General features: G+C 70.5%; 96 protein-coding genes, 11 tRNA genes, 1 other RNA gene, 1 pseudogene and 1 riboswitch (1 of these 110 only partly in view). Of the genes and pseudogenes, 45 read left to right on the plus strand and 64 right to left on the minus strand.

The genetic code is table 11. The annotated features are described in order from the left end of the window. Positions 1 to 216, plus strand: a 216-nt coding sequence (locus ACFY6U_RS31045; protein WP_366353477.1) for a hypothetical protein, incomplete at its 5' end; no start/stop codon positions are given. 320 nt (positions 217 to 536) lie between these two features. Here ACFY6U_RS31045 and ACFY6U_RS31050 read toward each other — a convergent pair. Beyond that, a complete protein-coding gene (locus tag ACFY6U_RS31050; RefSeq protein ID WP_351485466.1) occupies positions 537 to 1,085 on the minus strand; it encodes a MarR family transcriptional regulator in 549 nt (182 codons plus the stop codon). A gap of 129 nt (positions 1,086 to 1,214) precedes the next feature. Between ACFY6U_RS31050 and ACFY6U_RS31055 the strand changes: the two genes are divergently transcribed. Further along, positions 1,215 to 2,501, plus strand: coding sequence for an MFS transporter (locus ACFY6U_RS31055; RefSeq protein WP_390043493.1), 1,287 nt, complete (start codon positions 1,215 to 1,217; stop codon positions 2,499 to 2,501). A 175-nt stretch (positions 2,502 to 2,676) separates the two neighbouring features. Here the strand turns inward: ACFY6U_RS31055 and ACFY6U_RS31060 are convergent, their stop codons facing one another. Continuing rightward, on the minus strand, positions 2,677 to 4,320 hold the full coding sequence (locus ACFY6U_RS31060; RefSeq protein ID WP_390043495.1) for a SpoIIE family protein phosphatase: 1,644 nt from the start codon (positions 4,318 to 4,320) through the stop codon (positions 2,677 to 2,679). A 192-nt stretch (positions 4,321 to 4,512) separates the two neighbouring features. Beyond that, positions 4,513 to 5,892 carry an NAD(P)/FAD-dependent oxidoreductase gene (locus ACFY6U_RS31065; protein ID WP_390043497.1) on the minus strand — a complete coding sequence of 460 codons (1,380 nt, stop codon included), beginning with the start codon at positions 5,890 to 5,892 and terminating at the stop codon, positions 4,513 to 4,515. Between the two features lie 403 nt (positions 5,893 to 6,295). Here ACFY6U_RS31065 and ACFY6U_RS31070 point away from each other — a divergent pair, with 403 nt between their 5' ends. Next, positions 6,296 to 7,078, plus strand: a complete 783-nt coding sequence (locus ACFY6U_RS31070) for a TetR/AcrR family transcriptional regulator (RefSeq protein WP_390043499.1) — start codon at positions 6,296 to 6,298, stop codon at positions 7,076 to 7,078. A 267-nt stretch (positions 7,079 to 7,345) separates the two neighbouring features. After that, positions 7,346 to 9,211 carry a sigma-70 family RNA polymerase sigma factor gene (locus ACFY6U_RS31075; protein ID WP_390043501.1) on the plus strand — a complete coding sequence of 622 codons (1,866 nt, stop codon included), beginning with the start codon at positions 7,346 to 7,348 and terminating at the stop codon, positions 9,209 to 9,211. Here ACFY6U_RS31075 and ACFY6U_RS31080 read toward each other — a convergent pair. Both ACFY6U_RS31080 and ACFY6U_RS31085 read right to left on the minus strand, forming a co-directional pair. Further along, entirely contained in the window at positions 9,198 to 12,500 is a 3,303-nt protein-coding gene (locus tag ACFY6U_RS31080) for a BTAD domain-containing putative transcriptional regulator (protein ID WP_390043503.1), read from the minus strand. The two genes, ACFY6U_RS31075 and ACFY6U_RS31080, sit on opposite strands and share 14 nt — an antisense overlap. A gap of 387 nt (positions 12,501 to 12,887) precedes the next feature. Continuing rightward, a complete protein-coding gene (locus ACFY6U_RS31085) occupies positions 12,888 to 14,966 on the minus strand; it encodes an asparagine synthase-related protein (protein WP_390043505.1) in 2,079 nt (692 codons plus the stop codon). A 748-nt stretch (positions 14,967 to 15,714) separates the two neighbouring features. Here ACFY6U_RS31085 and ACFY6U_RS31090 point away from each other — a divergent pair. The 4 genes from ACFY6U_RS31090 (at position 15,715) to ACFY6U_RS31105 (ending at position 20,805) form a co-directional block, all read left to right on the plus strand. Next, positions 15,715 to 17,139 carry an MFS transporter gene (locus ACFY6U_RS31090; protein WP_351485478.1) on the plus strand — a complete coding sequence of 475 codons (1,425 nt, stop codon included), beginning with the start codon at positions 15,715 to 15,717 and terminating at the stop codon, positions 17,137 to 17,139. Between the two features lie 153 nt (positions 17,140 to 17,292). Next, on the plus strand, positions 17,293 to 18,513 hold the full coding sequence (gene lhgO / locus ACFY6U_RS31095; protein ID WP_390043973.1) for an L-2-hydroxyglutarate oxidase: 1,221 nt from the start codon (positions 17,293 to 17,295) through the stop codon (positions 18,511 to 18,513). 41 nt (positions 18,514 to 18,554) lie between these two features. Beyond that, positions 18,555 to 19,451, plus strand: a complete 897-nt coding sequence (trmB, locus tag ACFY6U_RS31100) for a tRNA (guanosine(46)-N7)-methyltransferase TrmB (RefSeq protein ID WP_390043507.1) — start codon at positions 18,555 to 18,557, stop codon at positions 19,449 to 19,451. Positions 19,452 to 19,461: 10 nt separating this feature from the next. After that, entirely contained in the window at positions 19,462 to 20,805 is a 1,344-nt protein-coding gene (locus ACFY6U_RS31105) for a PrsW family intramembrane metalloprotease (protein WP_390043509.1), read from the plus strand. 93 nt (positions 20,806 to 20,898) lie between these two features. Here ACFY6U_RS31105 and ACFY6U_RS31110 read toward each other — a convergent pair whose 3' ends face one another. The 6 genes from ACFY6U_RS31110 to ACFY6U_RS31135 all read right to left on the minus strand — a co-directional run bounded on the left by ACFY6U_RS31110 (position 20,899) and on the right by ACFY6U_RS31135 (position 27,380). Further along, the gene (locus ACFY6U_RS31110) at positions 20,899 to 22,530 is read right to left on the minus strand and encodes an IS200/IS605 family accessory protein TnpB-related protein (RefSeq protein WP_390043511.1); all 1,632 of its coding nucleotides are present in this window, start codon (positions 22,528 to 22,530) and stop codon (positions 20,899 to 20,901) included. Beyond that, on the minus strand, positions 22,523 to 23,098 hold the full coding sequence (locus ACFY6U_RS31115; protein ID WP_390043513.1) for an IS607 family transposase: 576 nt from the start codon (positions 23,096 to 23,098) through the stop codon (positions 22,523 to 22,525). The genes ACFY6U_RS31110 and ACFY6U_RS31115 overlap by 8 nt, the downstream gene beginning before the upstream one ends. Before the next feature lie 274 nt (positions 23,099 to 23,372). After that, a complete protein-coding gene (locus ACFY6U_RS31120) occupies positions 23,373 to 24,335 on the minus strand; it encodes an aldo/keto reductase (RefSeq protein ID WP_390043515.1) in 963 nt (320 codons plus the stop codon). Between the two features lie 174 nt (positions 24,336 to 24,509). Beyond that, positions 24,510 to 25,544 carry a M23 family metallopeptidase gene (locus ACFY6U_RS31125; protein WP_390043517.1) on the minus strand — a complete coding sequence of 345 codons (1,035 nt, stop codon included), beginning with the start codon at positions 25,542 to 25,544 and terminating at the stop codon, positions 24,510 to 24,512. Between the two features lie 7 nt (positions 25,545 to 25,551). Continuing rightward, a riboswitch (cyclic di-AMP (ydaO/yuaA leader) is annotated at positions 25,552 to 25,712 on the minus strand. A gap of 325 nt (positions 25,713 to 26,037) precedes the next feature. After that, positions 26,038 to 26,111: transfer RNA gene (locus ACFY6U_RS31130), tRNA-Met, on the minus strand. Between the two features lie 138 nt (positions 26,112 to 26,249). Then, a complete protein-coding gene (locus ACFY6U_RS31135) occupies positions 26,250 to 27,380 on the minus strand; it encodes a dihydrofolate reductase family protein (RefSeq protein ID WP_390043519.1) in 1,131 nt (376 codons plus the stop codon). Positions 27,381 to 27,511: 131 nt separating this feature from the next. Between ACFY6U_RS31135 and ACFY6U_RS31140 the strand changes: the two genes are divergently transcribed. The 3 genes from ACFY6U_RS31140 to ACFY6U_RS31150 all read left to right on the plus strand — a co-directional run bounded on the left by ACFY6U_RS31140 (position 27,512) and on the right by ACFY6U_RS31150 (position 29,355). After that, a complete protein-coding gene (locus ACFY6U_RS31140) occupies positions 27,512 to 28,036 on the plus strand; it encodes a MarR family winged helix-turn-helix transcriptional regulator (RefSeq protein WP_390043521.1) in 525 nt (174 codons plus the stop codon). Between the two features lie 152 nt (positions 28,037 to 28,188). Then, on the plus strand, positions 28,189 to 28,830 hold the full coding sequence (gene ribA / locus ACFY6U_RS31145; RefSeq protein ID WP_390043523.1) for a GTP cyclohydrolase II: 642 nt from the start codon (positions 28,189 to 28,191) through the stop codon (positions 28,828 to 28,830). A 33-nt stretch (positions 28,831 to 28,863) separates the two neighbouring features. Beyond that, a complete protein-coding gene (locus ACFY6U_RS31150) occupies positions 28,864 to 29,355 on the plus strand; it encodes an O-methyltransferase (RefSeq protein ID WP_390043525.1) in 492 nt (163 codons plus the stop codon). Between the two features lie 52 nt (positions 29,356 to 29,407). Here the strand turns inward: ACFY6U_RS31150 and ACFY6U_RS31155 are convergent, their stop codons facing one another. Continuing rightward, entirely contained in the window at positions 29,408 to 32,251 is a 2,844-nt protein-coding gene (locus ACFY6U_RS31155) for a hypothetical protein (RefSeq protein ID WP_390043527.1), read from the minus strand. 358 nt (positions 32,252 to 32,609) lie between these two features. Between ACFY6U_RS31155 and ACFY6U_RS31160 the strand changes: the two genes are divergently transcribed. Next, complete coding sequence (locus ACFY6U_RS31160) at positions 32,610 to 33,173, plus strand: hypothetical protein (protein ID WP_390043529.1); 564 nt, start codon at positions 32,610 to 32,612, stop codon at positions 33,171 to 33,173. Between the two features lie 84 nt (positions 33,174 to 33,257). Here the strand turns inward: ACFY6U_RS31160 and ACFY6U_RS31165 are convergent. After that, a tRNA-Lys gene (locus ACFY6U_RS31165) sits at positions 33,258 to 33,330 on the minus strand. 618 nt (positions 33,331 to 33,948) lie between these two features. Here ACFY6U_RS31165 and ACFY6U_RS31170 point away from each other — a divergent pair. Then, a complete protein-coding gene (locus ACFY6U_RS31170) occupies positions 33,949 to 34,752 on the plus strand; it encodes a hypothetical protein (protein ID WP_390043530.1) in 804 nt (267 codons plus the stop codon). A gap of 119 nt (positions 34,753 to 34,871) precedes the next feature. Continuing rightward, positions 34,872 to 36,581 carry a restriction endonuclease gene (locus ACFY6U_RS31175; protein ID WP_390043532.1) on the plus strand — a complete coding sequence of 570 codons (1,710 nt, stop codon included), beginning with the start codon at positions 34,872 to 34,874 and terminating at the stop codon, positions 36,579 to 36,581. 118 nt (positions 36,582 to 36,699) lie between these two features. Here the strand turns inward: ACFY6U_RS31175 and ACFY6U_RS31180 are convergent, their stop codons facing one another. The 17 genes from ACFY6U_RS31180 to ACFY6U_RS31260 form a co-directional block, all read right to left on the minus strand. Next, a complete protein-coding gene (locus ACFY6U_RS31180; protein WP_390043534.1) occupies positions 36,700 to 37,062 on the minus strand; it encodes a glutamate ligase domain-containing protein in 363 nt (120 codons plus the stop codon). Then, positions 37,062 to 37,610, minus strand: a complete 549-nt coding sequence (locus ACFY6U_RS31185; protein ID WP_390043535.1) for a C39 family peptidase — start codon at positions 37,608 to 37,610, stop codon at positions 37,062 to 37,064. The genes ACFY6U_RS31180 and ACFY6U_RS31185 overlap by 1 nt, the downstream gene beginning before the upstream one ends. Positions 37,611 to 37,622: 12 nt before the next feature. Further along, complete coding sequence (locus tag ACFY6U_RS31190) at positions 37,623 to 38,714, minus strand: ATP-grasp domain-containing protein (RefSeq protein WP_390043537.1); 1,092 nt, start codon at positions 38,712 to 38,714, stop codon at positions 37,623 to 37,625. Further along, on the minus strand, positions 38,711 to 39,511 hold the full coding sequence (dapF, locus tag ACFY6U_RS31195) for a diaminopimelate epimerase (RefSeq protein ID WP_390043538.1): 801 nt from the start codon (positions 39,509 to 39,511) through the stop codon (positions 38,711 to 38,713). The genes ACFY6U_RS31190 and dapF overlap by 4 nt, the downstream gene beginning before the upstream one ends. A gap of 61 nt (positions 39,512 to 39,572) precedes the next feature. Next, positions 39,573 to 39,818 carry a hypothetical protein gene (locus ACFY6U_RS31200; protein ID WP_390043540.1) on the minus strand — a complete coding sequence of 82 codons (246 nt, stop codon included), beginning with the start codon at positions 39,816 to 39,818 and terminating at the stop codon, positions 39,573 to 39,575. A gap of 82 nt (positions 39,819 to 39,900) precedes the next feature. Beyond that, positions 39,901 to 40,443, minus strand: coding sequence for an NUDIX hydrolase (locus ACFY6U_RS31205; RefSeq protein ID WP_362648697.1), 543 nt, complete (start codon positions 40,441 to 40,443; stop codon positions 39,901 to 39,903). Next, complete coding sequence (locus ACFY6U_RS31210) at positions 40,440 to 40,811, minus strand: hypothetical protein (protein ID WP_390043541.1); 372 nt, start codon at positions 40,809 to 40,811, stop codon at positions 40,440 to 40,442. Before ACFY6U_RS31210 ends, ACFY6U_RS31205 begins: the two co-directional genes overlap by 4 nt. Positions 40,812 to 40,906: 95 nt before the next feature. After that, positions 40,907 to 41,752: a helix-turn-helix transcriptional regulator gene (locus ACFY6U_RS31215; protein WP_362648691.1), complete on the minus strand. Its 846-nt coding sequence runs from the start codon at positions 41,750 to 41,752 to the stop codon at positions 40,907 to 40,909. Positions 41,753 to 41,779: 27 nt separating this feature from the next. Beyond that, positions 41,780 to 42,292 (minus strand): DUF6879 family protein, encoded by a 513-nt coding sequence (locus tag ACFY6U_RS31220; protein ID WP_390043543.1) that lies wholly within the window; start codon positions 42,290 to 42,292, stop codon positions 41,780 to 41,782. Continuing rightward, positions 42,270 to 42,500 (minus strand): hypothetical protein, encoded by a 231-nt coding sequence (locus tag ACFY6U_RS31225; RefSeq protein ID WP_062723440.1) that lies wholly within the window; start codon positions 42,498 to 42,500, stop codon positions 42,270 to 42,272. The genes ACFY6U_RS31220 and ACFY6U_RS31225 overlap by 23 nt, the downstream gene beginning before the upstream one ends. A 465-nt stretch (positions 42,501 to 42,965) precedes the next feature. After that, complete coding sequence (locus ACFY6U_RS31230) at positions 42,966 to 43,457, minus strand: hypothetical protein (RefSeq protein ID WP_390043545.1); 492 nt, start codon at positions 43,455 to 43,457, stop codon at positions 42,966 to 42,968. A 122-nt stretch (positions 43,458 to 43,579) separates the two neighbouring features. Beyond that, positions 43,580 to 44,053, minus strand: a complete 474-nt coding sequence (locus ACFY6U_RS31235; protein ID WP_390043547.1) for a hypothetical protein — start codon at positions 44,051 to 44,053, stop codon at positions 43,580 to 43,582. Positions 44,054 to 44,325: 272 nt separating this feature from the next. Then, positions 44,326 to 46,056 (minus strand): relaxase/mobilization nuclease domain-containing protein, encoded by a 1,731-nt coding sequence (locus ACFY6U_RS31240; protein WP_390043549.1) that lies wholly within the window; start codon positions 46,054 to 46,056, stop codon positions 44,326 to 44,328. After that, a complete protein-coding gene (gene mobC / locus ACFY6U_RS31245; protein WP_390043551.1) occupies positions 46,053 to 46,724 on the minus strand; it encodes a plasmid mobilization relaxosome protein MobC in 672 nt (223 codons plus the stop codon). Before mobC ends, ACFY6U_RS31240 begins: the two co-directional genes overlap by 4 nt. Before the next feature lie 140 nt (positions 46,725 to 46,864). Further along, positions 46,865 to 47,710 carry a DUF2637 domain-containing protein gene (locus tag ACFY6U_RS31250; RefSeq protein ID WP_390043553.1) on the minus strand — a complete coding sequence of 282 codons (846 nt, stop codon included), beginning with the start codon at positions 47,708 to 47,710 and terminating at the stop codon, positions 46,865 to 46,867. A gap of 210 nt (positions 47,711 to 47,920) precedes the next feature. After that, a complete protein-coding gene (locus ACFY6U_RS31255) occupies positions 47,921 to 49,108 on the minus strand; it encodes a DUF3631 domain-containing protein (RefSeq protein WP_390043555.1) in 1,188 nt (395 codons plus the stop codon). A gap of 326 nt (positions 49,109 to 49,434) precedes the next feature. Then, a complete protein-coding gene (locus tag ACFY6U_RS31260; protein ID WP_390043557.1) occupies positions 49,435 to 49,674 on the minus strand; it encodes a hypothetical protein in 240 nt (79 codons plus the stop codon). Between the two features lie 111 nt (positions 49,675 to 49,785). On the opposite strand from ACFY6U_RS31260, the gene ACFY6U_RS31265 reads away from it, so the two are divergent. Together ACFY6U_RS31265 and xerC are read left to right on the plus strand one after the other, a co-directional pair. Then, positions 49,786 to 50,451, plus strand: a complete 666-nt coding sequence (locus tag ACFY6U_RS31265) for a helix-turn-helix domain-containing protein (RefSeq protein WP_390043559.1) — start codon at positions 49,786 to 49,788, stop codon at positions 50,449 to 50,451. After that, positions 50,448 to 51,851 carry a tyrosine recombinase XerC gene (xerC, locus tag ACFY6U_RS31270; protein WP_390043561.1) on the plus strand — a complete coding sequence of 468 codons (1,404 nt, stop codon included), beginning with the start codon at positions 50,448 to 50,450 and terminating at the stop codon, positions 51,849 to 51,851. Before ACFY6U_RS31265 ends, xerC begins: the two co-directional genes overlap by 4 nt. Positions 51,852 to 52,386: 535 nt before the next feature. Here the strand turns inward: xerC and ACFY6U_RS31275 are convergent. Then, positions 52,387 to 53,244, minus strand: coding sequence for a hypothetical protein (locus ACFY6U_RS31275; protein WP_390043563.1), 858 nt, complete (start codon positions 53,242 to 53,244; stop codon positions 52,387 to 52,389). Positions 53,245 to 53,648: 404 nt separating this feature from the next. On the opposite strand from ACFY6U_RS31275, the gene ACFY6U_RS31280 reads away from it, so the two are divergent. Beyond that, positions 53,649 to 54,149: a hypothetical protein gene (locus ACFY6U_RS31280; RefSeq protein WP_390043565.1), complete on the plus strand. Its 501-nt coding sequence runs from the start codon at positions 53,649 to 53,651 to the stop codon at positions 54,147 to 54,149. Positions 54,150 to 54,303: 154 nt separating this feature from the next. Here ACFY6U_RS31280 and ACFY6U_RS31285 read toward each other — a convergent pair. The 6 genes from ACFY6U_RS31285 to ACFY6U_RS31310 all read right to left on the minus strand — a co-directional run bounded on the left by ACFY6U_RS31285 (position 54,304) and on the right by ACFY6U_RS31310 (position 62,121). Next, positions 54,304 to 54,376, minus strand: a tRNA-Lys gene (locus tag ACFY6U_RS31285). Positions 54,377 to 54,485: 109 nt separating this feature from the next. Further along, a complete protein-coding gene (locus tag ACFY6U_RS31290; RefSeq protein WP_390043567.1) occupies positions 54,486 to 56,012 on the minus strand; it encodes an amino acid permease in 1,527 nt (508 codons plus the stop codon). A gap of 113 nt (positions 56,013 to 56,125) precedes the next feature. Further along, positions 56,126 to 58,249 (minus strand): FG-GAP repeat domain-containing protein, encoded by a 2,124-nt coding sequence (locus ACFY6U_RS31295; RefSeq protein ID WP_390043569.1) that lies wholly within the window; start codon positions 58,247 to 58,249, stop codon positions 56,126 to 56,128. 184 nt (positions 58,250 to 58,433) lie between these two features. Then, positions 58,434 to 60,629 (minus strand): DEAD/DEAH box helicase, encoded by a 2,196-nt coding sequence (locus tag ACFY6U_RS31300; protein WP_390043571.1) that lies wholly within the window; start codon positions 60,627 to 60,629, stop codon positions 58,434 to 58,436. 528 nt (positions 60,630 to 61,157) lie between these two features. Further along, a complete protein-coding gene (locus ACFY6U_RS31305; protein WP_390043573.1) occupies positions 61,158 to 61,682 on the minus strand; it encodes a hypothetical protein in 525 nt (174 codons plus the stop codon). Positions 61,683 to 61,767: 85 nt separating this feature from the next. Further along, positions 61,768 to 62,121 carry a metallopeptidase family protein gene (locus ACFY6U_RS31310; RefSeq protein ID WP_351485499.1) on the minus strand — a complete coding sequence of 118 codons (354 nt, stop codon included), beginning with the start codon at positions 62,119 to 62,121 and terminating at the stop codon, positions 61,768 to 61,770. A gap of 105 nt (positions 62,122 to 62,226) precedes the next feature. On the opposite strand from ACFY6U_RS31310, the gene ACFY6U_RS31315 reads away from it, so the two are divergent. From ACFY6U_RS31315 to ACFY6U_RS31330, 4 genes are all read left to right on the plus strand, one after another. After that, the gene (locus ACFY6U_RS31315) at positions 62,227 to 63,915 is read left to right on the plus strand and encodes a metallophosphoesterase (RefSeq protein WP_390043575.1); all 1,689 of its coding nucleotides are present in this window, start codon (positions 62,227 to 62,229) and stop codon (positions 63,913 to 63,915) included. Between the two features lie 81 nt (positions 63,916 to 63,996). After that, positions 63,997 to 64,069 (plus strand) — tRNA-Glu (locus tag ACFY6U_RS31320). A gap of 37 nt (positions 64,070 to 64,106) precedes the next feature. Then, positions 64,107 to 64,181, plus strand: a tRNA-Asp gene (locus ACFY6U_RS31325). Positions 64,182 to 64,205: 24 nt separating this feature from the next. Beyond that, positions 64,206 to 64,279 (plus strand) — tRNA-Phe (locus ACFY6U_RS31330). Between the two features lie 38 nt (positions 64,280 to 64,317). Here ACFY6U_RS31330 and ACFY6U_RS31335 read toward each other — a convergent pair. Next, positions 64,318 to 64,647, minus strand: a complete 330-nt coding sequence (locus ACFY6U_RS31335) for a PH domain-containing protein (RefSeq protein WP_390043577.1) — start codon at positions 64,645 to 64,647, stop codon at positions 64,318 to 64,320. 377 nt (positions 64,648 to 65,024) lie between these two features. On the opposite strand from ACFY6U_RS31335, the gene ACFY6U_RS31340 reads away from it, so the two are divergent. From ACFY6U_RS31340 to ACFY6U_RS31355, 4 genes are all read left to right on the plus strand, one after another. After that, entirely contained in the window at positions 65,025 to 65,318 is a 294-nt protein-coding gene (locus ACFY6U_RS31340; protein ID WP_390043579.1) for a hypothetical protein, read from the plus strand. Positions 65,319 to 65,652: 334 nt separating this feature from the next. Beyond that, a complete protein-coding gene (hrpA, locus tag ACFY6U_RS31345; RefSeq protein ID WP_390043581.1) occupies positions 65,653 to 69,597 on the plus strand; it encodes an ATP-dependent RNA helicase HrpA in 3,945 nt (1,314 codons plus the stop codon). A 94-nt stretch (positions 69,598 to 69,691) separates the two neighbouring features. Further along, positions 69,692 to 69,766: transfer RNA gene (locus ACFY6U_RS31350), tRNA-Asp, on the plus strand. A 482-nt stretch (positions 69,767 to 70,248) separates the two neighbouring features. After that, complete coding sequence (locus tag ACFY6U_RS31355) at positions 70,249 to 70,440, plus strand: DUF6274 family protein (RefSeq protein WP_351485509.1); 192 nt, start codon at positions 70,249 to 70,251, stop codon at positions 70,438 to 70,440. Positions 70,441 to 70,930: 490 nt separating this feature from the next. Here the strand turns inward: ACFY6U_RS31355 and bldC are convergent, their stop codons facing one another. Together bldC and ACFY6U_RS31365 are read right to left on the minus strand one after the other, a co-directional pair. Beyond that, positions 70,931 to 71,137: a developmental transcriptional regulator BldC gene (bldC, locus tag ACFY6U_RS31360; RefSeq protein ID WP_003949541.1), complete on the minus strand. Its 207-nt coding sequence runs from the start codon at positions 71,135 to 71,137 to the stop codon at positions 70,931 to 70,933. Between the two features lie 619 nt (positions 71,138 to 71,756). Beyond that, the gene (locus ACFY6U_RS31365; RefSeq protein WP_390043583.1) at positions 71,757 to 72,599 is read right to left on the minus strand and encodes a hypothetical protein; all 843 of its coding nucleotides are present in this window, start codon (positions 72,597 to 72,599) and stop codon (positions 71,757 to 71,759) included. Positions 72,600 to 72,853: 254 nt separating this feature from the next. Between ACFY6U_RS31365 and ACFY6U_RS31370 the strand changes: the two genes are divergently transcribed. Both ACFY6U_RS31370 and ACFY6U_RS31375 read left to right on the plus strand, forming a co-directional pair. After that, positions 72,854 to 73,945, plus strand: coding sequence for a Leu/Phe/Val dehydrogenase (locus tag ACFY6U_RS31370; RefSeq protein ID WP_390043585.1), 1,092 nt, complete (start codon positions 72,854 to 72,856; stop codon positions 73,943 to 73,945). 300 nt (positions 73,946 to 74,245) lie between these two features. Further along, a complete protein-coding gene (locus ACFY6U_RS31375) occupies positions 74,246 to 74,509 on the plus strand; it encodes a DUF3073 domain-containing protein (RefSeq protein ID WP_294001675.1) in 264 nt (87 codons plus the stop codon). A 124-nt stretch (positions 74,510 to 74,633) separates the two neighbouring features. Here ACFY6U_RS31375 and purM read toward each other — a convergent pair whose 3' ends face one another. The 6 genes from purM to ACFY6U_RS31405 form a co-directional block, all read right to left on the minus strand. Beyond that, a complete protein-coding gene (gene purM, locus ACFY6U_RS31380; protein ID WP_390043587.1) occupies positions 74,634 to 75,710 on the minus strand; it encodes a phosphoribosylformylglycinamidine cyclo-ligase in 1,077 nt (358 codons plus the stop codon). Positions 75,711 to 75,744: 34 nt separating this feature from the next. Further along, complete coding sequence (gene purF / locus ACFY6U_RS31385; protein ID WP_390043589.1) at positions 75,745 to 77,274, minus strand: amidophosphoribosyltransferase; 1,530 nt, start codon at positions 77,272 to 77,274, stop codon at positions 75,745 to 75,747. A 232-nt stretch (positions 77,275 to 77,506) separates the two neighbouring features. Further along, positions 77,507 to 77,941 carry an META domain-containing protein gene (locus tag ACFY6U_RS31390; protein ID WP_390043591.1) on the minus strand — a complete coding sequence of 145 codons (435 nt, stop codon included), beginning with the start codon at positions 77,939 to 77,941 and terminating at the stop codon, positions 77,507 to 77,509. Between the two features lie 63 nt (positions 77,942 to 78,004). Continuing rightward, entirely contained in the window at positions 78,005 to 78,802 is a 798-nt protein-coding gene (locus tag ACFY6U_RS31395) for a sterol carrier family protein (protein ID WP_390043593.1), read from the minus strand. A 24-nt stretch (positions 78,803 to 78,826) separates the two neighbouring features. Continuing rightward, complete coding sequence (locus tag ACFY6U_RS31400; RefSeq protein WP_390043595.1) at positions 78,827 to 80,845, minus strand: esterase-like activity of phytase family protein; 2,019 nt, start codon at positions 80,843 to 80,845, stop codon at positions 78,827 to 78,829. Then, positions 80,842 to 81,186, minus strand: a complete 345-nt coding sequence (locus ACFY6U_RS31405; protein ID WP_390043597.1) for a hypothetical protein — start codon at positions 81,184 to 81,186, stop codon at positions 80,842 to 80,844. The genes ACFY6U_RS31400 and ACFY6U_RS31405 overlap by 4 nt, the downstream gene beginning before the upstream one ends. A 205-nt stretch (positions 81,187 to 81,391) precedes the next feature. Here ACFY6U_RS31405 and ACFY6U_RS31410 point away from each other — a divergent pair, with 205 nt between their 5' ends. From ACFY6U_RS31410 to ACFY6U_RS31420, 3 genes are all read left to right on the plus strand, one after another. Further along, a complete protein-coding gene (locus ACFY6U_RS31410; protein WP_351485525.1) occupies positions 81,392 to 81,595 on the plus strand; it encodes a helix-turn-helix domain-containing protein in 204 nt (67 codons plus the stop codon). Between the two features lie 7 nt (positions 81,596 to 81,602). Further along, positions 81,603 to 82,067 carry a Clp protease N-terminal domain-containing protein gene (locus ACFY6U_RS31415; protein WP_390043599.1) on the plus strand — a complete coding sequence of 155 codons (465 nt, stop codon included), beginning with the start codon at positions 81,603 to 81,605 and terminating at the stop codon, positions 82,065 to 82,067. Positions 82,068 to 82,206: 139 nt separating this feature from the next. Further along, the gene (locus ACFY6U_RS31420; protein ID WP_390043601.1) at positions 82,207 to 82,791 is read left to right on the plus strand and encodes a Uma2 family endonuclease; all 585 of its coding nucleotides are present in this window, start codon (positions 82,207 to 82,209) and stop codon (positions 82,789 to 82,791) included. 57 nt (positions 82,792 to 82,848) lie between these two features. On the opposite strand, the gene purL is transcribed toward ACFY6U_RS31420, so the two are convergent. From purL to purS, 3 genes are read right to left on the minus strand one after another with little or no spacing between them, the layout of a single operon-like run. Further along, positions 82,849 to 85,107: a phosphoribosylformylglycinamidine synthase subunit PurL gene (gene purL, locus ACFY6U_RS31425; protein ID WP_390043603.1), complete on the minus strand. Its 2,259-nt coding sequence runs from the start codon at positions 85,105 to 85,107 to the stop codon at positions 82,849 to 82,851. Then, a complete protein-coding gene (purQ, locus tag ACFY6U_RS31430; RefSeq protein WP_390043605.1) occupies positions 85,104 to 85,784 on the minus strand; it encodes a phosphoribosylformylglycinamidine synthase subunit PurQ in 681 nt (226 codons plus the stop codon). The genes purL and purQ overlap by 4 nt, the downstream gene beginning before the upstream one ends. Continuing rightward, a complete protein-coding gene (purS, locus tag ACFY6U_RS31435) occupies positions 85,781 to 86,044 on the minus strand; it encodes a phosphoribosylformylglycinamidine synthase subunit PurS (RefSeq protein ID WP_093501106.1) in 264 nt (87 codons plus the stop codon). The genes purQ and purS overlap by 4 nt, the downstream gene beginning before the upstream one ends. A 342-nt stretch (positions 86,045 to 86,386) precedes the next feature. Between purS and ACFY6U_RS31440 the strand changes: the two genes are divergently transcribed. The 8 genes from ACFY6U_RS31440 to ACFY6U_RS31475 all read left to right on the plus strand — a co-directional run bounded on the left by ACFY6U_RS31440 (position 86,387) and on the right by ACFY6U_RS31475 (position 90,876). Beyond that, complete coding sequence (locus tag ACFY6U_RS31440) at positions 86,387 to 86,704, plus strand: Lsr2 family protein (RefSeq protein WP_351485536.1); 318 nt, start codon at positions 86,387 to 86,389, stop codon at positions 86,702 to 86,704. 136 nt (positions 86,705 to 86,840) lie between these two features. Beyond that, positions 86,841 to 86,912 (plus strand) — tRNA-Gly (locus tag ACFY6U_RS31445). An 81-nt stretch (positions 86,913 to 86,993) separates the two neighbouring features. Beyond that, positions 86,994 to 87,069: transfer RNA gene (locus ACFY6U_RS31450), tRNA-Gly, on the plus strand. Positions 87,070 to 87,212: 143 nt separating this feature from the next. After that, a complete protein-coding gene (locus tag ACFY6U_RS31455) occupies positions 87,213 to 88,136 on the plus strand; it encodes an ABC transporter ATP-binding protein (RefSeq protein ID WP_390043608.1) in 924 nt (307 codons plus the stop codon). Further along, positions 88,133 to 88,900 (plus strand): ABC transporter permease, encoded by a 768-nt coding sequence (locus ACFY6U_RS31460; RefSeq protein ID WP_390043610.1) that lies wholly within the window; start codon positions 88,133 to 88,135, stop codon positions 88,898 to 88,900. Before ACFY6U_RS31455 ends, ACFY6U_RS31460 begins: the two co-directional genes overlap by 4 nt. Positions 88,901 to 88,925: 25 nt before the next feature. Then, positions 88,926 to 90,170, plus strand: a complete 1,245-nt coding sequence (locus tag ACFY6U_RS31465) for a sensor histidine kinase (RefSeq protein WP_390043612.1) — start codon at positions 88,926 to 88,928, stop codon at positions 90,168 to 90,170. After that, positions 90,167 to 90,781, plus strand: coding sequence for a response regulator (locus ACFY6U_RS31470; RefSeq protein WP_390043614.1), 615 nt, complete (start codon positions 90,167 to 90,169; stop codon positions 90,779 to 90,781). The genes ACFY6U_RS31465 and ACFY6U_RS31470 overlap by 4 nt, the downstream gene beginning before the upstream one ends. A gap of 22 nt (positions 90,782 to 90,803) precedes the next feature. Next, positions 90,804 to 90,876, plus strand: a tRNA-Gly gene (locus ACFY6U_RS31475). A gap of 105 nt (positions 90,877 to 90,981) precedes the next feature. Here ACFY6U_RS31475 and ACFY6U_RS31480 read toward each other — a convergent pair. The 6 genes from ACFY6U_RS31480 to ffs form a co-directional block, all read right to left on the minus strand. Next, entirely contained in the window at positions 90,982 to 91,881 is a 900-nt protein-coding gene (locus tag ACFY6U_RS31480; RefSeq protein ID WP_390043616.1) for a phosphoribosylaminoimidazolesuccinocarboxamide synthase, read from the minus strand. Between the two features lie 194 nt (positions 91,882 to 92,075). Beyond that, entirely contained in the window at positions 92,076 to 93,572 is a 1,497-nt protein-coding gene (locus ACFY6U_RS31485; protein WP_390043618.1) for a N,N-dimethylformamidase beta subunit family domain-containing protein, read from the minus strand. 338 nt (positions 93,573 to 93,910) lie between these two features. After that, on the minus strand, positions 93,911 to 95,770 hold the full coding sequence (locus ACFY6U_RS31490) for a hypothetical protein (RefSeq protein ID WP_390043620.1): 1,860 nt from the start codon (positions 95,768 to 95,770) through the stop codon (positions 93,911 to 93,913). 277 nt (positions 95,771 to 96,047) lie between these two features. Next, on the minus strand, positions 96,048 to 97,301 hold the full coding sequence (gene purD, locus ACFY6U_RS31495; RefSeq protein ID WP_390043622.1) for a phosphoribosylamine--glycine ligase: 1,254 nt from the start codon (positions 97,299 to 97,301) through the stop codon (positions 96,048 to 96,050). Positions 97,302 to 97,823: 522 nt separating this feature from the next. Further along, positions 97,824 to 99,989 carry a DNA polymerase III subunit gamma and tau gene (locus tag ACFY6U_RS31500; RefSeq protein WP_390043624.1) on the minus strand — a complete coding sequence of 722 codons (2,166 nt, stop codon included), beginning with the start codon at positions 99,987 to 99,989 and terminating at the stop codon, positions 97,824 to 97,826. 45 nt (positions 99,990 to 100,034) lie between these two features. Further along, positions 100,035 to 100,133, minus strand: an RNA gene (gene ffs / locus ACFY6U_RS31505) — signal recognition particle sRNA small type. 72 nt (positions 100,134 to 100,205) lie between these two features. Here ffs and ACFY6U_RS31510 point away from each other — a divergent pair. Continuing rightward, positions 100,206 to 100,290 (plus strand) — tRNA-Ser (locus tag ACFY6U_RS31510). A gap of 393 nt (positions 100,291 to 100,683) precedes the next feature. After that, complete coding sequence (locus tag ACFY6U_RS31515; protein WP_390043626.1) at positions 100,684 to 102,105, plus strand: ATP-binding protein; 1,422 nt, start codon at positions 100,684 to 100,686, stop codon at positions 102,103 to 102,105. A 251-nt stretch (positions 102,106 to 102,356) separates the two neighbouring features. Here ACFY6U_RS31515 and ACFY6U_RS31520 read toward each other — a convergent pair. The 3 genes and pseudogenes from ACFY6U_RS31520 to ACFY6U_RS31530 form a co-directional block, all read right to left on the minus strand. After that, a pseudogene (locus ACFY6U_RS31520) lies at positions 102,357 to 102,508 on the minus strand (site-specific integrase); the annotation flags it as partial. A gap of 197 nt (positions 102,509 to 102,705) precedes the next feature. Then, entirely contained in the window at positions 102,706 to 102,966 is a 261-nt protein-coding gene (locus ACFY6U_RS31525) for a hypothetical protein (RefSeq protein ID WP_390043628.1), read from the minus strand. After that, on the minus strand, positions 102,963 to 103,295 hold the full coding sequence (locus ACFY6U_RS31530; RefSeq protein ID WP_390043630.1) for a hypothetical protein: 333 nt from the start codon (positions 103,293 to 103,295) through the stop codon (positions 102,963 to 102,965). Before ACFY6U_RS31530 ends, ACFY6U_RS31525 begins: the two co-directional genes overlap by 4 nt. Before the next feature lie 255 nt (positions 103,296 to 103,550). On the opposite strand from ACFY6U_RS31530, the gene ACFY6U_RS31535 reads away from it, so the two are divergent. Together ACFY6U_RS31535 and ACFY6U_RS31540 are read left to right on the plus strand one after the other, a co-directional pair. After that, a complete protein-coding gene (locus ACFY6U_RS31535) occupies positions 103,551 to 103,829 on the plus strand; it encodes a CopG family transcriptional regulator (protein ID WP_079661300.1) in 279 nt (92 codons plus the stop codon). Then, a complete protein-coding gene (locus ACFY6U_RS31540; protein ID WP_390043632.1) occupies positions 103,826 to 104,251 on the plus strand; it encodes a hypothetical protein in 426 nt (141 codons plus the stop codon). Before ACFY6U_RS31535 ends, ACFY6U_RS31540 begins: the two co-directional genes overlap by 4 nt. A gap of 300 nt (positions 104,252 to 104,551) precedes the next feature. On the opposite strand, the gene ACFY6U_RS31545 is transcribed toward ACFY6U_RS31540, so the two are convergent. The 4 genes from ACFY6U_RS31545 to ACFY6U_RS31560 form a co-directional block, all read right to left on the minus strand. After that, entirely contained in the window at positions 104,552 to 104,992 is a 441-nt protein-coding gene (locus ACFY6U_RS31545; RefSeq protein WP_390043634.1) for a VOC family protein, read from the minus strand. A gap of 166 nt (positions 104,993 to 105,158) precedes the next feature. After that, complete coding sequence (locus ACFY6U_RS31550; RefSeq protein ID WP_390043636.1) at positions 105,159 to 107,378, minus strand: bifunctional polysaccharide deacetylase/glycosyltransferase family 2 protein; 2,220 nt, start codon at positions 107,376 to 107,378, stop codon at positions 105,159 to 105,161. A 14-nt stretch (positions 107,379 to 107,392) separates the two neighbouring features. Beyond that, positions 107,393 to 108,100 (minus strand): hypothetical protein, encoded by a 708-nt coding sequence (locus ACFY6U_RS31555; protein WP_390043638.1) that lies wholly within the window; start codon positions 108,098 to 108,100, stop codon positions 107,393 to 107,395. 122 nt (positions 108,101 to 108,222) lie between these two features. Further along, complete coding sequence (locus ACFY6U_RS31560; protein ID WP_390043640.1) at positions 108,223 to 108,702, minus strand: DUF1877 family protein; 480 nt, start codon at positions 108,700 to 108,702, stop codon at positions 108,223 to 108,225. Positions 108,703 to 108,881: 179 nt separating this feature from the next. Between ACFY6U_RS31560 and ACFY6U_RS31565 the strand changes: the two genes are divergently transcribed. From ACFY6U_RS31565 to ACFY6U_RS31575, 3 genes are all read left to right on the plus strand, one after another. Beyond that, entirely contained in the window at positions 108,882 to 109,514 is a 633-nt protein-coding gene (locus tag ACFY6U_RS31565; RefSeq protein ID WP_390043642.1) for an RNA polymerase sigma factor, read from the plus strand. A gap of 89 nt (positions 109,515 to 109,603) precedes the next feature. Next, positions 109,604 to 110,389: a hypothetical protein gene (locus ACFY6U_RS31570; RefSeq protein WP_390043644.1), complete on the plus strand. Its 786-nt coding sequence runs from the start codon at positions 109,604 to 109,606 to the stop codon at positions 110,387 to 110,389. A gap of 106 nt (positions 110,390 to 110,495) precedes the next feature. Continuing rightward, positions 110,496 to 111,005: a DinB family protein gene (locus ACFY6U_RS31575; protein ID WP_390043646.1), complete on the plus strand. Its 510-nt coding sequence runs from the start codon at positions 110,496 to 110,498 to the stop codon at positions 111,003 to 111,005. Between the two features lie 84 nt (positions 111,006 to 111,089). On the opposite strand, the gene ACFY6U_RS31580 is transcribed toward ACFY6U_RS31575, so the two are convergent. Together ACFY6U_RS31580 and ACFY6U_RS31585 are read right to left on the minus strand one after the other, a co-directional pair. Further along, complete coding sequence (locus tag ACFY6U_RS31580; RefSeq protein WP_390043975.1) at positions 111,090 to 112,937, minus strand: copper resistance protein CopC; 1,848 nt, start codon at positions 112,935 to 112,937, stop codon at positions 111,090 to 111,092. 211 nt (positions 112,938 to 113,148) lie between these two features. After that, positions 113,149 to 113,832 carry the 3' portion of an SDR family NAD(P)-dependent oxidoreductase gene (locus ACFY6U_RS31585; RefSeq protein WP_390043648.1) on the minus strand. Its footprint extends 87 nt past the window's final position, so only the last 684 of its 771 coding nucleotides appear in the window; the start codon falls outside the window, past its right edge; it ends in the stop codon at positions 113,149 to 113,151.

A 113,832-nucleotide genomic window follows, 5' to 3' on the forward strand; every position in this document is an offset into this window, starting at 1 on the left:
CTGGCGTTGACTTTTGGCACGCTGTTGAGTTCTCAAGGAACGGTCGCTTCCTTTGTACTCACCCTCTCGGGCTTTCCTCCGGGCTTCCCTTCGGTCTTGCGTTTCCGACTCTATCAGATCTTTTCTCGATCCGATTTCCTCGGTGCTTTCCAGGTTCTCGCTCTCGCGTTTCCCTTTCCGGCGGTTCCGACTCTATCAGATCCTTTCGGCGTCTGATTCCCAGTCAGCGGGAGTTGTCTTCCCGGCTGTTGGGCCGTTCCGACGTCCCAAACCTTAGCGGATCCGGTCCGCGATTCCCAATCGGGCCTCTTGGTCCGTCCGGGCACCACTGGGACCCGAAATCGAATTGAATTCGGGCACGCCGAAATCAACCCGGTCGGGAGATCGTGCTGGTGGTTTGGGTGCCGCTCATGCGGCGGAGTTGCTGTCGCAGAACCGTTACGGCTCCGCGGCAACCCGAAGAACATTACGGGGCGGGCAGGGGGGTGTCAACCCTCCCCTGTCAAGATTTTTTCCGCGGCCCGCGCGCGCCGCCATCAGTCCAGGTCGGTGAGCCGGCCGCCGGCGTCGGGCTGGGCGTGCTCCACGCGGCGGAGCAGCCGGGTGAGGACCTCGCCGAGCACCCCACGCTCCGCCGGGGAGAGGTCCTGGAGGAGATCCTCCTCGAAGACGGAGGCGAGGCGCATGGCCTCCAGCCACTTCTCGCGCCCTTCGGGGGTCAGCTCGACGATCACCCGGACGCGGTTGCATTCATCCCTCTCCCGGGTGACGAGCCCCTCGGCGACCATCCGGTCGATGCGGTGGGTCATCGCGGCCGGGGTGAGGCCGAGGCGCTTGGCCAGCTCGCTGGGGCCCATGCGGTAGGGGACCCCGGAGAGGACGAGGGCCTTGAGGACCTCCCACTCCGCGTTGCTGATGCCGAGGGCGCCGGTCTGGCGGCCGTAGGCGACGTTCATGCGGCGGTTGAGCCGGGACAGGGCCGAGACGATCTTCTCGACCTGGGGGTCGAGGTCCTGGAATTCGCGCTGGTAGGCGGCGATCTGCTCGTCGAGCGTCGGCTCACCGGCGCCGGTGGTGTCGGCCATGGTCCGCAGTATCGCACGGACACGCTTGGCGTTGAAGTCCTTCGCGATGTAGTCTTTAGGTTCGAACTTTAGCTTCAAAGTCTTCAGACTTCAGCAGTCCGTCGACTTGACGACCTGAGAGAGGTGAACGTGACCAGGGCGATGGGCGCAGCGATGCGCCGGATCCACGTGGGCAACGCACTCAGCGCGTTCGGGCTCGGTTTCACCGTCCCCTACCTGTACGTCTACGTGGCGCAGGTGCGGGGGCTCGGTGCCATGACGGCGGGTGTCGTGCTCGCCGTCTTCGCCGTGGCCGCGCTGATCGTGCTGCCGTTCGCCGGCCGGGCGATCGTCCGGCGCGGCCCACTGCCGGTCCTCCTCACCGCCCTGGTGACGGCCGCTGTCGGTGCGCTGAGCCTGGGGCTGGCGGGGAGCGGTCCGGCGGTGCTGGCCGCGGCGGCGCTGCTGGGGGCCGGGCAGGCCGTGATGCAGCCCGCGCTGGCGACGATGATCGTGGACTGCTCGACGGCGGAGACCCGGTCCCGGGCCTTCGCGACGCAGTTCTTCCTGCAGAATCTGGGCCTGGGCGTGGGTGGCCTCATAGGCGGCCACCTCGTCGACACGACCCGGGTCTCCTCCTTCACCCTGCTCTTCGCGATCGAGGCGGCGATGTTCCTGCTGCTGGCCGTCGTGATGTCGACGGTGCGGCTGCCGCACTCGCCGCGGATCGCGGAAGCGCCGGCCACGTCGTCGGCGAAGGGCAGCTGGAAGCAGTTGCTCGGGAACCGGGCGATGGTGCAGCTGTCCGTCCTCGGCTTCGTGCTGTTCTTCGCCTGCTACGGGCAGTTCGAGTCCGGGCTGAGCGCGTACGGCGTGGAGGCGGCGGGGATATCCACGTCCGCGCTGGGCACCGCGCTGGCCGCGAACACGCTGATGATCGTCGTCGCGCAGTTCGCCGTGCTCAGGTTCGTCGAGCGTCGGAGGCGGTCGCGGGTGATCGCCGGGGTCGGGCTGATCTGGGCCGTCGCGTGGGTCGCGGCCGGGTATGCGGGGCTGGGGCACGGCAGCCAGGAGATGGCGACGGCCGCGTTCGTGTCGACGTACGCGCTGTTCGGGCTGGGTGAGGCGATGCTGTCGCCGACGGTGGCTCCGCTGGTGGCCGACCTGGCGCCGGAGGGGATGGCCGGGCAGTACAACTCGGCGTTCGCACTGGTCAAGCAGCTTGCGCTGGCCGTGGGGCCGGCGGTGGGCGGGCCGCTGGGGGCCTCGCTGCCCGCGCCGTACGTCGTCACGTTCCTGCTGTTCTCGCTGGGGATCAGTGTCCTGGCGGTACGGCTCGGAAAGCGGCTGACGGATGTCCAGGACCGGCCTTGGCTGGCTGCGAGGAGCAGGGTCGTCGCCCGGGGTGGCGCGACTGCGGAGTCCGTGTCCGCGTAGTGGGGGCGGGGGTGGGGACGCTTACCGGCGCTGGCCGGGTGCCGCCCGCGCGCTTGAGAGAAACGGCTCAGGAGCGCCCCGTAGGGGCGCCGGGGGTATCCCCCCCCCCGGCCGAAGGCTGGGGGTAGAACTGCGCGACCAGCCCCCACCGGCCCGCACCCGCCCGACGGCCCCCCTACCCCTTCGGCAGTACGAACTCGCACCACACCGCCTTCCCGCCCCCGGGCGTCCTCCGCGACCCCCACCCCGAAGCGATCGTCGCCACGATGGCGATGCCTCTGCCCGACTCGTCGCCCGGTTCCGCGCGCCTCCGGCGCGGGAGGTGGTCGTCGCCGTCCGTGACCTCGATGATCAGTCGGCGGTCGGTGCGGCGGAGCCGCAGCCGCATGGGCGGGGTGCCGTGCTGGAGCGAGTTGGCGACCAGCTCGCTCGTGGCGAGGACGCCCAGATCGTGGAGGTCGGCGGGGAAGCGCCAGCTGGTCAGCACGCCGGAGGCGAACGCACGGGCGCGCGGCGCCGCCTCGATGCCGCCGAGGAGTTCCAGCGCGGCGTTGCGGAACAGGTCGCCGTCGGGGCCCGTACGGGCCGGATGCTGGAGGACGAGGACGGCCACGTCGTCGTCGTGGTCGGCCGTGACGCCGGCCGAGCGGACCAGGCGGTCGCAGATGACCTGGGGGGTGCCGGTGGCGCCCGCCAGCGCGCGCTCCAGCGCCGCGATGCCCTCGTCCAGGTCCTCGTCACGGCGTTCGACCAGGCCGTCCGTATAGAGGACTGCCGTCGAGCCGGGGCCCAGCGGTACCGAGGCGGACGCGTGGACCCAGCCGCCGGTGCCGAGCGGCGGTCCGGTCGGTTCCTCGGTGCGCAGCACGCTGCCCTGCTCGTCGCGGACCAGGATCGGGAGGTGGCCGGCGGAGGCGTACACCAGGCGGCCCTCGTTGGGGTCGTGGACGGCGTAGACGCAGGTGGCGATCTGGTTGGGGTCGATCTCGGTGGCGAGGCCGTCGAGGAGCTGGAGGACCTCGTGCGGGGGAAGGTCCAGGCGGGCGTAGGCGCGGACCGCCGTACGGAGCTGGCCCATGACGGCCGCCGCGCGGACGCCGCGGCCCATGACGTCGCCGATGACGAGGGCGGTGCGGCCGCCGCCGAGGGTGATGACGTCGTACCAGTCGCCGCCGACCGCGGCCTCGGTGCCGCCGGGCTGGTAGGTGGCGGCGATACGGAGGTCGTCCGGCTGTTCGAGTTCCTGCGGGAGCAGCGAGCGCTGGAGGGTCACCGCCGTCTCGCGCTGGCGGCGTTCGCTGGCGCGCAGCCGCTCCGCCGCCTCCGCGTGGTCGGTGACGTCGGTGGCGAAGAGGAGGACGCCGCCGTCGCGGTCGCCGTTCTCGGCGACCGGGGTGCAGGTGAACGTGTAGGTGCGGCCGTCGAGTGCCTTGCGGGACTTGAGCGTGCGGGGCTTCCCGCTGCGCAGGACCTGGTCGAGGAGGGGGAGGAGGCCGAGTTCGGCGAGTTCGGGCAGGGCCTCGCGGGCGGGGGCGCCCGGGGGGCGTACGCCGAAGGCCGTCGTATAGGCGTCGTTGACGTACGCGATGTGGTGGTCGGGGCCGTGGACGAGGGCGACCAGGGCCGGGACGTGGTCGAGGACGCCACGGGCGGGCAGTTCGTCGACCGCGGGCACGCAGGGCGAGTTATCGGTCAGTTGTTCGGCGCGGGCCGCGGGTACGGAGTCCCCCCGCCGGTCCGGGGAGACCGCGTGCTCGGTCCGCGCTGCGGCGCGGCGCTGCGTTCCGGGGAGCCGGGCGCTCCAGCGCGTGAAGTTCACGAAACCTTGCCTCGTGTCGTCGTCTCCGGCCGGCTCGGGGAGCGGCCGGGGGCCGGGGGAAGTCCCCCGGTGCAGTTCTGGGGAGGAGCTGGGGAGGAGCCTTGTGCTCGGTCGGGGGGCAGTCTGGCAGGGTGGCCGTCGGCGACGACATCCGTCAGACGCCGGGGCGGTCCGTGGAGTTCCTGAGTTCCGTCAAGACGACCCGTTCGAGTCGTCGGAGGGACTGTGAGGAGGCTTTCCACCGGCCGCGAGTTCGAACTCCGCTCGGGGATGTTCGAGTGATCCGAGCGAGACGATCTCCCGTTTGAAGAGCCCGGAGAGGGTCCATTCGGCGAGGACGCGGGTCTTGCGGTTGACGGTGGGCACCCTGCTCAGGTGGTAGACGCGGTGCATGAACCAGGCAGGGTAGCCCTTCAGCCTGCGCCCGTAGACCTGGGCGACGCCCTTGTGGAAACCGAGGGAGGCGGCTGAGCCGGCGTATGTGTGGGCGTACGTGTCGAGGGGCTCGCCCCGGAGTGCGTGCACGATGTTGTCGCCGAGGACCCGCGCCTGGCGGACCGCGTGCTGGGCGTTGGGGGCGGTGTCGGTGCCGGGTTCGGCGGCGGTGACGTCGGGGACGGCGGCGGCGTCGCCCGCGGCCCATGCGTGGTCGACGCCGTCGATGGTCAGCTCGGCGGTGCATTTCAGCCGCCCGCGCGGGGTGCGCGGCAGGTCGGTGGCGGCGACCAGGGGGTGCGGTTTGACCCCGGCCGTCCAGACGAGGGTGCGGGTGGGGAAGCGCTGGCCGTCGCTGAGGACGGCGACGCGGTCCGCGCAGGACTCCAGGCGGGTCTCCAGCAGCACCTGGATGTTGCGGCGGCGCAGTTCGGTGACGGTGTAGCGGCCCAGTTCGGGGCCGACCTCGGGGAGGATCCGGTCAGTGGCCTCGACGAGGATCCATTTCATGTCCTCGGGCTGGACGTTGTGGTAGTACCGCGCGGCGTAGCGGGCCATGTCCTCCAGCTCGCCGAGGGCTTCCACACCCGCGTAGCCGCCGCCCACGAAGACGAAGGTGAGGGCCGCGTCGCGGATCGCCGGGTCGCGGGTGGAGGAGGCGATGTCCATCTGCTCGATGACATGGTTGCGCAGGCCGATGGCCTCCTCGACGGTCTTGAAGCCGATGCCGTGCTCGGCGAGACCGGGGATGGGCAGCGTGCGCGCGACCGAGCCGGGGGCGAGGACCAGTTCGTCGTACTCCAGGAAAGTGGCGCCTTCTCGCTCCTCGGCGGTGGCGAGGGTGGCTACTTCGGCGGTGCGCTTGGCGTGTTCGACGGCCGTCACCTCGCCGATGACGACATGGCACCGGTCCAGAACGCGCCGGAGGGGTACGACGACGTGACGAGGGGAAATCGAACCCGCGGCCGCTTCGGGGAGGAACGGCTGGTACGTCATGTAGGGATCGGGGGTGACGACAGTGATGTCGACGTCCCCCCGGCTGAGCTCCCGCTTCAGTCTCCGCTGCAGCCGCAGGGCCGTGTACATCCCGACGTAGCCGCCGCCGACAACGAGAATGCGCGCACGTTCCTTCACCATCCCATGACGCACCCGTGACTCTTGTTTGTCCACAGCCCCGGCAATTTGTATGACCGGCGGCCGGCTTTCCGGGGCGCCGGGCGTGCGCCCCGGGTGGGACGAAAGGGGCCAGGTCAGCGAGGGCGGGCAGGGGAGCGCGAAGGCGCCGAATCGGGAGGTAAACGACCCGTACTCCGATCGGGGGGCGCACCGTGCGGAACGTCCCCCTTCTGAATTGACAGCCTCTCAACTATGTTCGTGTGTCGACGGGGTGCAGAGGATGTGGTCGAACGGGTCGCGACGGGCGGTCCGCCCGGCCCGCGGTCCATGGATCGGCCATGGGTCGGCCGCAGTTCCGCTCGCTCCGGCTTTCAGTGACGGGGAGAGTCTCCGGGGGGAGACGTCGTTAACCGGGGGAACACAGATGCATATTCAGGACACGCATTGGTCATCGGCATCCGCTCTTGCGGCCGGTGGCGGAACGGTGAGCGCGACGGCGGGCAACGGACGCGGTGACGGGCCGCGTACGACGCCGTTGCGGGTGGACGCACAGCGCAATCTGGAGCACGTGCTGCGTGCGGCGCGCGAGGTCTTCGGCGAGCTGGGGTACGGCGCGCCGATGGAGGACGTGGCGCGGCGGGCGCGGGTCGGGGTCGGCACGGTCTACCGGCGCTTCCCGAGCAAGGACGTGCTGGTACGGCGGATAGCCGAGGAGGAGACCTCCCGGCTGACCGACCAGGCGCGGGCCGCGCTCGGGCAGGAGGACGAGCCATGGTCGGCCCTGGCGCGCTTCCTGCGGACGTCGGTGGCGTCGGGGGCGGGGCGGTTGCTGCCGCCGCAGGTGCTGCGGGTCGGGGTGCCGGAGGAGGTCGGCGGCGGTGCCGTGACCGGCTCCGGGGCCGAGGAGGCCAGGGTGCCGGCGCAGCGGACGCAGCTGGGGGCCGCGGAGTTGCGGCTGGTACCGGAGGGGCGTGAGCCGGTGGGCGACGCCGCCGACGACGCGGGAGCGGCCGCGCTGCTCGACGTCGTGGGGCGGCTGGTGGAGCGGGCGCGGGCGGCGGGTGAGTTGCGGCCGGACGTCTCCGTCTCCGACGTCCTGCTGGTGATCGCCACCGCGGCGCCGTCCCTGCCGGATGCTGCGCAGCAGGCGGCGGCTTCGGCTCGGTTGCTGGACATCTTGCTGGAGGGGTTGCGGTCTCGGGCCTGACGGTGGCCTTGCTCGGTCGGGCGGGGGCCTTCGCAGGTGCGTGTGCCGTGTGAAGACCGTGGGCGGGTGCGGGTTGACTGTGGCTGGTCGCGCCCACGCGGCGGCAGCCGCAGATCAGACACAGCCCCGCGCCCCTCACGGGGCGCTGTCGTCCTGGTGTTTCCCCTTCCGGGTGACCGTCTCGTCGGTGGCGCGCCTGGGCAAAGGCGGTGTGGCAGTCTGAGCCGGTGATTCGGTCGGTTGGGCAGGCATCGGGGGCGTTCCGCGATGGGCGTTGACGGGTGGGACGAGTCCGTCGGTGAGGGGACGACCTCGCCGCAGGTGCCCAGCCAGGGCGGGCGGGCCGCGGTGCCGCCGGCCGGTGAACCGCCGGAGGGGAGCGTTCCGGCACAGCGTGACGGGAGCGTCCTGCCGCCGCCCCGGGAACTCCCGCATCCCGACAGCCAGTTGATCGAGCGGATGCGGACCGGCGACGACTCGGCGTACGCGGAGCTGTACCGCCGGCACGCGGACGCGGTTCGGCGCTACGCGCGGACCTGCTGCCGGGACGGGCACACCGCCGACGACCTGACCGCCGAGGTGTTCGCCCGCATGCTGCAGGCGGTGCGCGGCGGGTCCGGGCCCGAGTACGCCGTGCGCGCCTACCTGCTCACCTCGGTACGGCGGGTCGCCGCGCAGTGGACCAAGTCCGCCCGGCGTGAGCAACTCGTCGACGACTTCGCGCTGTTCGCGGCGCAGTCCGCGCGCGGCTCCGAGGTGTCCGACGACGACAGCCTGGACCTCGGCGCGGATGTGCGCGCGATGCACGAGGCCGAGCAGTCGATGGCGATGCAGGCCTTCCGCTCGCTGCCGGAGCGCTGGCAGGCCGTGCTGTGGCACACCGAGGTCGAGGACGAGTCGCCGAGCGAGGTGGCCGTCCTCTTCGGGCTGGACGCCAACGGCACCCGGGTCCTTGCCAGCCGGGCCCGTGAGGGCCTCAAGCAGGCCTACCTCCAGGCCCATGTGAGCGCCTCCCTCACCGACGACGAGGAGTGCGCCCGCTACGCCGACCAGCTCGGCGGCTACGCCCGCCGCAAACTGCGGGTCCGGGCCGAGCGGGGGCTGCGCAAGCACCTGGAGGAGTGCGCCAGGTGCCGGCTGGCCGCCGCCCAGATCGAAGAGGTCGCGAGCGGTATCCCGGCCGTCGTACCGGTCGCGGTCATCGGCTGGTTCGGGGCCGCCGGGTACGCCAAGGCGCTCGGGATCGTCGCCGGGGGTGCCGGTGTGGGGGCCGCGGGTGCGGCCGCCGCGGCGAGCGGCTCGTCCGGCGGGGCGGGCGGCGGGGCCGGGGGCGCCGCCGCCTCGGAGGGGCTCGCGGGGCCGCTGAAGGCCGGGATCGCCGCGGGAGTGGTCGCGGCGGCGATCGCCGTGGTGGCCCTCGCCCTGACGAACGACGGCCACCCGGTCAAGGAGGCCGCCGGACCCGCCCCGTCCGCGCCGGCCGTGCAGCCCAAGGCACCGGCCCCCACCCCGTCGAAGAGGAAACCGGCACCCGAACCGGTCGTCCTCGCCCCGGAACCGACCCCGACACCCACCCCGACTCCGCCCCCTGCTCCCACGCCCACCCCGAGCCCGAAGCCGACCCCCAGCCCGCCACCCACGCCCACCCCGCCGGGTCCGGCCCCCACTCCCACGCCGACGCCGACTCCACCGCCCGCCCCGGTCGTCTACCAGTGGAGCGAGCTGCGCTTCGACGTCATCGGCGACGGCACCCGTCCCGAGATGCGGCTCGGCGACAGCAGTTGGGTCTGGCAGCGGTACGGCGTGACGGTCGCCGGCAAGGAGTACGCGCACGGTGTCACCGTGCACGGCCGGTCCTCCGTCACCATCGACCTCAACCGGCAGTGCACCGCCTACGACGCGATGGCCGGCGTCGACGACATGACCCTGGGCCTCGGCGAGGTAGCCTTCGCCGTCTACGCGGACGGGGTGCGGCTGTGGCGGTCCGGGTTCGTCGAGGGCGGACAGGCCGCCGTGCCCGTCCACGTGAACCTGACCGGGCACCGGACCGTGCGCCTGGTGGTCGAACCGCAGGACCCCTTCGACACGGTGGCGCTCGCCGACTGGGCCGAGTCGAAGTTCACCTGCCGGTAGCGGCCGTCGGCGTTCTGCCCAGTTCGCGCAGGGCGTCCTCCTCGGTGAGGGAGGCGCCGCGCGAGCGCTCGGCGGCGTAGCGCTGCGGGGTCAGCGACGCGCGGGCGGCCGCGTCGACCTCCTCGGCGCGGGTGCGCTCCGGCTCGGGACGGACGCACTCGGCGCGCCAGTGCTCGGCGGCGGCGTACAGCCGTACCGCCCCCGCCAGATCGCCGAGCCGGGCCAGCAGGTCGGCGCCGATGTCCACCAGCGCCGCCGTGATCACCTCGGCGCACCGGTACGCCACCGCCTCGCGCAGCCCTTCGGCCACGATCGGCAGGGCCCGCGCGGGTCCGTGCTCCATGGCCGTGAGCATGGCCTCGACGGAGCGGATCGCGGCCGTGAACTGCGGTGGTGCGGCGCCGGCCACCGTCGTGGCACGAGCGGCCTCGTAGCACTCCCGCGCCCGGGCCAGGTCCCCGTCGTAGTGGGCCAGGATCGCCCGCAGCAGGGCCACGTACGCCTTCGACTCCGCCACCCCGTACCGGTCGGAGGCCTCGCCCGCCTGATCCAGGGTGGACCGGGCGGCCGCCCGGTCGCCGGAGCGGAAGGCGATCTCGGCGAGCCGCGCGAGCAGGAACGGCGTCTCCGCGTGCGCGCCGACCTCCTGGGCGAGCCGGAGCGCCTCCCGGTACTCGCCCTCCGCCGCCACGAACCGGCCGCGCGCCATGTCCGCCTCGCCGGCCGCGCTGCACACCTGGGCCCGCATCCAGCGGTCCCCCACCCGCCGGCTGAGGACGCGCAGCTCGGCCAGGTCCTCGTCGACGCCCCGCAGGTTGCCGGGTGAGTCGACCATGATGTGGGTGCGGTACATCAGGCTGACGCCGACCTCCCAGTCACCGCCGCACGCCCGGCAGTTGTCGACCACCGCGGACATGTCCGGGGTGATGTCCACGGCGGAGCCGCCCAGGGTCCACGCGGTGAGCGGCCAGATGAGGCCCGGCATCCGGGCGGCCCGGGGACCGCCCGCCTCGAAGGCGCCCCGGACGAGCGCGACGTACCGCGGAGTCCGCTCGTCCGCCGCCAGGTCCGGCTGGCCGGACTCGGACGCCAGGAACAGCTCGAGCAGCCTGAGGTCCATGCGCAGCTCGTACAGCGGGTGCCCGGCCTGGGCGCCGGGATCGGCCAGGAGCGCGCCCACGTGGTCCGCCGCGTCGGCGAGCGCGCGCAGTTCGTCCGGGTCCGCGTCCTCGGGCAGGGCGTCCCGGGCGACGCCGAGGCGCAGGACCGCGCGGACCGAGGCCGTGGCCTCCTGGCGGTAGTTGCGCAGCCACCAGAACCAGCCGACGGCGAGGGCGATCCGGCCCGCGCGCACCTCGTCGCCCGCGCGGACCGCCCGGTCGAGGGCGGCGCGGATGTTGTCGAGGTCGGTCTCCAGGCGGCAGATCCAGGGGAGCTGCTCCCCGGAGCGCAGTCTCGGCTCCGCCTCCTCCACCAGCGCGCACACCCACGCGCCGTGCCGCCGCTCGGCCGCCGCGCGCAGCCCCGGGACCTCGGCGGCGCGCTCGACGGCGTACTCGTGGATGGTCTCCAGCATGCGGTAGCGCATACCGCCGGCGCCGTCCGCGCCGTCCGGGGTGGCGACGACCAGGGACTTGTCGACGAGCGCGCCGACGACGTCGGCGGCCGGTCCGGTGCAGACGGCCTCCGCAGCCGTGAGGTCCCAGCCGCCGGCGAAGACGGACACCTCGCGCAGCATCGTCCGCTCCCGCTCGTCGAGCAGGTCCCAGGACCAGTCGACGACCGCGCGCAGGGTCTGCTGCCGGGGCAGGACCGTGCGGCTGCCGGCGGTGAGCAGGCGGAAGCGGTCGTCGAGCCGGTCGGCGATCTGGCGGGGTGTCAGCAGCCGGAGCCGGGCCGCCGCGAGCTCGATCGCGAGGGGCAGTCCGTCCAGGCGGCGGCAGATCTCGTCGACCGCCGCCGAGTCGCTCGCCGCGGCACCGGTCCCCGCCCCCGCCCCGGGGCGGACGGCGGCGGCACGCTCCTCGAAGAGCCGGTGTGCCTGTTCGGGGGCGAGGGGTTCGACCGGGCGCACCGACTCGCCTGGGACGCCCAGGGGTTCACGGCTGGTGGCGAGGACCGTGAGGCCCGGGCAGTGGGTGAGCAGGGTCTCGGCGAGGGCGGCCGCCGCTTCGATGACATGTTCGCAGTTGTCAAGGATCAGGAGTTGGCTGCGCGGGGCGCAGTACTCGACGAGCAGGGCCGTGGGGTCGGTCTGCACGGTCGCCAGCTCGTTGGTCATGAGCACGGTCTCGCGCAGACCGAGCGCGCTGACCACCGCGCCTGGCACCGCCTCGGGCCGGTCGAGCGGGGCGAGCTCGACGAGCCACGCCTGCGGGAGTCCGGCGGCGGCCTCCTCGGCGAGACGGGTCTTTCCGGAGCCGCCCGGTCCGGTGAGGGTGACGAGACGGGCCCTGTGCAATTCGGAACGAACGGCTTCGAGCTCGGGTTCCCGCCCCACGAAAGAGGTAAGCCGCGGACGGAGGTTGCCGGTGCGGGGCGGGGGCGCCTGGAGAGGGGTCGCTTCCTGCGTGAGCAACGACGCGTGCAGGGCCTGGAGTTCCGGGCCGGGGTCGGTGCCGAGGCCTTCGGCGAGGGTGCGGCGGGCGGTCTCGTAGGCGGCGAGGGCGTCCGCCGGGCGGCCGGTGTCGCGCAGGGCGCGGATCAGCAGGGCGTGCAGCGGCTCGTCGTACGGGTGGACCGTGGTGAGCTCGGTCAGCTCCGGTACGGCGTCGGCGGCGCGGCCGAGGCGGAGGGCGGCGTCGGCGCGGGCGCGGGTGGCTTCCAGCCGGAGCGCGTCCGGGCGGGCGGCGGCAGCGGTGCGGTCGGGGAGGTCGGCGAGGGCGGGGCCGCGCCAGAGGGCGAGGGCGTCGGTGAGGAGCCGGTGGCCCGTCGCCGGGTCGCCGGCGGCCAGGGCCTCGGCGCCCTCGCGCACTTGCCGCTCGAAGACGTACAGGTCGATGTCGGCCTCGGCCGCCGCGAGGCGGTAGCCGCCGGGGGTCGAGGCGATGCTGTCCCTGCCGAGGGCCCTGCGAAGGCGGCCGACGAGGGCCTGGAGGGCGGCCGGGGCGTCCTGGGGCGGGTCGTCGTCCGTCGCCCAGATCTCCTCGATGAGGGTCTCGGGGGTGAGGGTGCGGGCAGGGTGGAGGGCGAGGACGGTGAGCAGCGCGCGGAGGCGGGGGCCGCCGACGGGTATGGGGGCGCCCTGGTCGTCGCTGGCCTGGGTCACGCCCAGGATTCGGTACCGCACCGGGTCATTGTCGCCGGGGGCGGGGGGAGCGGCACGGGGTTTCAGCGCCGGGAGTTTCATGGTGCCCGGGGTGGGTGCTGGGGGCGGGGGGTGTCGCTTACCGGCGCTGGCAGGGTGCCTCCCCCAGCCTTCGGCCGGGGGGACCCCCAGCGCCCACCCGTGCCGCCCCAGCGGCACGACTGCCCGCAGCTATGTAGCTGCCACGGGTGCGCCCCACCGAGTGGCCGCGACGCAGCCCGCAGCTGACGCGACTACAGCGCCCCGTCAGGGGCGCGGGGAACTGCGCGACCAGCCCCCGCCGGCCCGCAGCCGAAGCACAAGGGCCGCACCCCTGATGCGGGGGCCTGGGGGCGGCAGCCCCCAGATGCGGCGGCCCCCCTCGCCAGGTCACGCCCCCGAGGCCAACGCCCCCCGCATCGGCCGGATCCCCGCGGGCACCGCCCGCGCCCGGGCCGGCGTCCCCGTCCAGCACGTGCCCCGGCGGGAGAGGAGCCGGCGCAGCCACAGTTCCAGGGAGACCAGGTCGGCCAGGCCGTCCAGCGGCAACGGCTCCCCCGCGGCCGCCGAGCGCAGCGCCTTGCGGACCACCCGCGCCTCCACCAGGCCCGCCTGCGCCAGCAGCGGCGTCGAGAAGAGGGAGATCAGGTCGTCGGCCGCCACGCGCAGCCCCGTGCGGGTGGCGGCCGCCGAGGACGCGTGGGAGGGGGCGCCCCAGCCCGGCGGGAGGTCGGCGACGCCGGCGCCCTCCAGGACCGTGCGGAGGATCGCGGCGCGGGCGCCCGGCTGGACGCGCAGCGCTTCGGGGAGGTCACGGCAGGCGCGGACCACCTGGTTGTCGAGGAAGGGCGTGTGGAGGCGCTGGGAGCGGATCTCGGCCGCCTGTTCCAGGACGCGGATGTCGGCCGCGTGGCGGGCCAGCACGGCACGCGCGCGGTAGTCTCCGGGGCGCTGCCCGGGGCCGACGCCGGAGCGGTTCGCCGAACCCTGGAGCAGAACCGATACTTCAGCCAGCGCCTCACCGGTCAGCCAGCGCGCCGCCGGACCCGGTCTCGCCCAGGTGAGCGCCGCGAGGGACGCGCCCACCGCGCCTCCGGGGTCGTCGAACCGGCGCCGCAGCAGGCGCTCGGCGAGCGACTCGACGCCCGCGCGGTACGGCGTACGCGCCAGGCGGCGGGCCGCGCTGTACACGCGCGCGGGGACCATCACCGAGCCGTCGGCCTTGGCGAGCGCGGCGACCGGGCGGACGAGGTGGCGGCGTTTGCGGTCCATCAGCAGGTCGGCGAGGCGCGCGGGGTGGGCGTCGAGGACCTGGCGGGCACCGTAGCCGGTGAAGTGGTCGGCGCTGCCGGCGGCGAGCCGGGCGCGGTGCCGGGCCGCGGAGATCAGGGACGGGCCCGGTTCGTCGGTGAGGGGACCGTCGAGGTCGGCGTACGGCAGCACCTCCTCGCCGCCGGTGACCACCACGTGGTGCAGGCGCGGGTTGGCGGCGAGGGTGCCCGCGCGTTCCAGTTCGGCCTCGCGGCCGCCCACGGCCAGGTCGTTGAAGGTGACGGCGAGGAGGCGTTCGCCGGCGCCCGTGCCGTGGCCGAGGACCGTGCCGGGCATGCCGGGCAGGCCCGCGGCCAGCAGGGCCAGCGTCCCCGACGCCGGGCCGCCGGAGAGGTCGGCGCCGATGCCCGGGACCGGCATCCCGCGCGCCGCGCGACGCTCGGCGGGGCCCATGCCGGGTACCGGACCCGGGTCGATGTCCGGGACGTGCCGGGGTGCCGACAGCCGCGCGCGTACCGCCTCTACGAGCGCGTCCCGTACGGCGTCCACCGCACGGTCGGGGTCGGCGGAGGGTGCCGCGACCGCGAGCGAGGCGACCTGCTCGTACCCGGCGACCTCGCGCGCCCCGGTGCGCAGGATCAGCGCATGCCCCGGCGGAATGCGCCGCACGCCCTCGTACGGGGTCGAGTCGTGCAGGGCGGCCGGTACGTCGGGGGCGGCGAGGAGGGCCGCGAGGTGGCCGTAGTCGAGGTTGGCCTCGATGAGGTCGGCGAGCGGGAGCGCGGCCGTGGCGTAGGCCGTACCCCCTGCCCAGGGGCTGTAGAAGACCGGGCGGGCGCCCGCGAGGTCGCCGCAGACGGTGACCCGGCGGCCGACCTGGACGACGGCGGTGTAGCTGCCGGGCCAGGCGGTCAGATGCCGGAGTGCGCCCCCGCGCGCCGTGAAGAGGCCGAGGCGCAGTTCCTCGTCGGTGGCGCCGCAGGTGCCGAGGACGGCGATGCGGTTCTGTGCGTCGGCCTTGATGACGCGGACCTCGTCGGGGCGCCAGTCGCCGACCGCCCAGAGCGGGTCGGGGTCACCCCACAGGAGCTGGGAGCCGACGGGGTGGACGGTCTCGCCGTCGTAGCCCATGGCGCCGGCGGAGCCGATCGTGGCGGCACCGGAGATGGTGCTGCTCCATCCCACCAACCACCGCATCGACGCCTCCACAGGCTGTGGACAACCATGCACGGTACGAACCGGGTCCCCATGCTGCCATGAAGGACCCGGTCCGGAGGGGCGGTGGGGCCGCCTTTGATCCCTGGAAGATTTCACGTGGTTGCCGCGGAGTTGCCGCAGGACGGGTCACGCGCGCGTGCCGTGGGAGGGGCGCGGCGGGAGCCGACCGCCGCACGGCACCGGGCGACTGCGACGTGAATGCGCCCCCTGTACGCTCCCCAAAAACGCCCTTCGCGCCCTCAATTGCCATGGTGGGAGCGTTGAGTCGCCGAAAAAGGTGGGGTCGATTTTCGGCCAAATCGGCGATGGCCGCCCGGACTTGCGCACGCTCCGTACATGCTTTGCGCATCGCACGCGTGCGTGCCCGAACGCGCACAGTCCGGGAGGCGGGCATCGCCTCCCGGACCGGTCCGCCACCCGCGGGGATGAAGGTGGCGGTGTCCCCCAGCCCACTGGATCCAGTACAGCGGGCCGACCCACGCATCAGCCATGGAACCGCTCCCCAGTTGGCCGGAGAAGAGCGCACGGACGGGCGCACGGCCACACGGCGGGGGCACGTCGCGACAGGTCGTGCACGGTGCGTATACGGGCCGCACTCGCGTACGGACCACAATCCCGCCATCCGGAACAATGCCCCTTAACGCTTGGGATGCGGCGAACTACGCTGGGTTTACGAATGCCGCGTGGTTATGCCAGCGCGGCAGCCGTCTGTGTCGAGGGGTGGCGCATGTCCAGGGAGCAACGCGGGCCGAACGAAAAGCTCGGCGCCGTTCTCGCCCTCGCGGGAATCAGCAACGCAGGACTCGCGCGACGCGTCAACGATCTTGGCGCTCAACGCGGGTTGACTCTTCGCTACGACAAGACGTCGGTGGCGCGCTGGGTGTCGAAGGGCATGGTGCCGCAGGGCGCCGCGCCACACCTCATCGCCGCCGCGATAGGCCAGAAGCTCGGCCGCCCGGTGCCGCTCCACGAGATCGGCCTGGCGGACGCGGATCCCGCCCCCGAAGTGGGCCTCGCCTTCCCCAGGGACGTCGGACAGGCGGTGCGGTCGGCGACCGAGCTGTACCGCCTCGACCTCGCCGGCCGCCGGGCCGGTTCCGGCGGCATCTGGCAGTCGCTGGCCGGTTCGTTCGCAGTGAGCGCATACGCAACGCCCGCCTCGCGTTGGCTGATAACCCCCGCCGACAGTTCGGTCGCGCGCGAGGCGAACACCGTGGACGGTTCGGGCGCACCGCTCAAAGTCGGCCACAGCGACGTGCAGAAGCTGCGGGAGGCCGCCGAGGACGCCAGGCGCTGGGACTCCAAGTACGGCGGGGGCGACTGGCGGTCGTCGATGGTGCCGGAGTGTTTACGGGTGGAGGCGGCACCGCTGCTGCTCGGCGCGTACTCCGACGAGGTCGGGCGGGCGCTGTTCGGGGCGAGTGCCGAACTGACGCGGCTGGCCGGGTGGATGGCCTTCGACACCGGACAGCAGGAGGCGGCGCAGCGGTACTACATCCAGGCGCTGCGGCTCGCCCGCGCGGCGGCCGACGTACCGCTCGGCGGGTACGTCCTGGCGTCGATGTCCCTGCAGGCGACGTACCGGGGCTTCGGCGACGAGGGCGTCGACCTCGCGCAGGCCGCAGTGGAGCGCAACCGTGGGCTGGCGACCGCGCGGACCATGAGCTTCTTCCGGCTGGTCGAGGCACGGGCACACGCGCGTGCCGGTGACGCGCAGGCGGCGGGGGCCGCGCTGAAGGCGGCGGAGGGCTGGCTGGAGCGGGCGCGGGAGGGGGACAACGATCCCTCCTGGCTCGGTTTCTACGGCTACGACCGGTTCGCCGCGGACGCGGCCGAGTGCTACCGGGACCTGAAGGCCCCGCGCCAGGTGCGGCGCTTCACCGAACAGGCCCTTTCCAAGCCGACCGAGGAGTTCGTGCGGTCGCACGGACTGCGGCTGGTGGTCTCGGCCGTCGCCGAACTGGAGTCGGGCAACCTCGACGCGGCCTGCGAGCAGGGGGTGCGGGCCGTGGAGGTGGCCGGGCGGATATCGTCCGCGCGGACGACGGAGTACGTGAAGGATCTGCTGCACCGGCTCGAGCCGTACGGGGACGAGCCGAGGGTGGTGGAGCTGCGGGAGCGGGCACGGCCGCTGCTCATGGCACCGGCGTGAGGGTCGCCTGCTCGTCTGCCGGGTCCTGTCCGGCCAGCGGGTGCGGGTGCGTGGGGGCTGGTCGCGCAGTTCCTCGCGCCCCTTTGGGGCGCGCTGCAGAACCCGGCGTTTGAAAGTGATGTCAGTGGCGCAGTGCACTATCGAGCGTGGGAGGTGGTGCAGGTGCGGGCCGGGATTGCTTACGACTGTGACGTGCTCGTGGTCGGGGGTGGGATCGTCGGGCTGTCGACCGCGTATGCGGTCACCCGTGCCGCGCCCGGGACCCGGGTCACCGTGCTGGAGAAGGAGGCCGGGCCGGCGAGGCACCAGACGGGGCGGAACAGCGGGGTCATCCACAGCGGGGTCTACTACCGGCCCGGGTCGCTGAAGGCGCGGTACGCCGTCAAGGGCGGCGCGGAGATGGTCAAGTTCTGCGCGGAGTACGGCATCGCGCACGCCGTCACCGGCAAGCTGATCGTCGCCACCGAGCGGGCGGAGCTGCCCCGGCTGCACGCGCTCGTGCAGCGCGGCCGGGAGAACGGCATACCGGTGCGGGAGCTCGGGGCCGCGCAGATCGGGGAGTACGAGCCCGAGGTGCGGGGGCTCGCCGCCATACACGTCGGGACGACCGGGGTGGCCGACTTCGTGGGCGTCGCCCGGCAGCTCGGAGAGGCCTCGGGGGCGGAGATCCGGTACGGCGCCCGGGTGGTCCGCGTGGACCGGCGCCCGGAGCGGGGCGTGGCCGTGCTCACCTCGCGCGGGGACGTCGTACGCGCGCGCGTGCTGGTCAACTGCGCGGGGCTGTACTGCGACGAGGTCGCCCGGCTGACCGGGGACGAGCCGGGGATGCGGATCGTGCCGTTCCGCGGGGAGTACTACGAGCTGGCGCGGCCGGAGCTGGTGCGGGGGCTGGTGTACCCGGTGCCGGACCCGGCGTTCCCGTTCCTCGGGGTGCATCTCACCCGCGGGATCGACGGAGGCGTGCACATCGGGCCCAACGCGGTGCCGGCGCTGGCCCGGGAGGGGTACGGGTGGGACGTCGTACGGCCGCGGGAGATCGCCGGGACGCTGGCCTGGCCGGGGGCCTGGGCGCTGGCGCGGCGGCACTGGCGGTACGGGGGCGGGGAGCTGCTCCGGTCGGTGTCGAAGAAGGCGTTCACGAAGGCCGTACGGCGGCTGCTGCCCGCCGCGGAGGAGGGGGACCTGGTGCGGGCGGCCGCGGGGGTGCGGGCGCAGGCCGTGCTGCGGGACGGGACGCTCGTCGACGACTTCCTGATCAAGGAGGGGCCGCGCGCGGTCCACGTGCTGAACGCACCCTCGCCCGCGGCGACCGCCTCGCTGCCGATCGGGCGGGAGGTGGCCCGCAGGGCGCTGGAGACGCTGGGCTCGGTGTGACCCCGTCGGCCGCCTGGCGGGGGCCGTAAAATCGACGCACTGTGTCTGACTCCCGCAACGCCCCCGAAGCCCCCCGGCCCGCCGAGACCGGCCCCGTCGAGCACGTCCCCGGTGCGCACCCCGACCACGCCCCCGGGATGTCCGTCCGGCACACCCGGGCCAAGGGGGAGCCGCGGTTCCCGGACGGGCCCAAGGCCGATCCGGCCGGGTCGCACTTCGAGCGGCGGATCCGCAGCTTCCAGCCGCGCCGCAGCCGGGTCACCGCCGGGCAGGCCGACGCGCTGCAGCGGCTGTGGCCCAAGTGGGGCCTGGACATCGACGGGCAGCGGGTCATCGACCTCGGCGAGCTGTTCGGCAACGACGCCCCGGTGGTGCTGGAGATCGGGTTCGGGATGGGCGAGGCGACCGCGCAGATGGCCGCCGAGGAGCCCGGCGTCAACATCCTCGCCGTCGACGTGCACACACCTGGCCAGGGGAACCTGCTCAACCTCGCCGACCAGAACGGACTGTCCAACGTCCGCGTCGGGAACGGCGACGCGATCATCCTGCTCCGGGAGATGCTGACGCCGGACTCGCTGGACGGGCTGCGTGTGTACTTCCCGGACCCGTGGCCGAAGAAGCGGCACCACAAGCGGCGGCTGATCCAGCCGGAGTTCCTGGATCTCGCCGCGACCCGGCTGCGGCCCGGGGCGATCGTGCACTGCGCGACCGACTGGGAGCCCTACGCCGAGCAGATGCTCGAAGTGCTCGACGCCCAACCGGAGTTCGAGAACACGCAGGACGACGGCGGTTTCGCGCCACGTCCGGCGCACCGGCCGCTGACCCGTTTCGAGGGTCAGGGACTGGACAAGGGACATGTGGTGAACGATCTGCTCTTCCGTCGCGTACAGCACCGGGTGCCGCAGAGCGAGCAGCACCGTCAGGAGTCACCTCGTTAGGGTCGATGCCGTGGCCACCTCTCCGCCGCCGTACTCGCCGTACCCGCAGTACCCGTCACAGCCACCGCAGCCGTCGTATCCGCCGGACGCCGTCGGCGGCGGCCTGCGGCATCCCCGCTGGTGGCAGCGGCGCTGGGTGCGGTACGGGGCGCTGGGCACACTGCTCGCCCTCTCCGGCCTGGTGATCCTCGCGCTGGTGCGGGAGCAGACGGGGACGGAGGGGTTCCTGGTGGGTCTGGGGCTCGCCGTGCTGCCCGTACCGCTGCTCGTGGGCGCGTTCCGGTGGCTGGACCGGGTGCAGCCCGGCCCCTGGCGGAACGTGCTGTTCGCCTTCGCCTGGGGCGCCTGCGCGGCCGCGCTGATAGCCATCGTCGCCAACAGTTTCGCGACGAGATGGATCGCGACGGCGACCGCGGACCCGAGCAGCGCGGACACGCTCGGGGCGACCGTGATAGCGCCGGTCGTCGAGGAGTCGGCGAAGGCGGCGGCCGTGCTCCTCGTGTTCCTCTTCCGCCGACGGGACTTCACCGGGATCGTCGACGGGGTGGTGATAGCCGGGGTCACCGCCACCGGGTTCGCGTTCACCGAGAACATCCTCTACCTCGGTACGGCCTTCGGGACCGACCAGCTGACCGGGGGCAGCGGGATCGCCTCCGTCACCGCCGCGACGTTCTTCGTGCGCGTCGTGCTGTCCCCGTTCGCGCATCCGCTCTTCACCGTCCTCACCGGCATCGGCTTCGGCATCGCCGCGCTCTCCGGGGAGCGGCAGCGGGCGCGGCGCGTGCTGGTGCCGGTGGCCGGGCTGCTGCTCGCGATGACCATGCACGCGTTCTGGAACGGGTCCTCGACGTTCGGGCAGTACGGGTTCTTCGCCGTGTACGGCATGTTCATGGTGCCGGCGTTCGGACTGCTGACCTGGCTGGCCGTCTGGACGCGGCAGCGGGAGCTGCGAACGGTACGGGAGGAGCTGCCGGCGTACGTCTACGCGGGGTGGCTGGGGGCGGCGGAGCCGTTCGTGCTCGGGTCGATGCGGGCGCGGCAGATGGCCCGGGAGTACGCCGCGTACCACTTCGGGAAGGCGGCGGGGCGGGCGGTCACCGAGTACGAGGGGTACGCGACGGCGCTGGCGCTGCTGCGGCGCCGGGGGCAGCGGGGGCGGGCCGGGGCCGACTTCGTGGCGCGGGAGCGGGAGCTCCTCACGGAGCTGTGGAGCCGACGGGAGCTGGTGCGGCCGGCCCTGGAGTACGCGGCGCGGACGGCCGCGCCGGGCGGATGGCCGGGGTACACCGGCTACGTGCCGTCGGCCTACGGGGCGGCGATGCCGTATCCCGCCTACAACCCGTACCGGAGTTAGCGCTTCGGGGTCGCGGCCGGCCCGGCACCGCCGGGATGCGCCGTGCCGGCTGAGCGCCGTTGCGGACGCATACGAACCGGACTGCAACCGTTCCTAATCAGTGAGCAGGAGTGAGTCTTGGACCCAGACCTGGTCGACTGGCGCATCCCGGACGGTTGTGGATGCACTGGTCACCCGCGTTCGCGCCGCGTCCGGCGACACGGATCGTGTCCGTGGTCCAAGGATGCGGGGGCGGGTTTCCTCACGCCTGCGGGTTCCGTGTCCGGCCTGGGCGGTCCGATGCCGCACACGATCGCTCTGGTCGTGTGAGGGCGGTGCCGTCCGTCGCCGGACGCGGTGCCCGAGAGCGCGTCGTCCGATCGCGACGCCAGCGGCGTCGTGGCGGGTGGTCTTGCGGTTCTTGCTGCTGAGGGGCTTCTGCCAGTGCTCGGCGCCCCAACGGGAGGTGTAGGCGGGGTCGACGACGACGATGCTGATGCCGAGTTCGGCGGCCATGGACACGAGCCGTGCCCGCAGTCTGGCGACGGGCATGCCGGAGATCAGCTTGCGGAACCGCTTCCTGCGGCCGTGCTTCTCCCGCGTCTTCTCCGCGCCGAAGTCCAGGTCCTCGATCGCGATCGAGACGCCTTCGCGCTGTGCCCAGTGAAGGAGGCGGGTGAGGGCGTGCCTCACCTGGGCGTCCCGGTAGGTGGCCGGCCCGTCGAGGTCGTAGAAGAATCGGCGGGGCTCACCCGTCGGGTTGCCGTGCACATCCAGACGCCACGCTGCGAAGTGGTCGGCGTTGGTGTCCACACCGATGAGCCCGTTCGCCCTGGCCAGGGCCAGGGGAACAGTGGGGGCCGGGGGGATCGTCCACGCCGCGGTGAGGTACCAGCGGCCCCGGTCCACGTCCAGGTGGATGCGGTAGGCGACAGCACGGTTCGCCGATACGCGGTCGGCCCACTCTTCGCCGCGGTGCCGGAAGTCGACCCGGCCGTCGAGCACGTACCGGCCGCGCGGGGCATTGGCCAGATGCGCCAGCGGAGCAGGGAGCTTGATGCCGACCTCACCGTCGGAGCTGACGCGGATGGTTTCGTTCCCCAAACGCTTCCCCGACTCCCCGTCTGCCTGGAGGAACCAGCGTCCGGCATCCCAGCGCCTGCGCCACTCGTACTCGGTGAGCTGGGCGGCTTCCAGATTGTGCCGACCTCGAGCCAGTCGCTTCCCGCCCCGCGTCACGTGCACGACACCGGCCTCACGGTCGGACCGCTCGCGTGCCAGCCGGTCTTCCAGCACATGCAGGCGCCGGGTCTTTTGGAACCACTCCCGCTTTGTGCGGTAGCCGCCCGGCGCCCGCTTCGTGCCCTTCTCCCCGACCGGCTGGGACAGGCGGTGCGAGATCGTGCGCACCCCGGCCTCAAGGTTGTGGATGCGGGCGAGCTGGGCACGGCGCGCAAGGCCCCACTGGTCGTGGGTGGCCTTCGAGATACTCCCGGCCCAGCGGGAGGACGACTCCTCGGTCAGGGCCCGCTTGCGCTCCGCCCACTGGTCGCTGTCGTGATCGGTACCCGCCCGGCAACGGGCCTTGAGGTCGGCGCAAGCCAGCGAACCCAGGTGCGCGCCCACCAGCGGCAGCACCTCACGGTCCCGCTGGGACATGCCCTTGATGCTGGTACGGATCGCCACCCCGGACGGGCCCAGCGCAACGAACGGCGCCTCGATCGTGCGCAGTGCGGAGTCAGCCATGCTCGGCGGCCTCCAAAGCCTTGCGGGCGCGGTTCTTCGCCGACCGGCGACCGTACACACGGGCACAGAACGAGGTCAGCACCTCCACCATGTCGCGCACCAGGTCGTCTTCGACCTCGCCGTCATCAAGGACCACGAGGCGGCGCCCATGTGCGCACAGGGCGGCTTCGACAAGTTCGGTGTTCATCCGGCCCAGCCGGTCCTTGTGTTCGACCACCACGGTGGTCACATCCGGATCGGCCAGCAGCCGCTTGGCTTTGGGGCGGGCACCGTTCATACCGGATGCGATCTCCGCCTCCACGCGCACCACCCGGTGGCCGGCCTGCGCCGCCCACCGGGACAGCCGGGCGACCTGCCGTTCCAGGTCGGTCTTCTGGTCATGGGAGGAGACACGGGCATACAGGCCCAGCCCGCCGATCGCCTCGGGCACGGCGTTGACCCCAACATTCACGAGGATCGTGCGCGGGCCGACCCGCTGAGCCGGTACCGGCAGCGTCCCCTCACGGAACCAGCGATATGCGGTCTGCGGATGCACACCCTGCGTCTTCGCCCATTCCGTGAGATTCATGCTCTGACAACGACACTCACTCACACATGGTTACGCTCACTCACTCGACTTTGAAGAGCAGCAGTTGAAGACCCCCTGGGGGCGCTGGGGGTACCCCCGGCCGAAGGCTGGGGGGGAGGAACTGCGCGACCGGCCCACGACGGCGCTGTGCTCCGCGACGGGCCGGCGTTCCGACGGTGGGTACCGGCCTGCCCGGCCCCGCCGACTTCGACCGTCGTGGCCGAGCACCGTTGCGGCGGAAGGGTGGACCGGAGGAGCCGGGGGCAGGCGGCCGTCAGGCGGAAGCCGTCGTCAGCTTCGTCAGTTCCTCGTCCGTCAGGTTCAGGTCCGCCACGGCCAGCAGGGGCGGGAGTTGCTCCAGTGTGCGGGCCGAGGCGATCGGGGCCGTGATGGTGGGCTGGGCCGCCAGCCAGGCCAGGGCGACCGTGGGGATCGGGGCCTCGTGGGCCGCGGCGATCTCGTCCAGGGCCGCCAGGACCTTCTGGCCGCGCTCCGACTCGGCGTACTGGGCGGCTCGGCCGGCTCGCGCGCTGTCGACCGTCGTACCGGGGCGGTACTTGCCGGTGAGGAAGCCGGCGGCCAGCGAGAAGTAGGGGACGGCCGCGAGACCGGTGCGGGAGGCCAGGTCCTGGAGGGGGCCCTCGTAGGTGTCGCGGGAGACCAGGTTGTAGTGGGGCTGGAGGGCGACGTACCGGGCGAGGCCCTCGCGGTCGGAGAAGTCCAGGGACTCCTGGAGCCGCTCCGGCGTGATGTTGGACGCGGCGATGTGCCGGACCTTGCCCGCCCGCACCAGCTCGTCCAGCGCGCCGATGATCTCCTCGACCGGGATCTCGGGCTTGTCGAAGTGCGTGTAGTACAGATCGATGTGGTCGGTGCCGAGACGGCGCAGGGACGCGTCGGCGGCGGCCCTGATGTTGGCGGCGGACAGGCCCGGGTACTCGGGGTGCTGGCTGACCTTCGTCGCGATGACGACGTCGGCGCGGTTGCCGCGGGCCTTGACCCACTTGCCGATGATCGTCTCGGACTCGCCGCCCTTGTTGCCCTCGATCCACGCCGTGTACGAGTCGGCAGTGTCGACGAAGTTGCCGCCCGCGGCGGCGTACGCGTCGAGGACGGCGAAGGAGGTGGCCTCGTCGGCGGTCCAGCCGAAGACGTTGCCGCCGAGGGCGAGCGGGAAGACCTCCAGGTCGGAGGCGCCGAGCTTGCGGAGGGAAGGGGAAGCGGAAGAAGCACTCATGCCTGACTTCAACACGCGTCGCCCGGCACCCCATGCCGACGCAACACGAAGTTCTTGTAAAGGCGACCGCCGCCGCGAGGCGTGGCGGGCAGCCCGGCGGCCCTGACGCCGGGGGTTGTCGTCAGGGCCGCCGGGGGCCGGTCAGTGAGGTCCGGGTTCTGGCCGGAGCCAGGGTCAGGGGTTGAGGCCCTTGCCCCGCAGCCAGGTCATCGGGTCGATGGCGGTGGCCTGGCCGTTCGGGTGGACCTCCAGGTGGAGGTGCGGGCCGGTGACGTTTCCGGTGGCGCCCACGCGGCCGATGACGTCGCCGGTGGCGACCTTCTGGCCGGCCTTGACGCCGATCGAGGACTGGTGGCAGAACCACAGTTCGGTGCCGTCGTCGAGGGTGATGATCGTCCGGTAGCCGTAGGAGCCGGCCCAGCCCGCCTCGGTGACCGTGCCGCTGTGCACGGCCTTGATCAGCGTGCCGGTGGGCGCGGCGAAGTCGAGGCCGGTGTGGTAGCCGGAGGACCACATGGAGCCGGCCTGGCCGAAGGTGCCGGTGATCGTGTACGAGACGACGGGCAGCGTGTACTGCTTGGCCAGCGCGGCGAGGCGGGCCTGCTCGGCCTTCTCCTTCGCGGAGGCCTCGGCCTTCTCCTTGGCGTCGGCGGCCTTGGCGGCGGCCGCCTTCTCCGCCTTGGCCTCGGCTGCGGCGACCGCCTGGTCGGCGACGGCGACGGCCTTGGCGCTGGCCTTGGTGTCGAGCTGGTTCTGCTGCTGCGCGGCCTGGGCGATGATCCGGCTGCGCAGCGCCTCACCGGCGTCGGACGAGGAGGAGTCCGCGTCGGTGGCGGTCGTCGTGACGCTGCTGAGCGCGGTCCGGGTGGCCTGGTGGCCGCCGTCCTCGCCGAGCAGCGAGCTGACGGAGGACGGGAGGTCGGGCAGCGAGATGGAGACCGGCGGCTTGCCGGTGTTGGCGCTGGCCATGCCGCCCGCGCCGACGGCGGCTATGACGCCGACGCCGAGAACCGTGGAGCTGCGGGCGAGCCCGCCGCCCTTCTGCTTGGCGACCCGGTGCCGGCCGCGTACCGCGGAGAGGGACTCCTCGGTGGGGTTCCACTCCTCGAAAGGGCCCTCGTCGGTGCGGTAGCCGCCGTAGCCGAAGGTGTCGGGCTGACGCTGGCTGGGCACGAACGGGGCTGTCGGAGCAGGCGGGTTGGACGCCACGCGGGCGCACTCCTTTCCTTCCGCCGCCTACCGGGTTAGCTGACGGGTTCGGAGCGGGAAGGTCTCCTACGCGCGTATACCGGCCGTTTCGTACCCGGCGGTAGCCGTGCGATTCACCCCAAGGTGGTGGTTCCCCGGTTCCCTTGCGGGATTCGGCGCGTGCGCACGGAGCCGTCTCGGGTGACGGCTGGGACGACCGCGCTGCGTTATCGAACGTTAATAGACCCGGCTATCAGATTCCAAGCTGTTCGCCTTGATCATTAAGCTTTCAAAGCTTGGACTTACCTGCCACGACCGGTCAAAAACGGTCGAGTCGACGGTGCGCGTCGCTCACCTCAGGAGTCACACAGGTTTTGATGGTGACTCAGTTGTTATGCACAGGGCGGTCGTCCGGACACCGAACGTGACCGCGCCCCGCTCAGGGCCGTCTCAGGATCTGGATACGACTCAGGGCCGGAATCCTTGAATCTCGGATTCCGGCCCTGGGTTTCAGTAGCGGGGACAGGATTTGAACCTGCGACCTCTGGGTTATGAGCCCAGCGAGCTACCGAGCTGCTCCACCCCGCGTCGGTGACACCAGCATACGCCATCCGAAGAGGGGAAGTCACACGGGTTAAGTCTCACGAGGCCGACGGGGCTGCGGGGAGGTCCCTGACCGCGGGCAACCCCCACGCACCCGCACCCGCAAACCGCGCCCCGACCCGCTCAGCCGAGCAGATGCGCGTTGGGCGCCTTCGCCTCCCCCTCGTACTCCCCGAGCACCAGCACCTCCACCCCCGCCTCCCGCAGCGCGCCCGTCCCGTCGGCCGCCGCCACGAACGTGTCCGGTTCGCGCCACGCCGTCACCACCCGCCGTACCCCGGCCCGGAGGATCAGCTCGGCGCAGGGGTGCGGGCGGGAGGCGCGGTGGGTGCAGGGTTCGAGGCTGGTGTAGACCGTGGCCGCGGCCAGCCGGGGGTCGTCCGCGGGGATCTTCGCCAGGGCCGCCTCCTCCGCGTGGACCACGGGGTCGCCGGCCTCCCGGGAGTGGCCGCGGGCCAGCTCCGTGCCGTCGGCCGCGACGACGACCGCGCCCACGCTGAACGCGGTCCGGGAGGGCGGGCACTCGGCCGCCAGTCCGCAGGCGAGCCGCAGCCAGTGCCGGTCCGCGGCGGACACCGACCCGCCCGTGCCGGGGGCCGTGGGCTCGTAGCGCATGAGGACGACGTCCTCGATCCGGCGGGTCTCCAGGAGCCGCAGCCGCCCGGCCTGGTACCCGCCGGGACCGAACAACCGCGGCGCCTTCGGGTCGCCGACGAAGAGGGGGGCCAGGACCAGCTGGAGCTCGTCGGCCAGGCCCTGCTGGAGGAGCTGGGTGTGGACGGTGCCGCCGCCCTCGACCATCAGGCGCCGTACGCCCCGTACGTCGTGCAGGTGCTCCAGGAGCAGCCGCCAGTCGAGGTCGGCGCCGAGGGAGACGACGTCGGCGGCGATCCCGAGGGCGCGGGCCCGCCGTACCCCCTCGTCCGTCGTGTAGACGATCTTCTCGCCGCCGGTGTGCCAGAACTTCGCGTCCGGGTCGAGGTCGCCGGTCGCCGTGACCGTGACCTTGAGGGGGTACTCGGGCCGGCCGGCGGCGGTCCGGGCCGCGCGCCGCTCCGGGGAGTTGACCAGGAGCCGCGGGTTGTCCGCGCGGATGGTGCCGGCGCCGATCAGGATGGCGTCGACGGAGGCCCGTACCTCGTCGACGCGGTCGAAGTCGGCGGGGGAGGAGAGCAGGAGCCGGTCGGGGCCGGTGTCGTCGAGGAAGCCGTCGAGGGAGACGGCGGCGGACAGCAGGACGTAGGGGTACGGCATCGGACGCGCTCACTCTCGGCGGGCGGACTGGCGGGCAGGCTGACCGGACCGGCCGGATGGCTGACGGGGTCGGCCCGGCTGCCCTGACACGGACACTTGGTTAAAGTTTGAAACAAACCTACACTGGAGCCATGACGACTCGCTGGCTCACTCCGAAGGAGCAGCGCGCCTGGCGCGCCTACATGGCGGCGACGCACCTCCTGGAGGACGCGATCGACCGGCAGCTCCAGCAGGACGCCGGCATGCCGCACCTGTACTACGGCATTCTGGCCAACCTCTCCGAGGCGCCGGAGCGCAAGCTGCGCATGACCGACCTCGCCGAGAAGTCGAAGATCACCCGGAGCCGGCTGACGTACGCCGTGACCCGGCTGGAGAAGGACGGGCTGATCCGCCGCGAGGACTGCCAGTGGGACAAGCGGAGCAGCTTCGCCATCCTGACGGACGAGGGCATGGCGGTGCTGGAGCGCACGGCGCCGGGCCACGTGGAGACGGTACGGGCGGCGGTCTTCGACCACCTCTCCGCCGAGCAGGTGGAGCAGCTGGAGGAGATCAGCTCCGTGATCGCGCGGGCGCTGGAGGGCGACGAGTCGACCCCGCGGCCGACGCCGGACGAGCTGCCGTGGCGGCGGCGGTCGTCCCCCTGTTCCGGATCGTGAACTCGACTTCCCGAAACCGTACGGAAATCTGTTGCTTCAAATTTAAAGCATGAGGTAGGGTTCCAGCCGTGGATCTGCTTCAAATCTGAAGCAGACACCCGCGACGTCCCGTACCGGGACCGCCGTCCTGCACCCGGACACTGGAGAGCCCGATGACCGACTTCCCCGCCGCCACCCAGCGCGCCCGCGTCCGGGTCCCGCTGCGCTTCAACGACGGCTACAGCGTCAACGCCGAACTCGTCACGTTCCATGGCCTGACCGACGGCCAGGAGCACGTCGCCGTCGTCCTGGGCGAGCCCGCCCCCGGCACCCTCCCGCTGGTGCGCCTGCACTCCGAGTGCCTGACGGGCGACGTCTTCGGCTCGGCCCGCTGCGACTGCGGGCCCCAGCTGCGCGAGGCCGTCGAGCGCATCGCCGAGCGCGGCGGCGTCCTGCTCTACCTGCGCCAGGAGGGCCGCGGCATCGGGCTCTACAACAAGCTCGACGCCTACGCCCTCCAGGACCAGGGCCTCGACACCTACGAGGCGAACGCCGCCCTCGGCCTGCCCGAGGACGCCCGCGACTACACCGCCGCCGCCCAGATGCTGGCCGCCCTCGGCATCACCGACCTGGACCTGCTCTCCAACAACCCCGACAAGGCGGAGCAGTTGCGCGGCCTCGGCGTCACCGTCCGCGACCGCGTCCCGACCGGCGTCTTCAGCACCGCCCACAACGTCCGCTACCTGCGCGCGAAGGTCCTGCACACCCAGCACACGCTGCCCCTGGCCGAGCTGACGGAGCTCAACGCGGGCTGAGCGCCGCGGACGGTGACGCCGAGGCTGCGCAACATGCCCCCGCACGCGGCCCGGCTGATCTCGACGCTGATCCGGGCCCGGCGCGCCACGTCCGTCCTGGAGATCGGCACCTCCAACGGCTGCTCGGCGATCTGGTTCGCCGACGCCCTCCGCGACACCGGCGGCCGCCTGACGACCGTGGACATCGACGCCGAACGCGTCACCGCGGCACTGGCCAACCTGGAGCGGGCGGGAGCCCGGGAGTACGCGGACGTCCGCCACGGCGACGGCGCCGAGATCCTCGCCGACACCCCGGACGCGCCCGTCGACCTGGTCGTGCTCGACGCCGAGCGACCGGCGTACGTCGCCTACTGGCCGCACCTGCGACGCGTCCTGAAGCCGTACGGCATCCTCGCCGTCGACAACGCGGTGAGCCACCGGAACCAGGTGGCCGCGTTCCGCGAACTGCCCGCCTCGGCAGCGGAGTTCGCCGTCGACCTGCACGAGGTGGGCGACGGGGTGCTGACCGGGGTGCGGGTGCGCTGAGCACCACCTTCGCCGTCACCGTCACCCGGGCCGCGCCGGATCGCCGGCCGGTTCAGCCGAAGTAACCCTCCAGGTCTGCCAGGACGTTGACCGAGCCGGCCGCGTTGTGGATGTGGACGGTGCCGTCGGCCGCGACCGGGATCACGGCCAGGACCGGACGGGTCCCGCCCGCGGTGAGGCTGTCGTTGGACACGCCGGGCAGGCTGCCGTCGCCGTAGGCGGTCAGGTGGGTGGTGGCGGTCGGGGTGACCCCCGTGAGGTTGACCAGCACCGCGGAGGCCGTTGCCGGGACCCCGTGGACACCGGCGACCTTGACGGTGAGGGTGCCGTTCGCGCCCAGCGCCCTGCGGGGTGCGCCCAGCCCGGTACGGGTGTCGAGGAAACGGGCGGGTGTGGTCGCCACGTACGGTCCGCCGACGCGGGCGCTCGGGTCGCCGCCCGAGTTGGCCCAGTCGTCGGTGTACACGCCCTGGAGATCGGCGATCAGCTGGACGTGCCCGGCGCTGTTGTAGATGTGGAACAGGCCGGAGTACGCGCAGGGGACGGCCAGGTTGGAGACGGTCTGCCCGGCCCGGTAGTCGAGGGTGGACGTGGTCGGCGGGTTGGGTCCGTCGCAGGCGACGGTGATGTAACCGCTGCCGGTGGCCCCGGTCACCGTCACGTTGAGGACGGCGGCGACGGTCGCCCCGCCCCGCGTGTACTTCGGCAGGGTGACGGTCGTGGTGCTGCGGGGGCCGACCGCGCCCTTGCGCGCACCGGTGCCGGAGCGGGTGTCCAGCACCCGGGTGGGAGCCACCACGGCCAGGGCGGACATGTCCTGCGTGTCCTTGATGGCCTTGGTGGTGTAGTAGCCCTCCAGGTCGGCGATGAGGTTCACCCCGCCGTGCGCGTTGTAGAGATCGACGTAGCCGTCGGTGCCCACCTTGACGGTGACCAGGTTCGGGTTGACCTGGCCGGACTGGAAGTTGAGGTTCGAGGCGGTCGGGCGGGCGGTGCCGTCCGGGTAGACCGTCACATAGCCGGCGGCGGTGGCACCTGTGTCGGTCACGTTCAGCGTCACCGCCGTGACGCCGGACGACGGGACGCCGCCCACGCCGAGGACCTTGAGCCGGACCACACCGCCGGCGCCCACGGTCCGCTTGGGCGCGCCGGTGCCGTTCCGGGTGTCCAGCAGGCGCCTGGGGCCTTCGCTGACGAAGGCCGCGCCGACCGTGGCCCTGGCGGTCTCGGTGACGGTCCGGCCGCCGGTGTCGGTGATCTTCTGCGTGACGGTGTAGGTGCCGGGAGCCGGGAAGGTGTGCTTCAGCGTGCCGCTGAGAGGGGCGACGGAGACGGCCTTGGAACCGTCGCCGAAGGTGATCTGGTCACCTGTGATCGCGTACGGATCGGAGTCGACGTCGTACTGGCAGGTGGCCGCGTCCGGTACCAAGGGGGTGGTCCCGCAGCCGACCGTGGCGGCGAGGTCCGGTACCGGTACGACCTGGTGCCAGACGTCGGCGCCGCCCATCCGGGTGCCGTCCGCCCTGTCCACCAGCACGACGACCTGGACGCCGCTGCCCGTGGTGGCCTGGGTGTAGGTGTGGGTGGCCGATCCGGTGGTGGAGGCGACGGTCGTACCGTCCCCGAAGTCGAAGGTGTACGTCAGCCCGGCCAGCGAGTCCGACCACGGGTTGCTGATCCGTGCGGCGGCGGTCTCCGGAATGCCGACATACCCGGAGCCCATGGCGACCCCGCTCACGGTGAGCGGGTCCTGGAACTCCGTGGCCCCCCGGTCGACGTGGCCGGTGCCCGCTCCGGTGTCCGGGACCAGGGGGTCGTCGACCCGGGGATGGCCGTTGATGTCCGTGGGCTGCTCGCCGGGCGCGTCGGAGTCGCCCGAGTCGACGAGCGGCGAGTACTCGGCGGGCTGCCCGAGTACGGGGATCGTCAGGTCCGTCTGGTCCAGGTCGTGGGTGCCCTGCCCGGTGCCCGCCCCGAACGCCTGCGCGGTGGCGTACGCGGTGCCGGCCCAGTTGTAGTCCGTGCCGGCCGGCAGCGGGTTGACCGCGTTGTAGTCCGCGGTGACCTGCGGGGCCGAGGTGGCGTCCACCGTGATCTCGGCCGGGGTGCCGGTGCCGGAGCACGACGTCGTACCGCCGGTCAGGGCCACGACGTTCTGCACCGAGCCCGAAGTGCCGTCGGTCAGGCTGATCGCGTCGCCGCAGATCGTGCTGAAGGTGTCGCCCGCGAGGTCGATGTCGGTGGTGCCCACGGCCGAGACACCCTGGTCGTCGAAGGAGTCGTCGGCGAGCGTGATGTCCCGTGCCCCGGCGGCGCTGCTGAAGCCCCGCCCGGCCACCTGGGAGACGTGCACGCGGACGAGCGAGATGTCGGAGGAGGATCCGTCGACCGCGACCACCGAGGTGGCGTCGGTGGAGGTGCTCTCCGCGTAGGCGTCGCGGTAGGTGATGTGCTGCGAGCCCGTGACGGCCAGGGCGGTCGTCCTGGCCCCTCCGACCCGGACCGCGGCCATGTCGACGTACTGGGCACCGTCGAACGTGACCGCCGCGACGCCCCTGCCCCGGACGGTGACGGGCGAGCCGTCGCCGGCCGCGGCGACGAACCTGACGGGCGCGTCCGCGGTGCCCTTGGACCGGATGGTCACCGGCGCGTAGGCCGCGTCGTTCCCGGCGATCCGGACCGTGCCCCCGGGAGCCGCGGCGTCCGCGGCCGGCTGGATCTGGCAGAAGGGCTCCGCCGCCGAACCGGGACCGGTGTCGCTGCAGCCGGCGGCCGCGTCGTCGACGTACAGCGCCGCACCGGCGACGGGGTCCGCGTGCGCGGCCCCCGACCCCAGGCAGCCGACGAGCAGCACCGCCAGACCTGCGGACGCCACCAGCGGATGTCTGCGTCCCATGAACGCGTTTTCTCCCCCCGGCCGCTGAAGGCGCCGGCGTTCGACGCGTGCGACCCGTGAAATCCAGTCATGTGTTCGCTGGAACTGAGGGGAGATTAGGCCAGGTTGGGAAGGGCGGCCACCGACGGGACGGCGCCGGTCCGCGGACGCGCCGAAAGTTTGCACCGGCTTTGATCAATGCGAGGGCCGCACAGACCTCCGCATCACCGGGCATTGACCGTTCCGCCGGGGCCGACGCACGGCCGACGCTCGGCCCCGTACCCACGTTCTGGTGAATCCCACCGCGTGACGGCAACCGCACAGCACCCCCCACAAGTCACACACCTCGCATCCAGTGACAAGACACCCAGGTGGACCCATGAACGACCAGCAGCCCTACGGCGCCCCGCCGTTCCAGTGGCAGCCGCCGAAGAAGAAGCCCGGCCCAGGCAAGATCGTGGGCCTGGGCTGTCTCGGCCTGATCGGCCTGTTCGTGGTGATCGCCGCGGTCGGCGCGGCGGTCGGCGGCTCCGGAGGCGTCAAGGCCGCTGCGACGCCGTCGGCCACGAAGACCGGCACCGCCGCCGCGGGCAGGAGCAGCGCCGAGAAGGCCGACGGCGACCCGAAGGACGACGCGGCCGCGGAGACCGTCGTCTTCAAGGTGTGGGGCTCCGCCCCGGCCGGCGTCCTCGGCGGCCTCGACATCACCTACGGCTCCGACACCGACACCCGCAAGGGCACCTTCAAGAACGGCAGGTTCGAGGCGACGCTGCCGCTGAAGAAGGACGCCGTGTACGTCAGCGTGATGGCACAGCTTCAGGGGTCCGGGGACATCACATGCTCGGTCACCGTCGACGGGAAGACGAAGAACGCGCACGCCTCGGGCGGCTACACCATCTGCCACTCCCAACTGAGCAGCGACTTCACCGGCGGCTGGCGGTGACAACGCCACAGCGCCCGAGCCAGCCGAAGCCGACCCGAGCGCTGCGTAGCAGGTCAGAGGGGGTAATCCCTCCCCCGCGTCCGTAGGCCGTGTGGGACTCGAACCCACAACCAATGGATTAAAAGTCCTGGCCAAAGCTTCCCGGGTGGTTCCGGACGGTTCTTCGGTGTCCGGAACCACCTGGTCAGAACACATCCAGAGCGCTGGCCGGTCTGCTTCCTGCCAGCTCGTGCCATCCCGTCCGCTCACGCATCGCTCACGCAGATGGCGTCGCTGACCAGCCGCATTCGACCTTTGACGCGAGATCGACGGCGATGAACGGCAAATCACAGCCTGTCGGCGACTCAGGGCGCGTAGCCGCGCGGGAGAAAATCGATCGTCTCGTCCCAGACCCTCATCGATCTGCTCGGCGGAGAGCGCGCCGCTCAACGCCAGCGCGGTCAGGCCCTGCAGTGATGCGGTGAGCGGCACGGCGAGGAGGTCGACGCACCCATCGCGGATCTCACCTTGCCCTTAACCAGGTGACTTCACCGCTGGCGCGAACCGCGATGCACTTGGGCACCGCCCACTTGCCAGGTGCGTTATACGGCCTGGGCACGCCCAGCAACACAGCACTGCCCTACGCCACATGCCAGCGACCAGACCCTCGTTGGGGCGAGCAGCCTCCGTTCGGCCCTTGGCCGCTCTGTCATCAACGAGTACTCCAGAGGCACCAGGCGTCTTCTATAGGAGGCACTCTTCCGCCTGACAGTTCGTCGCCGCGATGATGCACGGCATGAAAGAGCTTGTTGTCGCCCTGGTAGCTGCCGTTTTCGGTCTGGCCGGCACAGTCGTCGGTGCAGTTGTGTCGGCGCGTGCCGCCAAAAAAGGAGCCCTGCTCAGCGCACAAGCAACCTTGCAACAAGTCCATGACCAAGCCTCGGTCGATCAAGCCCACTGGCTCCGACAGCAGCGGCTTCAGGCATACGAAGGTTTCCTCGCGGCCTGGGATGAGTGTCTTCGCATTATTGACTCCGCAGGTTTGCCGGGAGACTCCGGCTCTTCGGGCGCCAACCCGCTTAAGGAAGCTGCTGGCCGCATGGCAGAACGTGCTCGGAGAATCGACATATTAGGGCCAGCCGAGGTGGCTCGGGCTGCGGAAGAGCTTGCCAACAGTATTCGGCGTGACGTAAAGATTGCCACGAAGCTAAAGGAACTCACAATGTCAACGGTTCCGACAGCAACCGAACGCTTGACCACCGAGACAGCACCCGCGATGGCCGCCGCTAGGGAAGCCATGCAGAGTGCAGCGAGGCAGATGCAAGAGCTCGTGGCACAGGCGAACGAGAGCGATCGACCACTCCATGAGGATCCACGAACAGCAGCGATATTAGTCAGTGTCGAACAAGCCCAGGAAATAGCACGGGCTGCAATTATTCACGTACGTGAGGACAACGAAGGATTCTCCGCGTACCTTGCCCAAGCGGCCGTTATCGTTAATGAACTGAAGCGCAACCAGCAAGCCCGCGCGGGTATCCGCGAGCGGTTCACCGCCGCCGCGAGACAAACACTTGCTTCCGTAACTCCAAGCGCTCCATAGTGAGGCAGCGGTAGGCATGCTGTGTCCGGACGCTTCTATGGCGCCGGTATTGACTGTACGGCGCAAGGCGTTGGCCACCGATCGACCTCGATGTCAGTGCCAGGTCCTAGAGTGACCTCATGCCCCGAGTTGAGTGGACCCGCCTGAGCGGCGATGAGGTCGAGGAAGTCGTTGCCATCTTGCTGTCCCGCAGGCATCCGGACTGCATCCGCATCCGTCCATCAGTTGGGGATGGTGGGATCGACCTGCTGCTCCCCCAGCCAGACGGCGGCCACCACGTATTTCAAGTGAAGAAATTTGCTCAGAATCTCAAAGCCAGCGAGAAGACGCAGATTAGAAAGTCCCTGGGGCGTCTATCCACATACGCCCGTGAGCGTGGTCTAATTGTCAGTCGCTGGGACCTTGTGACACCACTCGACCCAACGAAGGAAAATCTGCAATGGCTGGAAGGGCTGCCCAATCTGCCGAGCGTGAGCGTAGGATGGCGGGGCCTCAACTTCGTTGAATCTCTCGTATCTGAATTCCCTGATGTCATCGACTATTATCTCCACGGTGGCCGAGATCGACTACAGGACGCAGTCGCAGAATTGGCTGTTCTACTGCGCCAGCAGAGTACGTCTGCCGCGAACCAGCCAATCAACGCCGCCGATGCGGAAAGGACCTTGACTGCACTTTCGAATCAGGTAAACGCCTACGATCCTCACTATTCGTATGACCTGCACGTGACTGAACGTATTCTCGAGCCTCGCACCATCGATCACGACCGACTAATTTTCATATGGCAAGCGTTGGAAACGACGCCATCTGTGACAATCGCGGTGCGCGCTCGCTTCACGGATGCACCGAATATCCGACCCGTGCCCTTGAAGTTGAATATTCACGTCCCGAAAGGTAGCGAGCTCGAAGAGAAAGTACTTGCATTTCGGAACTTCGGTTCCGAGCTAGTGCTACCAGCAGAGAGTTATGACCTGACGGCCGATCTCTCCGGAGGGCTGACTCCATCATCCGGCACGGCGGCACTCCTTAAGATTCGCGCAAATCCGCAGCCAGCACCCTCACCGCAGGAGGTACGCCTCACAATCAGTGGACCCGATGGTGGCGAATTGGCCAGTTCAACCGTCGTGTTGAATGCGACCACGATGGGCATGACAGGTGCTGGAGTCCTACTGCACGGGGCGGAAATCGGTGAAACTTTCGACGCAACCATGCAGTTGGACTTCACGGCACAGAGGATGAAAATTTCCATCGGAAGTCACGATCTGGCAGGAAAGCGGCTGGAGAGCATCCGCGCTGGGGTTGAGTTTCTAGCACACTTCCACGAACCTAATCAGGTTACACTCCACAATCCTTATCGTTCCGCCCCCTTGCAGGAACCTATAGCAATCGGGCATCCCATCGACGAGGGCGCCGTGCTCCAGCGTGACATTGTCTCGGCGCTGCTGGAAATCCAACGTGTTGCAGGGCGCACGATTAGAGTTCCGAAACTCTTGGACCGACCGATTGAAGAGTTCCTGCCATGGCTGGACGCCGCACATCTGCTACAGGGAAAGGAAGTGCGCGTCAGTTGGAGCGAAATGGCTTTTTCGACTAACGAAAATCCACCGCAAGGCTTCCTGGCAAATTTGCCGGGAGCTTTGGTCTTCAATGAGCCACTTACCGTGTCAGTCGGCGGCGAGGTCCTCGACCTCGGATACAAACAGTTCTATACACCCGCTGTACGGTTGAAAGATGGCTCGGATCTTCCCTCAAGGCCCGGGGATCGAATCGTGCTGGAACCTATTGATGACTCGGTAGCCGTGGTCCGTTGGATCCAACATGGCGCGAACTGACACTGCGCCCTGCTGAGTTCCGGAATCTGACAGTACCGTGGCGACGGTTCCGCTAAATTACGGCCCCGCTCAGAGAGTGATGAGTTCCTCCTGGAACTAGCAGCGGGCAGGCAGCTAATCAGAGTCCGGTGATGGGCTGGCCTGTGAGTGCCTGTGCAATCTGCCAGAGCTGGCCGCCGCGGGACGCCTTCACGAGGACGACGTCGCCGGGGCGGATGATGGATTTCAGGTAGGCGGCAGCGGTCGCGTTGTCACCGACCATCGCGATGTCCGGTACTCCCGCCGCTCCTGCCGCGAGGGCGAGTTGTTTGGCGAGAGCATTGCCGACCGCCACGACGAGGTCGACGCCGTTCTCGGCCGCCATGCGCCCGACCTCGCGATGGGCTTCGACTGCCTCGTCGCCGAGTTCCAGCATTTCTCCGAGTACGGCGATCCTCCGGCGGCCTGCGGCCTCGGTCGTGTCGCCGTCTGCCTCGGTCATCAAGAGTCTCCGTTGTGGATGAGGGGCGCGAAGGTGATCGCGCGGCCGGTGTAGGAAGCGGACACGCGGCTGAGGGGGACTCGGTCGTGCGTCTGGCCCCAGGCCGACGGGTCCCGGAAGTGGATCGCGGGGTCGGGGCCGTCCTCGTAGCCGCGAAGGATGACGAGGTGACCGCCGGCGCGGCCGTCGTCGGGGAACTGCTCGGTCACGGAGACGATGAGCGGGGCGTCGTCGAGACGCCTCGTCAAGTCTTCGGCCGGGACCGGCTCGGCGGTCGAGGGGACGCCGAGGTCAGTCGCGAGGCTCGCGATCCCCGCGTGGAGTGCTCCACGCGGGGTCAGGACCTCGTGCTTGACCGCGAGTTTCAGGAGCTCTGTGACCGTGGGGGCCTCGCGCCCGTAGGCGAGGAGGATCATTCTCAGCGAGGCCAGGCCGCACGCCCGGTTGGACCACTCGATTCTGTCCCCGAGAGCCCATCCCCCGTGTTGATCCCACTCGGCGGGGGCGATGAGCTGACGGCACATGGGGACCTCGTGGACGCGCGGCACAGCGGCGGGCTCCTACGGCGAGACGGCAGCCTCCCGAGCCCGTGTGGTGCCGGCGAACGCGGGAGTGGGCAGGGGGACATCGTAGGGCGGGCGGGCCAGAGCCTCGTGCAACATGGCCAACACGACGTCCGTGTGCGTGAGTCCGACCATCGCCGCCCCCACCACGAAATTGCTGTCGCGGGACATACCCGGCGTGCTGTTGACCTCCAGCACGTACGGTTCGCCGTCCTCGGCGAGGATGAAGTCGATGCGCGCCGAGCCGCGCAGCCCGATGCCGTCCCACAGGATCCGGGCGTCCCCGGTGATCTTGTCCAGCACGTCGGGGGCCAGGTCGGCGGCGCGCACGGTCACGGTGCCGCTGGAGTCCACGTCGAGCTTCGTGTCCGCGTCGTAGAAGTCGGCGCCGGTGGCCTCGGTGGCCAGCGGCGGGAAGACGACGACCGAGCCGCCCGGCAGTTCCAGGAGCCCCACGGTCACCGGCGTGCCGGTCACGTACTCCTCGACGAGCACGGACGTGTCTTCGTCGCCGGCGGCGTCCGCCAGGGCGCTGGGCAGATCCGCCGGATCGCGCACGAGGCTCATGCCCACGCTGGATCCCCCGAAGGGGGGCTTGACCATCACCGGGCGCCCGTTCCACGTCGCCGGGCCGCCGGTCCAGACGTGCCATCCAGGTGTCGGGATGCCGAGGGCCAGCATCACCCGCTTGCAGAGGATCTTGTCGGCGGCCACCGCGGATGCCCCGACTCCGCTGCCGCAGTAGGGCACGCGAAGGTAGTCAAGCAGTCCCTGCAGCCGGCCGTCCTCACCGTAGGGGCCGTGCAGGTTCGAGAGGACAACGTCGTACTCGACCAGTTCCATGATGAAGTCGGGCTCGCACGGGTCCAGCACCTTCCAGCGGACGCCGATCTCTTCCAGTGCTCCCGCCAAGGCGGTGACGGATCGCTGCTCGACGGGGCATTTGGCGTGGTAGAGCCTGTCCTCGGCGGACACGGGCCCGTAGACGAGGGCGATGCCGAGGCCCTGGCGGCTTCGTCCCCACTCGCGAAGTTCCTCGGCGGCCTTCCGCACCGCGAGGTTCGAGCTGGTGTTGAGGAAGAGAGTCATGCGAGTACCCCTTCGAAGGTGTGGGTGACCGGGCCCCCGACCCAATGAGTGCGGTCTGGGCGGGCGTCATGCGGCCGGACGGTGAGCGGCTCTCCGGCGCGGTTGTGGACGGTGACGGCGCGTCGTACCACCAGTCCGCGCATGGTGGCGACGACGGCGGCCGCGACCGCCCCGCTTCCGCACGAGAGGGTTTCCGCCTCGACCCCGCGCTCGTAGGTGCGGATCTTCAGCGCCTGGTGGCCGGCGGGCTGGATGAAGTTGACGTTCGTCCCCAGCGGGGCGAGGTCCGGGTGGTGGCGAACCAGGCGACCGACGACCTGTGCGTCGATGGCGTCCACGTCGTTCACGATCGCCACGACGTGTTCCGTGCCGGTGTGGGCGCTGTCGAACCAGGTCGGTCTGCCGTTGATGACTGCCTGTAAGCGCCGTGGGAGAACTTCGCCCAGTTCGGCCGTGACCCACACAGAGTCGTCGGAGATGGCCGCCTCATGCTCCACGCCGTCCATGTGAAGACTCATCTGTCGGAAGCCATGATCGCGGTGTGCGGCCCAGGCGGAGCACCTCAGGGCATTTCCGCACATGGTGGCGAGCGAGCCGTCCGCGTTGAAGCAGGTAACTTCGAGGACAGGCGGGCTGTGGCTGATCAGCCTGCTGATGACCAGGCCGTCTGCGCCTACGCCGGTACGCCTGGCGCACAGACGTTCCGCTTCCTTGGGCCACTCCTTGTCGTTGTCGAGCCCGAGGTCGGAGAGCAGGACGAAGTCGTTTCTGGCGCCATGAATCTTGCGAAAGCGCATGGCAAAGCTCCTCGCATGGTGAGGTGAGAGTGACGGTGCGTCGCCCGAACAGGGCGGGGCATCAGCCGAATTCGATGGGTCGGTACGTCGTCCGGGCTTCTCGCATGACCCAGGGCTCCCGCCCGGCAAAGATCAGCACGCGGTGGGCTGCGGTGCCTGCGGACCTCATGTCCCGCACGCGCTCGTACTCGCCGTCCAGGTAGACGAAGTCACCAACCCGGACATCGCCCGGCGGCCGGGTCGTTCCCATCGTTCCTGCAGGTGGAGGCGGTGTGGAGGGCTGCTCCTTGGCCTTGCGTTCGTACATCAGCCCCTCCAGATGCCCAGCAGCAGGGAGCCTCCGATGGCGACGAGGCTTACGACGTAAGCGAGTTGTTGGCTTCGGGGACTCATAGGGTTCCGATCAGGTGGCGCTCCACACGGCTGCGGACCGAGGGGATGCCTATTTCTGTGAGGGGCACCCAGGCCGCTGCGCCCATCTCGATCACCGCCGGGATCACGGCGCCCGAATGGGCCCGGAAGAGGTATCGGATGCCGACTCGAAGACGGGGCCCGTACCGGTGCTGCCCCGGCCTGGTGACATCGACCAGGAACGGCCCCTCGGCACCGGCCTGCGTCCATACGTCCCGGATGCCGGCCTGCTCGGCCAGCAGCCGCAGGGCCGCCTCGCCGAGGGAGTCGTCCGCGTCCTCCGGCTCCGCCTCCGCGAGCGCGTAACCCCCTTCGTGCCGCAGGCACAGGACGCGACTGCGTTCGTCGACGACGACCGCGCCCACCATCACCAAGGGGCAACGCCGGTCATGGGCACAGGCTCGGCGCTGCGAGTGGTCACGGGCCGCGTCGTAGACCGGCAGCAACGCCATCCTGTCGGCGGGGTGCTCGTGGATGTAGTGGGAGAGCTCCCGAACGACCTGGTCGTCCCTGACGCTCACGGCGCATCCAGTCCGTTCCGCTCGGAGTACACCCACAGCAGTCGGCGCGTGAGAAGGGCGGCATCGCGGAGGTACAGGTAGGTCCCGAAGGAAGGTGGGTTCGTGAGATCGACCAACCTGGTTCCTTTTCGGCGGAGCTGCCGGACCTCGCTGTCGTCGTCGGCTCCCAGGTCCTCCCGGAGCAATTGGTTCAGATGACGGGCGATCGCCGGCACCTGCTTGTCCATCACCGCGCGGGTCGTGGTGCCCATCCGCAGGGCGAGGATGGAATTCGTCTGCGCGGAGATCGCCTCTACGTTGATGAGGGCGTCGTCGTCCTCGATGTCCTCGACCGTCTCGGCCTTCTTGCCCGTACTTGCCACTGTCATCACCGGCCCCTCCGGAGCACGCTTTCAGCCGTGACGACAAAGCTAGGAAGAGGGGTGGCTGGGCCTCTATGAATGTGCCGGAACTTGCCCGGCGTTCACCCTAGAGATTCGATGGCTGACGTGATGAGTTCACGTGCGGCGGGGCCGTAGACGGCAAGTTCGGCCAGCTCGCTGAACGTCTTGGCATACATGGCAAGTTCGTGTTTCTGGACGACGCTGAGATGGGCGGAGATCAATTCGACGTTCACCAACTCATCGTCGTACAGGAAGAACCCTTCAACGGGCCAGAGCCCCGACCGGTCGGCGTCCTGGGGGATGATGCCGATGCTCACCGACGGCAGGGCCATGACGCTGAGGAGATAGCCGAGCTGGCCTGCCATGACCTCGGTGCCGCCGATGCGGTACCGCAGCACGCTCTCCTCCAGAAGGATGGCGAACGTGTGGTTCCCGTAGACGACCTGCTGCTTTTCGACGCGCACTTTGACTGCCGCCGGCACGTCGTCGATGAGTCCTCGGCGGTCGCGAATGGAGGTCAGAAGTGCGGTGATGTACGAGGCCGTCTGCACGGGCCCAGGGATGAGCCAAGGCGAGTAAATGCGAAAGCGCTCGGTGCGCTCCCAGAGAGGAACGACAGACTCCTGCGCCCACTTGAGGCCGTGGCGCTCCATCTTCCGCCACTCGACGTACATGCCCTCAATTCCGCGGGCTGTCGAGATGAGGTCCTCTGTTTCGCCCTCGGCGCCACACGCGGAACACCAGGCACGAAGGTCGCGCTCCGAGGGCGCGCGGGTGCCGCTCTCGAAGCGCGAAGCCTTTGATTCGTGCCAGCCCAGGCTCTGGGCCAGAGCCCGTTTGGTGAGCCCGGCTGTTTTCCGGATTTCGGCGAGGCGTTGCCCGAGCGCCTTGCGGGCTTCCTGGACGCTCGAAGATGGTGATGTCATGTCGGTGCGAGGCTGCTGTTCGAACGGTCAGGCCAGCTCGAACTGGGCGTGAGGTGTTCCCCGCTGCCACACGGCCTCGAAGGCCGACTCGCAGAGCTTCGCCACCTCCGGGTCATCCGTGAGTTCCACCTCCATGTTCTCGCCTTCGCCATCGAAGTGATTGACGAGGACCAGGCCGGAGTCGAACAACCAGAAGTCGTTGCCCGGCAGCGCGATGTCGGTCGCGTCGCGCCGCGAGAGCCAACGCACCTCTTCGCCGGCGGCAATGTTCAGTCCGTCCGTCACGTCGTACTCGAAGCGGATGTACTCACTGACCGGCGTCGAGACGACGCGGGCGCGTCGGACCTCGACGCCTCGCGAGGTCGCCTCCGTGACGATGGCGTGCCAGTCGGCCCAGCGCTGGGCGGGGTCGAGGACCTCCCCGGCCTTCCAGTCGATGAAGGCAGGGTCCGACTTCATGTAGGCGTCGCGCATCTCCAGATGGACGGCCGTCCGCCGGCAGTCCCGGAAGAGCTCCTCAAACGTCGGGGGCCTCGTCATCCTTCTTCACCTCCAAGAAGAACTGCACCATGCGCCGCGGGATCTCCACCACCGACTCGTGGCCGGGGATGTCCATCTGCCCGAGGCGCTCGGCGTCCTCCACCTTCCACCCCTGCACGAGGTAGCTGTCCTTCTCCTCGTCGAGGTAGATGGTGGGCGAGCCGCCACTGGGACTCTCCGGATCCTTGCCGAGCTTGCGCAGGGCCATGATGTCCTCCTCGGATGCCGGTAACGATCTCTGTGCCAGAGCTTGCCCGGGACTGAGCCCTCAGGCCAGGAACTTGCCCAAACTTGCCAGAGGCTTCGAGTGGTGCCCCAAGCTGAGAACCTCGGCCCGCGAGGCCCTGATGGGCTCGCCGCACTAACTGACAGATCGCCGTTGCCGCATAAGGCGAGCGCGTGGAATTCATCGCACACGTGGAGCAACAGGGATACCGAGTCCATGACCGAAGTACCTAGGAGCGTGTCTGTCAATCCCCATCATGCATATCGCGATCACCCGCACTAATGACCACGAACCGCAGCCGGGTTGCCCGCTATTGAGACCCGCTCCTAGGCGGGATACCGGTGACTTTCGGAGAAGGCGGCCAGTTACACATGTGCCCGTCCTGCGAGCACCGCCGCCACCGCTGGCCCGAAGACCATCCCCTGCGCGAGCGCGCCGAGCCCTGTATCAGTTATCGCTCAGGTCGATGAGTACGTCGGCGTGCGGGTCATCGGACGGGCGATGCAGGTGGGGATTATTCAGGTACCCCGGAGACTGAACAGCCCCCAGCAAACCGAGCCCAGTACGTGGCAGTGGCACATCCACCCCCCAGACTTTCCGTTCAGGCGAGTTGACATAGAGGCGGAGCGTATGTGTCGGACGCATCAGGAACCCGAGCAGGAACGGCTCACCCTCCTCGCCTTCCTCGTACGCCTCAGCCAACTGCCGCAGTACCTCCACCGCCTGTGCCCCCTCGCCCAGAGGCACAGGCGGGATCTTCTCCACATCCAGGCTCACGTGATTCATGCCCATCACGTCTTTCACCTTGGAGCTGGAATACAGCTGCAAGCCGCTCACCACCTGCGCGAGCGCACCCGGGATCGCCGCAGGCAGCATCCCGAACGGAAGCTCATACAGGAAGTCGATCCCTTCCGTCTCTTCACCGCAGTGCACGGCCACCCGCAGCCCCTCCGGCCAAGGCGGACAGCCCCGCACCCACGCATACGGCGCGAAAGGACATGCGGTGTAGTGCAGGAGAAGACGGCACAAAGCCGCCTGCTCCTGCCTCCGCTCAGATGCGGTTAGAGCTTCGCCCATGCCGGACACTTGTTCCCTTGCTGGTTGTGGCAGTATGCCGTGATGACGCCGATGGTGTTTCCCCTCCCGGCGTCGTACTTGCCATCGAGGCTCTTCCTGGCCTGCCACACCACGACGGTGATCTTGACCTGGCGAGGACGGGGAACACCGGTCTCGAACTCGATGGCATCGTATTCGAGCTTTCGCCCCTGCTCGGATTTACGGTCTACCTCGCCGTGCAGGGCAGCGTAGAGAGTGGAGCACTTCTTGATGTTGTGGGGCCCACTGAAGTGCTTCCAGCCAAACTCGGAGTTCCCGTAGCGGGCGACGATCTTCCGGTCATCGGGGTCTTTGGTTTCGCACTTGACCCGATGGTCCCATGGATGCGGCTGGGCAGGCATCGGCGCGGCGTGCGCGGTCCCGAAGAGAGTCGTGGCACTGATAAGCGCGATGGCCGCGATAGTGCTGATCTTCTTCATGAACATGATCAAAACAGGCCCATCTGGCAGTTGGTAGACCATTCTGAGACAGATTGGTGCGCACAGATCGAAGCCGAGGTCCCCTGACAAGGCCCGCGCCAAGGAAGGGGAGGCCGCCGCCAGCGACGAGCAGGCCGTCACCGACGTCGGCGAGGACGAGCCCGCGGCGAATGGCGACCATTGACCCCACCTGCCACAACCTCCGCGTCGGCTCGTGCTTGTCGCGGTTCAGGGCGGGTCGGCAGGTGGTTCTCGGGGTACGGCTTGTGTGCTCACCGCGACCGGTGAGTGCGGGACGGGACCGCTGTGGAGGTGGGGGTTGTCCCGGCGATGGCTCGCGCGTTGGGCGGCACATGGGTGATACGTGAGCTGCGTGCTCGTGCGGCCCGTGCTTGGGAGCTGGGCGCATGCCGGTCGCCGAGGCGTTGAATGCGCCAGGTGAGGGTCCTGGCCGGTGAGGTGGTGGCGTCGTCCAACAAACGTTGCCCTGCTGCGTGGTGCAGGAGCTCGGCCGGATCATGCCCGGCTGCTTCTGCAGCGGCGAGGGTGGCTGCCAGAGCCTCCCAGGCAGATTCAACGAGGATCTGCTCGGCGTGGACGGGAACCGCGTCGCGCACGTGTTGGGCGTACCGACGGACGGTGTTCGCGGGAGGCTTGAGACGAGCCAACGCGGCCAGAGGCTCGGGAAACGTCTGGTTGTAGGCAGCCTGGAGGTGGACCAGGGCTTGGCGAGCGGCGGCGACCTGGCGGTCGTGGTGGTGCAGCGCGCCACGGCGCTGGACGGCGGTGACGACGAGGATGGCGGCGTCCAGCAGCATCGCCAGGCCGCTGCCGTCGGTGGGCTGGTGGCGCATGGCCTTGATCGCGCCGCGCAGGGCGCGGGTGTGCTGGTGGTCGACGCGCGCTCGGGTGTGGGCCGCGTGCTCGAAGGCGACGGCTGCCCGGCGGAGTTCGGCCTTCAGGCGGGCGGGGGCGTACAGGGGCAGGGCGTAGAGGACCTCGCCGAACGCGGCCAGGTGGGCCTGAGCGATGGCGGCGGGGCTGTGGTCGATGTGGTGGGGGATGCGTTCAGTGCAGGTGGCGGCCTGATGCCACGGGTTCGGCCGACGGCCGGTCGTTGACGCTTCCATCGCGGTGACTTCGGCGGTCGCGAGGCGCTGTCGGATCTTGGGCAGGGAGAGGTCGGTGGCGAGGCTGGAGCCGGAGTAGAAGACGGGCTCGCCGTTGGCGTTGGTGTCGCCGGGCAGGGCGACCTTGTAGCCCTGCAGATCGCCGGAGGGCAGGGTTCGGCTTTCGACCTGGAGGCCGGCGTCGGCGAGCAGGTTGAAGAACTCGTCCAGGTCTTCGGCGCGGGTAAGCGCCGTGCGTACGATGTGGCGGAGTTCCTCACGCACCGTTGTGGTGCGGCCGGTGCGCTTGGCCTTCTCCTGCTCGGCGCGGGTGGAGCGCTTGGCGGCCGGGGTTTCGGCGGCGGCCTGGCGTCCGCGCGGGATGCGAGTGAGTCCGAGCTCTTCCTCGATGCAGGTGAGTTCGGTCATGGCGCGGTGGTAGTCGTTCCAGTTGCGGGGCGGTCGCAGGTCGCCGCGCACCTTGGTGGCGACGATGTGGATGTGATCGTCCGCGTGGCGCACGGCGATCCAGCGGCAGCCGTCCGGATCGCCGTCTAGGGCGATGCCGGTGGCATGCACGATGCGGCGCGCCACCTGCGCCCATTCGGCGTCGGTGAGGATGCGGTCCTCGGGTGCTGCGCGGAGGGAACAGTGCCACACGTGCCCGTCGGGGGCATGGTCGCCGGCCTGCTTGACGCGCAGGTCGAGGGCTTTGACGAGCTGGTCCATCCGCTCGGTGTGGCCGGGGCTGTCTTCGGGGCCGGGGTCGGGTGCGAAGCCGTCCCAGGAGGCGACGATGTGCTGGTCGGTGTGCACGGTGGCGGTACCCGGTCCGAAGAGGTACCTCAGCACGCCTCGGGTGTAGCTGCCCGGTTTGACGATATTCGCGATCACGCGCGGCCCGCCCTCTGCCCAGCAGTCCGGAAAGCGGCGTCGTCCACGGTCTTCACCGCATCCTGAGCAGTGGACAGGAGGCGTTCGGCCCGCTCCAGAACGGCGGCGTCCACAGGGTGTGGATCGCCGTCGGAGTTGAGGCGCCGGGCGATCTGGTTGACGTTGATGCCGATCCGGGCGATCTGGGTGCGCAGCGCGGCGAACTCGTCGATCACGTCGTCGTAGACCGTGCGCTGGTCGGGCAGGTGCGTCTCACCGTTGACGAAGGCCATGACGACCGCGCCGACCAGGTGGGCGCCGGCGATGCCCATCGCCTTGGCCCTGGCCACGATCGCGGCCTTCTCGACCTCGCTGTAGCGGGCATCGACGCGGGCCTCGCGACGGCCGTCGTCGCACCGCTCGCGGCGGCGCAGTACACGGTAGAGCGCGGCTTCATCGGCAGCGCGTACGACAGCTGGCTGCTGCTGAGCGGCGACATCTTCGCCCAGCCCCGACTTCTGCTCCGGCGCGCCCTCGCGCCGGAGCTGCTCCTCCGCCACCCCCGGGGCGGAGGAGCTCGCGTTGGACCGGCCCATGGACGGTCCAACGCCATTGCTTGCTGGCGCGGTGGCTGAGGTGATGATCATCTCCTGCTGGAAGGTGGGCAGTCGGTTGTGCGGCTCGCGCATGGGAGGGGTCTCCGTGGTGCTGTGCTCGGGTTTTGGGTTGAGCTGCGTGCTGCCTCGGGCGTGGCTGGGCCAGGAGTCCTGGTGGGCTACCGGAAGTCCGGAAGTCGTTCCGGACTTCCGGTAGCCCGGGTCTGCGGTCGTCAGACGGATGAGGCGATCGAGGCCGACGCCTCGTCGTGCTCTTCGGCGAGGATGTTGATCACCTTCTGGAGGCGGTCATTGGAGACCTTGCGTCCCTGCACCTCCCGGATTTCCTCCGCAACCGCGTCTCGGTCGACCTGGCCGGTGCGCTCGACCACCGGGCGCCCCATGGCCACCAGTTCTTCGAGCGAGGCGTTGGGCGGTCGACCGGCACGCCGGGGAGGAGGCGCGGTATGTGCCGGAACCTCGCTGTCGGAATCCGGTTCGGCGGAGACAGCCGCACTGGCCGAGAGGTCACGATCGGTTTCCAACGGAGCCGGAGGACAAAATCCGCCACGGTCGTTGTCGTGATGATCTCCAGCCGCTTCGATCCCGGCCGCGTTCCCTGCCTGGTGGGGAGACGCTGGGTGCCGCCGGATGACGATGTAGAGGTGGACAGCACCGGCCAGGGCGAGCGGAGCGACGGCGGACAGGATGCCGACGGTGAGGTCGTCGAGCCGGAGGCCATCGCCGTGCCGGGCCTGCTGGTTGAGGCGGACGGCGTGGAGGGCGTTGGCCCAGATGCTGGTCACGGTGGCCGCGCCGACGAGCCCCCACACGTAGACGCGGGAGCGCAGCGGGGCAGTGCGCAGCATGAGCAGGGCGCCGACGCCGATGGCGATGAAGCCGTCGATCACGAGGGGGAAGGCGTAGGTGAGCACCCCGCGGACGTGGATGGCGACGGCCATCTGGCACAGGGCGTCGTAGGAGAGGGCGAAGGCGAACGCGGCGAGCAGGGCGATGCCGACGCGGATCGCGGCGGTGCCCGGTATCGCGGAGGGCGCGGGAGGGGTAGGGGAGGTCAAGCCGAGGCGCTCCAGGTGAAGTGAGGCAGCGGTGATCACCGGCAGAGGGAAGTGGCGGCCACCGTTGAGGTGTGGTGACTCGTCCCACTCGTTGCGTACCTGGTCAGAGCAGGTACGGGTGGGCTCGTGATGTCGGGACGACTCGTTGCGGGCCGTTCACTCGTCCCCGCGCTGACCTGCGCTGGGACGAGTGCGACGGGTCGAGGCGGGTCAGGCTGCGGTGTCGGGCAGCGGCTCAACCGCGGGCCGGGCAGGCTCGGCCGGTGGTTTCGGCTCCGGGCAGTAGCGGGCCCAGGTGTCGAGGAACTGGTTGCGGGCGAAGCCCTTGGCCTGGGTGCCGTCGGGGAAGCGGCGGTTGGCCGAGCTGATGCCGTAGGGCTGGAGCAGCAGTTGCAGGCCGCGCGGGGTCAGGCCGTTCGTGCTGTGCTCCGCCCACGGGGCTTCCTTGTCCGCGTTGAGGTGCTCCAGCAGGCGCCGAGTGCCCAGGACCGCCGGGTCATTCTCGGCAGCGAAGGCCCGGCGGATGCCAACCAGGAGGCGGGTACGCAGGCCGCCCTCCTCGTCCTGCCCGGCCTCGTAGTCGGTCATGACGCGGCAGGCGGTACGGGCGAGCGCGGGCCATTCACCGCCGGCGAGGTCCGCGATGACCACCAGAGGCTCCCAGGTGTCCGCCGCACGGTCCTCGACCGGCATGGGCGGCTCCATCTCCAGCGCCCGCTGGTACAGCGGCTTCAGCCATGCGGAGAGCCGGTCGCGGATCGCGTGCAGGGCGGGTGTGTCCCGGGTCGTACGGAAGGCCGCCACTTTCTCGCCCGCCGCGCGGCGCCGCATCCGGATGACCACCGACCGGTCCATCACCGTGTCGGGCAGGTCACCAATCCCGGCGAGCGCCGCCATGGCGAACGTGGGGAACGCGGTGGGCTTGTGCTCGGGCCCAGTCACCCGCAGCGTGGGCCGGTTGCGCTGGTGACCGGCGTTGATCAGGCCGCGCACCTCCTCGTTCTTCTCCGCCGCCTTGGCGGTGCTGAAGAGGGTGTCGGCCTCGTCGACCAGAAGGCTCGGCGGGTCCTCGTCGTCGATCGAGCGGAAGATCGCCGCCGGGCTGGCGTTGACCGTGATCAGCGGGTTACGCACGGTCTCGGTCACCACGTCCAGCAGCCGCGACTTGCCGCACCGCTTCTCGGGGGCCACGATCGCCAGACGCGGCGCGTGCTGCCACGCCCGCTGCAGGTGCGTCGCCGCGATCCACAGCGTGACCGCGGTGAGAGCCTCCTCGCTCGGGATCACCACGTACCGCTTGATCTGCGCCCGCAGGTCGGCCAGAACCTGCGCGCCCTCGCAGTCGGCCGACCCGATCGGTGCCTCAACTGGGCTTGCGACCGTGTCCGGTGAAGACATTTCAGGCCCGCCGACCGGCTGACCGGGGACGGTGACCGGCGGCCACGCAGGCTTGTTGGGGTCGGAATAGGGTTCGGCTCCCGCATGTTCCACAGGGCAGCTCCTCGTCTGGCGGTGGCGGGCTTGCACGCCCTTGCCGCCGGGTTGGTACTTCACGGGCCGTACGGGGTTGCTAGGGCCTCCGGCGTTGCACCGCCGGGGGCCCGTTGCCTTCTCGCGGGCACCAGGTGATCGCGAGGGAACACGGACCGTACGTCCAGCCCCGGCAACAGTCCAGCGTTTCTGTGTCAGCTCAGCGCAGAACCGTTTGCTACGCTGCCGCCCCTTCACGCCGCCAGCCCCAACAGGCCCAGCAGATCCGCGGTCACGACCCGGTAGGCGTTGCCGAGCCGCAGCACCTTGCACGGGTAGGCGCCCCGCTTCGCCAGCTCGTATCCCTTGCTCCGTCCGAGCCCCAGAGCTCGATTACTCGTCTCCAGGTCAACAGAGACGGGGAGGGCGAGCAGCTCCTCCCGGCTCATCCCCTTCGAGCTCTTCAGATGTCCGGTCGTCGCGTCTTCGCGCATGCAGTGCGCCCCTTTCGGTACAGCCGTCGGCGAACGCGGTCGTCACGTCCGGCTCCAGGCGTCCACCAACCAGGATGCGCAAGCTAATGTGTCTTTGTGACACAACATGATGTGGATGCTGATGAGGACGACGTTCCAGAGTGGGCCGACCGGATCAAAGCCAACGTGGCCGGCGAAGTCCGGCGCAGACGAAAGGAGATGGGATGGAGCGCGCAGGAGCTGGCCGACCGGTGCGAGCAGCTCGGGCATCCCATCCCGCGGAACGTGATCGCCAACATGGAGTCCGGCCGCCGGGCCAACCTCCCCCTCGTGGACGTCATGGTCCTGGCCGCCGCCCTGGACACGTACCCGGTCTGCCTGATCTTCCCGGTCGGCTACGTCGAGGAGACCCAGGAGCTGCCGTTCCAGCACCTCGTGCCCACCTGGGACGCCATGCGCCGTTTCACCGGTGAGGAGGACGTGCCCGGCTACGACGCGGGCCTAGTCACCGACTTCGAGCTTCACGCCAGCCTCGTCCGCACCGCTCTTGCTGCGCTCGAAGAGCAGGAACAGGCCCGGTTCGCAGCCAAGACGGCCACCAGTCGCGCCGAGAAAGAAGAGGCCGAGCGCAGACGTACGAAGTACGCCGATCAGGCCGTCTCCGCCAAGTACAGGCTCCGCCACCTCCGCCGCGACCTCCGCGAGGACGGGGCCACCCCACCCCATCTGCCACCCGCCCTGGGCGACGTCGACCCACCCGAACCCGATACCGAAACCACCCCGGAGGAACGCCTTTGAAGGGCTCCACCTACCGCCGGTGCTCCTGCCGCGACCCGAAGACCGGCAAGGAACTCGGCTCATCGTGCCCCAAGCGCAAGGGCCGCAAGCACGGCTACTACTCCATACGCCAGGAGCTGCCACCCCGCGAGAACGGCACCCGCCGATCCTTCAGCCGCGCCGGCTACGAGTCCCTGAAGGACGCCCAGGCGGACCTCGACCACGTGCGCTCCCTGCTCGCCCTGGCGGACAAGGACGACCCCGACAGCCTCCAGCGTCTCGTCGACATGCTGGAGGAGGTCGCAAGTGAGAAGGTGCCGCTGCCGGCCGTCGAGGAGACCCGTCGCCGTCTGCGCGCGGGCCTGGCCCTCCGTGGCAGCCTCACCGTCGGCGAGTGGCTCGACCAGTGGTTCGCCGCGAAGAAGCGCCGCAAGACCACGCTCAACGGCTACGCCTCCCACATCCGCGTCCACCTGAAGCCGCGCATCGGACACGTACGCCTCGACCGGCTCAACGTCGGGCACCTGGTGGAGATGTTCGATGCGATAGCCGACGAGAACGAGGTGATCGCGGCCGAGAACGAGGCCCGCCGCGAGCAGATCGCCCGCTGCAAGCCGAGCCAGCCCGGACGTCCCGTAGGAGCCGAGCGGAAGCTGCTCGCGGCCGAACGGGCCAAGCTCGCCGAGATGAAGCCGTTCCGGAAGATCACCGGCCCGGCCTCCCGCCAGGCGATCCGCCGTACCCTCCGCGCGGCCCTGAACTCCGCCATCGCCCAGCAGCTCATCACCTTCAACCCCGCCTCCCACGTGGAGTTGGAGTCCGGCAGGCGCCCGAAGCCCCTTCTGTGGACCGAAGAGCGAGTCCGACGCTGGCGCGAGACGGGCGAGTTCCCCGGTCCGGTGATGGTGTGGACTCCGCAGCAGTTCGGCGCCTTCCTGGACGCCGCCGAGGGCGATCGTCTGTACGCGATCTTCCACCTCATGGGCACCCGCGGCCTCCGGCGCGGTGAGGCGGTCGGCCAGGACTGGCACGAGATCGACCTCGCCGCCGGCCTCATCACCCCGGCCAAGGAGATCGTGGTGGACGGCTGGGACCCCTACGAGTCGGAGCCGAAGACGGACGGCAGCGCGAACACGATCGCGCTCGACAGCATGAACATCGCCGTGCTGCGCGACCACAAGGCCCGCCAGGAGACCACAAGGCCCGCCAGGAGAAGGAGCGCACCAAGTGGGGCAGCGCCTGGCAGGACACCGGGAAGGTGTTCACCAAGGAGGACGGCTCTTGGCTCCACCCCGGGACGGCCTCCGAGATCTTCCGCCGCATCCTCGCCACGACCGACCTGCCGCCCATCACCCTGCGGGACCTACGCCACGTCGCCGCAACACTCACGCACGGAGGCGGCGGCGACATTCACACCGTGAAGGAGACCCTCCGGCACTCCACCATCACGCTGGCCTCGGACACGTACACGAGCCTGCTCCCTGAGCTGGACCGTGAGATCGCCGAGAAGGCAGCGAAGCTGATCCCCCGGTCTCGTCCGGCAGTTGCCGAACCGTCCGCCTCGGCCCCAGCCGATCCGCAGGACACAGACGCATCCGCTCACACAAGCTGATGCAGCGCGCACCGATACAAGGGAGCACGTCCTGCACCCGGACTGGGAGAACACCCGCGTAGAGGCCGCGGTCCATCGCATCGTTATGGAGACGGCGGCATTCGTCCCCGATCCCTCGATCTATGCCTTATAGCAGCGCGCTTCCGCCGATGCTCCCACCAAGCTACCCACCACATGTAGCGATATTTGGATTCCTTTGGCAGGAGTAGCCGCGCCCAGGCCAGCGGGAGAAAGAAGAGAAACGCCCACCACGGCATTCCTCCGAGGATATTTTGAGGGATCTCAATCATGATTCGACAGCTCTCCACATGGGAAGGTTGATCAATTCGGTTACCCGGTTTAGATCAGCGTCGAATCTTGAGTACTGATCCTCCCAGGGACACCTCGTATCCACGCCGCCCCGTAGAGAGCTTCGCACCGCACACCCCGACCTCAGGGTCAGTTAGCGCGAATGCAACGTCCTGCGCGTAGGGATATCCCGTCCATTGCGCCTCCCACTCGTCACCCTCCCCCCAGAGTCGCCGCTGGGGGTCGTCGTAATCCGCAACCTCCGTATGGCCCATGCGCTGCAGCGGGTCCCAATACCAGTTACCCGTGGCCCAGCGTCGGCCCGGGTCAGCCATGGACATCCTCACGGCAACGCCCGCCAGCAGGGTTTGCGCGTCAGCGGCCATGACGGGCAGTGCCTCATAGAGACGCTTTTCCTCTGACAGCAAGGGGGTATCGAGCGACAGCATTCGAAGATCGGTGGTTCTCAGCCGTCCAACCACTTTACCGTTTGGATCGTCGGTGACTACCAGTTCCCCACCTGTCGGAACATGCTCCAACACGTAGCCGAAACCGAACACTCCGCCTCTAAGGCGCATACCTGGAACCCGCAGGAAATTTTCACTGTCCGGGACGAGATACTGCGCAACGTTCATCGGCGCATCCGCGATAAACACCAAGCGGTTCCAACGCGGCGAAACCTTAATTGTGTACCACGTCAGAGAACTGATCGTCCATCGCTTCGGAGACGCACCCTCGTCACCTCGATTGAACAGGCCAAGGGCAAGGATTGCATTCAACTGACGTTGTTGTGGTGCGAAAGAATCCAAGCCGTGCGAACGATCGTTGGGGATTCCCGCAAGCGCCGCTTTGTACAACTCACCCGAGTACTTCATACGGGAACGCGCAGCCTGCTTTTTCGCTGAATTCGACATGCAAAAGCCTCACTCGCCCCCGGTAGCGTTTGAGTCGCACGCCAAAACAGATGCTTCATGCACCGCTTCTACAGAGTGAGTGCACTGACACCCGTGAGACGGCGATTGCAGTACCGGGCCCGCACGCCGGAGCTCCTGGACCTCTGCGCCCAGTCGACAAAGTCGATGGCGGGCAGACTACCTCAGTCGGAGCCCTCCCGTGCAACTACCTTTCCGTTGCAACGAGATGAGGTCGACCATGACGGCCAGTTACGCGTCCTGCGTGGCATCTGCTCAAGCCATCGGCCCGGAGGGCGAACTGACAGCTAGAACCGTGCGTCGGCGTCCCGCCTGATCGTTAGCAGATCTCCACGTTCTGGGCCATTTCCACTCCCTCTCGCGGACACGGACGTCATGCTCGGTCCATGGGACGAAACAGCAAGCGCCGCCGGAGCGCACGAGCTACTAAGGCGGCGCGCGATGTCAGGCCGGATCTCTCTGAGATCTCCCGCGTCCGCACCGCGAAGCGCCTGCGCGCAGACATAGCAACCTGGATGGAGAACCCTTCCGAGGGGCCTGGGGCCTCGTTCATTGAGGGTGAGCACCCTTCAGATCCCACCGCAGTCTGGGCGATCCTTATGGGCTGGCTTGTCGCGGCACGGGAGCAGATCACCGAGGACCAAGCGCGCGACGCCGTCACATGGGTCTCCGACAGCCTGGGAATCAAGCACGATGACCTCGTCCAAGCAGCAGGGTTCCTCGGCCATCCGGACGCGCCGAATCTGACGCTCAACGAGGCGATCGAGCACTACGGAGGCGACCCGATCACGTTCACCCTGTACATGGTGATGCTCTGCGGCGGACTCGTTGCGACGGTCGGTGACGCCGATCCGGATTGGCTCAAGCAGTTCGATCTGACGGCATGAGCAAGTCGGGGGCTCTCCCAGCGGAGGGTCCCTGGCACATCCGCTCACGCATCGCTCACGCAAGACCTCGAAAACGCGGAAGCGCCCGAGCCGACCGAAGCCGACCCGGGCGCTACACCGCAGCTCAGAGGGGCTACCCCCTGCCTGCAACCCGTAGGCCGTGTGGGACTCGAACCCACAACCAATGGATTAAAAGTCCACTGCTCTGCCAATTGAGCTAACGGCCCAGGCGATGTTGCCTCCCCGAGCATAGCCGGACGGAGGCGTCTGGCCGATCGGGTATCGGGGTCGTGGCCGCGTCGTGTGGCAGAAGTGGGACGGGCGTGGTCCGGTGGGTCAGAGATCGACCAGTTTGGCGGAGTCCTCCGAACGCGCTCTGTCCGGGTTGAGGAACCAGTGGCGGGCGGAGGCCTGCCACCAGATCGCGGCGAAGCCGAGGACTGCCAGGACGGCGACCGGGGCGTAGTTGAAGGACTTCCAGGTGACCGGGGAGACCTGCGGGAGCATGAACAGGACGGTGATGACGACGACCCACGTCACCGAGATCACGCCGATGACCGACGACCAACGGCCCAGGTGCCAGGGGCCTCGCTCGAACGCGTCTCCCTTGCGCACCCGCAGCAGCGTCGGGATCACGTACGCCACGTACAGGCCGATCACCGCGATCGAGGTCACGGCGGCGTAGGCCGTGTAGTTGATCAGGTAGGGGAGGCCCAGGGCGAGAGCGGAGAGCGCGGCGAGCCAGACCGCCGCCACCGGGGTGCGGGTGCGCGGGCTGACCGTGTGCCAGACGCGGGAGAACGGCAGGGCGCCGTCGCGGGAGAAGGCGTAGATCATGCGGCTGTTGGCGGTGACCGACGCCATGCCGCAGAAGAGCTGGGCACCGATGACGACGAGGAGCAGGAGCTTGCCGGTGGTGGCGCCGAGCGCGTCCAGGAGGATCTGGGCCGGGGGTGCGCCGGTCGGGGACGTCAGCTCCTTGTCGTACGACTGGATCGCGAACGTGAAGCCGAGGAGGAGGACGAAGCCCGCTATCCACGACGTCCAGATGGAGCGGACGATGCCCTTCGGGCCCGCCGTCGCGGCGTCGTGCGTCTCCTCGGTCATGTGCGCCGAGGCGTCGTACCCGGTGAAGGTGTACTGCGCCATCAGCAGGCCCAGGAGGACGACGTACGGGCCGCTGCTCCAGCCGGTCTCGTTCACGAACTTCGTGAAGACGAAGGAGGCCGACTGGTGGTGGTCGGGGACGAAGGTCAGCGCGCCGACGATGACCGCGACACCCAGCACGTGCCACCACACGCTGACGCTGTTGAGGATCGCGACCATGCGGACGCCGAAGGTGTTGAGGAGGCCGTGCAGGACGAGGATGCCCGCGAAGAGGAGGATCGTCCGGCCCGGGGTGACCTTGAAGTCGAACTGCAGGTTCAGGTACGCGCCGAGGAAGGACGCGGCGCCGAAGTCGATGCCCGCGGTCACCGCCACCTGGCCCAGCACGTTGAACCAGCCGGTGAACCACGCCCACGCCGCCGCGCTGCGGGGCGGGGCCAGCCGGTGGGCCCAGAAGTAGAGGCCGGCGGAGGTGGGGTATGCCGAACAGATCTCGGCCATCGAGAGGCCTACGAAGAGGGTCATCAGGCCCACGGCCACCCAGCCCCAGGTGATCACGGCCGGACCGCCGGTGATCATGCCGAAGAGGTAGAGGGTGAGACAGCCGGAGAGGACCGAGATGATCGTGAAGGAGACCGCGTAGTTCGAGAAGGCCGACATACGGCGGGCCAGGACCTGGGTGTAGCCGAGCTGGGCCAGCCGTTCCTCGTCGGAGAGGGCGCCCGAGGGCGACTTGGCTGTCGCGTCATCTGTCATGCCCCCAGCGATTCCCTCACCGGGGGCGTGACATGCGTCACAGCTTGGCCGAAAACAGCCTGGAACGGCCATGAAACAGACCCGAGAAGCCCGGACAGGAGCCTGAACAGGCCTTAGAAGAGCGCCTTGTAGCCCTGCCAGCCCGTCGCGATCTTCACGCGGGCCGCGAACGCCCCCTTGCCGGTGCCCGTCTGCCGGTACAGGTTGCCCGCGGTGTCCCGCATCACCAGGTCGTTCCTGCCGTCCCCGGTGATGTCGCCGACGCCCACGACCGCGTTGTACGAGGCGTTCCAGTGCGCTGCGACCTTCACCCGCTCCTTGACCTGGCCCGCCCCGGTGCCGTCGTAGCGCCACAGCGTCCCGGCCTTGTCGACCGCCAGCACGTCCCCGAAGCCGTCGCCGTTCAGGTCACCGGCGCCGACGATCTTCGTGTACGCCGACCAGGTGCGGATCTTGACGCCGGCCTTGAGCTTGCCGTTGCCGGCGTCGGCGAACAGGTAGACGTCCCCGGTGGAGGCCTTGCGGGCCAGCAGGTCGGTACGGCCGTCACCGGTGAGGTCGCCGGGGGCGGTGAGGACGTTGTACGCGTTCCAGCCGGTCCCGAGGGAGATGTGCTTGTCGGACGGCTGGTACGAGCCCCCGCACTTGCCGGTGTATCGGCGCAGCTCCCCGTTCGGCATCCGCACCAGCATCTCGGCGCACCGGTCGCCGGTCATGTCCCCGAAGGGCACGGCGACCGTGCCCGCCGCCCAGCCGAAGGCCGCCCACTTCCCGCTGAACCTGCCGTTGCCCGTGGTGGAGTGCAGCGTGAGGCCGCCGGAGGAACTGAGGGTGGCCAGGTCGCCGTAGTAGTACCCGCTCTGGTCGTGGAAGCCCTGCGTGCCGCCGGTGTAGCCGAACTTCCCGCTCGTCGTGTACGTGCCGGAACCCTCGACGGCGGTGGCGGTCAGCGTCCAGGTCTTCGGGCCGTTGAGCGGATAGCCGCCCGCGTCGTTCGTCCCGTCCCAGCCGATGTTGACCGACGTACCGCTGCCCTTGACGGTGCGGTCGGCGTGCCCGTGGGTGTCCTTCACCGTGAAGGTCCAGTTCGCGGGCTTGCTGAGCTGCCAGACGCTGCCCCAGATGGTGTTGCCGGTGGCGCCTTCCCGGGCGTCCTCGTCCCAGTCGGCCACCTCCGACTCGATCCCCGCCAGGGGCTGCGTCGGCACCCCGCTCGGCACGATCCGGATCACGTCGTCCGGGCCGACGTACGCGATGTCGCCGCCGAACTTGTCCACAGACCAGGTCAGCCGCCGCTGGTCGGCGGTCTGCCCGGCGGGCAGGTCGGCGATCGCGCGCGCCGCGGCCGCGGTACCGGTGTGGAAGTCCGTCAGCATCAGCTTGCCGGCGGTCCGGTCGTGCTGGACGAGGTAGCCGTCGCCGACGAGCACCGGGCCGGAGGGCACCTTGATGTTCTTCTTCGCCGTACGGTCGTAGACGCCCGCGGCGCCCGTCGGGCCGCAGTTCCAGTAGATCCAGCGGCCGACGACCTGGAGCTCCTTGACCGTGCAGGGCGCGCCGGTGGAGACGGGCGCGACCGTCTTCTTCGTCTTCAGGTCGTATCCGGTGACGACGCCGTTGCCGGCGCCCGGCGTCCACAGCGTCGAACCCCACACGGAGGCGGCGGTGATGGAGCGGGTCAGCCGGACGTTCTGGGTTTGGTACGCGGGCACCGCGTCTACGTACTGCTTGCCGGTGGAGGACGCCTGGTAGATGTAGAAGCGGCCGGTGGCGTCGACGAAACGGCCGCCGGTGACGACCGGGTCGGGCCCGCCGTCCATCGAGTCCTCGGTCAGGTAGATCTGGGCCATCTGCTTGCCGGTGCCGTCGTCCATGAAGTCGCCGACGTAGGTGTTGCCGAAGGTACGCATCGGCACGCAGCCCCGTGCACCCTCGTCGCACGGCACCCGCTGGAGATGGCTGCCGACCGCGTCCGTACCGGCGAATCCCCGGGTCGTCTTCTCCAGCACCGTGGAGCCGTCGGCCGAGATCTGTCTGCCGATCACCCACTGGTCAAAGCTCGGCGCGTTCTCCACGGTGGTCAGGAAGCCACCCGCGTAATCGATGCCGTAGACGCCGTCCGTCGTGATCGGCGTCGGGGTGGTGTCCGCGGCGGCCGTGCCCGCGGTGGTCAGCGAACCGGCGCCGAGGGCGGCCAGGCCGACGAGAGTGAGTGCGATCCGGGCATGCCGGCTCAAGGAACCCCCCAGGAAGTTCAAAAAAGTCAAAGGATGTTAACAACCGGCACACAGACATCGATAGTGAATTGCCCGTGAACCGAGGGCCGTTGTCGGATCGGCAGCGGGCCGGCGGCGGGTCCGGGAACGCGGAAGGGCCCGTACGACAGGTCGTCGTACGGGCCCTTCCTCAGCTCACTCGGTGTCAGCCGTTGCGCTTCCAGCGCGGCTTGTCGTCGCGGCGGCCGAAGGAGCCGGAGGACGAGCCGCGGTGGTCGTCACGACGGCCGAACGGGCGGTCGTGGCCGCTGTGGCCGCCGCTGCGGAAGCCCGGGCGGTCGTCGCGGCGGTCGCGGTTGAACGGACGGTCGCTGCCACGGTGACCGGACGGACGGTCGTCACGGCGGAAGCCACCGCGGTCGTCACGGCGCTCGAAGGAGCGGCCGCCACGGTCGTCACGGTCCCGGTCGAAGGAACGGCCACCGCGGTCGTCACGGCGGAACCCGCCACGGTCGCCGCGGTCGCCGCGGTCGCCCCGGTCGTCACGACGCTCGTCGCGGCGGAAGCCCGGGCGGTCGTCGCGACGGTCGCGGTTGAACGGACGGTCGGTGCGGTCACGGTCGAAGGAACGGCCACCACGGTCGCCACGGTCGTCGCGGTCGAAGGGGCGACGGTCCTCACGGCGTTCGAAACCGCGCTCGCGGTTTTCGCGGCGCTCGAAGGGGCGGCCGCCACGGTCGTCACGGCGGTCGTCGCGACGCTCGAAGCCACGGTCGCGGTCCCGGTTGAACGGGCGGTCGCCGCGGTCGCGGTCCCGGTCGAAGGAACGCTTCTCGAAGCCGCGCTCCCGGTTGTCCCGGCGCTCGGTCTCCCGCGCCGCCGGAACCGTCGGCTCGGCCGCCACGACGGCCTCCTCGACCACCGCGGCCTCGGCCTGGGCCTGCGCCTCGGCCACCGCCGCCTCCGGGTCCTCGCCGCGCTCGCGGGCGACCCGGGCGACCAGGCGGTCGGCCTCGTCGCGCAGCTCGGCGGCCCGGCGCTGCGCCCGCTCCAGCTCCTTGGTGAGCTGGGCGACCTCGCGCTCGGCCTGCTGCGCCGCGTTGGCCGCGGACTCGGACTGGACCTCGGTCATCGAACGGGCGCCGGTGATCTCGGCGACCTCGGGCTCGAAGGCCGTACCGGAGTTGATGATGTGACGCCCGGCGTCGACGCCCGCGTCCTCCATGAGGCGGAAGATCTGGCGGCGCTGGTGCGGGAGGGAGAGGGAGACGACCGTGCCGGTGCGGCCGGCGCGGGCGGTACGGCCGGCCCGGTGCAGGTAGTCCTTGTGGTCGCCGGCCGGGTCGACGTTGAGGACCAGGTCGATGCCGTCGACGTGGATGCCTCGGGCGGCGACGTCGGTGGCGACGAGGACGTTGACGTAACCGTCCTTGAAGTCCGCCAGGGTCCGGGTACGGGCGCCCTGGGTCATGCCGCCGTGCAGCGCGTCGGCCTTCACCCCGGAGTCGCGCAGCTGCTCGGCGACGCGGTCGGCGCCCAGCTGGGTGCGGACGAAGATGATCGTGCGGCCCTTGCGGGAGGCGATGGCCGCGGTGACCGGCGCCTTGTCCTTGGGCTTCACGATGAGGATGTGGTGGGACATGGTTGTGACCGCGCCCTGGGCCGCGTCCACCTCGTGGGAGACGGGGTTGTTCAGGTAGCGCTCGACGAGGGTCTGGATCTCGTTCTCCATGGTGGCGGAGAAGAGCATGCGCTGGCCGCCGGCCGGGACCTGGTCGAGCAGCTCGGTGACCTCGGGCAGGAAGCCAAGGTCGGACATCTGGTCGGCCTCGTCGAGGACGGCGATCTGCACGTCCTCCAGGGAGCAGGCGCCGCGGTTGATGATGTCGCGCAGGCGGCCCGGGGTGGCGACGAGGATGTCGACGCCGCGCTCCAGGGCGTAGATCTGGTTGCCCATGGACGTACCGCCGCAGACGACCTTCATCTTCAGGCCGAGGACGTCGCCGTAGGGCTGGAGCGCGTCGGCGACCTGCATCGCCAGCTCGCGCGTCGGGGTGAGGATGACGGCACGCGGCCGCTTCTTCTCGGTGCGGCCGCCGGCCAGCGTGGCCAGGGTGGGCAGACCGAAGGAGAGGGTCTTGCCGGAGCCGGTGCGGCCACGGCCGAGGATGTCCTTGCCGACCAGGGCGTCCGGGATGGTCGCGGCCTGGATCGGGAAGGGGGTCGTCACGCCGTTCTGCGCGAGCTTGCGCACGACGCCCTCGGGGAGGCCGAGGTCGGCGAAGGTGGTCTGGGGGGTGGTGTCGGTGGTGTCAGCGGTCTCCTCGGAGACCTGGGTCACCAGCTCGTCGTCCTGGACGTTCTCGGGCACGACGATCTGATCATTACTGGACACGGACATGCGAATGCGAAACCTTCCGGAGTCTCGTCGGCACGCGCCCGTCAACTCCGTGATTCGCTCACGACCGCCTCAATGCGGTCCGCCACGGCAAGGGAGAGTACGCGCCACACGGCGCGCTCTGCGGTGGCGCCGGGCAAATGGGATCAAACGATCTACCACCATACGCACCCAACACCCACGAAGGCAAACCGAGCCACAACCTCGCAGCTCACAGCAGGTTCACCACAACCCCATCGACGCTCACGCCGATCCTTCGGCGCACGGATCACACAGATCACGTACACCGGGTCGGATAGACCGGACGCGCAGCCCTACAGACCCCCCAACACCCGACCCCACCCATCTTCTTCCCTCGCCCGAGACCGCCTTCTCCAGCCACCCCGAACCGGCCCGCCGCCCGAGACTCCGGTCCCCCGCCCGGGACTCGCCCGTCGCCTGGGTCGCGCGTCCGCCCCCGAAATTTTTTCCGCCGCAACGCCGCTCAGCCCCCGCGGCGCGTCCCGGCGGTGCCGGAACCACCCCGCGCCCCTACGCCGGTGTCCCCGCCACCGGTGCCGGCTCCCGCTGGACCAGCTGGGTCCCCGTGTCCTCGTGTGCCGACGAGGACGGCTCGGCCGACGGCGGGTCCGTCGCCGGAGGCGGCGGGGTGGGGGAGTCCGGCGGCGGGGTGGGCGAGGCCGCCGGCGGCGCGGGCGTCGTCGGGTCCCCCGTCGGCCCGGCCGGCACCCCCGGCACCACGCTCGTGCCCGGCTTCGCCGGTCCGGCAGGCGCCGCGCTCGCCCCCTTCGACGGCTTGGCGGACGCCGACGACGACTCCCCCGGCTTCGCCTTCTCCCCGTGCCCGCGCTTCCCGTCGGCCACCGCGCCGCCGTACCCCGCACCGCCCTCGCCGGACACCCCGGACCCGCCGTCGGTCACGTCACCGTCCCGGTGCCCCGCGGAGTGCGACGGCCTGGCCTTGCCCGCGTCGTCGCCCACGTTCACGCAGCCGGCGGCGGCCGCGACCGCCATCACCGTGACGGCCAGACGGACGGGTACGTTCAAGGGGCGCACGGCGGCCACCTCCGGGGGCGGAGAAAGAGTCAACCTGCCCAACTCCCGCCGCCCACAAGAGGACACGCAACCGGCACGGCACCCGTCAGCCGTACCCCAGCGCGTGCAGGCGTGTGTCGTCGATGCCGAAGTGGTGGGCGATCTCGTGCACCACCGTCACCTCGGTCTCCGCGACGACCTCCTCGCGCGACGCGCACATCCGCAGCGTCGGCCCGCGGTAGACGGTGATGCGGTCCGGCAGCACACCCGCGTACCACTCCCCGCGGTCGGTGAGCGGAGTCCCCTCGTAGAGCCCGAGCAGCTCGGGGTCCGACGGATCGTCGGGCTCGTCCTCGACGAACACCGCCACGTTGTCCATCAGCCGGGTCAGCTCCGGCGGGATCCGGTCGAGCGCCTCGGCGACCAGTTCCTCGAACTCCTCGCGCGTCATCTCCAGCACAGGCCCATTGTCCGGTACGGAACGTCCGTACGAGAGTCGTGAACCCCGGACATGTGAGCCACGAGCCCCCGCATATCAGCCCCCAAGCCTGGGCATACGGCACCAATGGCCCGCGTCCGCACCCGAACCCGAGCCCAGACCCGAACCCGAGCCCAGACCGAGACCCGAACCAGAGACCGCACAGGAACCCGCACCGGAACCCGCACCGGCACCCGAGCCCGTCTCCGGGCGGCCGCACGCCGGGTCGGAGTCCGGACGGGCCGGACCGGAGCCCGGGCCCCGCTGCCCGTCCTGGAACTGGCCCCCGAGGCACACCGGCCGCCCGCCTGGAGCCGCGTCCTCGGCCTGACCGCCGTCGTCCTCGTCGGCGCCTGGCTCGGCCTGCTGATCGTCGGGAACGTCCGCGCCCAGGTCGGCCCGATGGACACGACGATGACACTGCGCCCGTCCCTCACCGGCGGCACGAAGATCAACGTCTCCCCGCTGGGCGCCCTCTACCTGGACACCCACAACGGTCCCGTCCGCCTCGACGTCAACGTCGACCAGCTCGACCCGGTCCGCGCCCAGGCACTGGTCGACCACCCCGAACGCCTCTCCGGACTCCAGGACGAGGTCGCCCACGACGTCGAGCACGGCACCCTCGACCTGGCCCTACGCTCCGGCGTGGCCGTCGTCGCCGGCGCCACCGCCCTCGGCCTCGCGGTCTACCGCCGCCCGCGCCGCGCCCTGACCGCCGGCGGCCTCGCCCTCGCCCTGCTCGCCTCGTCCGGCGCGACCGCGTTCGCCACCTGGAACCCCGAGTCGGTCCTGGAGCCGAGGTTCTCCGGCCTGCTCTCCTCCGCCCCGGCACTGGTCGGCAACGCGCGCAGCATCGTCACCGAATTCGACGTCTACCAGAAGGAACTGGCCCGCCTGGTGACGAACGTGACGAAGCTGTACGACGTCACGTCCACGCTCCCCGCCTACTCCCCGGACCCGGCCACCCTGCGCGTCCTGCACGTCTCCGACATCCACCTGAACCCCGCGAGCTGGAAGATCATCGCCTCGCTGGTGGAGCAGTACAAGGTGAACGTGATCGTCGACTCCGGCGACACCATGGACCACGGCACCGCGGCGGAGAACGGCTTCCTGGACCCCATCGCCGACCTGGGCGTGCCGTACGTCTGGGTCCGGGGCAACCACGACTCCCGCACCACCCAGCGCTACCTCTCCCGCATGAAGAACGTGCACGTCCTGGACGACGGCCGCGCCGAGACGATCGCCGGGCTGCGCTTCGCCGGGATCGGCGACCCCCAGTTCACCCCCGACCGCTCCGCCGTCCCCGGTGGCGACGCGGCCGAGGAACTGGCCGGCGACCGCCTCGCCACGGCCCTGCGGGAGCAGCGGGCGGCCGACACCCCGGTGGACGTCGCGATCGCCCACGAACCGTCGGCGGCCCGGATGACGGACGGCGAGGTGCCCCTGGTCCTGGCGGGCCACCTCCACCACGAGCAGACCGAGCTCCTCGCGCACGGCACCCGGCTCCGCGTGGAGGGCTCCACCGGCGGCAGCGGCCTCCGGGCCGTCGAGGGCAAGTACCCGGATCCGATCGAGGCCTCGATCCTCTACTTCGACCGGGACAGCCGCCGGCTCCAGGCCTGGGACGAGATCAAGCTGGGCGGCCTGGGCGAGACGACGGCCGAGGTCAGCCGTCACCTCCCGGAGGACAACCAACCGGGCGCGGCCCCGTCCCCGTCGCAGAGCCCGTCACCCTCAGGAGGCACGACCAGCACACCCTCGCCCTCGGCGCCGTAAACCGTTTTGGCGATACTCCCCGCCATCCCATATGCTTCTCACGTCCCCGACGCGCTGACGAAGCGCCCAGGCGGGCCGATAGCCCTCATCGTCTAGCGGCCTAGGACGCCGCCCTTTCAAGGCGGTAGCACGGGTTCGAATCCCGTTGGGGGCACGCAAGATCGTGTGCGACACTGTTGCACACACAGCTTGGTCCTGTGGAGCAGTTTGGAGTGCTCGCCACCCTGTCAAGGTGGAGGCCGCGGGTTCAAATCCCGTCAGGACCGCTGAGGTTTCACGTGAAACCTCGTGGCTGGGTAGCTCAGTTGGTACGAGCGATCGCCTGAAAAGCGATAGGTCGCCGGTTCGACCCCGGCCCCAGCCACAACAGACAGCCCCTCCGGGATTCCGGAGGGGCTGTTCTCATGCCGCGCCCGCTGCGGTGTGCTTCTTCCACTCCCGGCGGATCAGCTCCAGCTTGTCGTAGAAATCGGGATCCTCGGCGATCCTTCCCGAGGAGAAGGGGATGGGCAGCAGAAACGACGTGCCGCCGGTCCGGGTGACTCCGATCTGGGTGATGCTCCCGTTGCGCCCACGGCCCTCCAGCGCGTGGATGCTCTCGATGTCCCTCCAGGCCACGCGTCGGCGCCCGGTCATCCCCCGGGTGCGCAAGCCCTCCCCGTCGATGCGCGTCCAGCCCGTCGGCATCCCCGCGAGTGGCACGAACAGCACGGTCGGTATCAGTCCGAACATGCACCACAGTCCCACGGCAGACCCGGTCTGGCCGTCGGCCAGGTACCTGGCCGCACGTACACTCACCGCCCCGGCCCACCCCGCCATCCCCAACGCGAACGCCCACATCACCAAGCGCTGCCTGCGCGTGTACCGAAAGACCGTCTCAGTCATCCGTGCAGTCTGACAGCGGCCCGCCGCCCCGCCTCGTCGTCGGTCACCATCGCCGCGGTCGGCCTCCAGTCCCACACCCAGTACGCCGGTACCACCTCCGTGGACGTGTACGCGGACCTGGCGGGCGACTACGACGTCTTCCCCGCCGCGTCCTGAACCTCCTTGGCGGCGCGGCCCGCCGCCGCTAGGTTCTGGCGGGTCAACACGTCACCAGGGTGGGGAAGATGAGCCGGGATCAGGACATACAGCTGGAGAAGGACCGTGCCCGCTACGGCCTCCTCGCCGTCGTCGTCAGCAACCTCGCGATCGCCGCGGTCGCGGTCTTCGGCGTCTGGCGGCTCAACGGCAACGAGTCGGTGATCATCGGCGTCCTCACCGCCGCCTTCACTGCGGTGAGCAGCATGACCACGGCGTACCTGGGGATCAAGGCCGTATCGAACACGGCGAAGTCCCTCGCAGCAGCCACCTCCACACACCCCGCCGAAACCCCCACCCCTCCCACCCAGCGAACCCCGTAGGGGGCTTCACTCACCGGCGCCGGCGGGGTGCCTCCCCCAGCCTTCGGCCGGGGACCCCCAGCGCCCACCCGTGCCGCTCTGGGGGCACCTCCCAGGCCCTTAAGGCACTGAGGGAGGCACGACTGCCCGCGGCAAGGTTGAAGGACACGGCTGGACAACGCCCCGCAAGGGGCGTTGGGGGTACCCCCGGCCGAAGGCTGGGGGAGGAACTGCGTGCGCAACCCCCACCCACCCGCACCCGGAACACTGCGCCCGCCCCCGGCACCGTCGGCCGAACCGCCGGAGGCAAATGCGTTCGCCATGAATTTCCCCGAGGTGAGATCCTGGACCGCGTATGTCTACGCATCCCGCCCCCGCCCTCGGCCCCCTCGCCCCCCGCCTGACCGAGCTCTCACTGCGCGACGCGCACCGGCTCGGGCGCAGGCTGGAAGGTGCGCGCAAGATCCGTAAGCCGGAGGCCCGGGCCGCCGTCCTCGCAGAGATCGAGGCAGAGGTGGCCAGGGCCGAGGAACGGATGGCCGGCCGGCGCGCCGTCGTGCCCGCCGTCTCGTACCCCGAGCAGCTGCCCGTCAGCCAGAAGAAGGCCGAGATCGCCGAGGCGATACGCGATCACCAGGTCGTGATCGTCGCCGGCGAGACCGGCTCCGGGAAGACCACCCAGATCCCCAAGATCTGTCTGGAGCTCGGGCGCGGCGTGCGCGGCATGATCGGGCACACCCAGCCCCGCCGGATCGCCGCCCGTACCGTCGCCGAGCGGGTGGCGGAGGAGCTGCGGACGCCGCTCGGGGAGGCCGTCGGCTGGAAGGTCCGCTTCACCGACCAGGTGAACCCCGACGCCACCTTCGTCAAGCTGATGACGGACGGCATCCTGCTCGCCGAGATCCAGACCGACCGCGAGCTGCGCGCCTACGACACGATCATCATCGACGAGGCCCACGAGCGGTCCCTCAACATCGACTTCCTGCTCGGCTACCTCGCCCAGCTGCTGCCGCGCCGGCCCGACCTCAAGGTCGTCATCACCTCCGCCACCATCGACCCGGAGCGGTTCTCCCGGCACTTCGGCGACGCCCCGATCATCGAGGTGAGCGGCCGGACGTACCCGGTCGAGGTGCGGTACCGGCCGCTCCTCGAGGAGGACGCCGAGGACGCCGACCGGGACCAGATCACCGCCATCTGCGACGCCGTGGAGGAGCTTCAGGGCGAGGGGCAGGGGGACATCCTCGTCTTCCTCTCGGGCGAACGGGAGATCCGGGACACCGCCGACGCGCTCACCAGGAAGAACTACCGGTTCACCGAGGTCCTCCCCCTCTACGCCCGGCTCTCGCACGCCGAGCAGCACCGGGTCTTCCAGCCGCACACCGGTCGCAGGATCGTTCTGGCGACCAACGTCGCCGAGACCTCGCTCACCGTCCCGGGCATCAAGTACGTCATCGACCCCGGCTTCGCCCGGATCTCCCGCTACAGCCACCGCACCAAGGTGCAACGGCTGCCGATCGAGGCGATCAGCCAGGCCAGCGCGAACCAGCGCAAGGGCCGCTGCGGCCGTACGTCCGACGGCATCTGCATCCGGCTGTACAGTGAGGACGACTTCGTCTCCCGGCCGGAGTTCACGGACGCGGAGATCCTCCGTACGAACCTGGCGAGCGTCATCCTGCAGATGACCGCGGCCGGCCTCGGCGACATCGAGAAGTTCCCCTTCATCGACCCCCCGGACCACCGCAACATCCGGGACGGCGTGCAGCTGCTCCAGGAGCTGGGCGCGATCGACGCGGCCGAGAAGGATCCCCGCAGGCGACTCACCGACACCGGCCGCAAGCTCGCCCAGCTGCCCGTCGACCCGCGGCTCGCCCGGATGGTCCTGGAGGCCGACAAGAACGGCTGTGTCCGCGAGGTCATGGTCATCGCCGCCGCGCTCTCGATCCAGGACCCGCGCGAACGCCCGGCCGAGAAGCAGACCCAGGCCGACCAGCAGCACGCCCGGTTCCGCGACGAGACCAGCGACTTCCTCGCCTTCCTCAACCTGTGGAAGTACGTCAGGGAGCAGCAGAAGGAGCGCGGCTCCAGCTCCTTCCGGCGCATGTGCAAGCAGGAGTACCTCAACTTCCTGCGCATCCGCGAGTGGCAGGACATCTACACGCAGCTGCGCACGGTCGCCAAGCAGATGGGCATCCACCTCAACGAGGAGGACGCCCCCGGCGACCGCGTGCACGTCTCCCTCCTCGCCGGCCTGCTCTCGCACATCGGCATGAAGGACGTGAAGGACGGCGCGAAGAACGAGTACCTGGGGGCGCGCAGCGCCAAGTTCGCGCTCTTCCCGGGCTCCGCGCTGTTCAAGAAGACCCCTCGGTTCGTGATGTCGGCCGAACTGGTGGAGACCAGCAGACTCTGGGCCCGGGTCAACGCGAAGATCGAGCCGGAGTGGGTCGAGCCGCTCGCCGGGCACCTCCTGAAGCGGACGTACAGCGAGCCGCACTGGGAGAAGGACCAGGCGGCCGTGATGGCGTTCGAGAAGGTCACGCTCTACGGCGTGCCGATCGTCGCCGACCGGAAGGTGAACTACGGCCGGATCGACCCCGAGGTCAGCCGCGAGCTTTTCATCCGCAACGCACTGGTCGAGGGCGACTGGCGGACCCACCACAAGTTCTTCGCCGACAACCGCAGGCTGCTGAGCGAGGTCGAGGAGCTCGAACACCGCGCCCGGCGCCGGGACATCGTCGTCGACGACGACACGCTCTTCGACTTCTACGACCAGCGGGTGCCCGAGCACGTCGTCTCCGGCGCCCACTTCGACTCCTGGTGGAAGCGGAAGCGGCACGAGCAGCCGGAGTTCCTGGACTTCGAGCGGGAGATGCTGATCCGGGAGTCGGCGGGGGCGGTCACCAAGACCGACTACCCGGATTCCTGGCGGCAGGGCCAGCTGAAGTTCCGGGTGACGTACCAGTTCGAGCCGGGCGCGGACGCCGACGGCGTGACCGTCCACATCCCGCTCCAGGTCCTCAACCAGGTGAAGGACGAGGGCTTCGACTGGCAGATCCCGGGCCTCAGGGAAGAGGTGGTCACGGAGCTGATCCGTACCCTCCCGAAGCCGATCCGCCGCAACTACGTGCCCGCGCCGAACTTCGCGAAGCGCTTCCTGGACACCGCGGTCCCCCTTCAGGAGCCGCTCACCACGACCATGACGCGCGAGCTGAAGCGGATGGTCGGCGTGCCCTTCGAGGCCGAGGACTTCGACTGGGCGAAGGTCCCGGACCACCTGAAGATCACCTTCCGGATCGTCGACGAACGGCGCCGGAAGCTGGCCGAGGACAAGGACCTGGAGACGCTGAAGCTCCGGCTGAAGCCGAAGGCGCGCCAGGCCCTCTCCCAGGCCGCCGCGGCCACCGCGGAGCGCCAGGGCGGCGAGTCCCTGGAGCGCAAGGGCCTCACGGACTGGACGATCGGCACCCTCACCCGCGTCTTCGAGACCCGCCGGGCGGCCCAGCCGGTCAAGGCCTACCCGGCCCTGGTCGACGACGGCGACACGGTCTCCGTGCGCCTCTTCGACACCGAGGAGGAGCAGACCGAGGCGATGTGGAAGGGCACGCGCCGGCTCATCCTCCGCAGCATCCCGGTGAACCCGGCGAAGTTCGCGTCGGAGAAGCTGACCAACGCCCAGAAGCTCGCGCTGTCGGCGAACCCGCACGGCACGATCCAGGCCCTGTTCGACGACTGCGCGATGGCGGCGGCGGACAAGCTGATCGCCGACTTCGGGGGACCGGCGTGGGACGAGGAGTCGTACCGGAAGCTGTTCGACAAGGTGCGCGCCGAGATCGTCGACACGACGGTCCGGACGGTCGGGCAGGTGCAGCAGGTCCTTGCCGCCTGGCAGGCCTGTGAGCGCCGTCTGAAGGCCGTACGCAGCCCCGCGCTGCTGGCGAACCTGACGGACGTCCGCAAGCAGCTGGACGCCCTCGTGAAACCCGGCTTCGTGACGTGGGCCGGGATACGCCGGCTCCCCGACCTGATGCGCTATCTGGTGGCGGCGGACCGTCGCCTCCAGCAGATGCCGACGAACGTCCAGCGGGACACCACCCGCATGGAGAAGGTCCACGAGATGCAGGACGAGTACGCCTGGCTCCTGGAGCAGCTCCCGAAGGGCCGGCCGGTGCCGCAGCAGGTCCTGGACATCCGCTGGATGCTGGAGGAGCTGCGGGTCAGCTACTTCGCGCATGCGCTGGGCACGGCGTACCCGGTCTCGGACAAGCGGATCGTGAAGGCGATCGACACGGCAGCTCCGTAACCGACCGGCCACGCTGGGTGAGTTCGACCAGGACCCACCCCCTCCTGTACAGTCCTTCTCGCAGCACAACGCAAGACAAAGTGCCGCGAAACCTGGTCCTGTGGAGCAGTTTGGAGTGCTCGCCACCCTGTCAAGGTGGAGGCCGCGGGTTCAAATCCCGTCAGGACCGCACGAGGCTGAGGCCCGCATCCCGTCAAGGGGTTGCGGGCCTCACGCGTACCACCGCCACCGGCACCTCTCACCGCCCCGTCAAGGTGGAGGCCGCGCCCGCGGCGCAGCCGCAATCCGATTCAGCAAATCCCGTCAGGACCGCACCAGGCCGAGGCCCGCATCCCGCCAAGGGGTTGCGGGCCTTTCGCGTGCCCAGCCCCTCTTCGCCGCCCATTTTTCCCGCCGCGGCGGCGGACAAGAGGGGGCGCCACAGGCCGGAGGGGGCGGCGAGGGCCACGACCGTAAGAAGCGGCCCGGAAGTAAGCGAGCCGGAAGAGATCCTTATCGGAGGCAAGTGAGCCAGAAAAGGGCCAGATCGGTCGCATACGGTCGGCGGCGGGCACGCGGCGAGTAGCGGTCGGCGCCCTTGACGGCGTCACATTCGCTGGCTACCCAGGAGGGAGGGCCCGGTTGGTGTCGGCCCCCTTCTGGAGGTGGCGTATGGCGGCTTCGGTGCGGCACGAGACGCGGGCGTTGCTGAGGGCCCACCTGGCGGCCGCCACGTCGTACCGGCATCTGACCCGTCACTGTGCGGTCTGCCACCAGTTGCTGCGGCTGGCCATGGACTCCGCCCCGCACGCCGCGGAGCCCCCCGAGGACGCCACGGAGGACCAAGGCCCCGTCGGCCCGTGACGGTGGGCCCAACCGCCGTTCTCCCAAGGGCCGGTGGAGCGCGAGGCTTCTCTAGCGCACCCGGGGCAGTACAAACAACCCGTGCGGTATGTGACGGGTGTCACCGCATGAGTTTCCGAAACGGCGGTACTTACCCCCTTCCTACAACTGGTCAATTTAATATGTGCAATTGCACCACCCTGTGGACCCCGCCCAGGACCCCCTCCGGTGCCCGCACAGCGGATCCGACAGTGATCCCCAGACTCCGACAAGGCTGCTCACAGAGGCGCCGGTCAGGGTCGCCCAAGGCCCCATGGACGCACAAAAAAGATCGCGCTGGACCCGGCGGAGTCCAGCGCGATCTACGACGCACCCTGTGTCGCTTGCCTGAGAAGTTCTTGTCGGCCTGGGCGTGGGCCCTGTTGGGGCAGGTCCCGCGTCGCTTGGAGCTAGGGTTTCGGGCGTCTCGGCCAGTTGGGGGACCGGTCGGTTTGCCCGCTATTCAGTTGGATCAGGCTTCGCTGCGCTGCTGCGGGATGCCCGCCAGCAGGGCGCGCACCTCAGCCTCGCGGTAGCGGCGGTGTCCGCCGAGCGTACGGATCGACGTGAGCTTGCCGGCCTTCGCCCACCGCGTGACCGTCTTGGGGTCGACGCGGAACATCGTGGCGACCTCAGCCGGGGTCAGCAGCGGCTCGGCATCAGGGGTGCGAGCGGTCATGAGCGGCCTCCTCGGGAGAACCGAACCTTCTCGGTTCTTTCCTCTAAATTCTGCACCTTGACCCGCGTTGCCCGAAATGGCGGACGCGAGTCGAGTCGGTTATAGGACGAACGGCTTGTCCTCGGCACTACAACTACACCATCTGTCCAGCCGCGTCGGCCAAACCGATGGAATTGCCCTCCCAGGTAGGCATCAGCCGCGGAAGCCGATGGACCATGCCATAGCGGACAGTCACGCCACTGTGACGATCAGTCACAGGACGATCAGGAGTCACCAGACCCCCCAAAGCACGTAATGCTGAGAATCCGCCCACAGTGCACCACACTTGGACGGATGGAGCCCTCCCCGGACTCCTTGTCCTATTTTGGCACGAGGAGTGGCAAGAGGCGCAAGAGCCGTGTAAGTGCTATCCGTCACCCTTGACGCAAAAGCCCGGATCGGGATCCAACGTCCCGTGCGTTCACTGAAGTGCCGTCAACGTACGTTGTTTCATGGCATCTGGGCCGTGACGTACGTCACTCACCGCACACACGTCACGCAGGTGTCATCCGGTTGTAAACGGCACCAGACGCCCCGTCACCTAGTACGGAGCAGTGGGCACCGGCACTCAGTTCGGCCCTCAGTTCGCCGAACGGCGGTCCCGTACGGTCCGCCAGCGCTCCACCAGCCGCCCGTACGCCTCCCCGGCCGCCGCCCCGTCGCCCTGCCGCAGCGCCTCGATGCCGGCCGCCACGTCGGCCGCCGAATGGTCGTCCTCCAGGTCCCCGGCCGGCAGGGTGTGCACGAGACCGCCGTAGTCCAGCTCGACCACCGACCGCGGATGGAACTCCTCCAGCCACCGGCCGACGTCCACCAGGCCGTCGATCAGCGGCCCTTCCTCCACGGTGTCCTTGAGCGTGCGCAGCGCCCGGGCCACCCGGCGCCGGGCCTGCACCATGGGCGTGCGGTAGCGCAGCATCGGCGGGATCTCCGCGGTGCCCTTCTCGTACCGGCGCTCCTCGTCGGAGACCAGCACGAACCAGTTCAGCGGCACCTGCCAGGTCGCGGTGCGGATCCAGGGCCGGCAGTCGGGGTTCCGGACCAGCCAGCGCTCGTAGTCCATCGTGGCCTGCCGGCGCACGACCGGCGGCAGCATCGCGTCCAGGACCGACTTCGGCAGTTCGTCGGAGAGTTCCTGCAGGGCCTGCCAGCCGCGCAACCGGGTCCGCCACGGGCAGACGCAGACGACGCCGTCGACCTCCAGGACGAACGCGTCGCCGCTCTCCTGCACCGGCACCGCGATCGGCGGGGTGGGCAGCAAGTCTGCCAGGGAGCGCCGGAGTTCGTCCTGGTAGGAGGGGCGCTCCGGACGGCGGGCGTAGCGCGTCCAGTGGTCGCGCTCCCGGGCCGGGAAGGCTGCCAGCGGCTCGTACACACGCAGGTACGTCGCGTAGGGGACGACCACCGAGGACACCTTGGGCACGCCTGCTCCCTCCCCATCGGACCGGGCTCGAAACCAGCGGGACCCACGACGGAGCCGACCGGGGCCGGCCGCGGAAACCACAGCAAATCGTCCCACGCTCATACGTGCACAGACGGCACGGGAGAGTGATCCTGAACACTGCGCGGATGGTGTACGGGCAATGGCTCTACGCTCATGCCAGGCCCCCGCCACCCTTACGGGAGCCCCCGCTTCCACCCGCCGCGACACACGCGACACAACCGGGAGTCACCACAGTGACCGACGTTTCCACCAGCGTCCTGCACACCCTGTTCCACTCGGACCAGGGCGGTCACGAGCAGGTCGTGCTCTGTCAGGACCGCAAGAGCGGCCTCAAGGCCGTCATCGCCATCCACTCCACCGCGCTGGGCCCCGCCCTCGGCGGCACCCGCTTCTACCCGTACGCCAACGAGGAGGAGGCCGTCGCCGACGCCCTCAACCTCGCGCGCGGGATGTCGTACAAGAACGCCATGGCCGGGCTCGACCACGGCGGCGGCAAGGCCGTGATCATCGGGGACCCGGACCGCGACAAGACCGAGGAGCTGCTGCTCGCCTACGGGCGGTTCGTGGCCTCGCTCGGCGGCCGGTACGTCACCGCCTGCGACGTCGGCACGTACGTCGCCGACATGGACGTGGTGGCCCGCGAGTGCCGCTGGACCACCGGCCGCTCCCCCGAGAACGGCGGCGCGGGCGACTCCTCCGTCCTCACCGCGTTCGGCGTCTACCAGGGCATGCGCGCCAGCGCCCAGCACCTGTGGGGCGACCCCTCGCTGCGCGGCCGCACCGTCGGCATCGCGGGCGTCGGCAAGGTCGGCCACCACCTGGTGGAACACCTGCTGGAGGAGGGCGCCCGGGTGGTCGTCACGGACGTGCGCCGGGAGGCCGTCGGCCGGATCTCCGACCGCCACCCGCAGGTCCAGGTGGCCGCCGACACCGATGCCCTGATCCGCGTCGAGGGCCTCGACATCTACGCCCCCTGCGCGCTCGGCGGCGCCCTGAGCGACGCGTCCGTGCCGGTACTGACGGCCCGGGTGGTGTGCGGCGCGGCCAACAACCAGCTCGCCCACCCGGGCGTCGAGAAGGACCTCGCCGACCGCGGGATCCTCTACGCGCCGGACTACGTGGTGAACGCCGGCGGGGTCATCCAGGTCGCCGACGAGTTGCACGGGTTCGACTTCGACCGGTGCAAGGCGAAGGCGGCGAAGATCTTCGACACCACGCTGGCCATCTTCGCACGTGCGAAGGAGGACGGGATTCCGCCCGCCGCGGCGGCCGACCGGATCGCCGAACAGCGGATGCACGAAGGGGCAACGGTGGGCGGCCACTGATCGAACACCGGGTTTCCGGACGGATTTCCGGTACCCGCCGACGGGCACTTGGAGAGAACTCTCACGTTCGTCGGCGGGTCGTCCGCCAGGAAGTGGTTAAAATCGTGGTTGACCAGCGGGGACGGGGCGCCTCGCGGGTCGTGCAGCCAGGCGCGTGGTGCGGGCGACGTACCGTATGGGCGCGGGCTCAGGTACCGTGGAAGCCCTACGGACCGGTCTCTCCGAGGAGAGCCCGTTCCGGACCATGAACGCGTGTCAGACTCTGGGGCCGTCGAGCCCCGTCACCGAGGGGGTCGAGCCATGGGGCGCGGCCGGGCCAAGGCCAAGCAGACGAAGGTCGCCCGCCAGCTGAAGTACAACAGCGGTGGGACTGACCTGTCACGTCTGGCCAGCGAGCTGGGCGCATCGACTTCGAGCCAGCCGCCGAATGGCGAGCCGTTCGAGGACGACGACGAGGATGACGACCCGTACGCCCAGTACGCGGATCTCTACAACGACGACGATGAGGACGAGGACGAGGACGATCAGTCCGGTCCGCACTCCCGGCATCGTCGCGGTGCTTGACGCCGGCGGCTGCTGAGCCGCTTCACTTGCCCGGTCCGGGGCTCCATCGCCGGACCGGGTTTTGTGCTGGCCTCACGGGGCTCCGCCCCGGACCCCGCTCCTCAAACGTCACACGCCGGAGGGGCTAGTTCGGCGCGTAGTCGCCCACCAGTTCCGCACCGGTGGTGTGTTCACCGCGCTCGGTGATCTCGCCTGCGACCCAGGCGTCGACCCCGCGGTCGGCCAGTGCGGTCAGCGCCACGTCCACCGATTCCTGCGGGACGATCGCCATCATGCCGACGCCCATGTTGAGCGTCTTCTCCAGTTCGAGCCGCTCGACGTTGCCGGTGCGGCCGACCAGGTCGAAGATCGGACCGGGGGTCCAGGTGGCGCGGTCGACGATCGCGTGCAGGTGGTCCGGGATCACCCGGGCCAGGTTCGCGGCGAGGCCGCCGCCGGTGATGTGGCTGAAGGCGTGGACCTCCGCCGTACGCATCAGGGCCAGGCAGTCCAGCGAGTAGATCTTGGTCGGCTCCAGGAGTTCCTCGCCGAGGGTGCGGCCCAGGTCCTCGATGTGCGCGCCGAGGGCGAGGCCCGCCTGGTTCAGCAGCACGTGCCGGACCAGGGAGTACCCGTTCGAGTGAAGCCCGGAGGACGCCATGGCGATCACCGCGTCACCCGTACGGATACGATCCGCGCCGAGCAGCCGGTCGGCCTCCACCACGCCCGTACCGGCGCCGGCGACATCGAAGTCGTCCGCGCCGAGGAGGCCGGGGTGCTCGGCCGTCTCGCCGCCCACCAGGGCGCAGCCGGCCAGCACACAGCCCTCGGCGATGCCCTTGACGATCGCGGCGACCCGCTCAGGGTGGACCTTGCCGACGCAGATGTAGTCGGTCATGAACAGCGGCTCGGCACCGCACACCACGATGTCGTCCATGACCATGGCGACCAGGTCGTGGCCGATGGTGTCGTACACGCCCAGCTGCCGCGCGATGTCGACCTTGGTGCCCACGCCGTCCGTCGCGGAGGCCAGCAGCGGGCGCTCGTAGTTCTTCAGGGCGGAGGCGTCGAAGAGGCCGGCGAAGCCGCCGAGGCCGCCGAGGACCTCGGGGCGCTGCGTCTTCTTCACCCACTCCTTCATCAGCTCCACGGCGCGGTCGCCCGCTTCGATGTCGACGCCGGCAGCCGCGTAGGAAGCACCGGAGGACTGACTCTCAGACATTGCCTGGGATCTTTCGGGTTGGTTTCTACGAGGCTTACGGGCGACGGATCGCGTCGGCCGCGGCCGTGGCTGCCGGACCGGCCGCCAGCTCGGTCTCCAGGAGCTGCTTGCCGAGCAGCTCGGGGTCCGGGAGCTCCATCGGGTACTCGCCGTCGAAGCAGGCGCGGCACAGGTTCGGCTTGGCGATGGTGGTCGCCTCGATCATGCCGTCGATGGAGATGTACGCCAGGGAGTCGGCGCCGAGCGAGGTGCCGATCTCCTCGATGGTCATGCCGTTGGCGATGAGCTCGGCGCGGGTGGCGAAGTCGATGCCGAAGAAGCACGGCCACTTCACCGGGGGCGAGGAGATCCGGATGTGGACCTCGGCCGCACCCGCCTCCCGCAGCATCCGCACCAGCGCGCGCTGGGTGTTGCCGCGGACGATCGAGTCGTCGACGACGACCAGGCGCTTGCCCTTGATGACTTCCTTGAGCGGGTTCAGCTTCAGGCGGATGCCGAGCTGCCGGATGGTCTGCGAGGGCTGGATGAAGGTCCGGCCGACGTAGGCGTTCTTGACCAGACCGTTGCCGAAGGGGATGCCGGAGGCCTCCGCGTAGCCGATGGCTGCCGGGGTGCCGGACTCCGGGGTCGCTATGACCATGTCGGCGTCGACCGGGGCTTCCGCGGCGAGCTTCCGGCCCATCTCCACGCGGGAGAGGTAGACGTTCCGCCCGGCGATGTCGGTGTCGGGGCGGGCCAGGTACACGTACTCGAAGACGCAGCCCTTGGGCTTCGCGTCCGCGAATCGCGAGGTGCGCAGGCCGTTCTCGTCGATGGCGACGAACTCGCCCGGCTCGATCTCGCGGACGAAGCTGGCGCCGCAGATGTCGAGCGCGGCGGACTCCGATGCGACGACCCAGCCGCGCTCCAGGCGGCCGAGAACCAGCGGGCGGATGCCCTGCGGGTCGCGGGCGGCGTAGAGGGTGTGCTCGTCCATGAAGACGAGGGAGAAGGCGCCCCGGACCTTCGGCAGGACCGCGTGCGCGGCCTCCTCGATGGTCAGCGGCTTGCCGTCCTCGTCGGTCTGGGCCGCGAGGAGGGCGGTGAGCAGGTCGGTGTCGTTGGTGGCCGCGACCCGGGTGGACCGTCCGTTGTGGTCCTTGGGGAGTTCGGCGACCATCTCGGCGAGCTGCGCCGTGTTGACGAGGTTGCCGTTGTGGCCGAGCGCGATCGAGCCGTGCGCGGTGGCGCGGAACGTCGGCTGGGCGTTCTCCCACACGGACGCACCGGTGGTCGAGTAGCGGGCGTGACCGACCGCGATATGACCCTGGAGCGAACCGAGCGAGGTCTCGTCGAAGACCTGGGAGACGAGGCCCATGTCCTTGAAGACGAGGATCTGGGAGCCGTTGCTGACCGCGATACCCGCGGACTCCTGGCCCCGATGCTGGAGGGCGTACAGCCCGAAGTACGTGAGCTTGGCGACCTCTTCACCGGGAGCCCAGACACCGAAGACGCCGCAAGCGTCCTGGGGGCCCTTCTCACCGGGGAGCAGATCGTGATTGAGGAGACCGTCACCACGTGGCACGGCACCGAGTGTAGGCGAGATCGACCACTGGTCCGAATTGGGGATACACAGCCGTAATGGATCTACGATCGCGGACGCCGTTGTGGCTTTCTCCATTTTCGCAGGTCAGCGAGGTAGGAGGTTTCTCCAGACGGCTCCGGTTCGGGCTGACCGGTGCCCGCGCAACCCCCTCACACCGTATCTCTGAGTGAGGTGTCGCACATCATTCGGGGGGCCACGGCCCGGGTCGCGGTCACGTCCTGGACAGCTGGACGCGGTCGCCGCCGCTTGCGGTGAGGGTGAGTTTCCCGCCCTCACCCGTCATGGTCAGCGGTCCGGAGGTGAGCGTGCGGGAGAGGGTGCGCTCGAAGGTCATCCGCGCGTCGTCGCAGGCCATCCGTGTGGTACGGACGTGGCTCAGCCGGATCTGGTCGCCGGTGATCTGCGCCGTGCCGCTGAACCGGTTGCACCCGAGGCTGCCGGCCGCCCGGCCGTCCTCGATCCTCACGTGGGCGGGCGCCGGGGCGCGGTGGGTGGTGCCGTCGGCGGTCACGCTGTCGACGGTCCAGTCGATCCCGGTCACGGACGGCCCAGTCCCCACGGTTCCGCCTCTCTCACTGCCGCAGGCCACCGCGAGCAGAGCGATCAGGCCGGCGGCCACCGCCCTCGCCGGGGTCATACGGCGCATGCGCTGTTTCAACCCGTACCCGTACATACCGTTTCGACGGCACGCACCGGGTGATCGGTTCCCTCATCCCATGACGGGCAGGTACGCCCCGAGGTCCGCCCGCTCCCCGCTGGCGCTGACCCGGGCGTCCGCCACGGCCGCCTTCCACGCCAGCCGCCCCGTGGCCAGCCGGATCCAGGTCAGCGGGTCGGTCTCGACGACGTTCGGCGGGGTCCCCCGGGTGTGCCGGGGCCCTTCGACGCACTGCACCACGGCGTACGGCGGCACCCGCACCTCGGTCGACCCGCCGGGCGCCTTGACCGCGAGCGTGTCGGCGAGCAGCCGGGTGCAGGCGGCCAGGGCCTGCCGGTCGTAGGGGACGTCGAGTCCCGGGACCGCCGCGGCGAGGTCGTCGGTGTGGACGACCAGCTCGACGGTCCGGGTGACGAGGTAGTCGTCGAGGGAGAGCGCGCCGGCGCCGGTGGCGAGCAGCCGGGTGCCGGGGTGCGCGTCGAGCAGGGTGCGGAGGCTGGCGTCGACGTCGGCGAGGTAGGCGTCGAGGTCGGGGTGGTCGGCCGCGAGGCGCCGGGTGAAGTCGGCGATGGCGGCGGAGTTGCCGGAGGTCCCGAACGGCCAGTCGAGCAGCACCGCGTCGGCCTTCGCCGGCTCGGGCTGGTCCAGGGCCCGGTGGACGGCGGTGACCGCCATGCCGATGTGGGCGACGAGGTCCCGTACGGTCCACCCCTCCAGCCGGGTGGGGAGCGAGAGCTGCTCGGGGGTGAGGGTGCGGACGGCGTCCCGCACGTTCGAGAGCTGGGCGAGAACCGCCGTACGGGTCCTGGCCGCGTCGTAACTGCGGGCGCGCTTCTTGGCCTGGGGCATGGCGGTGAGCCTATTCATCGGCGTTCAGCGGCGCAGCTTCACGGCCAGCGAGTAGAAGCGCGTGATCTGGGTGTCGCTGTCGTTGTCGTCGGAGACCAGGTAGAGCGGGTGCCAGCCCTGGTACCTGCCGGATGTCCAGGGGGCGCCGAGGGCCATGCCCTCCACGTTGTCGAGGAGGGGGTGCTGCGGGTTCGAGGCCGGGACGGCGACCGCGCCGGGGCCGCCCGCCGGGCAGGTCGCCATGTCGACGACCAGTTCGTCGGCGGCGTAGATGTTGGCGGACTGGTGCCACAGGGAGTTCAGCTTCGTGACGTCCTGGGCGTGGGCGAGGGAGAGCTGGACGATCCGGATCTCCGAGCCGAGACCGGCGACGTACTGGCGTTCCAGCGCGAGGAGGTCGCCGTTGTCGTCGATGGCGGTCAGCTCGGACAGGTACATGCCGTCGTCGACGAGGAACGCGTACTGCCCGTCCGGGGTGTAGTCGCCGCCGGGTGTTCCGGTGTAGCGCTGGATGCGGATGATGCCCCGGCCGCGGGTGTCGCCGTCGTCGGCCAGCGGTCCCTCCCAGCCGGCATAGAGGTGGCGGCCGTCCGGGGAGACGGCGAGGGACTCGATGCTGCGGCCGGTCTGCGCGGAACCGTCGGGCGCGTAGCGCAGCTTCTTCGGGATGGGGAAGTCCTTGCCGACCTGCCGCCCGGTGGCGACGTCGAAGCGGCGGATGGCCGGGCCGGTCTCGGAGGAGACCAGCATGGTCTTGCCGCCCTGCTCGATGACCATGCCCTCGCCGTCGTACCAGTCGCCGTCGATCGGGAACTTCGTGCCGTCCGCGCGGCGCAGCGGCACGGCCGTGTCGGCGCTGGGGCTGAGCTCGAACGGGGACCCGAGGGTGACGGGCCAGACCCGGCCGGGCGCGTTGTCGGCGAGCGCGAGCGCCTTGACGTCCTTGCCCTGCGAGACGAGGGCCAGGGCGGACAGGCCGTAGATGTCCTCGTAGTCGACGCTCTTCTTGTTCAGCGCGTCGGAGTGGTCGAGCAGTACGGCGCGGGGCGCCGCCGGATCGTGCGGCGAGGGGGCCGCGCAGGGGCCGGCGGCGGCGGCCGGGTGGGTGTCGTGCCACCAGTGGACCAGAGGCGGGGCGCCCAGTCCGAGGGCGAGACCGAGGGCGGCGGCGGTCGCGGAGAGAACGGGGGTGCGGATGCGCTGCCAGCGCGTGGGAGGCGGCAGGGGGACCTGGAGGGGCCACCGGGGCCCTTTGGCGACGTTGCGGACGAAGTCGAGGCCGCCGACGCCGTTGTGGTCCTCGTCCTGCGGTTCCTGCGGGACCTCGGGCTTGAGGGTGTGGATACGTCTCCTGGCCTCCAGGAAGAGGTCGCGCAGGCCGAGCATCTCCGGGCCGTCCGGCAGGCCCTGGCGCATGACGTCGACGAGGGCACCGGTGAACAGGGTGCAGCGCTTGGGGTCGGGGGCGTGGGAGGGACGGTCGCGCGGGGCGGAGGTCATGACGTACGCCCCCTCGACGTCCCGCAGCGTCGACACGGCCACCTGGACGTCCTGGCCGTGGCCGTCCGTCATCTCCGTCAGCACATGGCCGCTGAAGCAGCAGTCGAGGATCAGGACCCGGCGCAGCGCGGAACCCGTGTCGCGGATGGCGCGGCGGACGTCGCCGGAGCGGACACAGGTGTCCGGCTGGTCCTCGACCGAGTCCGGCAGGGTGAGCAGCAGCTGCCGTTCGTGGCGGTCGATGAGCCCGTGACCGGCGTAGTAGACGATCAGCGTGTCCTCGGCGAGCGCGGCGGCCTCGCGGATCGGGCCGACCAGCTCGGCCGGGGAGGCCGGGTTGGCGACCGTACGGATCCGCTTCCGTTCGTCGTCGGGGATGCCCCAGATGTCCGGGTCGGTGAGCGCGGCGCGCAGCTCCTTGAGGTTGAGCTTGACGCTGCGCAACGGGTCCAGGTGGGTGTAGTCGTCCACGCCGATCAGGACGCAGGCGGAGCGCTCCGGGTCGATCCGGCCGAAACTCTCGACGGACGTGGTGTCCGTCACTGCGGCTCTCCGTCCGCGTCGTCGGCCTCCGCGAACCTGCGCATGAGGTCCGCCACCTGGTCGGGATCGCCGGTGATCTCGACGCTGACCCGGCTGCGCGGCCGGTGGCTGCGCCGCCAGGCCAGATACGACAGGTGGAGCTGGCCCACGCTGCTCACGGTGGACAGCACCGCGAGGACGGCGTCCAGGCCGGGGCCCATCCGGCCGGCGCCCGCACCGGCTTCCGCGACCCGGGTCACCCGGACCTGGCCGCGCAGGGCGCGGTCGGCCGCCAACCAGTCGTACAGGGAAAGCAGTTCGTCCTCGCGGGCGGATCCCGACGCTTCGAACCTGATCTCCATCCGGCTGCTCCCCCAGCTCGCTCACGGATGTGCCACCCCTCCAACTACCCCATGTGCATCGGCAGTTGGCAAGTCACTTTTCTGGAGGGTAGCGGTGGGGCGCCCGCGCCCGAAGAGGCGTCTCCACTCCTTCACCGCATATCCCCGCGGGCCCTCTGTCAGCCTGGGTTGACAGACGGCGATCCGTCAATCCAGACTGACACACATGAACGCAGGAGATCTCTCAGAACGCCTCAGGTCGCACGACCCCGCGGTGGGACTGCGGGCCGTGGGTGCCCTGCACCGACTGGCCGAGCAGGTCGAAGCCGCGGCCGTGGTGCGCGCACGGGAACAGGGATGGTCCTGGGAGCAGATCGGGGACGCCCTGGGCGTGTCCCGGCAGTCCGTCCACGCCAAGTACGGGAAGTGAGACGACCATGTTCGAACAGTTCGCGGCAGAGGCCCGGGCGACCGTCGCGGCGGCGCTCGAGGAGACCACGCTGCGCGGCGACCGCCGCATCGGTACCGAGCACCTCCTGCTGGGAGTGCTGCACGATCCCGGCGCGGTCCGGGCCCTCGGCGCCGATCTGGAGACCGCCCGCGCCGCCCTCGACACCCTCGACCGGTCCGCGCTGGCCGTGGTCGGCATCGACGTCGAGGGGATCGACCGAGCCCCGATCCCCCCATCCCGCAAGCGGACCCCCTTCACGTCGGGCGCCCGTGCCGTCCTCCCCCGCGCCCTGGCCGAGACGAAGAAGGCCCACAGCCGCCGCATCACCCCGGACCACCTGCTGCTGGCCCTCCTCGACTGCGAACGACCGGACCCGGTGGCGGAACTCCTCGCCGAACTCGACATCGACCGCACCGCCGTCCGCACCCACCTGCGGCAGCCGGGCCGCTGAGACGCCGGGCCCTGGAGTGGTGGGCAGGAGGCGAGGTCGTGAGCCGGGGCGATCACCCGTGCGAGTGGTCAACGGCAATACCGGCCCCCGCACCGCCGGAAGCGGGCGATGCTGGCCTTCGCCTGGAAGGGGGTGCAACATGACGGTTATGGCCGAGCGCACGTCTCAGATGTCGGTGGAAGAGTTCGAAACGATCGCCTCCACCGCTCCCGAGACCGTCACGTTGGAGTTCATCGACGGACGGATCGGAGTCAAGAAGGTGACGGACGGGGACCACGACACCATCGTGTCCTGGCTGGCCCGGCGCTGTATGCAGACCAGGCCCGACCTTGACCTGTACTACGGCCGAGGACTCCGGGTAGAGGCCTGTCGGGAAGGCAGGGCGAGGCCGGACGCAGTACTCGCGCCGGAGGCCCACTTCGCGGGATACGGCGAGTGGGCGGACCCGGACGGCGCGCTCATGGTCGTCGAGATCACCTCGTACGACTCGGACACGGACCGACGGGACCGGCATGAGAAGCCGACCGCGTACGGTCAGGCCGGGATCCCCCTGTACCTCCTGATCGACCGGGACTCCTGCACGGTCACGGTGCACAGCGGCCCGGACCGGCAGGTTGGCGGCTACCGCACCGTCCAGACCTCGAAGTTCGGCGAGAAGGTGTCCCTGCCCGGCCCCATGGACATCGAGCTGGACACGGAGATCCTCAAGAACTACGTCCGGTGAGCCGAGAAGGCCCCGCCCGGATGCTTCCGGGCGGGGCCTTCGTCGATCTGCGGCCGGTTACGCCAGCAGCGCCTCGATCGTGCCCTCGTGTGCCTCGCGCAGCTCGGCCAGGGACAGCTCGAACTCGCCCTGGACCTCGACCGAGTCCCCGTCCACCACACCGATGCGGGCGACCGGCAGACCCCGGGCACCGCACATGTCGTTGAAGCGGACCTCCTCGGAGCGCGGCACCGCGACGACCGCGCGGCCCGCCGACTCGGAGAACAGGAAGGTGAAGGCGTCGAGGCCGTCGGGGACGACCAGGCGTGCGCCCTTGCCGCCGAGCAGCGCCGACTCGACCACGGCCTGGACGAGGCCGCCGTCGGACAGGTCGTGCGCGGAGTCGATCATGCCGTCGCGGGAGGCGGAGATCAGGATCTCGGCCAGCAGGCGCTCGCGCTCCAGGTCCACCTTCGGGGGCAGCCCGCCCAGGTGGTCGTGGACGACCTGGGACCAGGCCGAGCCGCCGAACTCCGCACGCGTGTCGCCGAGGAGGTAGAGCAGCTGGCCCTCCTCCTGGAACGCGACCGGCGTGCGGCGGGCCACGTCGTCGATCACGCCGAGGACGGCGACCACCGGGGTCGGGTGGATGGCCGCCTCGCCCGTCTGGTTGTAGAGGGAGACGTTGCCGCCGGTCACCGGGGTGCCGAGCTGCTGGCAGGCGTCGGCGAGACCGCGGATGGCCTCCGCGAACTGCCACATCACCGCCGGGTCCTCGGGCGAGCCGAAGTTCAGGCAGTCGGAGACGGCCAGCGGCTTGGCGCCGGTGGTGGCCACGTTCCGGTAGGCCTCCGAGAGCGCCAGCTGGGCACCCGCGTACGGGTCGAGCTTGGCGTACCGGCCGTTGCCGTCGGTGGCGATGGCGACGCCGAGGCCGGTGGCCTCGTCGATGCGGATCATGCCCGAGTCCTCGGGCTGGGCCAGCACCGTGTTGCCCTGCACGAAGTGGTCGTACTGGGAGGTGATCCACTTCTTGGAGGCCTGGTTCGGGGAGCCGACCAGCTTCAGGACCTGCTGCTTCAGCTCCTCCGCCGTCGCGGGGCGCGGCAGCTTGTTCGCGTCGTCCGCCTGGAGGGCGTCCTGCCAGGACGGGCGGGCGTACGGGCGCTCGTAGACCGGGCCGTCGTGGGCGACGGTGCGCGGGTCGACGTCGACGATCTTCTCGCCGTGCCAGAAGATCTCCAGGCGGTCGCCGTCGGTCACCTCGCCGATGACGGTGGCGATGACGTCCCACTTCTCGCAGATCTCCAGGAAGCGGGCGACCTTGGCCGGCTCGACCACCGCGCACATGCGTTCCTGCGACTCGCTCATGAGGATTTCCTCGGGCGAGAGGGTGGAGTCGCGCAGCGGGACGTCGTCCAGGGTGACGGTCATGCCGCCGGAGCCGTTCGAGGCGAGCTCGGAGGTGGCGCAGGACAGGCCGGCCGCACCGAGATCCTGGATGCCGACGACCAGCTTCTCCCGGAAGGCCTCCAGGGTGCACTCGATGAGGAGCTTCTCCTGGAAGGGGTCGCCGACCTGGACCGCGGGGCGCTTGGAGGGCTTCGCGTCGTCGAAGGTCTCCGAGGCCAGGATCGACGCACCGCCGATGCCGTCGCCGCCGGTCCGGGCGCCGTACAGGATGACCTGGTTGCCCGCGCCGGAGGCCTTGGCGAGGTGGATGTCCTCGTGCCGCATGACGCCGATGGCTCCGGCGTTGACCAGCGGGTTGCCCTGGTAGCAGGCGTCGAAGACGACCTCGCCGCCGATGTTGGGCAGGCCCAGGCAGTTGCCGTAGCCGCCGATGCCGGCGACGACGCCCGGCAGGACGCGCTTGGTGTCCGGGTGGTCGGCGGCGCCGAAGCGCAGCGGGTCGACCACGGCCACCGGACGCGCGCCCATCGCGATGATGTCGCGGACGATGCCGCCGACGCCCGTCGCCGCGCCCTGGTAGGGCTCGACGTAGGAGGGGTGGTTGTGGGACTCGACCTTGAAGGTCACGGCGTAGCCCTGGCCGACGTCGACCACGCCCGCGTTCTCGCCGATGCCGACGAGCAGGGCGTCCGACTGGGGCGCCTTCTCGCCGAACTGGCGGAGGTGGACCTTGGAGGACTTGTACGAGCAGTGCTCGGACCACATGACCGAGTACATGGCGAGCTCGGCGCCGGTCGGGCGGCGGCCGAGGATCTCCACCACCCGCTCGTACTCGTCCTTCTTCAGGCCGAGTTCGGCCCAGGGCAGCTCGACGTCGGGGGTCGCGGCCGCGTGCTCGACCGTGTCCAGAGGCGTCCGGCTCATGCGTTGACCAGCTTCTTGAGGATCGACGTGAAGAAGGGGAGGCCGTCGGTGCGGCCGGAACCGATGAGGGGCTCGACCGCGTGTTCGGGGTGCGGCATGAGGCCCACGACGTTGCCGGCCTCGTTGGTGATGCCGGCGATGTCGCGCAGCGAACCGTTCGGATTGAAGTCCAGGTAACGGAACACGACCCGGCCCTCCGCCTCCAGCTGGTCGAGCGTGTACTCGTCGGCGACGTACCGGCCGTCCATGTTCTTCAGCGGGATGTGGATCTCCTGGCCCTCGCGGTAGTCGCTGGTCCAGGCCGTGCCCGCGTTCTCCACCCGCAGCTTCTGGTCGCGGCAGATGAAGTGGAGGTGGTCGTTGCCCAGCATTCCGCCCGGGAGCAGGTGCGCCTCGGTGAGGATCTGGAAGCCGTTGCAGATACCGAGGACCGGCAGCCCGGCCTTCGCCTGCTCGATGACCGTCTCCATCACCGGCGAGAAGCGGGAGATGGCGCCGGCCCGCAGATAGTCGCCGTAGGAGAAACCACCGGGAAGGACGACCGCGTCGACCTGGTGGAGGTCCTTGTCCTTGTGCCAGAGGGCGACCGGTTCCGCGCCCGCGAGACGGATCGCGCGCTGGGTGTCACGGTCGTCGAGGCTTCCCGGGAAAGTGACGACGCCAATACGAGCGGTCACTTCGCCGCCTCCGCGACTTCGTCGACACGAACCGTGAAGTCCTCGATCACGGTGTTGGCGAGGAAGGATTCCGCAAGATCGTGGATGCGGGCGAGCGCGGCCTCGTCGACCGGTCCGTCAACTTCCAGTTCGAATCGCTTTCCCTGACGTACATCGGAGATGCCTTCGAAACCCAGGCGCGGCAGCGCACGCTGGACCGCCTGGCCCTGGGGGTCGAGGATCTCCGGCTTGAGCATGACGTCGACTACGACGCGTGCCACTGGCACTCCCGGTGTGTGGTGCTGAGCTGGTTCCTTCAGACTACCCGTACGAAATTTCTACGCGGGTAGAGTTGTAGGAAACTACGTGAGCCGCATCACGATCGGGTGACGGCGGCGGATCCTCGCGAAAAGTTCTGGGAAAGTTCCCCGGGTTCGTCCACGACATCTATTGCGCTGGGACACGCGGACGGATTTAGTCGGGCTTCACTTTGTATTGCCAGGCACTGTACAAATGAATTGGCAATAGCCGATACTCGGCACGTCATCTTCCGCCGTCGCGGTCATCGCCGATGAGCTGTCGATGAGCTGTATAGACGTGCCACACGAAGGGACCGAATATTCGTGGCGCAGAAGGTCGTGGTCACTCTCTTTGACGACATCGACGGCTCGGAAGCGGCGGAAACGATCGCCTTCGGACTCGACGGCAAGTCGTACGAGATCGATCTGAATCAAGCCAACGCCAAGAAACTGCGCAAGGCCCTGGAGCCTTACGTGGAGGCCGGCCGCAAGCGGTCGAAGTCGGGCAAGGCGTACAAGCAGACGGAGGTCGCCCCCGACCCGGCGGCCGTCCGCGCCTGGGCGCAGGCGAACAAGATGGATGTCCCGGCCCGCGGCCGCATCCCGAAGAAGGTGTACGAGGCGTTCAGCGCCGCCCAGTGACAAGGGCGGCCGGCTGCTCTCAGGGTGCATCAGACGCCCCTGGGGGCAGCCGACTTGCGCTACCCCCCTGCTGATCAGCTAATGTCTGGAGCACGCCGACGGGCACGGCCGAAAAGCCGAAGCCCACGGAGTACATGCGGGTGTAGTTCAGTAGTAGAACATCCCCCTTCCAGGGGGAAGGCGCAGTGTGCAATTCCTGTCACCCGCTCTGCACCGCCGGTCCTGAGCATGCTTGTGGATCAGGTAGGCTGGTGCTCGCACCGATCGGTGGGAGCCGGTCGGGAGCAGTGCGGACGTAGCTCAGTTGGTAGAGCGCAACCTTGCCAAGGTTGAGGTCGCGAGTTCGAGCCTCGTCGTCCGCTCCAGCTCATAGAGGAAACCCCAGTCATATGACTGGGGTTTTTTCGTGCGCCCGCGTGCATCCGCCGGAGAGCCCCCTGACATTTGTCATGGCGAGTGATGACACCGCGCACTGCTCCCGCGACCCGGCCGCGGGGACGCTGGAGTCATGGACTACGAACACGTGATTGAGGTCACAGATCTCCGGCGTGTCTACGGGGGCGGGTTCGAGGCGGTCCGCGGAATCACCTTCTCCGTGGCCCGCGGGGAGATCTTCGCGCTGCTCGGCACCAACGGCGCCGGAAAGACATCGACCGTCGAACTGCTCGAAGGACTCGCGCCGCCGGACGGGGGCCGGGTACGGGTGCTGGGCCACGACCCGCACCGGGAGCGGGCCGCCGTACGCCCGCGCACCGGCGTGATGCTCCAGGAAGGCGGCTTCCCCTCCGAGCTGACCGTCGGCGAGACGGTACGGATGTGGGCCGGCTGCACGACGGGAGCCCGGCCCACGGCCGAGGCGCTCGGCCTGGTCGGGCTCCGCGGCCGGGCGGACGTCCGGGTCAAGCAGCTCTCCGGCGGCGAGCGGCGCCGCCTCGACCTGGCACTCGCACTGCTCGGCCGGCCCGAGGTGCTGTTCCTGGACGAGCCGACCACCGGACTCGACGCCGAAGGCCGCCGGGACACCTGGGAGTTGGTACGCGCGCTGCGCGACGACGGGACGGCCGTCCTGCTCACCACGCACTACCTGGAGGAGGCCGAGTCCCTCGCCGACCGGCTCGCGATCCTGCACGAGGGGCGCATCGCGGCCGCCGGGACACCGGGCGAGGTGACCGCGGGCCGGCCCGCGCGCATGTCCTTCGAACTGCCCACGGGCTACTTCGTCGGAGACCTGCCGCCGCTCGCCGCGATGGGCGTGTGCGGACACGAACTCGACGGCAGGCTCGTACGGCTGCGGACCCGCGAGGTGCAGCGGACCGCCGCCGGGGTGCTGGGGTGGGCCGAACGGACCGGAATCGAACTCAACCGGCTGGAGGTGCGGTCCGCCTCGCTGGAGGAGGCGTTCCTGGGGATCGCGAAGGAGGCGGCCGCATGAACACCGTGGTCACGGCGCGGCTGCGCGCCCTCTCCCGCGCCGAGCTGCTGCTCTTCGGCCGCAATCGCAGTGCGGTGCTCACCGCGCTGCTCATGCCGCTCGTGCTGCCGGCCACCGTGCGGCCCGCGATCGACCAGTTCGACCTCCGGGAAAAGGGGCTGAACGTCGGCACGCTGACGCTGACCGCGGCGATCGGTTTCTCCTTCCTGTTCGCCGTCTACAGCTCACTGGTCGGCGCGTTCGTCGCCCGCCGCGAGGAACTCGTCCTCAAGCGGCTGCGCACCGGCGAGCTCTCCGACCCGGAGATCCTGACCGGCACCGCCCTGCCCGCCGTCTGTCTCGGCCTGGCACAGGCGCTGCTGCCGGCCGTCGGCTGCACGGTGCTGCTCGACGCGGGCGCGCCCGAGGCGCCGTATCTGACGCTGCTCGGACTCCTCCTCGGCCTGCTGCTCAGTGCCGCGCTCGCCGCGCTCACCGCGGCCTTCACCCGGACCACCGAGAGCGCCCAGATCACCGCGGCGCCCCTGGTCCTCGTGTCCATGATGGGCTCGGGCATCGCCGTCCCCGCGGACGTCCTGCCCCACCGGGTCGCCGCGGTCTGCGAACTCCTCCCGCTCTCCCCGGCCGTCCGTCTGGTCCGGGCCGGCTGGACCGGAGAGCTGAGCGCGGGCCAGGCCCTGGGCGCGGTCCTCACCGCTCTGGCCTGGACGGTGGTCGCCGTGTTTGCTGTACGGCGGTGGTTCCGCTGGGAACCCCGGCGCTGAGGGGAACAGGGGACACGGGACCGGCATGAGCGGAACAGCAGGCGGCTGGTGGCGGGGGAAGACCACTCCCGCCAAGGTCGAGACGTACACACGGTGGTCGTTCCACTTCTTCGCGGTGATCGAGGTCGCGGCGATCGGGCTGCCGGTGTTCTCGCAGGCCGGGCCGGGGGTCGCGGGCTGGCTGATGGCGATGGTCGTGGTCCACGCCCTGCTCTGCGCGGTGACCGCCTCCCGGGCCCTGGACTGGACCCGCGGCCGGCGCGAGCAGCCGGTGCGGCTGCTGTGGGCGCTCGCCGCGGCGACGTACGTCTTCGCCGTCGTCGCCCTCGTCCTGCGCAAGCACGGGTCGGGACCGGACATGGACGCCGCCGGCGGCAGCGTCTTCACCGGGGTGCTGATCTTCGGCGCCGGGACCATGGCGCTCGGGGTGCACAACCGGAAGCGGGTGCTGTCGCTCGTCGCGGGCTTCGCCTGCGGTGCCGGAGCGGTCTCCTTCCCGCTCGGCTACCCCGGGGCGGCCGCGCTGTTCACCGCGCTCGTGGTGTTCCTCGGGGGTGTGTTCCTCGCCTTCACCTCGATCTTCTCCGTCTGGCTGCTGAACGCCGTCTACGAGCTCGACGAGGCCCGCGAGACCCGGACCCGGCTCGCCGTCGCCGAGGAACGGCTGCGGTTCGGCCGCGATCTGCACGATGTCCTCGGCCGGAACCTCGCCGTCATCGCCCTCAAGAGCGAACTGGCGGTCCAGCTGGCCCGGCGCGAACGGCCCGAGGCCGTCGAGCAGATGATCGAGGTCCAGCGGATCGCCCAGGAGTCGCAGCGCGAGGTGCGCGATGTCGTACGGGGCTACCGGGACGCCGACCTGGGCTCCGAACTCGCCGGTGCACAGGGCGTGTTGACGGCCGCGGGATTCAGCTGCGAGGTGACCGGCGACGCCGCCGGACTGCCCGCGGAAGTGCAGTCGGCGCTCGGGTGGGTGGTGCGGGAGGCGACCACCAACGTGCTGCGGCACGGGGACGCGGGACGGTGCGCGGTGGGGCTGCGGGTGCGGGAGGGATGCGTGGAGCTGACGGTGGAGAACGACGGAGTCGTGGCGCGTGGGAGTGACGGGGGCGGCGGGTCCGGGCTGGCCGGGCTGCGGGAGCGGCTCGCGGTGGTCGACGGGACGCTGGACGCCGGGCCGGTCGGGGCGGACGGGTTCCGGGTGGTGGCCTCGGTGCCGCTGTCCGGTCGTACGACGGCCGATACGAGTGTGAGTGGAGTCACTTCATGACGTCTCCGGTACGGCTGTTGCTCGCGGACGACGAGCATCTGATCCGGGGTGCGCTGGCCGCGCTGCTCGGCCTTGAGGACGATCTGCTCGTCGTCGCGGAGGCGGCGAGCGGGCCCGAGGCGCTGGCCATGGCGCGGGCCCACCGGCCCGATGTGGCGGTGCTGGATCTGCAGATGCCCGGCGCCGACGGTGTGAGGGTCGCCACATCGCTCCGTGCCGAACTGCCCGGCTGCCAGGTGCTGATCGTCACCGGTCACGGACGGCCCGGGCACCTGAAGCGGGCGCTGGCCGCCGGTGTGCGCGGGTTCGTCCCGAAGACGGTGAGCGCACAGCGGCTCGCCGAGATCATCCGGACCGTGCACGCGGGAAACCGCTACGTCGACCCGGAGTTGGCCGCCGACGCGATCTCCGCCGGTGACTCGCCGCTGACCGCGCGGGAGGCGGAGGTGCTGGAGCTGGCGGCCGACGGGGCACCGGTCGCGGAGATCGCCGAGCGGGCCGCGCTGTCGCCGGGGACCGTGCGGAACTACCTCTCCTCGGCCGTCACCAAACTCGGTGCGGAGAACCGTCATGCGGCAGTGCGTCTCGCGCGGGAGCGAGGTTGGGTATAGTTGCTCTCGCGCCACGGCGCATGCGGACGTAGCTCAGTTGGTAGAGCGCAACCTTGCCAAGGTTGAGGTCGCGAGTTCGAGCCTCGTCGTCCGCTCAGAGAGAAGGCCCCCGGTTTCCGCCGGGGGCCTTCCGCGTTCGGTGCTTCTGGGGAGCGAGACCTTCGGTTCTCCCGGGCCCGGGGGCCCGGGAGACGCCGCCGTCAGGACCAGGTGTTGCCCGTCAGCCGCTCGTACGCCTCGATGTACTTCGCGCGGGTCGCCTCGACCACCTGCTCCGGCAGCGGCGGCGGGGACTGCTCGCTCCTGCGGTCCCAGCCGGACTCGGCCGAGGTCAGCCAGTCGCGCACGTACTGCTTGTCGAAAGACGGCTGGGCGCGGCCCGGCTGCCACTCGTCGGCCGGCCAGAAGCGGGACGAGTCCGGGGTGAGGACCTCGTCGGCGAGGACGAGGGTGTCGTTCTCGAAGCCGAACTCGAACTTCGTGTCGGCCAGGATGATCCCCCGGTCCCGGGCGATGTCCCGCGCCCGCCCGTACACCGCGAGGGTGGCCTGGCGCAGCTGGGCGGCGGTCTCGGCGCCGACCTGGCGGGCGACCTCCTCGTACGACACGTTCTCGTCGTGCTCGCCGACCTCGGCCTTGGTGGCCGGGGTGAAGATCGGGGCGGGCAGCTCGGAGCCGTCGACCAGGCCCTCGGGGAGGGCGAGCCCGCAGACCGTGCGGGACTCCTGGTACTCGGCCAGCCCCGAGCCGGTGAGGTAGCCGCGGGCCACGCACTCGACCGGGAGCATCTTCAGGGACTTGCAGATGAGGGTACGGCCCGCCCAGTCGGCGGGGGCGCCCTCGGGCAGCTCGGTGCTGATGACGTGGTTGGGGGCCAGGTCGGCGAGCTTGTCGAACCACCACAGGGAGAGCTGGGTGAGGACCCGCCCCTTGTCGGGGATCTCGGTCGGCAGTACCCAGTCGTAGGCGGACAGGCGGTCGCTGGCGACCATCACGAGGTCTCCGGCCGCGTTCTGGTACAGCTCGCGCACCTTGCCGGTGTGCAGATGCACCAGGCCCGGCACCTCCACGGGCTCGGGCTTTTCGACGAATCCGGACACGGTTCCTCCCCGTGGTTCTGTACAGGTGCCCTCGATTCTCCCGTATGCCGGGTTGCGCACGGACAGCGGGGCCGCGCGGACGTCTGTGCGGGCCGGTCGCGTGTATGACGCATGCATGACGCATGCATGCGTCGTGCTGCCCTTCGTGGCCTGCATGTGTGACCTGCGTGCGTGACCTGCATGCGTGGCCTGCATCAGTCGTGCTTGCAGATGCGGTCCAGGAGGTTGGCGGTGGCGCGCTGGACACGCGGGTCGATGTGGCCGGGGCGGTCCAGGGCCGGGGACCAGGCGAAGGTGCCGGCGGCGAAGACCAGGGCGCCGGAGGGGGCGCGGTACAGGGAGGTCTCCTGGTGACGCAGGACGCCGTCGCTGTCGGCGTAGGGGGAGTGGGCGAGCAGGATGCGCTCCTCGTGCTCCGGCAGCGCGGTGCGCGGGAAGTAGCGGTCGGCCTCGCCGGCCACCAGGCCCGGGAGCTCGTCGCCCTCGTGCGCGCCGGTGGCCTCCCAGAGCCAGTGCCCCGCGTTGCGCACGATCAGGGGGTACGGCTCGGGCACCCGGCCCGCGTACTGGATGCCGACCGTCTGCTGTTCGGGCCGGTCGATCTCGCGCCAGAGCACGGGCTTCCCCGGGCCCCTGCGTTTTCGGCAGGTCAGCAGGCGGTCCGCGACCCCGGACGGGGAGGGGCCCAGCTCCACCTGCCAGTACATGGTGTTGGCGGAGAGGAAGACGAGGCTCGTGCCGCTGTCCCGGGCCAGCTCGACCGTGCGGCGCATCTGCGGCGACCAGTACTCGTCGTGGCCCGGGAAGACCAGGCCCCGGTAGCGGGTGGGGTCGACGCGGCCGGCGTGCAGATCGCGGGCGTCGGCGTAGGCGAGGTCGTAGCCGTAGCGCTCGGCCCAGCGGATGAAGTCGTAGGCGTGGCCGACGTGCAGGGGCAGGCCGGCGCCCGCGTACGGCCGGTCGAAGGAGACGGTGGTCGCCGCGTCGGCCTCGCCGAGCAGCCGGCCCCGCTCGTCCCAGGCGTGGTAGAGGCTGGCACCGGTGCGGCCGTCCTCGGGGTAGAGGTTGTACGCCTGCCAGGTGATGTCCGGCAGCAGGAGCAGCAGGTCGGCCAGGTGGTTGTCGCGGATCGTGAAGGGCACGTGGGAGCGGTAGCCGTCGGCCGTGGTGAGCACGGCGACGTAGGCGCCGATGCTCCAGTGCGACGGGACCTGCAGCCGCCAGGACAGCCACCAGTGGTGGCAGGAGACCGTGCGGTCGGCGGCCAGCGGCGGGGGCTGGACGATGCCGGACAGCCGGGGGCTGGTGGTGATCTTCGATGCGCCGTCACCGCCGTAGTGGCCGATGCGGTAGATGTCGACGCTGAATTCCTGCGGCGGGTCGACGGTGATGTGGAAGTCGACGGCCTCGCCCGGGGTGACCGAGCCGGTCGAGGTGAATCCTTTGATCTGGCGGTGCACGTCGTCCGCCGAGCGCGGGCCGCCGATGGCGGTGCGCGGTGCCGGGACCCGGGGGTTCTCGCCGGTGGGCTGTGGCCGGCTGGGGTCCACGTACCAGGGGACGACATGGCCGGTGTCGTCGAAATAGGTCTCGCTGCCGCGCAGCCAGGGGACGGGCCCCTGACCGAAGGGGTCCGTGACGGCGTGCGCGAGTGCTCCCGACTCCCAGCGGCGGATCTGGTCCGATGCCATGGTGGCTCCCCTCCCTCGTGCCCCCGTGAAGCGTGCTGATACGAGCCGTGTGCGATGTGTGATGGGTGTTGTGCGATGCCTGCGTGCGTCTTTTGCTGTCGTGCCCGTGCTGGTGTGCCTGCGCCGTGGTGCCTGGTTGCGCCCGGTTCTGATCCGGTCTGCCGCGCCGGTTCGTGTCGTGCCGTGCCGTGCCTGAGGCGTCTGTCTTATGTCGGATGCGCTTGCCACATCCGACAACGGTCCCAGCACATCACATAACGCACGCGTCCGGTCACGGTTCGTTGCGAATTTGCCTGAAGTGGAACACTTTGCTCCGCTAAAGCGCCGAAACGCCGAGGTCAGACCAGTCGGACCGGCTTCTCGGGACGTATTCCGGATTCGACCAGCCAGGCCCGCAGCGGGGCCGGGTCTCCCTCCTCGATGAGGCTGAGGACTCTGGGCGTCAGGTCGGCGGCCCGCTCGCCGTCGACCAGCAGGGCCGGGCCGTCGAGCCAGTCCAGGCCGGGGGTGGCTCCAGCGGTGTCCACGGCCGCGCAGCACACCATCGCCTTGACGTGGTCGGCGAGGAGTTCGCGGGCGGTGCGCGGGGGCTGGAGCGGGAAGAGGGGCAGTGCGCCGTCGTCCCAGAGGGGACTGCCGGGGCCGCCCTGGCCGGCGGCCGCGGGGCAGCCGGGGCGCGCGGTGTCGGCCGTGCTCGCGTGCGCTCCCTCGTGCTCCTCGCGGGCGAGGGCCGCGGTGAGGCCGGCGGCGAGGGCGGCGCTGCGCTCGGTACCGGTGGGCTCGTCCGCCTCCTCGTCGTAGCCGGGGGTGCGGGGGTCGTCGTCGTGGCCGGCGGCGCGGGGGCCTTCGTCGTAGCCGGGGGTGCGGGAGTCGTCGTAGGCCGGAAGGCCCCGGCGCCTGTCGGGGGCGGCGGTCGGGTCGGTCAGGTGGTCCAGGACCCGGGCCAGGGTGGGACCGCCGGGGTCCGGGGCGCTGGGGTCGAGGGTGGCACGGACGCCGAGGGCGTCCAGGACGCGGTGCAGGCGGGCCGCCTCGGTGCGCCAGGTGCGGTCGACGACCTCGTCCGGGTACTCCTGCCAGGCCACCGGCGACCAGGCCGGGCCGGGCTCGGCGGGGCCGCCGTGGAAGAGGCGGGCGGCGAGCAGCGAGGCGGCCTCGTCCACCAGCCCCGGCTCCTCCAGCAGGTCGCAGGCGGGCCGCTCGCCCAGCCGGGAGGCGAAGCCCTCGGCCAGCCGGTCGCGCCGGGACAGCTCGGTGAGGGCCGCGACCACGCCCGCGTCCAGCCGGGAGGGCCAGCGGCCCATCCGCCAGGCGGGCAGCGCGACCCGGGTGAGCAGCCGGTCCCAGCCGGCGTAGGCCAGGCCGACCTGCTCCTGGGCGACGATCCGCAGTCCGTAGTCGACGGCCTGGGCCCGCTCGGCGGCCGCGGCGGCGACCCCGCGCTCCATCAGCGTCGCGTGCTCCCGGCAGCCCCGGAGCAGCAGCCGGGCCACCCAGGCGACGCCCGCGCACACCAGGCGGGTGGCGGGACATCGGGCGGGCGCCGCGGACACCGCCACCGCCGCGTCCAGGCCCCTGACGAACCGGCGGGCTGCCGCTATGTCCGGCTGCGCCGAGGGTCCCGTACCGGCGACGACCGGGGCGAGGACCGCGCGGAGCTCGCCGACGCGCATCCACCACAGGAACGGGGAGCCGATGACGAGGACGGGAGCGGCCGGGGTGCGGCGGTGCAGGCCGGGGGTGCCGAGCTCGTCGCCGCCCTTGGGCGCGGGCGGGCCGTGGGCCGGGTGGGTGCGGTCCTCCAGCCAGCTGTCGCAGTCCGGGGTGAGCGCTATGGCGGAGGGCGCCGGCACGTCGAGGCGGTCGGCCAGGTCGCGCACCATCCGGTACAGGTCGGGGGCGGAGTCCTCCGGGATCGGGACCGTGGGGCTCACCGCCGGGCGGGCCCGGGCCACGACCAGGGCGATGCCGACGGCGGCCAGCAGCACGAGTACCGCGAGGGCGCCGACGATCCAGCGGGCGGAGTCCCAGCCGCGGCCGACGAAGTGGCCGGTGGAACCGCCGGCCAGCAGGATCACCGTGGCCGCGGCGGGCAGCAGCGCCACGGCCAGGGCGCGGCCGCGGATGCGCAGCACGGCGAGGGCCCGGGTACGCGCCGCCTGCGCGCCCGCCTCCGCGCCGATACCGGTACTGGTCACGTCCGGACCTCACCCCCTCCCTGCTGTCCTCGGCCTGTCCTGGCTGTTGCTCACTCCCCCACTGTGGCACCCGCCACCGACATCGCAATGCCGGTGGGCCAAGTGCCGGAACGCCTGCGCCGCACCCTAGTTGGGGCCTCGGCCCCCGTCAGCCGGATACGGCATCGGTCACTCGATGGAATGGCTTTGGTCAGAGGTGATCGACAGACAGCAATGATCAGGCCCCGGATTTCGGGTCCGGGGCCTGATCAGGGACGGGTCCGCGGGGACGGCGGGGTCAGGCCTCCGCCGCCGCCTTCGCGGCGATGTCCGTACGGTGCTGGGAGCCGTCGAGGCCGATCCGCGCCACCGCCGCGTAGGCGCGCTCGCGGGCCTGGGTCAGGTCCTCGCCGGTCGCCGTGACGGAGAGGACCCGGCCGCCGGCGCTGACGACGTCGTCACCGGCGCGCTTCGTCCCCGCGTGCAGGACGTAGGCGTGCGGCGCGTCCTCGGCGGCGATCGCGTCGAGGCCGGTGATGGGGTCGCCGGTGCGCGGGGTGTCCGGGTAGTTGTACGAGGCGACGACGACGGTGACGGCCGCGTCGTCGCGCCAGCGCAGCGGCGGAAGGTCGGCGAGGGTGCCGTTCGCGGCGGCGAGCAGGACGCCGGCCAGCGGGGTCTTCAGGCGGGCGAGGACCACCTGGGTCTCCGGGTCGCCGAAGCGGGCGTTGAACTCGATGACCCGCACGCCGCGCGAGGTGATCGCGAGGCCGGCGTAGAGGAGACCGGAGAACGGGGTGCCGCGGCGCCGCATCTCGTCGACGGTCGGCTGGAGGACGGTCTCCAGGACCTCGTCGACGAGCTTGGGGTCGGCCCAGGGCAGCGGGGAGTAGGCCCCCATGCCGCCCGTGTTCGGCCCCTCGTCGCCGTCCAGTGCGCGCTTGAAGTCCTGCGCGGGCTGGAGCGGGAGGACCGTCTGGCCGTCGGTGATCGCGAAGAGGGAGACCTCGGGGCCGTCGAGGAACTCCTCGATGACGACCCGCTCGCAGGCGGCCGCGTGCGCCTTGGCGGCCTCCAGGTCGTCGGTGACGACGACACCCTTGCCGGCGGCGAGCCCGTCGTCCTTGACGACGTACGGCGCCCCGAAGGCGTCGAGAGCCTCGGCGACCTCCTCGGCGTTTGTGCAGACGTACGAACGGGCGGTGGGCACTCCGGCCCCCGCCATCACGTCCTTGGCGAACGCCTTGGACCCTTCGATCCGCGCGGCCTCCCCGGAGGGGCCGAAGACCGGGACACCCGCCTCGCGCACGGCGTCGGCGACACCGGCGACGAGGGGGGCCTCCGGGCCGACGACCACCAGCTCGGCGCCGAGTTCCAGGGCCAGCGAGGCCACGGCCCCGCCGTCCAGGGCATCGACCTGGTGCAGCTCGGCCACCTCGGCGATGCCGGCGTTGCCGGGGGCGCAGTGCAGCGCGGTGACGTCGGGATCGAGGGACAGGGAGCGGCACAGGGCGTGTTCGCGGGCGCCGCTGCCGATGACGAGGACCTTCACGGGGGCCAGCGTAGCTGGGCGAGCCGACTGGAGGTTCCTCCAAGGGTCCTCGGCCGAGCGATGGCCGCCTGCTGAGGCGGGGCCCTCTTGGGTGCTGCCCGCCCCGAACCCCCGCTCCGGCCTGAACGGCCTCGTCCTCAAACGCCGGACGGGCTGGGGGTGGTTGCTGCCTCAGACAGCGGACGGGCTGGGGGTGGTTACCGCCTCAAACGCCGCACAGGCCGGGAGGCCGAAGAGGCGTTCGCTCTCCTGGCACGGATGCGCCGACAAACCCAGGGGCGCGGGGAACTGCGCGAACAACCCCCACCGGGCCGCAGCCGCCCGACAAGCCGCCCCCGCTCCGGCCCGAACGAGCTCGTCCTCAAACGCCGCACAGGCCGGGAAGCCGAAGAGGCGTTCGCTCTCCTGGCACGGATGCGCCGACAAACCCAGGGGCGCGGGGAACTGCGCGAACAACCCCCACCGACCCGCAGCCGCCCGACAAGCCGTGTCCGGTTCCGAGTCGTCGGTGTCTGCGCCTCGTCACTCGTTCTGGATCTCCTCCACGACCGTCGCCCCGAGTTCCTTCACGATCAGCTCGTGGCCGGAGAGGGCCGACTCGTCGAGGTCGGGGTCGTCCTCCTCGGGGATGTCGTCCTCGGGGGAGACCGGCGGCGGTTCCGGGGCGGTGGGCGCAGGGGCCGGGGCCGCTGCCCTCGGAGTGGGCGGCGGTGGGCTCTGGGCCGGGGCGGCCACCGGGGCCTGCTGGACGGGCGCGGGGCGGGCCGGGGCCGCGGGTGCCGCGCCGGCGTAGCCGCCGGGCGGCCCGCCGCCGTACCCGGTGCTGGGCGGAGCCGCGCCACCGCCGCCCGTCGGGTCGACGACCGCCTCGATCCGCCACTGCACGCCGAACTGCTCGCCCAGTGCCTGCCGCAGCACGTCCTCGCTGCCACTGCTCGCGAAGTTGTCGCGGGCGCCGGCGTTGACGAAGCCGATCTGGAGGGTGGTGCCGTCGAAATTGGCGACCTGGGCGTTCTGGCTGAGCAGGATCCAGGTGAAGCGGCGACGGTTCTTCACCGCTTCCAGGATGTTCGGCCAGAGCACGCGGGGGTCGAGGCCGCCGGCGGGGGCGGCGGCCGGTGCCGGGGCGGGAGCGGCGGCCGGGGAGGCGGCCGGGGCCGCCGAGGGCGGCGGGGCCTGCTGGGCCGCCGGAGCGCCGCCGCCCGTGGCTGTGGGCCAGCCGCCGGGGCGGCGAGTGCCACCGCCCCCTGCGGGGGCTGCCGTCGGCCAGGCACCCGGCGCGGCAGCGGGCGGTGCGGCCGGAGCCGGAGGTTCTGGAGTCTGCGCAGGCGCCGGAGCCGGTGCAGGCGCCGGAGCCGGTGCAGGCGCAGGGGCCGGCGCCGGGGTCGGGCTCGGCGCCGCTCCCCCTCGTACGGCCGCCCGGGCCGCCGCCGGACCGCCCCCCTGCTGCGCAGGCGCCGGAGGCTGCACGTGTGCCTCGGGCCCGGGGACGTACCCCATGGCGGGCGCGCCGCCCCCGCCCGAGAAGTTGACGCCCCGCTCCAGGCGGTCGAGGCGGGCCATCACGGACCGCTCGTCGCCGTACGCGGCCGGCAGCAGCACGCGGGCGCAGATCAGCTCCAGCTGGAGGCGCGGGGAGGTGGCGCCGCGCATCTCGGTCAGGCCCTCGTTGACGAGGTCGGCGGCACGGCTGAGCTCGGCGGCGCCGAAGGTGCCGGCCTGGGCCTGCATCCGTTCGAGAACGTCGGCGGGGGCGTCGAACAGCCCCTTCTCCACGGCATCCGGCACGGCGGCGAGGATCACCAGGTCCCGCAGCCGCTCCAGCAGGTCGGCGACGAAGCGGCGCGGGTCGTTGCCCCCCTCGATGATCCGGTCGACGACCTCGAAGGCGGCGGCGCCGTCCCCGGTCGCGAAGGCCTCGACCACGGAGTCGAGCAGCGAACCGTCGGTGTAGCCCAGCAGCGAGGTGGCCATGGCATACGTCACGCCCTCCTCGGTGGCCCCGGCGAGCAGCTGGTCCATGACGGACATGGAGTCACGCACGGACCCGGCACCGGCGCGCACGACGAGCGGGAGCACGCCCTCCTCGACGGGGATCTGCTCCTTGCCGCACACCTCGCCGAGGTAGTCCCGCAGCGTGCCCGGCGGCACCAGCCGGAACGGATAGTGATGGGTCCGCGACCGGATGGTCCCGATGACCTTCTCGGGCTCGGTCGTGGCGAAGATGAACTTGAGATGCTCCGGCGGCTCCTCGACGACCTTGAGCAGCGCGTTGAAACCGGCCGACGTGACCATGTGGGCCTCGTCGATGATGTAGATCTTGTAGCGGCTGGAGGCGGGCCCGAAGAACGCCTTCTCCCGCAGCTCACGGGCGTCGTCCACACCACCGTGAGAGGCCGCGTCGATCTCGATGACATCGATGGACCCCGGGCCGTTGCGCGCCAGGTCCTGGCAGGACTGGCACTCCCCGCACGGGGTCGGCGTGGGCCCCTGCTCGCAGTTCAGGCACCGGGCGAGGATCCGCGCGCTGGTCGTCTTGCCACATCCACGCGGGCCGCTGAACAGGTACGCGTGATTGACCCGGTTGTTCCGCAGCGCCTGCTGCAGCGGGTCGGTGACATGCTCCTGCCCGATGACCTCGGCGAACGACTCCGGGCGATAGCGGCGGTACAGCGCGAGAGACGACACGCATACGAGGTTATAGGCGCCCACTGACAACCAGCCCCGCCCACAAACGCAAGCGCCCCCCACGCACCCGCCAGAGCCAACCTACCCTTGCTGCCTTCCGGCCCTGGGGGAGTTCAGTCAGATAGCGCCGCGTGAGGGGCTCCGCACAGAGTACCCGACGTCAGCGGGTGAGAACGAGTTCGCGAGCACTCCTCTCGGTCATGTAATGTTCCCAGCGGAGGATTCGCCTAGAGGCCTAGGGCGCACGCTTGGAAAGCGTGTTGGGGGCAACCCCTCACGAGTTCGAATCTCGTATCCTCCGCAGCCGCCTGAACAGGCGAAATGAAGAGCCGAGCCGCGATTGCGGCTCGGCTCTTCGGCGTGGACCGGTTGCATTTTTGGTTGCACTTACAGCCGACATCCAGGACATCTCGGCGCGCAGCCGAGCGCACACTTCCGCATCACGGCGGCTGGTCGGCACCAGCTGTGGCGGACCCCTACGGGACCTGGCGGTAGATGCCGCGACGGTTACCGACGGCCAGGATCCACACGACGATGTGGCCGTCCTAGACGGTGTAGACGACACGGTGGTAGCCGGCCCTTGAGCCGCTGGCGCAGGTTATCCACCACGTCATGAGGCTCATGCCCGAGCAAAAGGGAGATAGTATCGCTGGAGATAGTATCGCTAGGGATACTATCTCCATCGGGAGCCTACATGCGTCGTTTCATCGGGCGGGAACGCGAGCTGAACGTGCTGGGCAACGCCTTGCAGGCGGTTCACGACGCCGCCGGGTCGGCGAAACCCGGTCAGTGCATCCTCATGCGCGGACGGAGGCGGGTCGGCAAGTCCAGCCTCGTCGAGGAGTTCATCCGGCGGACCGAGACGCCGTACCTCTTCTTCACCGCGGCGGGCGGCACGGCGGAGGACGAGCTGACGGAGCTGCTCGACGCCGTAGCCAGATCCACCCTGCCGGAGCGGGAACTGTTCTCGGAGGAGACCCCGGAGCAGTGGAATGCGGCACTCAGGCTGCTTGCGGAGATCCTGCCCGACGACACTCCCAGCGTCGTCGTCATCGACGAGGTTCCGTATCTGATGGACCGCATCGACGCCTTCGAGGGCATGCTCCAGCGGGCATGGGACCGGCTGCTCAGCCGCAAGCCGGTGCTTCTCCTCCTGGTCGGGTCCGATCTGTCGATGATGGAGGCGCTGAACAGCTACGACCGGCCCTTTCACCAGCGGGGCCGGGAAATGATCGTGGGGCCTTTGAACCCGGCCGACATCGGCGAAATGCTCGGCCTGTCTCCGGCCGCCGCGTTCGACGCCGCTCTGATCACCGGAGGTCTACCTCTGATCTGTGCCGAGTGGCGGGCCGGAGCGGATGTCTGGGAGTTCCTCCGCGACTCGCTGGACAACCCGATCTCGGCGCTGCTGGTCTCCGCTGAACGGTCGCTGGCCGCGGAGTTTCCGCCGCAGGCGATGAGCAGGGAGGTCCTGCGGGCCATCGGATCCGGGGAGCGCACCTTCACCAACATCGCTCGCGCGGCGGGCGGCATCGCCCACACCACGCTCACCCGGGCCACGGACGTCCTGACCGAGAAACGGGTCGTGGCCGCCGAGCTGCCGCTCTCGCTCAGGCCGTCGAAGGAACGCCGCTACCGGGTGGCCGACCCCTACCTGCGCTTCTGGCTCGCATTTCTGGACCCGCACATGGCGGAGATCGAGCGGATGCGAGGGGATCTCACTCTGAGTCGGATCAAGGAGCAGTGGACGAGCTGGCGGGGCCGCGCGATCGAGCCCCTGGTCCGGGAATCCCTCGCCCGCCTCCTGCCGGACGGGCTCCTGCCCGCCGCCCCGGCGATCGGAGGGTACTGGACCCGCAACAACGACGTGGAAATCGACTTGGTGGGCGCCGACCGGCAGCCGGTGGCCAAGCAGTTGCTCTTCCTCGGCTCGGTCAAGTGGTTGGAGAACTCCGCGTTCGACAGCCACGATCTCGCAGCACTGCAGAAGCATCGGGCGGCGGTCACCGACGAACCAGTACCGCTCGTGGCGGTCTCCCGCAGCGGGATCAGACATTCCGGTCTCCAGGCGGCCTACGGCCCCGAAGAACTGCTCACCGCCTGGCGCAAGGTGTGAGCAGAGCTGGGCTTCTATGGTTGCAGTTCTGGTTGCATTCGCCTCCGTCCGCTGCGGTCCGGACAGAGATCGCCCGCACGCTCCGCCGCAGGACAGGACGCCCCCGGCCCCAGTCGAACCCTGAGACGAACATTTGGAAAGCGTGTTGGGGGCAACCCCTCACGAGTTCGAATCTCGTATCCTCCGCAGGCGCCTGTACAGGCGAAACGAGGCGGCCCCGCTGATCACAGCGGGGCCGCCTCGTTGTTCACTCAAGCACCGTTGTCCTGGTTTTTGTCCACAGGGGTGTTTCCGGGGCTCCCCAGATGGCATCGGCGATCTTCCGGGCCACCTCCTTGAGCATGGCGTCCGGCACGTTCAGGTACCTCGCCCGCACGCTTGCGGAGGTGCCAGGCTCCCACCCCTTGGACGTCACCATCCGCGCTATCGGGGGTTTTCGTGCGACCGAAACCGCCGACGCGGAGCCGCTCGACGGATCAGCAGCGCACCGACCATCCACATGCGCCCTACCAGCCCGTTCCATGCCGGCGTCACCCCGGAGGGTGGGACGTTCGCGCGGCCTGCCCTCCGATGTCGCACTCGACCGGCGGCGGCCAGCCCTCAGTCCCATCTCCTCGCGAACTCGGCTCCGGCCAGCAGGTCGACGATCCACACGATCGGATCATCGAGACCCATGGCCACCAACACATCGGCGGGAAGGACTACGTACTTCCCCTTCTCCTTCGTGCCACGGCAGGGGAAGCGGCCCGCCCTCACCAGTCCGCACGCCTTCGCTGCGTCGACCCCGAGGAGATCTGCCACCTTGCGGAGGGGCATTGGCTCGCCCAGCCACTGCGACAGTCGCCTTGCGCTCGGGTTCACTCGGCTTCCTTCTGCCGTCCGTCGAGTTCGCCGGACTCACCCCCGAGCACCTGCCCCGAACCCGAGGCGAGGAACGCGGCCAAGAGCCCGAGGCGGTGCAAGGTAGCGCCCATGCGTTCGCCGCTGATGCGCTCCCCCAGCAAAGAGTCCACCTCACCGACGGCCTGGATGTCCGACTCGTTGCGGATGGGCGAGTAGCCGTCGTCAAGAATGAAGCTCGCACGGTCGACAAGGCTGTGCGGATCCGTCGTACGCTCGGCCGGGTCAGACCGCTCCACCGCCCAGCCGGCGGCATTGGCAGCCCGGATGACCGGCAGCGTCAGCGGCATCCCGTGCCGCCGCTTCCTTCGCCTCCGAGAGCCTGTCGTTCCGTCAACGGCAGGAGGCTCACCACCGCGAAGGACAACCATCCTCATCCGACACAGCATGCGCTGATGAGAGTGAACGGCACGCGGTGGCCGAGTGAAGCGGTACAAGTCGGCGATCACGCATGGGCAGGGCTCACGGATTGGCCGTTGACCTCCTTGCCCTACGGGTCACGGGAATCTGGTAGGGGCATTCACACCAAGAGTATGGTGACTTGTATGGCAACCAAGAAAGTAACGGTGACGATCCCCGAAGATCTCCTGGACGAGATCCGCGCCGAGGCAGCTGAGCGGGGACTTTCGGCGTACGTCGCCGAAGCACTGCGATTCAAGCGCGATCGGGACCGTCTGCTGGAACTGGTCGACTGGCTGCAGGAGGAACACGGCGCGGTCACCGAGGACGAGCGCGCGGCAGCACTCTCGGAGCTGGAAGATCTCGACGCCGAGCACGAGCGTCGCCTCACCGCCGGAGGACACAACGCCGGAGAGGCCGCGTGACCAAGCGGGCCGGTGAGCACGGGCAGCGGCCACTGCGCGTCTTCGTACTCGACTGCGAAGCCCTGTCCCTCGCTGTGCGTGGTGACCGGAAGATGATCGCCTGGCTCGATCTCGCAGCACGGGGCGAAGCCGAAGTGGTCACGTCGCCCATGACGCTGGTGGAGGCGTACGACGGCAGAACCACCGAGCAGCGCTGGGACTGGGTGCTCTCCCGGCTCAAAGTCGCCGACATCGGGAAGGACGAGGCTCGCCAGGCCCGCCGACTCCTGTCCGACGCCAAGCTTCACGGCCACAAGTACGCGATCGACGCGGTGCTCGCCATCATCGCCCGACAGCAGAAAGGGCAGGTCACCATCTTCACATCGGACGTGGACGACCTGGAGAAGCTGGTTCCGGAATCGATCGTCATCAAGCGAGTATGACCGGCGCCCTGGTCTCAGTTCTGGTCTCAGTTCTGGTCTCATTCGTCGCCGTCCGGCGCCGTCCACCAGCCGTCCGATGGCCTACTCCACCCCAGGTCAGAACGCCCCCGTCCCTCCCCGAACCTCCAGACGAACATCTGGAAAGCGTGTTGGGGGCAACCCCTCACGAGTTCGAATCTCGTATCCTCCGCCAGATCAGAGGGCCGGACCACGAAAGTGGCCCGGCCCTCTGGCGTTCGTCCGTCCCTCTTGGAGAGTGTGCCAAGCATCACGAAGTCGTCCTCATCCGGTTCCTCCTGCTCAGCGCAGTTGCTCCGCCAGTCCGACGATGATGCCCTCGGGGCCGCGGAGGTAGCAGAGCAGATAGCTGTCCTCGAAGCGGGCGATCTCTCCGACGAGTTCGGCGCCGTGCGGGCGCAGGCGGGCGACGGTGTCCTCGATGTCGTCGACGGCGAACATCACGCGGTGCGTGCCCAGGGTGTTGTGCGGCCGGTTGCGGGGCCCGGTGCTGATCACTGCGGGGTTGCGGTACTTCGCCAGTTCGAGCCGGCCGTGGCCGTCCGGGGTCCGGACCATCGCGATGTCACAGCGGACGCCGTCGAGTCCGGTGCACTGGTCGGCGAAGAGGCCCTCGACCTCCCCCCTGCCCTCCAGTTCCATACCGAGTTCCACGAAGAACGCGATGGCGGCATCCATGTCCTCGACGACGATGCCGACGTTGTCCATCCGCTGAATCGCCATGCTGGTCTCTCCTGCCTCCTCGTGCGGCCGGTGGGGGCCGCTCTGCTGCACTCGCTGGGCGAGGATGCCACCGACGGGGAGGCGGTTGTGCCCGCCCTGAGCCGGAGGGTGGACTCTGAGCGCAGCCGCCGGAGGGGCCAGTGTCAGGCGGCGTTCGCGCCTCGGGCTACGGCACCGGCTGCTCGCCGGACGTCCGGGCCGCGGCCGGGACCGAGGCCGGGGCCGAGGCCGGGGCCAGAGCCGTCGCCGGCAGGCTGCCGTAGCGCTCCATGCGTTGCCAGCGGAGTCGTGAGCCCGAGATGGCGGTGAAGACGGACTGGATGACCACGAGGTACATCAGCTGGCGGTAGACGAACTGCTGCAGCGGCAGGCTCCACAGCGGGCCCGGGCGCTCGCCGTCCAGGCGGAACGCGTACAGGCCCATCAGCAGTTGCAGCAGCAGGAAGGCGAGCCACAGGGCGGTGATCCGAAGCGGGTCGAGGAAGATCAGGCCGTAGACGGCGAAGACGTCGACGACGGGGGCGAGCAGCGGCAGCAGGACCTGGAAGAGGAGGAGGTAGACCAGGCCACGGCGGCCGAGCTTGCCGGCGGCGCCGCGTTGCAGCAGGGCGCCGCGGTGCTTCCACATCGCCTGCAGGGTGCCGTAGCACCAGCGGTACCGCTGCCGCCACAGGGCGTTCAGGGAGGCGGGTGCCTCGGTCCAGGCGACCGCGCGCTCCTCGTAGACCACGCGCCAGCCTGCCCGGCAGAGGGCCATGGTGAGGTCGGTGTCCTCGGCGAGGGTGGTGTCGCTGACGCCGCCGAGGGCGAGCAGGGCGCGGCGGCGGAAGGCGCCGACCGCGCCGGGCACGGTCGGCATGCACTCGGCGAGGTCGAACAGGCGGCGGTCGAGGTTGAAGCCGACCACGTACTCGATGTGCTGCCAGCGGCCCAGCAGGCCACCGCGGTTGACGACCTTGGCGTTGCCCGAGACGGCACCGACGCGCGGGTCGGCGAAGGGCTGCACGATGGTGCGGACGGTGCCGGGTTCGAAGACCGTGTCGCCGTCGACCATCACCACCAGGTCGCAGCCGGCCGCGGCGAGCCCGGTGTTGAGCGCGGCGGGCTTGCCCGCGTTCTCCTGCCGGATCACCCGCACCCCCGGCAGGCCGAGGGACTCCACCAGGTCGGCGGTGCCGTCGGTGGAGCCGTCGTCCACCACGATGATCTCGACCGGATGGTCCGAGGCGAGCAGGGAGCGTACGGCCGCCTCGATACCGGCGCTCTCGTTGTACGCGGGGACGATGACGCTGACCCGTTCGGTCACCGGCGCTCCCCAGGGCTCGGCCCGGTGCCCCTTGCGCAGTCGCCGGTGGCGGCGGGCCGTGAACAGCACGACCGCCGCGCGCAGGACGCTGACCGCGCCGGCCGCGAACATCAGGAATCCCAGCAGGCGTACCACCCAGTCGCCGGCCCGCAGCAGGCCGATGAGGGCCATCCCCTGGAGGTGGTCGCCCAGTCCGGCGCGCTGGACCGGGCCGGCCATGCCGACCGCGGCGCCGACGGTCGCGAACCGGAAGCCCTGTGCCTTGAGCCGGGGGATCAGGGTGTTCAGCGCGGCGACGGTCTGGGAGCGGTCGCCGCCGCCGTCGTGCATCAGCAGGATCTGCCCGGCGGTGCCGTGCGGGGTCGCGTTCGCGACGATGCGGGCCGTACCGGGGCGCTGCCAGTCCTGGGCGTCCTGGGTGGTGAGCACCGTGACGTACCCGGCCGCACCCGCCTGCTCGAGGACCGACCAGTCGGCGTCGTTCAGCGCGTCGTTCTCCGAGGAGTACGGCGGCCTCAGCAGCGCGGTGGTGACCCCGGCCGCACCGGCCACCGCGAGCTGGGTCTCGCGCAGCTCCAGCGAGCGCTGCCACGGGGCGAGGCGGGACAGGTCGGGGTGGGTGAAGGTGTGGATGCCGATCTGGTGGCCGTCGGCGACGATCCGGCGGACCAGTTCCGGGTGGTCCACGACCTCGGTGCCGACGACGAAGAAGGTCGCCTGCACGTGGTTGCGCCGCAGCACGTCGAGGATCCGCGGCGTCCAGACGGGGTCGGGGCCGTCGTCGAAGGTGAGGGCGATGGTGCGGGCCTTCGGGCGGGCGGTGTGCGGGGCGCCGGCGGCGTCCGCGATCACCGGGCCGCCGTCGGCCACCCGGCCGGGCACCGTGTCGGCCCGGCCCCGGGGGCCGGTCACGTCGTCCGAGGTGATCCCGAACATGTGGTGGGTGTAGCCCTGCAGCAGCAGGGCGGCCGACAGGGTCACCACGAGCACGCACAGCAGCAGCCAGTGGGTGCGGGGAGTGATCCGGCGGGTACGGCCGCTCGGGCGGCGCGGAGCGGTACGGCTTCGGCGATCGGTCACGTCAGGGCCTTGGATCACTTCACGGGCTTGTGGGACGACCCGATGGCGCGCCCCTTGGCGGAGTGCGCGGTGGTGGGGGTGGCGGCGGGGGTGGTGGTGCCGGCAGCGGGGGTGGCGCCGGGCGCCGCGGAGGTGGTGGCGGTCGGGGTGGCGGTGCCGGACGGCGAGGCGGTGCCGGTCGGCGTCGTGGTGCCGGACCGCGTCGCGGCGGACTCCGACGTGGTCACGGCGGTGGTCGAGCCCGTCCGGCGCGCACCGGCACGGGAGCTGTCGTACGCCGCACCGGAAGTCGCGCTTCCCGCCGCCTGGCCGGCGCCGGACGGCGCGTCGGGGGCGGTCTTGTGCGGGCCGGCCGGGTGCGCGGTCTCCGGCAGCGGGACGAACGGGGCGCTGATGGTGGGGCCGCCCAGGACCGTGCTGACGAGCAGGGCGACGTAGCAGGCGGCCGGGATCACCAGCAGCAGTGCGGCGCGGCGCACACGGCGCTGGCGGCGGCCCGAGGCGTCCACGAAGACGGGGCGCACGGGATCGTTCTCCGGAACGTCCCGGTCCGGGAGCGGCACGGTGATGACGTCACCGTGGGCAGAGTCCGCCGTGCCCACCAGCGCGGTCGGGTCCGGGGCGGTCGCGGTGGCGGTGCCGCCCCCCTGGCCGTGGGCGTACCCGTACCCGGGACCGCCGTACGACTCCTCGCCGTACGCTCTGCCGCTTTCGTCCGTCACCTGCACGCGTCCCGCCCCTGTCCTGGCCGACGACCGGCATGGTCGTCCGAACGGACAGAGCGCGAGCGGCCGAAACCGTTACACCTCCCGCCTCGGACGGCCACCGGTTCCCCTCCCGCCCTTCACGCCTCGGCGGGCCACTTCACCACCGCGTCCCCGTGCTCGGCCGTGTGGGCGTAGAACGCCGTCAGCTCCCGGTGCGCCTCGGCGAACACCCGCCGCGCCTCGGTCTCCGCGCTCTCGCCTCCGTAGCGGGGCAGCAGGGTCTCGCGGGCGGTGTCCCAGAGTTCGTCGAAGTCGGCGGTCGTCAGGAACCCGGCCACCCCGCGGGTCCGGGCGGCCGTCAGCACCAGCAACGGCGGTGCGTGCCGGTCGGCGCGGAACACGGGACGCCCGCCGAGCACCACGTCCGGGCCGTGCGGGGACGCGCCGGCGTAGACGCACTCCTGGTCCGGGCGGCACTTGTCCAGCGCGTCCTCGCAGTGCCGCCCTGCCTGGGGCAGGGCGGTCCCGGCGGTGCTTGCGAACAGTCGTTCGAGCCAGGTCGGGCTGTTGCGCAGTGCCGGGGCCGGAACCGCTCGCAGACGGAGGTACTCGCTCATGCAAGGAGGAGCGCACGGGGGAGCGGAAGCATCACACGGCAGGGCCGCGTCCAGGGAGGCTCCTGGGACGTTGTGACACTTCTGTGAGTCCGCACGCTGGTCACCATGGGGCCGTCGATGCGACCGGAGCGCGACGGACGGCGTGGACTCGGCTGTGATCGGTGCGAACGAGGGCAATCTTGGGTCAGGTACGGCAACCCCGGCGTGTACAGGAGTACGACGGGGATCTGGGCGCTGCGGTCGCGCGGGCCCAGGAGGGCGACGAGGCCGCCTTCGCGGTCGCCTACCGGATCGTGCAGCCGAACCTGCTCGGCTACCTCCGCGGGATCGTCGGAGACGACGCAGAGGACGTGGCGTCCGACGCCTGGCTGGAGATAGCCCGCGACATCGGGCGCTTCAAGGGCGACGGGGCCGGTTTCCGCGGCTGGACCGCGACCATCGCCAGGCACCGGGCGCTGGACCATCTGCGGCGCCGGCGCGTGCGGCCCCAGGCGGCCGGGACCGAACTGGAGGTGCTGGACCTGGCCGGCCCGCACAACACACCCGAGCAGGCCCTGGAGTCCATCTCCACCGAGCGGGCTCTGGAACTGGTCCGCGGACTTCCGCGGGACCAGGCCGAGGCCGTGCTGCTGCGGGTCGCCGTCGGCCTGGACGGTCCCGCCGCCGCGCGGGTGCTGGGCAAGCGCCCTGGAGCGGTGCGCACGGCGACCCACCGGGGCCTGAAACGCCTCGCACGACAGCTGGGCATCGGCGGTGAAGCGGAGCAGGGTGTGACGGATGGGGCTCCCCGCACGCTTGGGGAGTCGATATGAGCAACGTTGGTGACAGTGGTCGACGGGAAGGCACCGGGCTCAGCACACCGAACGAAACCGGAACGGTCGGACAGGGAACGGAAACGGACATGAGCGAGCGGCTGATCGGCGGCGGAACACCCGACCGTCGGCATGCGCGGACCGGCGACGCCCTGTCCGGGCCTGCGGACGCGGGCGACGCCGAGGTGCTGGAGAAGGTCCTCGCGACCGCCATCCGCGCCGGCGGTCTCGCCCCCGACGCCGAGCAGCGGGCCGTGGCCGCCTTCCGGGCCGCCCACTCCGCGGGCGCGCACCGGGCACGCACCCGACGCCGGGACGACTGGCGGCCGGTGGAGAAGCGGCGGTCCCGCCGTCCGGTGAAGCTGACGTTCGGCGTGGTGTTCGCAGGGCTCGCCCTGGGCGGTGTGGCGGTCGCGGCCGTCGGTTCCGTCGGCTCCCCCGCCGACGGCACCGGTACCGGCGGGAACACCGCGCACCCGTCGGCCGTCGCCCCGGACCGGCCGGGCGACGCGGCCTCGTCGCCGACCTCCTCCTCCGGCGGCGGGCGGCCCACGGACCGGCCCGTCACCGCCCAGGACACCGAGGCCCACTGCCGCGCCTACGAACAGGTGCAGGGCCACGGCAAGGCGCTCGGCTCGACGGCCTGGCAGCGGCTCATCGCGGCCGCCGGGGGCGAGGACAAGGTCGCCGCCTACTGCTCCGAGCAGCTGGCCGGGGCGACGGCCGCACCGAGCAGCTCGGCCGGCACCGGCAAGTCCGCCAAGGGCGCCGCGAACTCCGCCAACGGCTCGCAGGGCAACACCGGCGCCTCCGCCAAGAGCACCCCCGGCAACGGCCAGGCGAACGGCGGCCAGGGCAACGGCAAGGACAAGTAGCCACCGACGCGAGCAGCTGGTCCGCGGGCTCCAGGTCGCGTACGGTCCCGGGAACTGCCCGGTGCACGGCGCACGGCGTGAGCAGGACGGATGAGGAGTACGGCCAGTGACCAGCGACGACCGCACGGGACCGCCCAACTTCGGCAGTGAACGCGACATGCTGCGGGCGTTCCTCGACTACCACCGGGCGACCCTCGCCATGAAGTGCGAGGGGCTCACCGACGAGGAGTTGCGGCAGCGGTCCATGCCGCCGTCCACGTTGTCGCTGCTCGGTCTGGTGCGGCACCTGGCGGAGGTGGAACGCGCCTGGTTCCGCCGGGTGTTCGAGGACAAGGACGCGCCCATGGTGTGGTCCGACGAGATCGACTTCCAGGCGGCGTACGACGCGAGCGAGTCGACCAGGGCAGAGGCGTTCGCCGCCTGGGAGGCGGAGGTGGAGACCTCGCGCCGTATCGAGCGCGCGGCCGGCTCCCTCGACCAGGCCGGATACCAGCCGAGGTGGGAGGAGGAGGTGTCGCTGCGGATGGTGATGCTGCACGTGCTGCTGGAGTACGGCCGCCACAACGGGCACGCCGACTTCCTGCGCGAGGGCGTCGACGGGACCGTGGGCGCCTGAACGCGCCCGCACGGCCGGACCGGACGTCCTGCTCACCCTGCTGGTCAGGGACGAGGCGGACCGGCACGGCGGACACGGCCGCGGCTAGGCGGCGATCCGCAGCTTCTTCGTCACCGTCACCTGGTCCAGGTCGGACACCCGTACCGTCACCGTCATCGTCCACTCGCCCGCGATGGGGAGGTTGACGGAGTCGGCGGCCCAATAGCCGCCGCGGTCGGTCACGTTGGCGGGGAGCGGGCCGATCTTCTGGGCGGCGAGGGTGAAGGAGAGACGGAGTTCGGGGACGGTGGAGATGCCGCCGTCGGGACCGAAGACGACCGCCTGCACGGAGTTCGCGCCGACCCGGCCCGGGTCGAGGGTGATCTGCACCTTGCCGTGGCCGTTCGGGGTGCCGACGTCGAAGGGGACCAGGGCCACGGAGGCCGCGGGGATACCGGCCGCTGCCGACGCCGTCCCCGACTCGGCCGCCTCGGCCGCGGCCCGGCCGGGCAGGGTGCCGGTGAGGATCGTGGTGATGCCCAGGACGGCGACGCCGACGGCCACTTCGGCGAGGACCGAACGGCGCAGGGCGGCCTGGTGGCGGCCGGCGGAGGCGGCGGGCGGTTCACCGGAGGCCGGTGGTCCGTCGGAGGGCGATGGCTTGTCGGAAGCCGGCGGCTCATCCGCGGTCGGCGCGGCCGGTGCGGCCGGCAGGTCCGCCGGGGCGCCGACCGGCAGCGGGACGCGGGCGGGGGCCGTCACGGTCGCGGCGGGCGCCAGTTTCGCCGTCCAGCGGCGGGACTGCAAGGCGGCCGCCAGCAGCAGGGTCACCGCGGCGAGTTTGACGAGGAGGAGCCGACCGTACGACGTGTCGGTGAGGGCCTGCCAGGAGCCGAGGCCGCGCCAGGACTGGTAGACGCCGGTGACGACGAGGACCGTCACCGAGGCGAAGGCCACGCGGGAGAAGCGGGTGACGACGGCGGCGGGCAGCGGCGTGGCGGAGCGCTGGAGGGTGATCAGGAGCGCCGTGAGGCCGCCCAGCCAGAGCGCCATCGACAGGAGGTGCAGGACCGACGACGTCATCGCCAGCGGGACCTGGATGCCGGCCGAGGCGTGTTCCGCCGCCGCCCAGGTCAGGGCCAGGGCGACGGCGAGGGCGGCGGCCGTGGCGAGCAGGGGGCGGGACGGGCGGTCCCGGCTCACGCGCTTGCGGAGGAGGAGGTGGTGGAGGGCTGCGGTGAGCGCCAGCAGGGCCACCCTGGCCAGCAGGGCCAGCCCCGGGCGGCCGGTCGCGGACTTGGCAAGGGCCGAGAGGTCGAAGGCCGTTGCCGGGGAGGTGCCCTCCTCGTACGGGGCGCGCAGGACGAAGAGGAAGAGGGTGGCGGCGAGGAGTGCCCACCACGCCGTGCGGATCGGTGTGCGGAGGGCGGCGGGGCCCGGCGGACGGCAGACGGCGATGAAGGCGACGGTGCCTGTCAGCAGGGCCATGGCGAGGTACGCGACGTAGCGGCCGATGTTGTAGAGGCTGCCGGTGACCGGGTTCTCGACGGGGCCCGTGGAGACGCTCGCCGTGGTCGCCGACGGCTTGCCCACGGAGAAGGTGAGGGCGCCGGAGACGGGGTGGCTGTCCGCCGAGACGATCCGCCACGCCACGGTGAAGGTACCGGTGCCCAGCTTCTTCGGAAAGGTGATCCGGGCGGTGTCCGAGCCGGCCGGGCCGTGTTCGGCTTCGCTGGTGTCCACCCGGTGGTTGGTGGGGTCGTACACCCGGAACGAGTCGTCGAGCAGGCCGACGGCCTCGGTGAAGGTGAGGGTGACGGCTCTCGGCGACGACTTGAGTACGGCGCCGTCCGCGGGATCGCTGGCGCGCAGGGCGGCGTGCGCGGAGGCGGGGGCGGCCGACGCGAGGAGGAGGGCGGCGAGGAGGGTGCCGAGGAGCGCGAGGGCGCGCAGAGCCCTGTGGTTCCTCTGGTTGCCGTTCGGCGCCTGCCGCTTTTCGTGTCCTTCGCTCACGTCACCCGCTCCGAGTTCGGAAACACGCGTTCTTGGGTCATACGGCTGGGAAGCCTGTAGCGCTCATTTTGTCTGCGAGTCAGTGGGGGCTGGTCGCGCAGTTCCTCCCCCGGACTTCGGCCGGGGGTACCCCCAGCGCCCCTTCGGGGCGCTACCACGTCGGACGCGCCGACACCCCGCCGTCCACCACCAGGTCGTGGCCGGTGATCCAGGACGCGAGCGGTGAGGTCAGGAAGACCACGGCGTTCGCCACGTCCTCCGCGTTCCCCAACCGGCCCGTGGGCACCGCCTCCTGCCATCTCCGCACCCCCTCCGGCCAGGCCTCCGCCAGTCCTTCCCGGTCGATCAGGCCCGGGGAGACGGAGTTGACGCGGATGCCGGAGCGGCCGTACTCCAGGGCCGCCGCCCTCGCGTGCATGACCACCCCCGCCTTCGCGGTGCTGTAGTGGGCGTGGCCGACGGCCGGGTGGGACGCCTCGATGGAGGCGATGTGGGTGACGGTGCCGCCGCCGGGCTGGTCGCGCATGATCTCGGCGGCGGCCTGGGTACAGGCGAAAACGCTGGTGAGGTCGGTGTCGACGACCGCGCGCCAGTCGGCCGCGGTCATGCCGGGCAAGGGCTGTACGGGCTGTACGGCCGCGTTGTTGACCAGGGCCGTCAGCCGTCCGCCGCCCCACTCCGCGGCCTCCCGGACGACACGGTGGCAGGTCCCCTCGTCGCTCAGGTCTCCCCGTACGACCGTCGCCCTGCCGCCGAGGGCCACGATGTCCGAGGCCGCCTCCCGCGCGCCCCCTGCCGCCGTACGGCAGTGCACGGCCACCGCCGCGCCCTCCTC

The sequence above is a fragment of the Streptomyces sp. NPDC013157 genome (genome assembly GCF_042899865.1).
GTDB lineage: Bacteria > Actinomycetota > Actinomycetes > Streptomycetales > Streptomycetaceae > Streptomyces.

Bases quoted from the DNA above. Each gene is read 5' to 3' on its own strand.
- ACFY6U_RS31050 (WP_351485466.1), bottom strand. From the start codon at position 1,085: ATGGCCGACACCACCGGCGCCGGTGAGCCGACGCTCGACGAGCAGATC.
- ACFY6U_RS31065 (WP_390043497.1), bottom strand. From the start codon at position 5,892: ATGGTGAAGGAACGTGCGCGCATTCTCGTTGTCGGCGGCGGCTACGTC.
- ACFY6U_RS31070 (WP_390043499.1), top strand. From the start codon at position 6,296: ATGCATATTCAGGACACGCATTGGTCATCGGCATCCGCTCTTGCGGCC.
- ACFY6U_RS31075 (WP_390043501.1), top strand. From the start codon at position 7,346: ATGGGCGTTGACGGGTGGGACGAGTCCGTCGGTGAGGGGACGACCTCG.
- ACFY6U_RS31085 (WP_390043505.1), bottom strand. From the start codon at position 14,966: ATGCGGTGGTTGGTGGGATGGAGCAGCACCATCTCCGGTGCCGCCACG.
- ACFY6U_RS31090 (WP_351485478.1), top strand. From the start codon at position 15,715: ATGTCCAGGGAGCAACGCGGGCCGAACGAAAAGCTCGGCGCCGTTCTC.
- ACFY6U_RS31110 (WP_390043511.1), bottom strand. From the start codon at position 22,530: ATGGCTGACTCCGCACTGCGCACGATCGAGGCGCCGTTCGTTGCGCTG.
- ACFY6U_RS31115 (WP_390043513.1), bottom strand. From the start codon at position 23,098: ATGAATCTCACGGAATGGGCGAAGACGCAGGGTGTGCATCCGCAGACC.
- ACFY6U_RS31120 (WP_390043515.1), bottom strand. From the start codon at position 24,335: ATGAGTGCTTCTTCCGCTTCCCCTTCCCTCCGCAAGCTCGGCGCCTCC.
- ACFY6U_RS31135 (WP_390043519.1), bottom strand. From the start codon at position 27,380: ATGCCGTACCCCTACGTCCTGCTGTCCGCCGCCGTCTCCCTCGACGGC.
- ACFY6U_RS31140 (WP_390043521.1), top strand. From the start codon at position 27,512: ATGACGACTCGCTGGCTCACTCCGAAGGAGCAGCGCGCCTGGCGCGCC.
- ribA (WP_390043523.1), top strand. From the start codon at position 28,189: ATGACCGACTTCCCCGCCGCCACCCAGCGCGCCCGCGTCCGGGTCCCG.
- ACFY6U_RS31150 (WP_390043525.1), top strand. From the start codon at position 28,864: ATGCCCCCGCACGCGGCCCGGCTGATCTCGACGCTGATCCGGGCCCGG.
- ACFY6U_RS31155 (WP_390043527.1), bottom strand. From the start codon at position 32,251: ATGGGACGCAGACATCCGCTGGTGGCGTCCGCAGGTCTGGCGGTGCTG.
- ACFY6U_RS31160 (WP_390043529.1), top strand. From the start codon at position 32,610: ATGAACGACCAGCAGCCCTACGGCGCCCCGCCGTTCCAGTGGCAGCCG.
- ACFY6U_RS31170 (WP_390043530.1), top strand. From the start codon at position 33,949: ATGAAAGAGCTTGTTGTCGCCCTGGTAGCTGCCGTTTTCGGTCTGGCC.
- ACFY6U_RS31175 (WP_390043532.1), top strand. From the start codon at position 34,872: ATGCCCCGAGTTGAGTGGACCCGCCTGAGCGGCGATGAGGTCGAGGAA.
- ACFY6U_RS31180 (WP_390043534.1), bottom strand. From the start codon at position 37,062: ATGACCGAGGCAGACGGCGACACGACCGAGGCCGCAGGCCGCCGGAGG.
- ACFY6U_RS31190 (WP_390043537.1), bottom strand. From the start codon at position 38,714: ATGACTCTCTTCCTCAACACCAGCTCGAACCTCGCGGTGCGGAAGGCC.
- dapF (WP_390043538.1), bottom strand. From the start codon at position 39,511: ATGCGCTTTCGCAAGATTCATGGCGCCAGAAACGACTTCGTCCTGCTC.
- ACFY6U_RS31200 (WP_390043540.1), bottom strand. From the start codon at position 39,818: ATGTACGAACGCAAGGCCAAGGAGCAGCCCTCCACACCGCCTCCACCT.
- ACFY6U_RS31210 (WP_390043541.1), bottom strand. From the start codon at position 40,811: ATGACAGTGGCAAGTACGGGCAAGAAGGCCGAGACGGTCGAGGACATC.
- ACFY6U_RS31215 (WP_362648691.1), bottom strand. From the start codon at position 41,752: ATGACATCACCATCTTCGAGCGTCCAGGAAGCCCGCAAGGCGCTCGGG.
- ACFY6U_RS31220 (WP_390043543.1), bottom strand. From the start codon at position 42,292: ATGACGAGGCCCCCGACGTTTGAGGAGCTCTTCCGGGACTGCCGGCGG.
- ACFY6U_RS31225 (WP_062723440.1), bottom strand. From the start codon at position 42,500: ATGGCCCTGCGCAAGCTCGGCAAGGATCCGGAGAGTCCCAGTGGCGGC.
- ACFY6U_RS31235 (WP_390043547.1), bottom strand. From the start codon at position 44,053: ATGAAGAAGATCAGCACTATCGCGGCCATCGCGCTTATCAGTGCCACG.
- mobC (WP_390043551.1), bottom strand. From the start codon at position 46,724: ATGCGCGAGCCGCACAACCGACTGCCCACCTTCCAGCAGGAGATGATC.
- ACFY6U_RS31255 (WP_390043555.1), bottom strand. From the start codon at position 49,108: ATGTCTTCACCGGACACGGTCGCAAGCCCAGTTGAGGCACCGATCGGG.
- ACFY6U_RS31260 (WP_390043557.1), bottom strand. From the start codon at position 49,674: ATGCGCGAAGACGCGACGACCGGACATCTGAAGAGCTCGAAGGGGATG.
- ACFY6U_RS31275 (WP_390043563.1), bottom strand. From the start codon at position 53,244: ATGTCGAATTCAGCGAAAAAGCAGGCTGCGCGTTCCCGTATGAAGTAC.
- ACFY6U_RS31280 (WP_390043565.1), top strand. From the start codon at position 53,649: ATGGGACGAAACAGCAAGCGCCGCCGGAGCGCACGAGCTACTAAGGCG.
- ACFY6U_RS31290 (WP_390043567.1), bottom strand. From the start codon at position 56,012: ATGACAGATGACGCGACAGCCAAGTCGCCCTCGGGCGCCCTCTCCGAC.
- ACFY6U_RS31300 (WP_390043571.1), bottom strand. From the start codon at position 60,629: ATGTCCGTGTCCAGTAATGATCAGATCGTCGTGCCCGAGAACGTCCAG.
- ACFY6U_RS31315 (WP_390043575.1), top strand. From the start codon at position 62,227: ATGGCCCGCGTCCGCACCCGAACCCGAGCCCAGACCCGAACCCGAGCC.
- ACFY6U_RS31335 (WP_390043577.1), bottom strand. From the start codon at position 64,647: ATGTTCGGACTGATACCGACCGTGCTGTTCGTGCCACTCGCGGGGATG.
- ACFY6U_RS31340 (WP_390043579.1), top strand. From the start codon at position 65,025: ATGAGCCGGGATCAGGACATACAGCTGGAGAAGGACCGTGCCCGCTAC.
- hrpA (WP_390043581.1), top strand. From the start codon at position 65,653: ATGTCTACGCATCCCGCCCCCGCCCTCGGCCCCCTCGCCCCCCGCCTG.
- ACFY6U_RS31355 (WP_351485509.1), top strand. From the start codon at position 70,249: ATGGCGGCTTCGGTGCGGCACGAGACGCGGGCGTTGCTGAGGGCCCAC.
- bldC (WP_003949541.1), bottom strand. From the start codon at position 71,137: ATGACCGCTCGCACCCCTGATGCCGAGCCGCTGCTGACCCCGGCTGAG.
- ACFY6U_RS31375 (WP_294001675.1), top strand. From the start codon at position 74,246: ATGGGGCGCGGCCGGGCCAAGGCCAAGCAGACGAAGGTCGCCCGCCAG.
- purM (WP_390043587.1), bottom strand. From the start codon at position 75,710: ATGTCTGAGAGTCAGTCCTCCGGTGCTTCCTACGCGGCTGCCGGCGTC.
- ACFY6U_RS31390 (WP_390043591.1), bottom strand. From the start codon at position 77,941: ATGCGCCGTATGACCCCGGCGAGGGCGGTGGCCGCCGGCCTGATCGCT.
- ACFY6U_RS31395 (WP_390043593.1), bottom strand. From the start codon at position 78,802: ATGCCCCAGGCCAAGAAGCGCGCCCGCAGTTACGACGCGGCCAGGACC.
- ACFY6U_RS31405 (WP_390043597.1), bottom strand. From the start codon at position 81,186: ATGGAGATCAGGTTCGAAGCGTCGGGATCCGCCCGCGAGGACGAACTG.
- ACFY6U_RS31410 (WP_351485525.1), top strand. From the start codon at position 81,392: ATGAACGCAGGAGATCTCTCAGAACGCCTCAGGTCGCACGACCCCGCG.
- ACFY6U_RS31415 (WP_390043599.1), top strand. From the start codon at position 81,603: ATGTTCGAACAGTTCGCGGCAGAGGCCCGGGCGACCGTCGCGGCGGCG.
- ACFY6U_RS31420 (WP_390043601.1), top strand. From the start codon at position 82,207: ATGACGGTTATGGCCGAGCGCACGTCTCAGATGTCGGTGGAAGAGTTC.
- purL (WP_390043603.1), bottom strand. From the start codon at position 85,107: ATGAGCCGGACGCCTCTGGACACGGTCGAGCACGCGGCCGCGACCCCC.
- ACFY6U_RS31455 (WP_390043608.1), top strand. From the start codon at position 87,213: ATGGACTACGAACACGTGATTGAGGTCACAGATCTCCGGCGTGTCTAC.
- ACFY6U_RS31460 (WP_390043610.1), top strand. From the start codon at position 88,133: ATGAACACCGTGGTCACGGCGCGGCTGCGCGCCCTCTCCCGCGCCGAG.
- ACFY6U_RS31465 (WP_390043612.1), top strand. From the start codon at position 88,926: ATGAGCGGAACAGCAGGCGGCTGGTGGCGGGGGAAGACCACTCCCGCC.
- ACFY6U_RS31470 (WP_390043614.1), top strand. From the start codon at position 90,167: ATGACGTCTCCGGTACGGCTGTTGCTCGCGGACGACGAGCATCTGATC.
- ACFY6U_RS31485 (WP_390043618.1), bottom strand. From the start codon at position 93,572: ATGGCATCGGACCAGATCCGCCGCTGGGAGTCGGGAGCACTCGCGCAC.
- ACFY6U_RS31515 (WP_390043626.1), top strand. From the start codon at position 100,684: ATGCGTCGTTTCATCGGGCGGGAACGCGAGCTGAACGTGCTGGGCAAC.
- ACFY6U_RS31530 (WP_390043630.1), bottom strand. From the start codon at position 103,295: ATGCCGCTGACGCTGCCGGTCATCCGGGCTGCCAATGCCGCCGGCTGG.
- ACFY6U_RS31535 (WP_079661300.1), top strand. From the start codon at position 103,551: ATGGCAACCAAGAAAGTAACGGTGACGATCCCCGAAGATCTCCTGGAC.
- ACFY6U_RS31545 (WP_390043634.1), bottom strand. From the start codon at position 104,992: ATGGCGATTCAGCGGATGGACAACGTCGGCATCGTCGTCGAGGACATG.
- ACFY6U_RS31560 (WP_390043640.1), bottom strand. From the start codon at position 108,702: ATGAGCGAGTACCTCCGTCTGCGAGCGGTTCCGGCCCCGGCACTGCGC.
- ACFY6U_RS31570 (WP_390043644.1), top strand. From the start codon at position 109,604: ATGAGCGAGCGGCTGATCGGCGGCGGAACACCCGACCGTCGGCATGCG.